We start from the raw sequence: 115,343 nt of genomic DNA on the forward strand, positions 1-115,343 counted from the left end.
CTGTCAGAGGGCGTGAAACGGTCATCGCCAGATGTCGGTTCGGCTTCTACAGCTTTGGGCTGGGCCTTGCCAGTCGCGGCTTCCGGAGCTGTTGAGGGCGTCTGGCGCTTTTCCATGGCCTGCTGGAACTGGGTGCTTGCCCGGATCAGAGAGGTCAGTAGGGACATGGATGGGATTCCTCCTTCGGTGAACCGTAATGCGGTTTCCGAACAGTCTGCGTTGGACATAACGGATACTCGTTATCTAGCTCTGCAGCTTTCAGGCCAACTCCATCAAGTCCCTGCCTGAGGGCTCCCCTCTCTTGTTATGCAAATGACCTTTCCCGGATCTGATCTGGGTCAGGAAATAATTGACGCATATCTATAAAGTTTGGCGACAGTTAGTTGTCGCCATAAAACGTCAAAACAACTCTCAGGCCGCGCGGCCTTGGTGTCGGATTATCATGAAAAAACATTACTCCATCCGCTTCCTGCTACTTGCGGCCCTGGCGGCTGCCTTCTCGCTGATTCTCGTGTTTACCGTGCTCTACAGCGCCGACTCCCAGCGTGATCATCTCGAAGAGTTCAGCCACAAATATGTGGATGGGCTGGCGAAATCTTACTTCGATGGGCTGAACACCATGATGGTCACCGGCACCATCGGTAATCGGGATGTGCTACGGCAAAAGGTGATGGCATCCGAAGATGTGCTGGATGTGCGCGTGATTCGCAGTGATCATTTGAACCGCACCTTCGGGGCTGGCAATGCATCGGAGCAGATAAGAGAGCCTCTGGATGAGAAAGCGCTGGCAGGCGAGAGGGTGGAAGCCTATTCCAGCAATAAGGAGGGCCGCGTCTACACGCTGATTGAGCCGGTGATCGCTATGGAAAACTACCAGGGCGTGAACTGCCTGGGCTGTCACCGGGCCAAGGAGGGTGATGTTCTCGGCGCCATTCGGGTGGATTATTCCCTGGCTGATAGCGATGCCCGGTTGCAGCAACAGCTCCTGACCAGTGGCGGCATCCAGGTGGCCATTTTTGCTGCAGTGTTTTTCATGACCGCAGCCGCCTTGACCCGACTGGTTTTTTCCCGCCTGCGGCGACTCCACGACCGTATGGATGAGATTTCCAGCAACTCGGATCTGACGATTGAGCTTGAGGTTACCCGCAACGACGAAATCGGTTCCGTTTCCCGCGCCTTCAACCGGATGATGGCGAAGATACGGGAGAGCATGAATACGGTAATGGACAATGCCGAACAGGTTGAGCAGGCGGCCAGAAGCATTGCTGGTAAGGCGGACACCACTGAGCGGGAAGTGCTCGCCCAACGCGACAACACCGATCAGGTGGCCAGCGCCACGACAGAGATGGCTGCGTCGGCGGTTCAGGTCCGGGAAAACGCCATCCACACGACTCGCAAATCCGCAGATACGGCGGAATCCGCGAGCAAGGGGGAAAGCCTTGCCCGCAATGCAGTTGAGGGAATTGAAGCACTGAACAGCGAGGTCCAGAGCGGCGCGCAGCGCATTGAGCAACTGGATCAGCGGACAAGCCAGATGTCAGATATGCTGGAGGTGATTTCCAATATCGCCGACCAAACCAACCTGCTGGCGCTCAATGCCGCCATCGAGGCAGCGCGGGCCGGCGAGCAGGGGCGAGGTTTTTCGGTGGTGGCCGATGAGGTGCGGGCTCTGGCCTCGAGAACCCAGGATTCAACGGAGGAAATCCGAAACACCATCAATGGACTCAAGGGCGAGGTCGTCGATTGTGTGGCCACCATGCGCCATGCCTCGGAAATGGCAGAGCAGCAGGTTTCAGCGATTCTGACCGTGGAGTCGGAGTTACAGACGATTGCCGCTGCCGTGCGCGAGATCACCGATCTCAACGAGGAAATGGAGAGTGCCGCCAACGAGCAGAGCGATGTCTCCGAATCCATTAATCACAACGTGATTGAGATAAGCCGCTCAGCGGAGCAAACCTCCGGCGATGCCAAGGAAACGGCGAGGATCGCCGGTGACCTGCTGGCCATGGCGGAGAATCTGAGGAAGACCATCGAACAGTTCCGGCTGAATCAGGAGGGCCGTAAATAAAAAAGCGGCCTGGGGCTGACGAAAGGCTCAGCCCCGATGGTCGGAGACGAAGGGGTTGGTGGCTCGCTCCTGACCGAATGTGGACATCGGACCGTGTCCTGGAATGAACGCGACCTCATCTCCGAGCGGGAACAGCTGTTCCTTGATTGAGCGGATCAGTGTTGCGTGGTCCCCCTTGGGAAAATCCGTGCGCCCGATGGAGCCATGGAACAGCACGTCACCGACCAGCGCCAGGCCGGAGCCCCTGTGGTAGAAAACCACATGGCCAGGCGTGTGGCCCGGGCAATGAAGCACCTCCAGAGTCTGATCGCCCACAGTCACCTTCTCCCCATCTTCAAGCCAGCGATCCGGGGTGAATACTTCCGGTGCCGGAAACCCGAACATCTGTGCCTGCTGGGGCAGGCCGACAATCCAGAAATTGTCTTCCTTCTGTGGCCCTTCAACGGGAATTCCCAGCGTTTTCGACAGCTCTGCGGTTCCGCCGGCATGGTCAATGTGGGCATGTGTAAGCAGAATCTTTTCGACCGTTACACCTTCCTCGTCCACGGCGGCGCGGATCTTCTCAAGATCGCCGCCTGGGTCCACCACGGCTGCCTTGCGTGTCTTCTCGCACCAGATCAATGAGCAGTTCTGCTGGAAAGGTGTAACCGGGATGATTCTGTACTTCAGTAACATAGGTTTTCTCTAAAACAGGGGGGATAGCTTCTTCGAATAGCTTACCACGCCAGCCAGATAACGTGGCGGGCACCCTTGCCCGGCCGCAGAGCCCTCACTGTGACCGCTTCAACAGAAAATCCGGCCCGGCGTAGCCTCTCGGTGAAGGCATGCTCCTGGCCGGCTGACCAGTAGGCGAGTATGCCGTCAGGACGCAGGGCTTTCTGGGCGGCCGCAATGCCTTCCGGTGAATAGATCCAGTCGTTTTCTTTGCGGGTCAGTCCTTCCGGACCGTTGTCGACATCGAGAAGGATGGCGTCCCACTCGCTGTTTGAATTTCTCAGTAATTCCGCCACATCACCGATCTGTACCCGGGCTCTCGGATCATTCAGCGGGTTGCCAGCTGCGGAGCCTAGCGGGCCACGATTCCAGGCTTCTACTTCGGGAACCAGCTCGGCAACCGTTACCTGCGCATCTTCTCCAAGGGCGGACAATGCTGCGGCCAGCGTGAACCCCATGCCCAGGCCGCCAATCAGCACTCGCGGAGTGGGTTGATCGGCAATGCGTTCGCACGCCAGGGTGGCGAGGGCATCCTCCGAGCCGTGGATGCGGCTGTTCATCAATTCACCGGTGGTTCCTGCGATTTTAATGGAAAACTCATCATTGCGTTGTAACAGCCGCAACTGGGTTCCTTTGCCGGGAATGGTTGCGGTGCCGATTTCGGTAAAGCGGGCCATTGAGGAGTCCAGGTGTCAGTGAAAAGGGGCAGTTTAGCCTGCTTGAATCCCGGTGAATATCAGAGGTCCAGAGAAGGGCGAGAGAGGTGGTACCCCCGGCAGGACTCGAACCTGCTACCTTCCCCTTAGGAGGGGGACGCTCTATCCAGATGAGCTACGGGGGCATTATTGCGAGAAGGGCGCTATGATAGCGGGCTAAGCCAAGAGGCTCAAGGTGCGACCCGGTTTCGGTGATTGTCACGGAGTTTGTTTTGCCAGACCCTTTCTCATTAAGTGTGATTGTTCCTGTATGGATGGAGGCGGCGGGTGTTACGGAAACCCTGCGTGCCCTGCAAACGATTCGTACACGGGGGCATGAGGTGGTTGTCGTTGATGGTGGCAGCACCGATCGAACCGTTGAGCTGGCCCGGTCGCTTTGCGACAGGGTGGTTGTCGCAGAGAAGGGACGGGCGCTTCAGATGAACGCCGGGGCAGCGGCGGCAACAGGCGATCTTCTGTTGTTTTTGCACGCGGATACGCGCCTGCCGGACAACACTCTTGAGCACCTCGCACGTTTCGTCCAGACGCGCCGGGCCTGGGGACGGTTCGATGTGCGGTTGAGCGGTGAGCGACCGCTGTTCCGGGTTATTGCCTGGTTCATGAATCAGCGCTCCCGCCTGACCGGCATCTGCACCGGCGATCAGGCCATGTTTGTACGACGGGATACTTTCGAGGCGCTGGGCGGCTTTCAGCCTATGCCGCTGATGGAAGATGTGGAGTTTTCACGTCGTCTTTGCCTGGTGTTCCGTCCCTTCTGTATAAACGAACCTGTTGTTACCGATAGCCGCCGTTGGCAGAAAAATGGTGCCTGGCGAACGATTCTTCTTATGTGGCAACTGCGCTGGCGTTACTGGCGTGGTGAATCGCCAGAGTCTCTGGCCCAAATCTATCGATCGGATGTGCGTAATGCCCCAAAGTAACTTTCCGTCGGCGGTCTTTCTGCAGTTTGCCAAATGGCCGGAGGCTGGCCGGGTAAAAACCCGTTTGATGCCGGAGTTAGGCGCTGTGGGCGCACTTGATGCCCACATCCGACTTACGCTGGCGGTGCTGGATAACCTGTGTGCGACCGGCTACCCGGTAGAGTTCTGGTGGGACCGACCGGCTGATGATCGGCCCGGCGAGGCCGAATCGATTGTTGAAGAACTGGAAGGTGCAGGTCTGCATCAGGGCGTCCAGCAGGGCAGGACGCTCGGGGAGCGGATGCACCGCGCCCTCAGTCAGTCACTTGGGGATTACGAGCGGGCCCTGATTGTTGGCAGTGATTGCCCGTCGGTGGACCCGGATTATGCCCGCAAGGCGGTTGCCTGTTTGGCGGATTATGACGTTGTGCTCGGCCCGTCAGACGATGGCGGCTATGTGCTGATTGGGGCCTCCAGAGTGGCGGAGGGAATGCTCGACGACATTGCCTGGGGGACGCCCGAAGTTCTGACTCAAACCTGTGATCGACTGGAAGAGTCGGGGCTCAGCTATTGTTTGCTCGAGCCCCGCTGGGATGTTGACGAGCCCGAGGACTGGGCTCGTTTTCTGCGTACCTGCTAATGTTTTCAGCTGGCGGGTACCGGTGGCAGTTCCGTTAGCCTGCCCAAAGCCCGACTCGCCTCAAGGCCGTCTCCGCCGGTCACAACCTGCAGGCTCTGGTCTCGCTCCAGAACCGACTTCCGGAACGTTTCAAGCAGTGCCGCTTTACTCACGCCTCGCACCGCGTCGGCCAGTTGCTCACGGGAATCAAAGCTTTCCATGTCTCGATCAATCTCGCGCCAGTAGCGGCTGGAGATCTCGCTAAGTTGCCGGTCCTTCTCCAGCAGTTTGCTGATGACAGCCTGCTTTTCGCGTTCCAGACGCTCCGCTGTCAATGCTGACAAGGTCTCCTCGAAGCTGTTGGAAAACTCCTGAACGGCCTGGTCGATCTCTGCGCGCGTTGCCGACGGCGATTGCACTACAAACCCGAGGGCAGGCGTCTCCAGCATTTCGAAAGGCGTCGCGTATACGATATAGCCCAACTGGCGGTTGGTTCTTATTTCCTCATAGAACGGGCTGCTGATGATCTGGGCCAGCAGACGGAATCGGGCCCGTTCCTCGAAGCTGGTGTTGTCGCCCTGCATGTAGAGTGTATAGCCGGTGTCCGGGTGGTCTACCTCAATGGAAACCATCGTTTCAGTGTCTGGCAACTGACGTACCTGACTGCGGTCTACCTCGGTCAATTCACTGTTGCCCAGAACAATCGCGTCGATCTGCCGCGCCAGGTTCAGGGCCGAGGCTTCCGTGAGATTTCCATGGGCCAGCATGACCGGGTCCACCTGTGAGAGCAGGGCCTCCGAGAAGGAGTTCAGTTCATCGAAGCTCACTTCCCGGGCAGCCTTGAGCTTGGCGTCAGTCGGCCAGGCACCTTCGATAAGGGACGTCTGTACGAACTCCGAGGTCTGTTCCACCGGGCGGTCCTTGGCCTTGTTCTGAAGGCCGTCAATCAGCTGTTGCCGGGCGATTTCAAAACGCTGCTTCGTTAGCTCTGGTGTAGCCACCTGGACCAGTATCCGGTTCATCAGGGTATGGAGTTTATCGTTGTAACCGCCGACACGAACCGTGATACCCCTCAGATGAGGGTAAACGCTGTAATCCAGGCCCGCGAGGCTGGCGGAGTAAGCCCAGGCATTCAGATTAGTATTGATGGTGTCTACCAGCAGCTGGGTCAGAACGTAGCTGCGGGCCGAAGCCCGGGTGGCTGGCGTTCGAAGACCCACGAACACATTGGCTTTCGGGGTATCAAACCGGGTGTCCCGGGCAAACCAGACATCCATTCCTTCAAGTGCGCCGAGTCTTGTCGGCTGGTCCATCGTGCTTCCCGATACCATCGCCAGATCTTCCGGTACGAAGGGGTTTTCAGGGGGTAAACGCAGCTGGGCCGAGAGCTCAGGGAGGCTCCGAGCCGTGAGCATTTCCGGATTCAGGGCTTCCCGGGTCCAGGCGGCGTTGTACCAGTCGGTGCGATTCGGATTCTCCAGTTCAGGTTCCGGTGCCAGAACGAAGGCAAGCAGGTTTTCCGGTGTCAGTCTGTCCAGAATGTCGCGATACTGCTCCGGTGCAAAGCGCTCAACCAGCCAGGGAGCCCGCAGTACGTCTTCCGGCGGATAGTCCTGCAGGTAGCGAGAGAGACGCATCGCCTCATGCAGGGGGTTACCCTGCTCGCGGAACCGGAAGTCTATTCGTGCAAGGTTCTGCATCTCGAGGAAGCGCTGCTCGCTGATTCCTCTCTGGCGAACCTTTTCAATGTACTCGAACACCAACGGCAAAATGTCCTCATGGCGAGCTAGCCCCTCGGGTGTCAGGGAGATGCTGATCTCGAGGGTGGCGTTTTCACCGGTATCCATGCCCAGACCTGCGGAGAGGCTCTCGGCCAGACCGGCCTTTTTAAGCGCATCGAAAAGACTGCCTGGGCCCTCATGGCCAAGCAGGTTGGCCACGTAGCTGACGGGCTTAGTACGGTAGTTTTCTTCCTGGGATGGAATCGGGAAGGTAAGCGACAGGCTGCGAACATCCTTGAGCGCTTCTGCTGTTACCTTGGCCGGGAGGTCCTCCGCCCGGTAAAGGCTGGCCACATGGCGTTTGGTTTCGAGGTTTCGGTTTTCGATGGCATCGAACCGGCCTCGCACCATGGATTCCAGTTCGTCCAGGGTTTGCGGCCCGTAAACCGCCAGGCTCATGATGTTCGAGGAGTAGTGCTGCTTCCAGAACTCGATCAGGTCAGGCCGGAGCGGGTTGTCTTCGGTGTTCTCCAGGGTGCTGAGGTTGCCCACCGCAAACTGGCTGAAGGCGTGGTCGGGATTACTGGCGGCTTTTTTTACGGAATAGAATCGGCGCCCATCGTCTTTTTGTTTGGCGCTGAATTCCGAGTGCACGGCGTTGCGTTCACGGTCCACCAGTTCGGCGGTAAACAGGGGTGCGGAAAACTGCTGCGCGAATCGGTCCAGGGCCGGTTCCAGAAATTCGGCTTGAACATCGAAGAAATAATTCGTGTCCTGGAATGCAGTGAAGGCATTGTGCTGGCCGCCATGGCTCTTGATGAACTGCTGGTATTCCCCTGGATCCGGATATTTCTCGGTTCCAAGGAACAGCATGTGCTCCAGGAAGTGGGAGAGTCCTTCCCGATCCGCCGGATCATCGCCACTACCGACAGCAACGTTCATCGAGGCAGCCGCTTTGTCGGCATCCTGATCCGAAACCAGAATCACCTTCAGGGCATTATCCAGTTCGATGAACCGGTACTGGTTATCGTCATTGGGGCTCTTCTCCGGAATCTGGGCTGCAAAAGCAAGGGTGCTGAACAGCACAAGTGTCAGCAGGGAAAACAGGCGTGATATCGGGTTCTGCATTGAGTTCTTCCTGACGGTGCGTGTGTTCATAGGTTCTCTGTGATTCGGAGAAGAGTTTCGTGTATCAGTGCATCGGCGCGCTGCGTGTGCTCTCTGGTTGCTGGTCCAATGTTTTACGAGCGAGATCCGCGGCTTTCTCACCGTCCAGCTGGCCAGAGGCGATACGCTCCAGAACCGTGGCCATGATGGCGACGGACTGTCGGTAATCGGCAAACTCGGCCTGGAAGGCTTGATCAATGGCCTCGTAGACCGCCTGGATTTTCTCCTCGCGGGAACCTGCGTTTTCGGCGGTGTCGTTTATGGCCCTCAAACAGGCTCGGGCAATGGAAATGTATCGTTCTGCGTTGGGATTGTCTTTTTGCATGATTGGTGGTTCCGAAGATCGGTTTTCCTGTGAAAAGAAGAGATGCCAGAAGGCGCGATAAGTTCCCGATTATGTCATTGCTGGCGGGCGCTTTCATTGCTTTGCGGTAATCCGGAAATTGGGCATGCATGGGCCAATTCCTGTGCTAGTCTCAAAAGCATTGTGTCGGCGAACCGGACAGGCCCGTTGAGCGTGCGGGAGAAAATTTTTAGAGTAATAGCTCTATGCAAAACAAAGGCTTACAGAGTAAAAGCTCTAAAAAAGTTCGATACATGAAGGTTGCAATTAAGTACAATGCCGGCGTTTCCGGAAAACTCTAAGACTTTAGTTGTATGAGTGCCGGCATGGATAGACAACAACAGAGCAACAGGCAGGGTGGAAGATCGATGAATTATTTCCTGACGGGTGGCACCGGATTTATTGGCCGTTTCCTCGTGGAGAAGCTTCTGGCACGTGGGGGTACTGTCCACGTTCTGGTGCGTGAACAATCCCAGGACAAGTTGGACAAATTGCGCGAGCGGTGGGGTGCGGATGAAACCCAGGTGAAGGCTGTCATAGGCGACCTGACCAGCAAAAATCTGGGTATTGACGCCAAGACACTGAAAGCCCTGAAAGGGAAAATCGACCACTTCTTTCACCTCGCCGCCGTGTACGACATGGGGGCCGACGAAGAAGCTCAGCAGGCGACCAACATCGAGGGCACTCGGGCTGCGGTGAGTGCTGCCGAGGCAATGGGCGCCAAACACTTCCATCACGTGTCTTCCATCGCGGCTGCCGGGCTGTTCAAGGGGGTTTTCCGCGAAGACATGTTCGAGGAAGCCGAGAAGCTGGACCATCCTTACCTGCGCACCAAGCACGAATCTGAAAAGGTGGTTCGGGAGGAATGTAAGGTTCCCTTCCGCATTTACCGCCCGGGCATGGTAATTGGTCATTCTTCCACCGGCGAAATGGACAAGGTGGATGGCCCCTACTACTTCTTCAAGATGATTCAGAAAATTCGCCATGCGCTACCCCAGTGGGTGCCGACCATTGGTGTCGAAGGCGGGCGTCTGAACATTGTGCCGGTGGATTTCGTAGTTAACGCCATGGACCACATTGCCCACCTTGAGGGTGAAGACGGCAAGTGCTTCCACCTGGTGGACAGTGATCCGTACAAGGTTGGCGAAATCCTCAATATCTTTAGTGAGGCGGGGCACGCACCCAAGATGGGGATGCGGATTGATTCCAGAATGTTCGGCTTTATTCCGCCGTTCATTCGCCAGAGTCTGAAGAATCTTCCGCCCGTGAAGCGGCTGACCTCGGCAATCCTCGACGACATGGGCATTCCGCCCTCCGTGATGTCATTCATCAATTACCCGACCCGGTTCGACGCCCGTGAAACCGAGCGTGTTTTGAAAGGCACCGGTATTGAAGTGCCCCGGCTGCCGGACTACGCGCCGGTGATCTGGGACTACTGGGAGCGCAATCTGGACCCGGACCTGTTCAAGGACCGCACGCTCAAGGGCACGGTTGAAGGTCGCGTGTGCGTAGTGACAGGTGCAACGTCCGGTATCGGTCTGGCCACGGCGCAAAAACTGGCAGACGCTGGCGCCATCCTGGTGATCGGCGCCCGGAAACTGGAGCGTCTGAAGGAAGTGACCGCGGAGCTGGAGTCTCGCGGAGCGAGCGTGCACGCCTATCCGTGCGATTTCTCCGACATGGACGCGTGCGATGAGTTTGTGAAGACCGTTCTGGATAACCACGGCCACGTGGATGTGCTGGTCAACAATGCCGGGCGTTCCATTCGCCGGTCACTGGACCTGTCGTTCGATCGATTCCACGATTTCGAGCGCACCATGCAGCTGAACTACTTCGGTTCCGTGCGCCTGATCATGGGCTTTGCGCCGAAGATGCTGGAGAACCGCCGAGGGCACGTAGTGAACATCTCGTCTATCGGGGTGTTGACCAACGCGCCCCGATTCTCGGCCTACGTGGCGTCCAAGTCTGCCCTGGATGCATTCAGCCGTTGCGCTGCTGCGGAGTGGTCAGATCGCAACGTGACCTTCACCACCATCAACATGCCGTTGGTGAAGACCCCGATGATTGCGCCGACCAAGATCTACGATTCGGTGCCTACCCTGACGCCGGACGAGGCCGCAGGCATGGTCGCTGACGCGATTGTTTATCGACCGAAACGCATCGCGACTCGTCTCGGGATTTTTGCCCAGGTGCTGCATGCCCTGGCACCCAAGATGGGCGAGATTGTCATGAACACCGGTTACCGGATGTTCCCGGATTCACCTGCCGCCGCCGGCAGTCGATCCGGCGAGAAGCCGAAGGTGTCCACAGAGCAGGTGGCTTTCGCCGCCATCATGCGGGGCATCTACTGGTAACGTGGTAGCGCCTGAATCGAGTGGGAGGGGAGTTACTTCCCCTCCCATTTCAATTGGTTAAATAAGATTCGCCTCTTTTTTGAGTTGTTCTGGGCTAAAGAAAACCTGCCGATAGCCGATGGTTAACATAAGAACAATATAAAAGAAGGGCTATTGATGACTCTCAAGAAACGTCTTTTGCTGACCTTGCTGCTGGTTGGCCTGCTTCCCGTCATTGCCATCTCGTTTTTTAACGCCGAAATTGCCCGACAGAGCCTGACGGAACAGGCGTTGCAACAACTCTCTATTGCGGCTACCAACAAGCAGCATAGTGTTGAAGATTATCTCAGCACTATTGCCCGGCAGCTGAAAGCCATGGCCAATAATCGCGGGACCCGAACGGCGGCCCAGGGGTTTGGTTTGGCATTTCAGAATTACGAAAAACTGGTACAAGAGGAGCAGTCGACCTTACGAGAAAACGTCGAGGCTTATTATCAGCAGAATTTCTTGCCACCCTTACAGCAAAATGGTGGTGCTAAGGGACGTTCAGCCTCGGATTTCGTTGCATCCCTCAGCAAAAACAGCCTGGCTCTGCAGATGGGTTACATCGTGGACAACCCGAATCCTGTGGGGCAGAAAGACGAATTGGTATCGGCCGACGTCCATATCGCGCAGTTTTATAACACCCTTCACAAACAGTGGCACACCTCGTTCAAGGAGTTTCAGGAGGCGTTCGGCTACTACGATATTTATCTCATTGATGCCGATACAGGCCATGTTATCTATTCCGTAGCCAAAGAGGTTGATTTTGCTACCTCCCTGAAAGACGGTCCCTACGCGGATTCCGGCCTTGCGGCAGCTTATCGTCAGGCGCTGTCTGACGGACAGGATACTGCTCCGACTTTTGTTGATTTTACTCGGTATGTACCGTCCTACGGTGCGCCCGCCGGATTTGTGGCAACCCCCATATATTCCGAAAAGGATGAGCGGCTGGCCGTGCTGGCCTTCCAGTTCCCCATCGACAGCCTGAACAACATCATGATGGAGCGAGATGGCATGGGCGAAACCGGGGATGCCTATCTGGTGGGCCCGGATAACCTGATGCGGTCAGACTCATACCTGGATCCGGAAAACCGCAGCGTTGTCGCTTCCTTTGCCGACCCGGAGAATGGGCGCATAAGTTCGACATCGGTGGATGAAGCTCTGGCTGGGAATTCCGGTGAAGGCGTGGTTACGTCCTACCGGGGCGAACCAGTGTTTTCCGCCCACAGGCCAGTTGCTGTAGGCGGGTTGAACTGGGCGCTGGTGGCGGAGATCAGCGAAGACGAGGCCTTGGCGCCCGTGCGTGAAATGTGGACGCTGGCCGCGATAGCCATTGCTATTGTGATCCTGGCTGTAGTGGCCGTGGCGGTCTGGACCGCAGTGCGGATCATGAAACCCCTCGGCAGAGACCCGGCCGAATTGCAGGCACTGGCGGAGCAGGTGGCTGCGGGTAATCTGGTCATCGATTCGTCCGAAAGTGACAGGGCAACGGGTGTTTACGGCTCCATGCTCAAAATGGTGTCGGACCTGAAAGAAGTGATCTTCAGGGTCGAGGAGGCTTCCCAGCGCCAGGCCAGTGCATCTGAACAATTGTCGGGTACTTCCTCACATACTCTGGAGAGTGTGAATCAGCAGGCAGAGCAGACTGAGCAGGTGGCGTCGGCCATTGAGGAAATGTCCTCCGCCATCAACGAAGTGTCCCAGAACACCGCGGAATCGGCAGCCAGCGCCAAGCGCACTCATGAGGCGGTCAGCCGCAGCGCAGCCGAGGTGGAATCCTCCGCTGAGGACACCCGTGCTATGGCCAGGGAACTGGAGGAAGCTGAGGCCGGCATAGAGGACTTGCGAAAGAATATGGAATCCATCACCAGGGTTCTGGATTCGATAAAGTCCATCGCCGACCAGACCAATTTGTTGGCTCTGAATGCCGCTATTGAAGCGGCCCGGGCCGGTGAACAGGGCCGGGGCTTCGCGGTGGTTGCGGATGAGGTGCGCAGCCTGGCCCAGAATAGCCAGAAGGCGACCGAGGAGATCAGTAGTTCCATCGAAACTCTGGTGAATTCGTCGGAGCGTGCTTCACAGGTGGTTACCCGCTGCAGCGTCCAGGCCAGCGGTATTTCCGAGCGGGCAGGAGCCGTTGTATTACAGCTTCGCGAGGCAGTGGAGGAGGTCACCCGGATGTCCGGTATGGCGGAGCAGATTGCGACTGCATCCGAAGAGCAATCAGCCACAGCCGAAGAAGTAACGCTCAACGTATCTACAATTGCAGAAAAGTCCGTTGAGACCAAACAGGCCATGGCCCAGATATCAGAAGCCAGTGGTGACCTGGCCGAGTTGTCTCATCAACTGAAAGATTCGCTGTCCCGGTTTAAAGTCAGCTGAGTACCAGAAGGCGTTAAAATCTTAGGCCATGCTCGGCACACAAATAAAAACCCGCTACGGCGGGTTTTTTTAATGGCGTTTACTCGGTCTCTTCGGGGATCACAGGAGGTGGAAAGCCGCCCAGCTCTTTCCATCGATTCACAATGCCGCAGAACAGGTCCGCAGTCTTTTCCGCATCATAGGCTGCGGAGTGGGCTTCCTTATTGCTGAACGGAATGCCCGCGATCTTACAAGCCTGGGCCAGAACCGTATGGCCGTACGCCAGGCCGGCCAGAGTGGCGGTATCGAACGTGGAAAAGGGATGAAATGGATTGCGCCGGATATCTGCTCGCAGTGCGGCCGCAAAGATGAAATTGTGGTCAAAAGTGGCGTTATGTCCCACCAGAACGGCCCGCTTGCAGTCGTGGTTTTTCACCGCCTTGCGAATCGGGCTGAAGATTTCACTGAGACCTTCCCGCTCGGGAACCGCTTCACGCTCTGGATTCCACGGATCTATGCCGGTGAAATCCAGGGCGGATTGCTCCAGATTGGCGCCTTCAAAGGGATCAATCTGTTGTACGTGGGTCTCCGCTCGCCGCACCCAGCCGTCGTCGTCCATGGTCAGTATTACCGCCGCCACCTCCAGCAGGGCATCCCGCTCGGGATTGAATCCTGCGGTTTCCACGTCGACGACAACGGGTAGAAATCCGCGGAAGCGGCGGGACATGGGATGCGGTGGTTTGTTTTCGTCAGTCACTCAAGCTCCGGTCTTGGCCGTGGGTGAGAAGGAATAGATCAGGTTTACGCCAGTCGCCAGTGAACGGTTTCACCGGCCTTGAGAGGCACGATGGTTCCGTCAGCCAATGGCAGCTCCGCCGGCATGGTCCAGGGTTCGCGAACCAGGGTAATGGTATCGGTGTTGCGCGGCAGGCCGTAGAAGTCAGGGCCGTTGAAGCTGGCGAATGCCTCAAGCTTGTCCAGAATGCCAAGCTCTTCAAAAATATCCGCATACAGGCCGATGGCGCCATAGGCTGAGTAACAGCCAGCACAGCCGCAGGCAGCCTCCTTGCGATCCTTGGCATGGGGAGCAGAATCCGTGCCCAGGAAAAAGCGTTTGTCGCCGCTGGCTACCGCGTCCCGCAACGCCTTCTGATGGCGGTTGCGCTTCAGAATTGGCAGGCAATAAAGGTGCGGGCGAATGCCGCCGACCAGCATATGGTTGCGGTTATACATCAAATGCTGGGGCGTCAGCGTCGCGGCAAGGTTGTCGCCGGTATGCTGCTGGACAAACTCGGCGGAATCGGCCGTCGTAATATGTTCCAGCACAACCTTGAGATTCGGGAAAGCCTCCAGGGTGGGGGCCAGGACCCGCTCCAGAAACACCTTTTCACGGTCAAAGATATCGATATCGGCGTCGGTTACTTCGCCGTGAACCAGAAGAAGCATGCCGCAGTCTGCCATTGCTTCCAGCACGGGATAGATGTTCCGTATATCCTTCACTCCGGAGTCGGAGTTCGTTGTCGCGCCCGCCGGGTAAAGCTTGGCGGCCACAACACCGGCGGCTTTGGCCTCGCGGATGGTTTCCGGTGTCATGCTCTCGGTCAGGTACAGGGTCATCAACGGCTCGAAGGCGGTGCCTTTGGCAGCCGCGAGAATCCGCTCCCGATAGGCTGCGGCATCAGCGGCGGTTGTGACCGGTGGCACCAGGTTAGGCATGATGATGGCGCGGCCGAAGCAGGCCGCTGTGGCCGGTACCACGTCGCTAAGAATGTCACCATCCCGAACGTGAAGGTGCCAGTCGTCGGGCCGGGTAAGAGTAAGCTTTTCTGTCATGGCAGTTGTCCGCAATACCTTATGCGAGGCGTGCTGTGGGGCCCTGGAGGATAGAGCCCCGAAAAATTTGGCGAATTATACCAGAAGGCGCGGGTGATTGTTTTCCGGCCGGAGCTAAAGAAAGGCAGACGCGGGCCGTTAAGCAATCAGAATCTGTTAACTACCGGACACTGATGGCACATACTATGGGATTCCGCCTCGGAAAACGTCTCAATACACTGCTGGCTTGCAGTCTTCCTGTGCTGCTTTTGCCGGCTGCCGGGCAGGCTGCCAGCTATGGTGCCGGTATCGAGAATAGCCAGTGGTATCTTGCCGAATCGGTATTCGAGTGTCGCCTGGTGCACGAGGTTCCCGGTTACGGTCGGGCCGTGTTCAATCATCGCGCGGGTGAAAGTCTGAGCTTTTTCCTGGAGTCTGATTCGACACCAATGCGACCGGGGCGTGGCAGTCTCGTGGTGGAGGCACCGGCCTGGCGTCCGGGTGTGGCGCCGAAGCCCCTGGGCACGGTCAATGTGTCGGATGATCGCCGCCAGGTCTCCCTGGACACACGCCAGGCCTTTGTTGTTGCCCACGGCCTGCTGGAGGGTATGCGCCCCACGGTTACCCGGGAATCCTGGTTTGATGGTCGTCCGGTGCGGGTGCAGGTGTCCAATATCAATTTTGCTGGTGAATACCAGCGCTATCAGCGCTGCACGTCGAATCTCTTGCCGGTGAACTTTGATCAGATTCAGCGTTCAAGGGTGCCCTTTGCCAGTGGCAGCACTCAACTGTCTGACGCCGACAGGCAGTTGCTGGACAACATCGTGCGCTACGTGAATGCCGACACCACGGTTGAGAGAATTTTCGTGGATGGCCACAGTGACAGCATTGGCAGTCGTATCGACAACCGCGCGCTTTCCGAAGATCGTGCCAATGTGGTGGCCGACTACCTCAAGGCGAGCGGTATTGATGAAAACATGATTACCGTTCGGGCACACGGTGACCAATACCCGGTATCCAACCGGCCGGCGGATAACCGCCGCACCAATATCCGCTTGCAGAGGGCAGGTGATCGCCCAGAGCTTCAGCAGGCCAACGGGTATGGCGGTGAGCCCCGGGGATAATCGCTTTCAGTAAACCGAGTTCAATACTTCCAGATGGGCGTTTACGCTTTCTGCCAGGGCCCTCAGGTGGTATCCGCCCTCCAGCGTTGAAATGATGCGGTCGTTGCTGTGCTCACGTGCAACAGACACGATCATTTCCGTCAACCAGCGGTAGTCGTCGGTATCCAGATTCAGTTCCGCCATCGGGTCAAGTCTATGGGCATCAAAACCCGCGGAAATCAGAATGAGTTGCGGTTTGAAGTCGTTCAGCCGCTTCAGCCAACCTGCCTCCACCTGTTTCCGGTACTCTTCAGACGAACAGTTCGCTGCAATCGGAATGTTGACGATGTTGTCGGCCTGGCGGTGCACATGGGAGTGCGGGTAGAACGGGTGCTGGAAGCTGGAGCACATCAGGATTCGCTCGTCACCACCGACAATGTCCACGGTTCCGTTGCCCTGGTGCACATCGAAATCAATGATCGCGACCCGTTCAAGGTGATGGAAGGTGAGAGCGCGCATGGCGGCCAGGGCGACGTTATTGTAGAAGCAAAAGCCCATGGATTTCGCTCGCTCGGCATGATGGCCGGGCGGGCGCGCGCAAACAAAGGCGTTGGTTACCTGGCTACTCATAACCATATCCACGGCCTGGATGTTGGCGCCAGCGGCAAGGCGGGCTGCCCGCAAAGTGTCCGGCATCATGGCCGTATCCGGATCGGTAAACACGCGGCCCCTTGTGGGTTGCATCAGATCGAGTTGATGCAGGTACTTTTCGGGATGCACCGTCAATAACTGGTCCCGGGTGATCTCCTCCGGCCTCACCCAGTCGAGCTTCTGATCAAGACCGGTATCAGCCAGGTAGCTGATGATCGCCGCCAGACGCTCAGGGCTTTCCGGATGTTCCGGCCCCATGTTGTGTTTCATGAAGTCATCGTGGGAAAAGAATGCCGTGGTCATACGTCTCGAACTGCCTTCGATGTGCTTATATTTTCTTCAAGCTTATCAGGGAAAACCGCCTGATGCCGTGTTTCTTTGGTCTTATAGGGACGATAGCCATTTCACATCGGGGAATCAGGGCCTAAGATAAGGGTTACACTCATAAGTAACCTGTTTTATTACATTTATTCGCCAACGGCCTGCCGGCCACTCACATAGGAGAGTCAGCTTGAGCACCCGGTATCTGGAGAGCCTTTTCAATCCCGCGTCCATTGCGGTGATCGGTGCGTCGGAGCGGGCAGACAATCTTGGCGGCATGGTATTGCGGAACCTGATGGGGGGCGGTTATCCGGGGCGCCTGCTGGTGGTCAACCAGAACGATTACGACAACGTGCACGGTGTACCCTGCGTCAAGAAAGTCTCCAAAATGGACTTTTCCCCGGATCTGGCCATCATCTGCACGCCGCCGGATACTGTGGCCAAGACCATCAAGCGGCTCGGGGAAGCCGGGGTGCGCACCGCCATTGTCATGACCGGTGGCATGTCCCGTACTCACAGTAAAACCGGTCAGCCTTTGATGTATTCCGTGCGCGAGGCCGCCAGGGAAACCGGGATCCGGGTGCTCGGCCCCAACACGATTGGTTTGATGGTTCCGGCACGTAGCCTGAACGCCACCTATGCCCACATGGGCGCGATCCCGGGACGGGTTGCTTTCGTAGGCCAATCCGGCACCATTGCCAGTTCGGTTATAGACTGGGCCTTTGCCCGGGGGGTGGGGTTTTCCTACTTCCTGACCCTCGGCGATGGCATGGATATCGATCACGACGATCTGATCGACTATCTGGCGCAGGACACCCAGACCCGCGCGATTCTTCTGCACATCGAGAACATCCCGAATGCCCGGCGGTTTATGTCGGCGGTGCGGGTAGCTTCCCGCACCAAGCCAGTGATCGCAGTAAAATCCGGGCGGGTACCGGAATCGGAGTGGTTTCCCCACGATCTGCCGGCCGGTTTGAAACGCAGCGATCCGATATACGATGCCATGCTCCAGCGGGCCGGTGTGCTTCGGGTGGACGGTCTTGGCCAGATGTTCGATGCGCTCGAGACGTTAACACGGATGCGGCCATTGCGCCGGGAAAGCCTGGCGATCATGGCCAACGGGGTTGGCCCGGGGGTGTTGGCCGTGGACCGCCTGGCGGACCTGGGCGGTGAGCTGGCGGAATTGTCGGATGCCAGTATCGAGGCCCTGGCCGAGCTGCTGCCACCTTACTGGACCCGAAAGAACCCGATCGATCTCAACTACGATGCTTCCCCGGAGTTGTATGGGCAGGCGATCAAGATTCTTGCCAAGGATCCGGAAGTGGCAAACGTTCTGGTGATGTATGCGCCAAGTCTGACAGAGGACAGCCTCCAGATTGCTGACGCGGTGGTGCAGGCTTCCAAGGGCACCCGTCTGAACGTGTTCACCTGCTGGCTGGGCCAGAGTACGGTCATGGATGCGCGGGAGGAGTTTTACCGGGCCGGGCTGCCGTCATTCTTCAATCCCGAAAAAGCCGTCATGGCGTTCATGCAGCATGTGCGTCATCAGCGTGTTCAGCGGCTGCTCACGGAAACACCCGAGTCCTTTACCGATCACTTTGCAGACCGAACCCACACCCGTCACGTGGTCAGCCGGGCATTGCGCTCTGGCCGGTATCATCTGTCGAACCGGGAAGCCCGGGATCTGGTGAGTGATTACGGCATCAGCACCATCGACACCATGTACTGCGACGATATGGAGGAGGTCCTTGAGGTTTTCGCAGTTGAGCGGCGTCCCATCGATATCACCATCATCCATGAGCAGGCCTGCCATCCTTTCCTCGACCTGAGTCCTACCCAGCGCCGATACAAGGGCACGGTACAGAAGCTCAACAGCGAAGCGGCCATCATGGACTCCTGCCGCTACCTGATGGACGAATACCAGAGCCACTTTCCTGGCAGTGGCTTTCTCGGCTTCGCTGTTCAGCGTTCCTATCAGCACGTGGGCGGGATTGAGTTCAGTGTTGGTATTACCCGGGATCCGTTATTTGGCCCACTGGTAGTATGTGGTGCAGCGGGCGCCCAGATCAACGTGATGACCGACCGGCAGATTGCACTGCCGCCATTGAACATGGTGCTGGCCCGGGAGCTTCTGCGCCGGACTTATATGTACAAGCTGTTGAAAGAGCACAGCCTGAAGCCGGAAGAGGATATCCGGGCGGTGTCCGAGACGCTGGTCACCCTCTCCCAGATCGTCATCGACATTCCCGAAATACAGGGGCTGGAGATTTCGCCGCTGCTGTTCAACGAGCAGGGGGCTGTGGCTGTGAATATCGCCATCAATCTGGCCGACAAGCCAGGCCGGCCGATTATCCAGCCATACCCGCGCGAACTCGAGGAGTGGATTGTACTGCCGAAGTCCGGGCGGCGGGTCATCATCCGGCCGGTACTGGCCGAAGATGAGCCCGCGCACCGGGCGTTTCATGAGCTACAGTCGCCAGAATCCATCCGCTACCGGTTCTTCCAGTACCGGAAGCATTTCTCCCGGGAGGACGTTGCCCAGATGGTGCAAATCGACTACGACCGGGAAATGGTTTTTATTGCCAACGCGCCGAGGGAAGACGGAGAAGGTGAGGAAACGCTGGGCACCGTGCGCACCTGGACTGATGCTGACAACCTGCAATGCGAGTTCGCGGTCATGGTGCACGATAAAATGAAAGGGGAGGGCCTGGGCGTTGCCCTGATGCAGAAGATGATCGATTACTGCCGTTCCCGGGGCACCATGGAAATGGTTGGCAACGTGTTGCCGGACAACCGCCCCATGTTGCAGCTGGCGGAACACCTGGGTTTCGAGATCAAGTTCAATATCGAAGAAGAGGTGATGGATCTGCGGCTGGTTCTGAACGAGCCGGAAAAGGACTGGCAGAGAGAGCGCCTGGGCAAGAGCGCCCATTGAGCGGTAAGGGGAAAGACGGGGTCAGATTGATTATGCACCTGACCCCGGGGTATCGGCTTTATTCTTCGACAATCGCTGAACGGTCTTCACCACCCAAGGCTTCGAGAAGCCCCGGGATCAAGCGGGACAGCTCCAGGGTCATCAGCGTGAAGGCTGCATCAAACTTGGCAACGGCATCATCCACATCGACGTCGTCCAGTTGATCCTGGAGTGTTTCGCCGAATTTCAGGCGACGGATGCCCAGCTCTTCATCCAGCACGAAGGAGACGTTGTCGTCCCAGGTCAGTGACAGCTTGGTCACCTGCATGCCCGCATCCAGATGGTTGCGGATTTCATCGGCTTTCAGGTCCAGGCCTTTGCAGCGCACCACACCACCATCTTCAGACGGATCTTTCAGCTCGCATTCACTGCCCAGAACCACCTTGCCAGGCAGATCGACGGATTCGTTCAGCCAGCCGGTGAAGGTAAAGGCAGGCGCCTGCTCCACGGCGGGCGGACGAACCGGCAGCGAGCCAAGGCTCTTGCGCAAGGTGGAGGCCAGATCTTCCGCCTGTTTGGCGGAGCCGGCATCCACTACCAGGACACCGTCCTGAGGCGCGAGATAGGCGAAGCAGCGGCGATTTTTGGAGAAGGCCTGGGGCAGCATCTCCAGCATCACCTGTTCCTTGATTTCATCCTTTTCTTTGCGCCGGACCTTGCGGCCCTGCTCGAATTCGATAGCTTCGGCCTTTTCTTCAACCGCCTCTTTCACCACCGGGCCCGGAAGAATCTTCTCTTCCTTGCGCAGGGCTATCAGGTGATAGCCGTTAGCACTGTGAACCAGCTGTTCGCCATGCTTGCCCAGGGGTGGAACCCAGCCCTGGCGGCTGGTTTCCTGGGGGCCGCAGGGTTTGAAGGCGTCGGCCTGCAGTTTTTCTTCCAGCTCTTCGGCGGAGATATCAAACGGTTTGGTAAAACGGAATACGCGGGCGTTGCGAAACCACATCAGGGCTGGTCCTTGTCTTTCATATTTGCATGATCTCTACGAGCACGGTTTTGATAATAAAGCCCACAACGCCTGCGCCCAGAACCGTAAACAGGGCGATGGTGCCGAATCTTCCGGCCTGGGATTTTTTGGCCAGATCCCAGACGATGATACCCATCCAGACAATCAGGCCGGTCAGAAACACCAGCATGGCGATCTGGGAAAACACTGCTTCGTTCATTGCTTACTCCGATGTCAACATGGATTACTGTTCATCCCGCAGGAAAACCCAGTTGTTCTTATCGGATTGGTCTTCGCTGAAGTAATAGCCTTCGAGGTTAAAACCTTTGAGGTCGTCGGCCTGGGTAATGCGGTTCTGGATGGCAAATCGGCACATCAGGCCGCGGGCTTTCTTGGCGTAGAAGCTGATCATCTTGTACTGACCATTCTTCCAGTCCTTGAATTGGGGGGTAATCAGCCTACCTTCAAGGTCTTTCTTCTTTACACTTTTGAAATACTCATTGGAGGCCAGGTTTACTAGCACGCCGTCGTCGTCTGCCAGCAGCCGGTTGATCTCGTCAGTAATCTTGCTCCCCCAGAAGGCATACAGGTCCTTGCCACGGTTATTCTCGAACCGGGTACCCATCTCCAGGCGATAGGGTTGCATCAGGTCCAGCGGTTTCAGGACCCCATACAGGCCGGAGAGCATGCGCAGATGCTGTTGGGCAAACTCGAAGTCCTCCTCGCTGAAGCTCTCTGCGTCCAGGCCGGTATAAACATCACCCTTGAAGGCTAGTACCGCCTGGCGGGCATTCTCGGGGGTGAACGGCGTATGCCAGTTCTGGAAGCGCTCCGCGTTCAGCTGGCCCAGCTTGTCGCTGATGCTCATCAGGTTGCTTATCTGATGCGGCTCCAGTTCCTTTAGCTGGTCAACCAGCTCACAGGCGTCGTCGAGAAATTCCGGCTGGGTATAGGTGTCAGTTGCCAGCGGGCTTTCGTAGTCCAGCGTTTTTGCAGGGGAAATAACCATCAACATGTCAGGCAATCCTCATTGCAGGAATGTGAGCAATTCATCCCTGGTAAACGGCCAGTCCAGTTCCGCACCGGTGTCGTTGCGTCGCAGCACTGGAATCCGGGTGCCATAACGCTCCACCAGCTCTTCGGACTGGGCAATGTCCACCACGTCTACCGGTATGGGTTCCGGCATGGGCGTATTGACAAGCAGGGCTTCAGCCAGCTCGCACAAATGGCACTGGGATGTCGTGTAGAAAAGCAGTTCCATTATTTAGGCTGTGCGTCCAGTTTCTGGCCGTTGACGCCCTGGCTGTCCTTGCCCATGAGATACAGGTAAATCGGCATGAGATCTTCCGGTGCCGGATTTTGCTGTGGGTTCTCCGCCGGGTAGGCGTGGGCTCTCATATTGGTACGGGTCGCGCCCGGGTTCAGACTGTTCACCCGGACATTGTGGCGCTCGTCATCCAGTTCTTCGGACAGAAGTTGACTGAGCCCTTCAACCGCAAACTTGGAGACTGCGTAAGCGCCCCAGTAGGCTTTGGCTTTGCGGCCGACACCGGAAGACGTGAAAATCACCGAAGCATCGTCGGATTTGCGCAGCAGGGGGATCATGGCCCGGCTGAGCAGAAACGGGGCTGTTGCATTGACGTGCATGACCTTGTTCCAGGTTTCCGGGTCATACAGTTCAACCGGGCTGCGATCGCCCAGGATGGCCGCGTTGTGCAGTAAACCGTCCAGTTGGCCGAAGTTGTCTTCCAGCGTCATGGCCAGTTCTTCATAGTCCTTCACTGCAGCGCCCTCAAAGTTCATGGGCACGATGGCGGGCTTGGGGTGCCCGGCGGCCTCGATTTCGTCGTAGACCGTTTCCAGCTTTCCTACAGTTCGGCCAACAAGTACGACGGTCGCACCATGGGCGGCAAAGGCCTTTGCCGCAGCCCGGCCAATGCCGCTGCCGGCACCCGTCACCATAACGATACGGTCTTTCAGAAGATCGGCGGGTGCTTGGTAATCATGCATAACCTGTCTCCGTGTCAGGCTGTTACCGGTTAAACACCGGATCCTAAAATTGATCGACTATTGTAACAGCTTTGCCAGGTCAGTGACGGTGTCGGCAATAAGATCCGCTTGCCACAGATTAATGGTTTCCGGCTCTTCGATATAACCGTAGCGGACCGCGATAGTCTTCATTCCGGCATTGCGACCTGCTTCGATGTCCCGTTCGTGATCGCCTACATAAATCCCTGAACCAGGCTCGGTTCCCATTTGCTGGCAGGCGAGAAACAGGGCCTCCGGATGAGGTTTGCGCTGGGCAACATGATCGGGGCACACCAGGACTGCGCATCGGTTCGCAAGATTTAAGGCTTCGATTAGCGGAACCGCAAAACGGGCAGGCTTGTTGGTGACAATGCCCCAGGGGATCCCCTGTTCCTCAAGAGCCTGGAGTAATTCATCCATGCCTTCGAACAGGCGGGTTTCTACAGCCACTCCGGCCTCGTAGAGGTCGAGGAAGGCTGTGTGTTTTTCCAGGTACTCCGGGTGCTCCGGTTCCAGGCCGAAGCCGACCCGGATCATGGCCCGAGCGCCGTTTGAGACGGAGCGTCGAATATGCTCCGGGGGCAGGGCGGGCATGCCGTATTGTTCCCGCAACTGATTGAGGCAGCGTATGAAATCCGGTGCCGTGTCAATCAGAGTACCATCCAGGTCGAACAGGACTGCCGAGGCTTGATGCGTGTTTTCAGGCTTCACGGATATCCCTGGCGTGCATCAGGTAGTTAACGTCCACGTCCCTACCGAGTTTGTAGATCTTGGTAATCGGGTTATAGGTCATACCCGTCAGTTCCCGGACATCCAGGCCTGCGTTGCGCAGATGATCGGACATTTCAGAGGGCCGGATAAACTTCTTCCATTCGTGAGTGCCCTTTGGCAGCAAACGAAGCACGTATTCGGCGCCGACAATGGCAAACAGGAACGACTTGGGGTTCCGGTTGATGGTCGAGACAAACAGATGGCCGCCGGGTTTGAGCATGGCCGCACACGCCTTGATGACCGATGCCGGATCCGGGACATGCTCCAGCATTTCCAGACAGGTCACGACATCGTACTGGCCAGCATGTTCGCTGTCCTGCGCCAGTTCTTCGACGGTGATTTGCTGGTAATCCACGTTCACACCGCTCTCCATGCCATGGAGTCGAGCGACCGCAAGGGGCGCCTCGCCCATATCGATACCGGTAACATGGGCGCCGCGCTGGGCCATGCCCTCAGACAAAAGGCCGCCACCGCAGCCGACATCCAGGGCGCGCTTGCCAGCCAGGGATACGCGCTCATCAATGTAATTCAGGCGTAGCGGATTGATGTCGTGTAGCGGTTTGAATTCGCTCGTGGGGTCCCACCAGCGACTGGCCAGGGCCTCGAACTTGGCGATTTCGTTCCGGTCTACATTCTGGTTTGTCATGGTTGGTTCTGCCTGATGGATCAATAAGAAATCGGTTAGTTTGCCTTTGTACGGATACGCCCGGCCCAATCTTCAACCCGGAGCATGAGATCGGCGACGTCAATGCGGGTTAGCCGGCCGTCCTGTAATTGTGGTACGCCGTTAATCCAGCTGTGGCTTACTGATCGACCATGGTTGCTGTAGACGAGGTGCGAAGCCGGATCGTAAACCGGCTGCAAAAACGGGTCACTCAGGTCAATGGCAATGATGTCTGCCAGCTTGCCCTCAACCAGTGATCCGAGTTCGTGGTCCCGCCCCAGGGCCCGGGCTCCGTTGATGGTTGCCATTTCCAGAGCCTTGTGGGCAGACAACGCCGAGGCATCACCGGCTACTACTTTGGCCACCATGGCAGCGGTGCGAAGTTCTCCGAACAGATCCAGGTCGTTGTTGCTGGCGGCGCCGTCAGTGCCAATCGCAACATTAATCCCGTTGTCCAGAAGGTCCTGCACCGGGCAAAGGCCGCTGGCCAATTTCAGGTTCGATTCCGGACAGTGAATGACATGGGCTCCCGATTGTTTCAGCAGGTTCACATCGCTTTCATCGATCTGCGTCATGTGCACGCACTGGGTCTCCGGGCGAAGTACGCCGAGGTCTGCCAGTCTGGCCGTCGGGCGCTGGCCACCTTTTTCAATGGCCTCGGTTACTTCAAAGGCAGTTTCGTGCAGATGTACCTGGATGACGGCACCGGTTTTTTCCGATAGCCGTACCGCTTCAGCCATCGGGCCGTCGGAAACCGTGTAGGGGGCATGGGGGCCAATGGCCGGCATGATGTAGCCGTCGGTCTTCCAGGTGTCTATAAAGTCGGCACCTTTGCTCAGATACTCGTCCGGACCGGCACCCCAGGGTGTCGGGAAATCCAGCAGCGGAAAACAGATCTGGGCGCGCATGCCCGCATCATGGGCGACCTGTGCAGCGATCTCCGGAAAGAAATACATGTCCGAGAACGTGGTGGTTCCGGTGCGCAGCATTTCTGCCATGGCCAGTTGCGTGCCATCGGCAATGAACTGTTCGCTGATAAAGCGACCTTCGGCCGGCCAGATGTGATCATTCAACCAGGTCATGAGCGGCAGATCATCCGCCATCCCCCGAAACAGTGTCATGGCTGCGTGGCCGTGCATATTGATCAAGCCGGGCATGACAACATGGTGGGGAAGATCGACGGTTTCACGGGTTCGGAAGGTCTGGTCCGCCTGCTCCTGAGGGATAACGGCGACCAGGCGGCTCCCCTGAATTATGACGGCGTGATTCTCAAGCACTGTGCCCGCTGGCTCAATTGGAATCAGCCAGCGCGCGTTGATGCGGATATCGGCTGCAGTGATGGTATCTGCCGTCATTCATTCCTGCCTTACAGCGCTTGGTGCGACCCTGCCGCACCTTGAAAATGTAGCCCGGAAGTATAACCGTTATACTGGCAGTTTTCAGCGCTGAAAAACCGGAGCAGTTTTCTATGGCAACCACCCCGAAACCCTCTTCTGAACGCGGCATTGGTACCGTTGCAATACGGTGGCATGGCAGCAGTCTCGAATTGCTGGACCAACGCCTGCTGCCCGGGGAGGAACACTGGATCACCCTGGAGGGCGCTGCGGGTGTGGCACAAAGCATCCGGGACATGGTGGTTCGTGGCGCTCCGGCGATCGGCATCAGCGCAGCCTACGGGGTGGCCCTGGCAGCCAGGCATGCCGGCGGTGGCGACTGGAAAGCTGAAATTAAACAATCCATTCGTGAGCTGGCGGCATCACGGCCCACGGCGGTGAACCTGTTCTGGGCGTTGCAACGGATGGAACGGGTCTTCCACGCCTGTCACTCTCTCGACGAAGCGGAGAAACGTTTGGCCAATGAGGCCGAGGCAATCCATGAAGAAGATCTGGCTGCCAATTTTGCCATGGCGGACCATGCCCTGGAATTCATCGGTGCAGAGAAACCGCTTTCGGTGTTGACCCACTGCAACACCGGTGCACTTGCCACCGGCGGCTACGGCACGGCTCTGGGCGTTGTTCGACGGCTGCACGAGGAAAAACTGTTGAAAGACGTCTATGCCGATGAAACCCGACCCTGGCTTCAGGGTGGCCGGCTAACGGCCTGGGAACTCTCTCGGGACGGCATTCCTGTCACTTTGAACGCTGATGGCGCTGCGGCAGCAATATTGGCTCGTAACGATGTCCGTTGGGTCATTGTCGGCGCCGACCGCATCACCGCCAATGGCGATGTGGTTAACAAGATTGGCACCTACAGTCTTGCGGTGCTGGCCAGGCATCATAAAGTGGGCTTCATGGTGGTGGCACCGTCGAGCACCGTGGATATGGCTCTGGAGTCAGGCGCGGATGTTCCCATAGAAGAACGGGACGGGATTGAGGTGCGGGAAATCCGGGGTATTCCTCTGGCGCCGGAAGGCGTCAATGTGTTCAACCCGGTTTTTGATGTGACACCGGCCAACCTTATCGACGCCATCGTTACTGAAAAGGGCGTCGTGCATAACCCGAATATTACCGGTATGAGAGCACTATTTGGTTGAAGACGGGCCGCCCGCCTGCCGCTTCTTTCGGACGGGGGATTTCTCGGGTCTGGATGGCCCTTCGGGGTGTTTGTCCTCGTAGGCAGCCTGAAGTTCGGCCACCTCCCGTTCCTGTTCTTCGATAAAGTGCAGGGACATCTCAAAGCTCTGGCGGGTGAACTCCAGCACTTTCTGGAAGCCCTCATCCGAGAGCGTCCGTGCGTCGTCATGCCGGCGGAAGATGTTGATGAATTCGCGTTCCCGCTCGAACTGCAGGGGGAGTTTCGCCACACCCCAGTCATTCAGAATCTGCCAGACTTCCGGGTTGTAGTTGCGCGTGGTGCGCATGATAAAAGGGATTGGATCATTCCGGGCAATGAGAGCCGCGAGACGCAGAATCAGCTCGAAGGAGAGAGTGGAGGTGCCATTCTCAATGGCCTCGAGAACCGACTTGTCCCGCAGGTTCAGGGCCTCGCTCATTTCCGACAAGGTTAGACCGGCCACTTCCCGGATGTCCTTCAGGGACTGACCCGCCGTGAGCATCGCCCGCAACTGATCCTGGGAATTCATCAGGGCCCGACCAACCCGAAGTGACGTATCTGTGGCCTTCACCCCGAACCGGAGCGCTGACCCGGTGAGGCTGGCCAGGCGGTCGATAAGACCTTCCGGCGTCCGTTCCTGGGTTACCGGTTTTTCCAGCCCTTCCACCTGCTCCAGCGAGCGCATGGCATGCAGGGCATCCAGAAGCATGTCCTGGAGCATTCGCGCTTTCTGGCGGCCATCCTGCCCGCTGGTGTCCTTTTCCGTCATGGGCCTGTAGGCATCCGCTTACCGGGTTACCGCGGAGGCCGGAGCCTGTGCGGCGAACTGTTGCGGGTCCAGGATGGACGCCATGCGGTTATCCAGGTCCAGCATGTCAGCCATGATATGGCCACCTTCACGGATCACGAAATCCAGTTCTTCGTCGGTGGAATCCAGATCAGCTGCCTGTTGGTCCTGCCAGTCTTCGAGGGCTTCAAGGGAATCGAATGGTGGCTGCCCTTTCAGTTCCCGCCTGGCATTCGCAATTGTCAGACGCGTGCGCTCAATTTGTTCGTGTTCGGCACGACGCTCTTCCAGATTAAGGCTGACGCTGTCCGTGGCGCGCTGCTTGGTGAGGAAGTCGATTTCCTGCTGCAACAGACTGAATTCAGGATTGGTTGAGAACCGCTCTTCGTGTCGCTTGCGAAGCTCATCAATAATACCGCTGAAATCGAAGTAACGCGTGTGCGGGACGGCTTCGATCTGGTCCCAGGGCAGGGCATGATCAAGGGCGTCCTCACCGATGCGGGTCTTGTCGATGCGGGATGGAATCTCGATATCCGGAATCACCCCTTTGTGCTGGGTGGAGCCGCCTGATACCCGATAGAACTTCGACTGGGTGATCTTGAGTTGGCCATGGTTCAGCGGACGCACCGCCTGAACGGTACCTTTGCCGAAGGTCTGGGAACCAACGACCAGCCCCCTGCCATAGTCCTGGATGGCGCCGGCGAAAATTTCGGACGCTGACGCGCTCATACGGTTGGTGAGTACCACCAGCGGGCCATCATAGGCGACCGAAGGGTCCTCATCGTTCAATACCTGCACATCGTTATTGGCATTGCGGATCTGAACAGTGGGGCCTTTATCGATAAACAGCCCTACCAGATCGTTGGCCTCGTGCAGGGCGCCACCACCATTGTTGCGCAAATCCATGACCAGTCCATCAACGCCCTCGGCTTCGAGTTCCGCGATGAGGTTACGAACGTCCCGGGTTGTACTCTTGTAGTTCGGGTCTCCGGCCTGCATGGCCTGGAAATCGGCATAGAACGTGGGGATGGTGATTACGCCAATCGTGTATTCCTTGCCACCGCGCTCAATCCGGATGGTGTCCTTGCTGGCGCTCTGTTCTTCCAGTTTCACCTCATCGCGCTTGATCGCGATGGTTTCGGTGATGGTCTCGTCAGACGCGTTAGCCGGAATGACTTCCAGGGTGACGGTCGAGTTCCTTGGCCCGCGAATCAGATCTACAACTTCGTCCAGCCGCCAACCAATCACATTCACCGGTTTTTCACCTTCCTGTGCCACCGAGACTATGCGGTCTGCCGGTTCAAGCTGACCCTGCTTGGACGCCGGTCCGCCGGGCACCAGTCTCACTACCTTGGTGTATTCGTTATCTGACTGAAGGACCGCTCCAATGCCTTCCAGGGAAAGGCTCATGTTGATGTTGAAGTTCTCGGAGGTGCGCGGTGAAAAGTAGGATGTGTGCGGATCCCACATTCCGGTAAACGCATTCATGTAGGCCTGGAAAGCATCTTCGCTTCTGGCCTGGTACGCGCGCTTGAGCTGACCTTCGTAGCGCCGGCGCAGAGTTTCAACGATGGCCTCATCGTCGGCACCGTTCAGTCGCTGTGCCAATACTGCGTTTTTGATGCGTTTTACCCACAGTTCGTCCAGCGCCTTGGCATCCGCCTCCCAGTCCGCTTCTGAGCGGTCCACCAGAATGCTCTCGTTGGCCGAGAAGTCCAGCGAGTCTATGCCGTTGTCGATGATTGCCAGTGCAAACTGCAGACGCTCGATAATCCGTTGCTGAACAAGGTTGTAGATATCAAAGCCCGGCTGGAGCTGGCCGGTTTTCAGGGCAGAGCCCAACTGGGTCCGGATTTTGTCGAATTTCGCAATGTCGTCTTGTGACAGGTAGATTCGCTGGCCGTCCAGATAGTCCAGGTAGGCATCAAACACGTCGCCAGACAATTCGTCGCTGATTCCAAGGTCGCGGAAATGCGTAAACTGCAGCTGACGGGCAATCAGAATGTTAGCGCGCGCCTGATCGATCGTCGGCGCAACCGGCTCGTAGACAGCTGGGGTTTCAACCTTGGCATGCAGTCCCAGTGGCGTCGACAGTAGCAAGGCTACAGCCATTGCCTTGCACACCCCGGATCGACCAGTTCCGGCCAGGGTGCGACGAGCCATAATTCTTTCCGCGATGGTCATAAATGCGTACCTGACGGTGTGGGGAGCCCCTCGGCTTTCGGAGGGAGTGTCTACCCGTGACTTATAAATTTATTGTAGGCAAGCACTACACCCGATGCCATAGGCAGGGCGTATCGGTTCGTGACAATCTGTCCATGAAGGCGCCAGGTTGGTAACCGGATGATGGTCGATTGCGTAGGTCTTTGATTGGTAGGTATGCCGGGCGGAAGCGCATCCCGCCCGGCAATGAGTCAGCAGGGTTTGATCAGGCGAACGTTGTGTTGGTTTCCGCCTTTTCCTGCAGCAGTCTGGGCGGTGCAAAGCGCTCACCATAGGTTTTGGCGAGCTCTGATGCCCGTTCCGTGAACGCTCTCACTCCGTATTGATTGATGAACTGGATGGCGCCACCGGTCCAGGGCGCATAGCCAATGCCGAAGATGCTGCCGATGTTGGCGTCTTCCACCGTGCGCAATACGCCTTCCTCGAGGCAGCGCACCGTTTCAATGGCCTGAATGAACAGTATCCGGTCCTTCAGCTCCTGCAGTTCGACTGCCCGAGCCTTGCCGCTATCCACGAACAGGTTTTCCAGTTCCGGCCAAAGGTGTTTTTTGCCACTGGCGGGGTAGTCGTAGAACCCGGCGCCCGAGGCTTTGCCCTTGCGCCCGTGCTCGTTGACCATGGCATCAATCACCGCCTCAGCCGGGTGGGGGGTCCAGGTGCCGCCTGCCGCCTCGGTGTCTTTCTTGCTCTGGTCCCGGATGTGCTGCATAAGGGTCATGCTGACTTCGTCCGAGATCGCCAGAGGTCCCACCGGCATGCCGGCCAGTAGTCCTGCATTCTCAATGCTGGATGGGTGGATGCCTTCGCCCAGCATGCAGATGCCTTCATTGACAAAGGTGCCAAAAACCCGGGAAGTGAAGAATCCCCGGCTGTCATTCACCACCACCGGGATCTTGCCGATCTGCTGAACGTAGTCGAACGAGCGTGCCAGCGTTTCATCAGAGGTTTTCTCGCCGACGATGATTTCCACCAGTTGCATCTTGTCTACCGGTGAGAAGAAATGCAGGCCAATAAAGTTCTCGGCGTTCGCGGAGGCCTCGGCGAGTTGGGTGATGGGGATAGTGGACGTGTTGGAGGCGAAGATTCCGTTGTTTACCAGCTTCGGTTCAGCTTCCTGGGTTACCCTGGCTTTCAGTTCGCTGTCTTCAAAGACGGCTTCGATTACCAGATCGCAGCCTTCCAGATCATCCGCAGAATCCGTGGCTTTGATGCGCCCGAGGATCTCTGCCTTCTGCGTTTCGCTCATCCGGCCACGGCTGACTTTCTTGGCCAGCAATTTCTCGGAGTAGCTCTTGCCTTTTTCGGCGTTCTCCACGGAGACATCTTTCAACACCACGTCGATTCCCCGCGTGGCTGTGGAATAGGCAATACCTGCGCCCATCATGCCGGCGCCAAGCACGCCAACCTTGCGGAAGGTTTCTTTCTCGACGCCATCGGGCCGGCTGCCGCCCGCCTTGATGGCGTTCAGCTGGAACCAGAAGGTGCCGGTCATGTTCTTGGCGACCTGGCCGATCACCAGCTCGGCAAAATACCGGGTCTCGATCAGGCTACCGTTGTCGAAATCCACCTGGGCTCCCTCGACGGCCGCGGAGAGAATGCGTTCCGGCGCCGGATAGCAGCCTTTGGTTTTCTGCTTCAGCATGGCCGGTGCGATGGCCAGTTTCTGGGCCATGGCGGGATGGTGAGGCGCCCCGCCAGGAAACTTGAAGCCTTTCTGGTCCCACGGCTGGTGACACTTGGGATTGGCATCGATGAATGCCCGGGCCTTGGTGATCATGTCGTCGGCAGAATCGGCCAGTTCGTCGACAATGCCAGCCTTAAGTGCGGCCTCGGGGTTCACCTTTTTGCCTTCCATCAGAAACGGGAAGGCTGCCTCAAGACCAATCATCCGGGGCAGTCGCTGGGTTCCGCCACCGCCGGGAAGCAGGCCCAGCGTCACCTCCGGCAAGCCCAGTTGAATGCTGTCGTCGTCAATCGCCACGCGATGGTGGCAGGCCAGGGCGATCTCCAGACCACCGCCCAGGGCAGAGCCGTTGATAGCGGCCACCACGGGTTTGCCGGTGGTTTCGAGGAAGCGCATGTGGGCTTTCAGGCCGTTGACCATGTCCTCAAAGGTTTTGGCGTCGGCCTGTGTGACCTTGTGCAGCTCTGTCAGATCGCCGCCGGCAAAGAAGGTTTTTTTGGCTGAGGTAATGATCACGCCGCGGATGTTGTTCAGGTCATCTTTCACTTTCGCTGCCGTCTCCGAGAGGGCGTCCCGGAAAGTGGCATTCATGGTGTTGGCGGACTGGCCCGGCATGTCGATGGTGAGGGTCAGGATCTGATCTGAACCCAGTTCGTAACGGATGGCACTCATAATCGGTTCTCCTTGAAAAGTGGACGGGTTCAGACGCGCTCGATGATGGTGGCAATGCCCATGCCGCCCCCAACGCAGAGGGTAGCCAGGCCGTAGCGCAGTTCACGCCGCTCCAGCTCATCCAGCAAGGTGCCAAGAATCATGGCGCCGGTGGCACCAAGCGGGTGGCCCATGGCGATGGCGCCGCCGTTCACGTTCACTTTTTCGTCGGGAACCGAGAGTTCCCGCTGGAAGCGCATCACCACGGACGCGAAGGCCTCGTTCACTTCAAACAGGTCAATCTGGTCGGCGGTCATGCCCGCTTTTTCCAACGCTTTGCGCGCCGCCGGCGCAGGACCGGTGAGCATGATGGTTGGATCGGTGCTGGTGACGGCTGTGGCAACGATGCGGGCGCGTGGTGTCAGGCCCATGGCCTTGCCCTTGGCTTTGCTGCCGATCAGCATGGCGGTGGCGCCGTCGACAATACCGGAGGAGTTACCGGCGTGATGCACGTGGTTGATCTTCTCAACGTAGTGGTACTTCTCCCGTGCGACACCGTCGAAGCCCATTTCACCCATCATCTGAAAGGAGGGTTTGAGGCCACCCAGGCTCTCCAGCGTCGTGTTGCCGCGCACATGCTCGTCACGGTCGAGGATCACGACACCGTTCTGATCCGTGACGGGAATAATGGATTTTGCAAAGTAGCCGTTCTGCCATGCATTGGCGGCTTTCTGCTGGGATTTCACCGCAAAGCCATCGACATCTTCACGGCTGAAGCCTTCAAGCGTGGCTATCAGGTCTGCGCCGATACCCTGGGGCATGAAACCGGTATGCAGGTTGGTTTCCGGGTCCGTGGCCCAGGCTCCGCCGTCAGAGCCCATGGGTACCCGCGACATGGCCTCCACGCCACCGGCAACCACCATGTCCTCCCAACCGGAGCGTACTTTCATGGCGGCCAGGTTAACGGCTTCAAGTCCGGACGCGCAGAAACGATTGAGGGTAACGCCGGCCACTTTTTCATCCCAGTCGGCCGCCAGAGCGGCTGTCTTGGCGATGTCCGCACCCTGGTCGCCAACGGCGGTCACGCAGCCCATTACGATGTCATCCACCTGGGCGGTGTCCAGGCTGTTCCTCTCCTGCAGCGCGTGGAGCACTGTGGTCAACAGCGTGATGGGTTTGACGCTGTGAAGTGATCCGTCTTTTTTTCCGCGCCCTCTGGGGGTGCGGACTGCATCGAAGATATACGCCTCGGTGGTCATTGCTTGTCCTCTGGTCATATTGTTTTCGGAATTGATTTACCGATGACACAACCATAGCCCGTTGCGACCAGGGGGTGTAATGACGCGGGCTGCCAATCGCATTGGCGAAATTGCTCAGGAACCATGACAAGGCGGGAGGTGGCTTCTATGGTGTTAGAAACCGCAGACGAATTCAGGAGGCGAAAGCCATGTCTCTGCGAGATGCGATCGACAACTTTTACGAACGACTGGTGGTGGATGCCATTGAGGCAACGCGGGAGGAGTCCGACACGGCGGATTATCTTACCGATGTGATGTGCGTGGCCCTGAACCGCCTTCCAACGCGGTATTATCGCCATTCAATCGATATGATGTTCTACCTGGCCGACGAAGAACTCAAGGGGATGAAACAGAAATCCCTGGCCGCCGTTAAGGAGGCCAGGGACTTCGTTAAAGAGCACCAGCGGGAATAAACCGCAGGGTGCTTCAGGCCTGGTTCAGGTTGGCAAGGGCCTTGTTCAGGCGCTCGGCCAGCTCTGTGTTTGCGTCTTTGCCGATTCCGGCCAGGCACCAGCTCGCGAGCAGCTTTTCCACGTCCTGCATTTGATCATTGCCGTTGTCGGCGGATCCCATGCCATCAGCCAGGCGCCGTACCTGTATTTCCATGCGGCGCTGCTGGTCGGTTTCGGGTGAGGGGACGCCGCACAGAATTTCCGCCCGTATCACCAGCTCGGCCGGATCACTGGCGTCTGAGGCATCCGCCAGCGCGGTCCAGTGTTGGGGCACGGAATCATTGGCGGTTTCGCCCGTTGTGGCAGCCATTACAAGAGACTGCCACGATGCCATTTTTGCCCGAAGCTTCAGCTCGGAAAGCGCCTTGTTCAGCCGCTGCTTTTCCTGCTGAACCTGCTCTCTGACGCCCTTGGACAGGTTTGACTCGTCGATTCCACGAAGCGTCGCAAGGGCCGCCGTTACTGACTCCTCATGACTGTCTGAGGATGCCTCGGCAACCTGCTCCAGAGCCGCCTGCGCTGACTCGTCGGCGGCCCGCGATGCCTGCTGCTGTTCTGTGCGCTCGGCATCGCGGCGGGCAAAGATCTGATCGCAGGCCTTGCGGAAAGCCTGCCATAGTTTGCGGTCTTCCCGGTGACGGGTAATGCCGATCGCCTGCCAGTCCCCCTGCAGGGCCTTGGCCTGATTCATGGCCTCCTGGAGCGGTTCGTGGTCAACCAGTGCCTCGGCCTTTTCGACAATCGCCTGTTTCAGTGCTTCGTTTTTCCGGCGCTCCTCATCGAGTGGCGCCTCAAGCTTCCTGAGCAGTTCATCGAAGCGTTTCTGGACGGCACGATTGTCCCGGAATTCCACGGGCCACGCTTCCTTCCACTCCTGGCGCGCTGTCTGGTGGATTCGCTCTGCGGCTTTCCAGTCGATCGATGACCAGTCGGCATTGTTGAGGAAACTCTCAAGTTGCTCGCAAATGGCGGATCGCTTCTCCAGATTGGCCTGTTTAAGGCCGGACTTCGCAGAAAAGTAGGCTTTGCAAGGCTCATAGGCCTTGTCGGAGGCAGCTTTGAACCGGGACCAGAGGTTGCGGTCTGAAGAGCCGCCCAGATCGCGCCACTCATTCTGCAGTTCCTTGATTCGCTCCGCCTTGGCTTCTGGATCCATGGGTTGTTCTGCCAGGTATTCCATTTGCTCGCATAGGGCAATCTGCTTTGGCTGGGTGGCAAAGCCCTGCCAGTCCGAGAGTTCTCTCAATTGTCCGTTAAGGAGTTGTACCCGGGCCTGATAGGGTTTGGCGTGGCGCTGGTCCAAATCACGTAAATGTTGCTGGGCGGTTTTGAACAGCTGCTTCGATTCCTTGAGTTGCTTGGCCTCAAGTGCCGCTTCGAGCTTTTCGAGATCGTTCTCAAGGCGCTTCGCCAGGGCCCTCTGCTGCTCCTGGTCAACACGGGGCTGGGGCTTTGACCTGCGCTTACCGGCCAGCTTTCGCAAGGGCTCAAGCAGTGTGGGAATGGGGTAGCCTTCCGGCCAGTTGATTTCCGCGATCAGGGTTTTTGCCTGCGCGCGCTGTTCTTCAGTAGCGTCGTCTTCCCCCTCTACCAAAGTGCCGAGTTCGACAATGGTGTCCCGGTCCTGAGTGATCCGACGGATCGAACCGAGGTAATTGCGCAGCGCCAGCATGGCTGTTTCGTAGGACTTCTGTTCCTGCTTGTCCACGGCAGTATCCCGGGTCGCTTCCAGCCAGCGGTTTTCCTGGGTTTTCTGCAATGCATCCAGAGAGGCGAGTGAGGGCAGGGTCTCTGGCGGTTGGGCCTTGAGCTCATCCAGTGTGCGGGTAAGCAGGTCGAGCGTTTCCTGGCGCTGTAGCTGCTGATCTCGCTGGCGCTTTTCACCCTCCGCTGCAGATTGCAGGGTCGCAATGCGTTCTTTGCACTGGTGCACTGCTTCCAGGAATGCTTGCGCCTGCTCCGGAGTTGCGTGCTCTTCCACCTCTGTCCATTGTTTCAGCAGGGCATCAAGCCGGGCCTCGTAAAGTTTGGTGTCGTCGCTTTTCGCCTGGTCCCGCGCGTGACGGGTCAAGGTGGCAATGGTCTGGCTAATGCTGTCCAGTCGAGCCTGTTCTTCACGGCGTTGCTGAAGGGCCGATTTAACGGTTTGGTAGACCCCTTTATCCCGGCCTTTGGCCTGTTTCTGTACTGCCTGGAGACTGGCTTCATCGGTCAGTCTGCCGGCTGCGGTCTGTCGGATATCCGCTGTGACACCTTCCATCGCGAGTTTGGCCAGAATACTTTGCGACGGAGAGCCCTCAAGGGCTTTAAGCTGTTCTTCTCTCTGGCTGGCCCGGGTATTCTCCTGTTCGACAGGCTCGGGCTGTACAGCTTTTCGTTGCTTAGGCGCTGCCTCGGGTGTCTTGCGGGATCTGAACAGTTTCTGGATGAACGCAGCCATAAAAGTATCCTTGGGTGTTGAAACCAGTTCACGGTGTCGGGCAAAGTTGGACCGCCACCGGCCATCGGCCTCCGGTTCGGAAGGCCGGGTAGTTTGACTGGTCAGCCTGGGAGGCTGATCAGTCGGAAATTTTCGCGGCTAGTCTAGCGTTTTGTGTGCGTATGCGGAAAGGGTCTGTATGGCAAAACAGGAAAATCAGGACGATCAGGAATATAAGGCCCGGGCAACAGCGCTAAGATTGCTTGCCAGAAGGGAACATAGCCGCTTTGAGCTGAGTCTGAAACTGCGTCAGAGAAAGGTGTCGGGCGACATTATTGACGCTGTTCTGGATGACTATGAGAAAGAAGGCTGGCTCGATGATGACCGGTTTGCCGACGTTTATGCCCGCCAGAGGATGGATCTTGGTTATGGACCGCTCAGGATTCTGGGGGAACTTCAGCAACGAGGGGTGCATCGGACCCCGGAGTGTGTTGATGAAATGACTGAGGAAGATTGGTGTGAACGGGCTGTTGCCATCCGGGACAAACGGTTTGGGCTGGCGGATCTCAGTGAAGACTGGGATGAAAAAGTGCGTCAGGCGCGTTTTCTGAATCGTCGGGGTTATTCCGCTAGCCAGGTTGAAAGGGCACTGGAAGCCCGTGCCGACTAGACCACTTCGGGGAGACGCTTCAAAGGGTCGGGGGGATCATGCCCAGCTCTGCCGGCAGGCCAGCCCGGAGTTTTTCGTCCGGCTGCAGTCTGTCTGAAAGAACTCCGGCTTTCTGGCTTTCCTCCATCTTTACGATTTGCGCTTCCCGGTCTGGCGCGGGCGTCGCAGGTTCGTTGAGTCGGGCTAGGACATCATAATAACGCCGGATATTCTGAACGTAGATGACTGGCTCGTGGCCCCGGGCATAGCCAAAGCGGGTCTTGGTATACCACTCCTTCTCAGCCAGCAGTGGCAGGAATTCCTTCACATCCATCCACCGATCCGGGTCTTTTCCTGCACCTTCCGTCAGGCGACGGGCGTCCTCAAGGTGGCCAAATCCCACGTTGTAAGAGGCGAGGGCGAACCAGGTACGGTCTGGTTCGGGGATACGTTCGGGAATCTTCTCATGCACGATCCGGAAATACTTGGCACCGCCCTGGATGCTTTCCTCTGCATCCAACCGGTTGTTGATCCCGATGTGGCTGGCTGTGTTCCGCGTCAGCATCATCAGACCGCGGACGCCGGTGGGGGATACCGCGTTGGGACGCCAGTGGGATTCCTGGTAACCGATGGCCGCAAGAAGCCTCCAGTCCATATCGAATTCCCTGGCATAGTCCCGAAACAGCGATTCGTACTTGGGCAAGCGGTTTTCGACGTGGTGCATGAAGGTGCGGGCGCCGACATAATTGAGTCGGTCCAGGTGCCCATAGAAGCGTTCGGCAATCTGGGCCAGGGTGCCGTCGGCCTCCAGGGTTTCGATGAATTGCCGGGCGGCTTTTGCCAGGGAGTCATCTTGCGCCGACGGGAAAAACCAGGCCAGTTCGCCAGGTTCGCCCACCGCAAATGCCTCCTTGACCATTGGATAAAACACGTGGTTCAGATCAAGTTCGTTGGAGGAAACCATCGCATATGGAAATTCGCCGCTCTCGACCCGGGACAGAACCCCAGCAGCGTCCAGCCCGGGGTGCACTTGCCACTGAAGCTCCGAGATTTCTTCCCGGGCCTGATTCAGGCGATGTTCATGATTGCTGTCAGCCACCACGTGGAGGGGTTTTCCGGCCAGGTCTGCCAGTGATTCAGGGCGTTCCATTTCCCGGTTATAAACCAGTATCGATTGTGCGTTGATGCCGGTAGCCACGGTATGGTGCTGGCCGACCGCTTCCGGCTGGCTGGAGAGTCCCAGCATGCCCAGGTGGGCGTAGTTCTTCTCCAGCACTGACAAAATTTCGGTATTGTCCTCGGCGACCCGGATCCGGAGTTTCACGCCCAGCTCGTTGGCGAACAGTTTGGCCAGTTCATAGTCGTAACCGGTTGGGCCGTCCTCACTTTCCACATAGATAGAAGGTGCTGTACGGGTAATGACATGCAGCACACCCTCCTCCCGAATTTCCTGGAGAGTGCTGGGCTGTGAACATCCGGTCAATGTCAGGGCCGCGCCAAGGAGGCAAGCTATCTTGGCGGATGCGCCTGTAAATGCAGCAAAAATTCTGGGCAAGTCCCGAGTCTCCGTCACGGCTGGATCATCTGGTTGCTTTACCGATGGCAACTTGGCAACCCTCGCTATCCTGAGTGTGGAAATCCGTTCCACATTGCCAATGATCCTTGGTGGTGGATGTCCGGTCAATAAATCTGGTTAATTAATATGCAAAACAATGTCAATTGTGCGGTCGGGGATTAACGCTTCAAGCGCTGTATCCCGAACCCGCTTTCGAGTATCATGGCGGCCTTTCAAATTGCACCCAGACTTCCCCGTTTCGCGCGATACAGGTTGATATCATGCTTGAACTTCGCGGCGCACCCGCGCTCTCGCCATTCCGTTCCCGCAAACTGCATTCCCGGATTCAGGATATCGTGCCTGAAGTCGAACACGTTTATGCAGAGTTCATGCACTTTGTCGATCTGGAGGCGCACCTCTCCGACGCAGAGCAGGCTATTCTGGACCGGCTACTGACCTATGGCCCGAGTGTGCCGGTGGAAGAGCCGGACGGGGTGCTCTTTCTGGTGGTTCCGCGCCCGGGAACCCTGTCACCCTGGTCAAGCAAGGCAACGGACATTGCCCGAAATTGCGGCCTTCGTCAGATACACCGAATCGAGCGGGGCACGGCTTATTACATTCGTTCCGGTCGGAAGCTGGGGCTTGAACAGCGTGAGAAGATCGCAGCACTGCTGCATGACCGCATGACCCAGAAGGTCTTCCATGAAATGGGCGGTGCGGAGTTGTTGTTCAGTCATGAAGAACCGCGCCTTCTTGGTCGGGTTCCTGTTCTGGCGGGTGGCCGCGATGCGCTGGTTGAGGCGAACTCACGCCTGGGGTTGGCGCTCGCCGAAGATGAAATCGACTACCTGGTGAAGTCTTTCACGGATCTTGAAAGGGATCCGACCGATGTTGAGCTCATGATGTTTGCACAGGCGAACTCCGAGCACTGTCGTCACAAGATATTCAATGCGTCCTGGGATATTGACGGCGAAGGCCAGGAAAAATCTTTGTTCGCCATGATCCGCAATACCTTCGAAATGAACAGCGAGGGCGTTCTCTCGGCGTACAAGGATAACGCCTCTGTTATCCGGGGCAGCCGGGGTGGCCGCTTCTTCCCGGATCCGGAGACCGGGGTCTACGGGTACAACGAGGAAGATATTCATATCCTCATGAAGGTAGAGACCCACAACCACCCCACGGCGATTGCCCCGGCGGCCGGTGCGGCAACGGGTTCCGGCGGCGAAATTCGCGACGAGGGCGCAACCGGGCGGGGCTCCAAGCCCAAGGCAGGTCTGACCGGCTTCACAGTTTCCAACCTGAACCTGCCGGACGACCCCCAGCCATGGGAAATCAAATATGGCAAACCGGAGCGGATTGCTTCAGCTCTGGATATCATGATCGAAGGCCCGATTGGCGGCGCGGCGTTCAACAACGAGTTCGGTCGTCCCAATCTGGCCGGTTATTTCCGCACCTTTGAAGAGAAAGTGCCGGGTGCCGCTGGCGAGGAAGTCCGCGGTTACCACAAGCCGATCATGATTGCCGGCGGTCTCGGCAATATTCGTGAAGAGCACGTGGAGAAGGGCAATATCCCGGTGGGTGCCAAGCTCATCGTGCTGGGTGGCCCCTCGATGCTGATTGGCCTCGGTGGCGGGGCGGCCTCGTCCATGGATTCCGGATCCAGTAACGAAAACCTGGACTTCGCGTCGGTTCAGCGGGATAACCCGGAGATGGAGCGTCGCTGCCAGGAAGTCATCGACCGTTGCTGGCAGATGGGGGACCAAAACCCGATCGCGTTTATTCACGATGTTGGTGCCGGCGGTCTTTCCAATGCCATGCCGGAACTGGTGAAAGATGGCGGCCGCGGCGGCAAATTCGAGCTTCGCGACATTCCCAGTGACGAGCCGGGCATGTCACCGCTGGAGATCTGGTGTAACGAATCCCAGGAACGGTATGTGATGGCCGTGGCTCCGGAAAATCTGGAGCGGTTTGACGCCCTTTGCCGTCGGGAACGTTGCCCCTATGCCGTGATTGGTGAAGCGACAGAGGCCCACCACCTGGAGTTGGGCGATTCCTACTTCGACGACAAGCCGGTGGACCTTCCGATGGAAGTGCTGTTTGGCAAGCCGCCGCGTATGCACCGAAGCGTCAGTCGAGCTTCCTTTACCAAGCCAATCTTCGACTCCACCAAAATCGACCTGGACGACGCCATTCGCCGTGTTCTGCGTCTGCCATCGGTTGGTTCCAAGAGCTTTTTGATCACCATCGGTGACCGGACCATTACCGGCCTGGTAGCACGGGACCAGATGGTTGGGCCCTGGCAGGTCCCGGTTGCCGATGTCGCCGTTACCGCTACGTCCTTCGATGTCCGTACGGGAGAGGCTATGGCCATGGGCGAGCGAACGCCGGTTGCAACGATTGATGCCCCGGCGTCCGGCCGCATGGCTGTTGGTGAAGTCATTACCAATATGGCCGCCGCGCCGATCGGTAAATTGTCGGATATACGGTTGTCGGCGAACTGGATGGCAGCTGCCGGACACCCGGGCGAAGATGAAAATCTCTATGAGACGGTTCGCGCGGTAGGCATGGAGCTGTGCCCGGAACTTGGAATCACGATTCCGGTGGGCAAGGACTCCATGTCCATGAAGACCATGTGGGAAGAAGACAACGGCGAGCAGAAGAGCGTAACCGCACCGCTTTCACTGATCGTTAGTGGCTTTGCCCCGGTAACCGATGTTGCCAGAACGCTGACACCCCAATTGGTTAAGGATGCTGGTGAGACCGATTTGATCCTGGTGGATCTTGCCGCGGGCCAGAACCGCCTGGGTGGTTCGGCTCTGGCTCAGGTTTACCGTCAGGTCGGCGCCGTGGCACCGGACCTGGATGATCCAGAGGACATCAAGGCTTTCTTTGCGGTGATCCAGGGTCTTAACTCAGACGATAAGCTTTTGGCTTATCATGACCGCTCCGATGGTGGCCTGTTCGTCACATTGGCCGAAATGTGCTTTGCCGGCCACTGTGGCGTTGATATCAAGCTGGACGGCTTGGCTGAGGATCGCAGTCAGTTTGCCAGGGAACTGTTTAACGAAGAGCTGGGTGCAGTCATCCAGGTGCGCAGGGAAGACACGGGCTTTGTTCTGCAGCAGTTCTCTGCCGCGGGTCTGGGTGATTACATCAGCGTGATTGGCAGCCCGAACGACACCGACAGTCTTCGCCTCACTTTCGAGGGTGGCATCGTTGTGGATGAACCTCGTGTAGAGCTTCAGCGTCTTTGGGCAGAAACCAGTTACCGAGTTCAGTCTCTGCGGGATAACGCCGATTGTGCCCGTGAAGAATTCGATAATCTGCTGGATGTGGAAGATCCGGGCCTTCATGCCGAGCTTACCTACGACATCAACGAAGATGTGGCGGCCCCCTATATCAATAAAGGCATTCGACCGAAGGTTGCGGTTCTGCGAGAGCAGGGTGTGAATGGCCAGGTCGAAATGGCGGCTGCCTTTGATCGCGCCGGTTTCGATTCTGTCGACGTGCATATGAGCGATTTGCTTTCCGGTCGGGTTACACTGGGTGGTTTCAATAGCTTGGTTGCCTGTGGCGGCTTCTCATACGGCGACGTTTTGGGCGCTGGTGAAGGTTGGGCCAAATCGATCCTGTTCAGTGATCGTGTCAGAGACCAGTTCGCGGCATTCTTCAATCGCCAGGACACTTTGGCGCTGGGCGTGTGCAATGGCTGTCAGATGCTATCCAATCTGCACGAACTGATTCCTGGCAGCGAGGGCTGGCCTCGTTTTGTCCGCAACCAATCGGAACAGTTTGAAGCAAGGCTGGTCATGGCTGAGGTGATGCCGTCGCCTTCTGCGTTCATGGATGGCATGGCCGGGTCCCGTATGCCGATTGCGGTAGCTCATGGCGAAGGCAGGGTTGAATTTGCCAGCGGCACTTCCGCAGAGGCGCTCTCCGAAAACGAGCTCGTGGCTCTGCGCTACGTGGATAACCGGGGGCAGGCAACGGTTCGTTACCCCTATAACCCGAACGGATCGGAAGCCGGAATTACCGGTGTTACCACTCGCGATGGCAGGGTTACCATCATGATGCCGCATCCCGAGCGGGTGTTCCGAGCTGTTCAGCATTCCTGGCGGCCGTCAGAATGGCAGGAGGACGGTTCCTGGATTCGCATGTTCCGAAATGCGAGACGCTGGTTCGGTTAATCCTCAGCGTCAGGAAGAGCCGGTTTTGGATGCGTTCAACATGAGCGTTCACTCCAAAGCCGGCTTTTTTATTGGCTGCCCCGTTTCCGGGCGTTTTTCAAGGGAAAAAATTGGCGAAATTGGCAAAAATCCCCTTGACTCAGTATTTTTATGCACATTGCTGGTGCCTTCTTGTTTGTTCTGTGCACAAAGACCGGGAAATCGGTTCAACTTTTGCGCAAAATTCATAACCTATTGAAAAGTAAAGATTAAATGAATCGGGTGATTTTGTCGCCAATTTAACGAAAGTGCAGTGATTACGGGGTTTGGGGCCGTGTTCCCAAAAACTTTCCCCAGAGTTATCCACAGAATCTGTGGGTAAGTGTCTAAGCTATTATTCTGTACAAAAAATATCCGATCCGGAGGAGGGTTTGCTATGTACAAGCTGTGTTATTTCGTTCCGGAAACCCACGTAGAGCAAACCAAGCAGGCCTTGTTTGATGCCGGAGCTGGCCGTATCGGCGATTACGATTGCTGTGCCTGGCAATGTCTAGGACAGGGCCAGTTTCGCCCGCTTGAGGGAAGCGACCCGTTTATTGGCAAAGCCGGTGCGATTGAAGCGGTAGACGAGTACAAGGTTGAGCTGGTCTGTGCCGACGAGCTGATTCGGGAGGCCCTCGCAGCGCTCAAACGGGCTCATCCTTACGAGGAGCCCGCTTACGAGGTTTATCGGATGGCGGAGTTATAGGTTGCGGCTTTATTTACGGTCTTTTGCCATGGGGTGGCGTATGTCGCTCACATGGACGTCGAAAGATTCGCGCCTGTAGTCGGCCAGAAACAGCTCGAGGGTTCGCTTCACGGTTGGAAATGAGATCTCCTCCCAGGGAATCTCGTCGAGGCCGAAAAGCCTGGATTCCAGGGACTCTTCACCGGCGCCGAATTGCCCGTCCTTCAGGGTGGCTCGATAGAACATATGAACCTGATTGATGTGTGGCACATCGATAATCGAATAGAGCCCCTCAATGTTTACTTCAGCGAGAGCCTCCTCCATGGTTTCACGCTCGGCGGCTTCAATGGTGGTTTCTGCGTTCTCCATGAATCCAGCCGGCAGTGTCCAGTAGCCATAGCGCGGTTCGATCGCTCTTCGGCACAGCAGTATCTGCCCCTCCCATACGGGAACGGTTCCGGCGACAATGCGCGGGTTCTGGTAATGTATGGTATCGCAGCTTACACAGACATAGCGGTGCCGGTTATCGCCCTCGGGGATGCGTTGTTCAACCGGCTGGCCGCATGTGCTGCAGTACTTCATGATTTTCCCCGTATACTGAATTGGTTTGGTAGTCAGTTTAACGATCCCGGCTGCCTCTGTCTCATCCAACCTCCGGATGTAACGTGGAGACGAACATTGCGTGATTTACTTGCCGAGCGACTCGCCGGCTATGCGCCGCGGCAGCTGGCGCTGGATTATCCCGAGGCCGGGATTCTGGTTCCGATAACCGATGATCACCGAAACCCTGAAATGATCTTTACGCTCAGGTCTGAAAATCTGTCCACCCATCGCGGACAGGTAGCTTACCCTGGCGGTAAGCGGGATCCCGGGGACCCATCTCTGGCAGCAACTGCGTTGCGTGAAACCCACGAGGAAATTGGGCTGCCGCCGGAGCAGGTCCAGATTATTGCGCCGCTCAGCCAGGTGATGTCCCGCTATGGAATTCTGGTTACTCCGTACGTCGGTGTCATTCCCGGGGATCATCCTCTGGAGCCGAATCCTCACGAGATCGAAAGTGTATTTCGAGTGCCTCTCTCCTTTTTTCTGGAGGACCAGCGAGAGCGCACGGATGCTCTGAACTTTCTCAACCATACCTTTTACGTTCCGTGTTATCGGTGGGAACGTTACGAAATCTGGGGGCTGTCGGCCGTGGTTCTGGTTGATTTCCTGAACGCTGTGTACGATGCCGGAATTGACTTGCTTGAACCGCCTGAAGGAGGCTGACATGTTTTACCAGTTGAATGACCGAACGCCGGAATTGTCGGGTGAGGGGCACTTCGTAGCTGACAATGCCTCGGTGATAGGCAATGTGAGGCTCATGGATAATGCCAGCGTCTGGTTTAACGCCGTTATCCGCGGGGACAATGAGTTGATTACCATTGGGCCGGAAACGAATATCCAGGATGGCTCAGTTCTGCACACCGACCCGGGTATGCCGCTTACGCTTGGAAGGGGCGTAACGGTCGGCCACAAGGTCATGCTTCACGGCTGTGAGATCGGAGACTATTCGTTGATTGGCATCAACGCGGTTGTACTTAATGGAGCGAAGATCGGCAAGCATTGCCTGATTGGTGCCAACGCCCTCATTCCAGAGGGAATGGAGGTACCGGATGGTTCCATGGTTGTTGGCTCTCCCGGCAAGATCAAGCGGGAGCTGAACGACAACCAGAAAAAGATGCTGGAAATGAGCGCGCAACACTACGTGCAGAACGCGGCCCGCTATGTCGATGAACTCAAGCCCTGCGAGCCGAAGAAATGAGTGTCGCTGATAAAGTGCGTTCACCCTGCGTGAGCATCTGTGCACTGGATGAGAATGATGTCTGTGTCGGGTGTCATCGGAGCGGGGACGAAATCACCCGCTGGACCCGAATGGATAACGAAGAACGTCGCGAGGTGCTACGAAAGGTGTCGGAGCGAGAAAAGAGATCCCTGATTCACGGCTAATAGAGGTGCTGGCAGATCATGACTGACTCAGTTCGAATTGGTACTCCCCTCAAAGGTAATGCTTTCAGGGTTCTGTTTTGTGGATCCGGTGAGCTCGGAAAAGAAGTTGTTCTCGAGTTGCAGCGCTATGGCGTTGAAGTGATCGCGGTCGACCGTTATGCCGATGCGCCTGCCATGCAGGTGGCCCATCGAAGTCACGTCATCGATATGTTGGATGGCGCCAGCCTGCGTCGCGTCATCGAGCAGGAAAAGCCAAATCTGATTGTTCCTGAGATTGAAGCCATAGCAACGCCGGAACTGGTTAAGTTGGAAGAGGAGGGGTACCACGTTATCCCAACCGCCAGAGCGGTGAACCTCACAATGAATCGTGAGGGAATTCGTCGCCTTGCGGCCGAAGAGCTCGGATTGCCAACCTCACCATACCGCTTTGCAGGTTCCCGGGAGGAGTATCTTGCTGCCGTTCAGGAAATCGGCCTGCCACTGGTCGTTAAGCCGGTGATGAGCTCCTCGGGAAAAGGGCAAAGCACGGTCAAGACCGAAGGTGAAATTGAGGCCGCGTGGGAATATGCGCAGTCTGGCGGGCGAGCCGGCAAAGGAAGAGTGATCGTTGAGGGTTTCGTGGACTTCGATTATGAGATAACTCTTCTGACTGTAAGGCACCGGGATGGAGTTTCGTTTTGTGAGCCCATAGGGCATCGTCAGGAAGACGGAGACTACCGTGAGTCGTGGCAACCTCAGCCGATGGCGCCGCTGGCCTATGAGCGCTCGGCTGAAGTTGCCCGTGCTGTGGTGGAAAATCTCGGCGGATATGGCATCTATGGCGTCGAGCTATTCGTTAAAGAGGATAACGTCTGGTTCTCTGAGGTATCGCCACGCCCTCATGATACCGGGTTGGTAACCCTTGTTTCCCAGGACCTTTCCGAGTTTGCACTCCATGCACGGGCTATTCTGGGGCTGCCTATCCCCTCTATCCGTCAGACCGGCCCGTCAGCTTCGGCGGTGATTCTCCCCGAGGGGGATTCAGCAGAAGTCTCTTATACAGGGTTGGAGTCCGCGCTATCGGAGCCGGATACCCAGTTGCGCCTGTTCGGAAAGCCAGAGCTAAAAGGGCGTCGTCGAATGGGGGTTGCGCTTGCGAAGGGTGCCTCAATAGAAGAGGCGCGGAAAAAGGCGCGCGATGCTGCGCAATCGGTTATCGTTGAATTATGAATCTTTCTTGGAATTGGGTGTCAAAAATCGGCTTGGTGAGGTTTTTCGAAAAAAATTCGAAGCAAGCGTTGACACCTCCTGAGAGGTCTGTAGAATGCGCATCTCTTTCGAGGGGCAAGCCACTTAGGCGGCTCCGGATTCGAAAGGCAACTGCTTGAAAGTATTGAAGAAAACGAATTTTGAAATTCTTCAAATAAACGGTTGACAAGGCAGCGGAACGATGTAGAATACGCGGCCTTGATTGAGCAACAGCTCAAACGCTCTTTAAAAAGTTGACCAAGTAATTCGTGTGGGTGCTGGCCGAGGTATTTCGGATATGAAATATCAGGACAGTGACTCGTCGAAATTGAGTTTTGTCTTGAGCATGATTTTTGAAACCTTCGGGTTTCAGTATGATTTAAACTGAAGAGTTTGATCATGGCTCAGATTGAACGCTGGCGGCAGGCTTAACACATGCAAGTCGAGCGGTAACAGGGGGTGCTTGCACTCCGCTGACGAGCGGCGGACGGGTGAGTAATGCATAGGAAACTGCCCAGTAGTGGGGGATAGCCCGGGGAAACCCGGATTAATACCGCGTACGCCCTTCGGGGGAAAGCAGGGGATCTTCGGACCTTGCGCTATTGGATGTGCCTATGTCGGATTAGCTAGTTGGTGGGGTAAAGGCCTACCAAGGCGACGATCCGTAGCTGGTCTGAGAGGATGATCAGCCACATCGGGACTGAGACACGGCCCGAACTCCTACGGGAGGCAGCAGTGGGGAATATTGGACAATGGGGGCAACCCTGATCCAGCCATGCCGCGTGTGTGAAGAAGGCTTTCGGGTTGTAAAGCACTTTCAGTGAGGAGGAAAAGTTGGTCGTTAATACCGGCCAGCCTTGACGTTACTCACAGAAGAAGCACCGGCTAACTCCGTGCCAGCAGCCGCGGTAATACGGAGGGTGCAAGCGTTAATCGGAATTACTGGGCGTAAAGCGCGCGTAGGTGGTTTGATAAGCGAGATGTGAAAGCCCCGGGCTTAACCTGGGAACGGCATTTCGAACTGTCAGGCTAGAGTATGGTAGAGGAGTGTGGAATTTCCTGTGTAGCGGTGAAATGCGTAGATATAGGAAGGAACACCAGTGGCGAAGGCGGCACTCTGGACCAATACTGACACTGAGGTGCGAAAGCGTGGGGAGCAAACAGGATTAGATACCCTGGTAGTCCACGCCGTAAACGATGTCTACTAGCCGTTGGGACTCTTGAAGTCTTAGTGGCGCAGCTAACGCACTAAGTAGACCGCCTGGGGAGTACGGCCGCAAGGTTAAAACTCAAATGAATTGACGGGGGCCCGCACAAGCGGTGGAGCATGTGGTTTAATTCGACGCAACGCGAAGAACCTTACCTGGCCTTGACATGCAGAGAACTTTCCAGAGATGGATTGGTGCCTTCGGGAACTCTGACACAGGTGCTGCATGGCCGTCGTCAGCTCGTGTCGTGAGATGTTGGGTTAAGTCCCGTAACGAGCGCAACCCCTATCCCTAGTTGCTAGCAGTTCGGCTGAGAACTCTAGGGAGACTGCCGGTGACAAACCGGAGGAAGGTGGGGATGACGTCAGGTCATCATGGCCCTTACGGCCAGGGCTACACACGTGCTACAATGGCGCGCACAGAGGGCTGCAAACCCGCGAGGGGGAGCCAATCTCACAAAACGCGTCGTAGTCCGGATCGCAGTCTGCAACTCGACTGCGTGAAGTCGGAATCGCTAGTAATCGTGAATCAGAATGTCACGGTGAATACGTTCCCGGGCCTTGTACACACCGCCCGTCACACCATGGGAGTGGATTGCACCAGAAGTGGTTAGTCTAACCTTCGGGAGGACGATCACCACGGTGTGGTTCATGACTGGGGTGAAGTCGTAACAAGGTAGCCGTAGGGGAACCTGCGGCTGGATCACCTCCTTAAACGAAGCCGAATGCTTCGGTCAGAGTCCACACGAATTACTTGGTTGGCTGAATAAAGAGAGCAGATGGGTCGTTGCAGGCCCGTGTTTTTGGGTCTGTAGCTCAGGTGGTTAGAGCGCACCCCTGATAAGGGTGAGGTCGGTGGTTCAAGTCCACCCAGACCCACCAGAATTTCACTGCTCGTCGTTGTCAAAGCACTTGCATAGCAGGCTATGCGGCGCACTTTGACGCCTAGTTCAGCAAAATCCTGGTCTTGGAGACGATAGCAGAGCGCAGGACAGATTACGTTAATCTAGGCGCAGCTTGAATGAGTGAAGGAGTGACCCTCGATGGGTCATGACTGATGCGAATGAATGCTGCAACGACGAGTAACGGAAGCTGGACAAGTTCTGGGGCTATAGCTCAGCTGGGAGAGCGCCTGCCTTGCACGCAGGAGGTCGGCAGTTCGATCCTGCCTAGCTCCACCAAATTACTGACTAGCTTCGGTTAGCAGTGTGCAGAAACAAGTGTTTCAACTTGATGAACAAGTTCGAAGCCCTTCTTTCTGATCACTGGGTCAGATTTGCTCTTTAACAAATTGGACGAGATAGAACACGAAGATATTTCTCTCATTATCTCCGAGAGGAATATGTTCAATGTGATAGCGATTTCAAGCGTTATCCGGTGTTGTCGTTGAAGTGGTTGTTATATCGCTTCAAGGAACTGTCTCCACTTATTGATGCCCTGGTTTACCAAGTTATCGATAGATGGAACACAGTTGTCTTGGGGTTATATAGTCAAGCAACTAAGCGCATACGGTGGATGCCTTGGCAGTCAGAGGCGATGAAAGACGTGGAAGCCTGCGATAAGGCTCGGGGAGCTGGCAAACAAGCTGTGATCCGGGCATCTCTGAATGGGGAAACCCACCGACTTTCGGGTCGGTACCTTACACTGAATCCATAGGTGTAAGGGGCGAACCGGGGGAACTGAAACATCTAAGTACCCCGAGGAAAAGAAATCAACCGAGATTCCCTAAGTAGCGGCGAGCGAACGGGGACTAGCCCTTAAGCTAGACAACTGGTAGGAGAAGGCTCTGGAAAGTGCCGCCATAGTGGGTGATAGCCCCGTATCCGAAACCTGAGTCTGGTGAAATCGAGTAGGACGGGACACGTGATATCCTGTCTGAACATGGGGGGACCATCCTCCAAGGCTAAATACTCCTGACTGACCGATAGTGAACCAGTACCGTGAGGGAAAGGCGAAAAGAACCCCTGTGAGGGGAGTGAAATAGATCCTGAAACCGTATGCGTACAAGCAGTCGGAGCGGACTTGTTCCGTGACGGCGTACCTTTTGTATAATGGGTCAGCGACTTATGTTCAGTGGCGAGGTTAACCGTTTAGGGGAGCCGTAGGGAAACCGAGTCTGAATAGGGCGATTTAGTCGCTGGGCATAGACCCGAAACCGGGCGATCTATCCATGAGCAGGTTGAAGGTGCCGTAACAGGCACTGGAGGACCGAACCCACTGTCGTTGAAAAGCCAGGGGATGACTTGTGGATCGGAGTGAAAGGCTAATCAAGCCCGGAGATAGCTGGTTCTCCCCGAAAGCTATTTAGGTAGCGCCTCGGACGAATACCACAGGGGGTAGAGCACTGTTTCGGCTAGGGGGTCATCCCGACTTACCAACCCGATGCAAACTCCGAATACCTGTGAGTACTATCCGGGAGACACACGGCGGGTGCTAACGTCCGTCGTGAAGAGGGAAACAACCCAGACCGCCAGCTAAGGTCCCCAAGTACCAGTTAAGTGGGAAACGATGTGGGAAGGCTCAGACAGCTAGGAGGTTGGCTTAGAAGCAGCCATCCTTTAAAGAAAGCGTAATAGCTCACTAGTCGAGTCGGCCTGCGCGGAAGATGTAACGGGGCTCAAACTGGTCACCGAAGCTGCGGCTGCATACTTTGTATGCGGGGTAGGGGAGCGTTCTGTAAGCCTGCGAAGGTGTGTTGAGAAGCATGCTGGAGGTATCAGAAGTGCGAATGCTGACATGAGTAACGACAATGCGGGTGAAAAACCCGCACGCCGGAAGACCAAGGGTTCCTGCGCAACGCTAATCGGCGCAGGGTGAGTCGGCCCCTAAGGCGAGACCGAAAGGTGTAGTCGATGGGAAACGGGTTAATATTCCCGTACCTTGGATAGCTGCGATGGAGAGACGGAGAAGGCTAGGTGAGCCGGGCGACGGTTGTCCCGGTTTAAGCGAGTAGGGAGTGGACTTAGGCAAATCCGGGTCCACAATCCCGAGACGTGACGACGACTGCTCATAGAGCGGGAAGTCATTGATGCCATGCTTCCAGGAAAATCTTCTAAGCTTCAGGCTATTCGAGACCGTACCCCAAACCGACACAGGTGGTCAGGTAGAGAATACCAAGGCGCTTGAGAGAACTCGGGTAAAGGAACTAGGCAAAATGGTGCCGTAACTTCGGGAGAAGGCACGCTGGCAGTAAGTGAAGCCCCTGCGGGTGGAGCTGAGACCAGTCGAAGATACCAGGCCCCTGCGACTGTTTATTAAAAACACAGCACTGTGCAAACACGAAAGTGGACGTATACGGTGTGACGCCTGCCCGGTGCCGGAAGGTTAATTGATGGGGTTAGCGCTTGCGCGAAGCTCTTGATCGAAGCCCCGGTAAACGGCGGCCGTAACTATAACGGTCCTAAGGTAGCGAAATTCCTTGTCGGGTAAGTTCCGACCTGCACGAATGGCGTAACGATGGGGGCGCTGTCTCTACCCGAGACTCAGTGAAATTGAAATCGCCGTGAAGATGCGGTGTATCCGCGGCTAGACGGAAAGACCCCGTGAACCTTTACTATAGCTTCACAGTGAACTTTGAGCATGTTTGTGTAGGATAGCTGGGAGGCTTTGAAGTGGGAACGCCAGTTCTCATGGAGCCAACCTTGAAATACCAGCCTGACATGTTTGAGGTTCTAACTTGGTCCCCTTATCGGGGATGAGGACACTGTGTGGTGGGTAGTTTGACTGGGGCGGTCTCCTCCCAAAGCGTAACGGAGGAGCACAAAGGTGGGCTAAGCATGGTCGGACATCATGCGGTTAGTGTAATGGCACAAGCCCGCTTAACTGCGAGACAGACACGTCGAGCAGGTACGAAAGTAGGTCATAGTGATCCGGTGGTTCTGTATGGAAGGGCCATCGCTCAACGGATAAAAGGTACTCCGGGGATAACAGGCTGATACCGCCCAAGAGTTCACATCGACGGCGGTGTTTGGCACCTCGATGTCGGCTCATCACATCCTGGGGCTGAAGCCGGTCCCAAGGGTATGGCTGTTCGCCATTTAAAGTGGTACGCGAGCTGGGTTTAGAACGTCGTGAGACAGTTCGGTCCCTATCTGCCGTGGACGTTGGAGATTTGAGGAAAGCTGCTCCTAGTACGAGAGGACCGGAGTGGACGAACCTCTGGTGTTCGGGTTGTGACGCCAGTCGCATTGCCCGGTAGCTATGTTCGGACAGGATAACCGCTGAAAGCATCTAAGCGGGAAGCCCCTTCCAAGATGAGATCTCCCTGGACCCTCGAGGTCCCTGAAGAGCCGTTCAAGACCAGGACGTTGATAGGTCGGGTGTGTAAGCGCTGCGAGGCGTTGAGCTAACCGATACTAATTGCTCGTGCGGCTTGACTATATAACACCCAAGACAATTGCGGATAACGCAGAGCGCAAGCTCAAACGAAATCAAACATCACTGTCAGTCCAACTGACCGTTCTATCCCGTCCCCCAGTGATCAACCGTTTTGCCTGACGACCATAGCGGTCTGGAACCACCTGATCCCATCCCGAACTCAGAAGTGAAACAGACCAGCGCCGATGGTAGTGTGGCGTTGCCCATGTGAGAGTAGGTCATCGTCAGGCTCCTAATACCAAAACCCCAGCATCTTCGGTGCTGGGGTTTTTTATTAGCTGCAAGAAAGAGATGACCTACGGGAGTGTCCGCACCGGTGCCGAAGGCAGAGCGAGCATCGCTCGCTCAGGTAAGGACGGCCACCCCGTCTCGGGGTGGCCCGGGTCATCGTTGCAGCGCAACGCGCTGCCTGCGGTATGGGAAAAGATCCCGACAAAGCAAAATCAAGGCAACCAAATCTCAAACACCCCACCACCCAGGCTTCCACCGTTGTGGAGCTTTATAGACCCACTTCTCTCTCCCTCACTGTGCAGTTTGGCGACGGAGGAGGCGAAAAACAGCCCAAGGCTGGTGCTGCCACTTTTGAAATCAAGCGATTTGAAGTTCAGGGTGCCGGTATGTTGCATACTCTCTGGATAGCCTTTCCCGTCGTCTTCAACACCAATCACCAGATATCCATCTCTTTCACCAGCAGTAAGCAGGATTTTGCTTCGCGTGTAGCGAATCGCGTTGTTAATGGTGTTATTTAACACGCCGGTCAGAAGGTCCTCGTCGAAAAAGCCGTTTATGTCTTCAGCCTCTATCGAAACATCAATGCCGAGGCCCTGAAGCAGAGGAGTGTGTCGTGCCAGGTGTTCGGTCAGGAAATCCGGCACAAAGTGTTCCTCTATGTGCGCGGAGAGGTTGTTCTCGCCAAGGCGGTAGATGCCGAGAAGTTGCACCAGATCGTTGTGCATCCTTTCGGCTTCGTACTGAAGAGTATTGAAACGTGCAGATTCCCCCAGGTTTTCCTCGTGTTCGGTGCGAAGTTCGTCCAGGGAGTTCAGGAGCATGCCTAGCGAGTTCTTCATATCGTGAACGGCTGAGGCGAGTACCATTGAAAAATCGATATTCTGGTCGTTCATTCCATCAGTCCCTTCAGCTTGCGTTTTAAGGCGATATAACGCCTATGTTGGCGATGTTGCTCGGGTAGTCCTGATAACCGATCAAGGCAGGACTGACAGCGCTTGAGGAGCTCAGTGCTGGTCGGGTTATTGTCGTGTTCCTTCATCAATACCTGAACCAGGTTAAGGTTCAGGGCTGCGTGATCAGGCACGATCTCCAGAGCCTTTGAAAACGTTTCTGCTGCTTCTTGCAGGTTTCCGGATTCGAAGGCTTTGATGCCATCCCGGTTCAGGGCTCTGGCCTTGATCTTCTGGCGGAATCCCACGGGTTCATCCAGAAGGCTTTCAATCTTCTGGAGAGTTTCAGGATCGTTGCTGAAGCGTTCGGACATCTCGGCCAGCAACTGTTTCGCATCGGATTCATGCCCCAGGCGAAACAGGGTTTTGGCGTAATCAAGCCCCGTTCTGGCATCCAGTACAGTGGTATCCTGGAGCTCCGGCCTGATACTCTCGAGAATCTTCGCAGCCTGTCGATCCTGTCCCTGGCCTGCGTAAATCCGGCACTGTACGATGCGGCTGCGTAGACCGATACCTTCCTCGCCATCGAATCGCTTTTCCATTTTTTTGAGTACCGCCAGCGCTTCTTTGGCCTTTTCCGCACCATCCTCGTCGAGGTCGCCTTCACTCAGGTCCGAGAGTGTCTGGCCCAGTGCAAGGTAGTGTTCGGATTTGTCATGTATCGAGTAGGTCCCCAGCTCAACGGTTCGACGCCATGCATCTGAGGCCGTGACCATGTCCTGGTTTGAACCTGCCAGTTCGGCAAGATGCTTCTGCCGAAGCAGCGCATTGGGGGAATGCTCGGCGGCTTTTTCGAGCACTTGCTGTGCCTGTGTAGGACGCCCCTGTCGTTCCAGCCCCTCTGCGAGCAGGTCATACGCCTCCATGTAGTCCGGATGCTTTGTCAGAAGGTCTCTGAGGCCGTCTACCGCCTCGTCGAGACTTCGTTTGGCAAGCAGAACCTTGCACCGCCCGAGCTTTGCCCAGGAAAGCTCACGTTGTGCCAGGACGTCATCGTAGATCTTGAGTGCGTGAGCCAGGTCGCCCAGCTGGAAATACAGGTCGCCCAGGGTTTTCATAAGCCAGGTCTTGTAACGAGGCTGCCGCGGAAGTGCCTGGAGGCATAGTGAAATAGCCTCCGGGTAGTTCTCCCGGTCGATTTCCCGGTTAATGGGCAGGAGGATGTTGCGCTGGCTGATCAGGGCGCCCAGACGCTTTTCCAGTACGGCCCGATTGATCGGTTTGGTTAGGTAAGCGTCGGGTTGATATTCCCTCGCTCCCATGACCATTTCCTTGGACGTTTCGGCAGTCACCATCAGGAAGAGAGACGAGCGCTTGAGAAGTTTTTTATGCCGAAGCTCCTCCAGTATGTGCTGGCCGTTCTTGCCTTCGCCAAGATTAAAGTCACACAACACGACATCTACGTGATTGTAGGTACAGTACTGAATCGCCTGATTGGCATGGGCTACCAGCTCAATTTTGTCGGCACCGCAGCTGCGAAGCATCTGGCGCATGGACAACCGGAAATTCTCGAAGTCATCAATAACCAGATAGGTGAGCTTGCCGAACGGGTTGAAGTCAGCTTTGGAATCGGTCATGAGCGCTTCTGTTTGAGTAGCTTGTTAACCAGTGCCCTCAGTGCAGCAGGTTTCACCGGTTTGTAAAGAATCTGGTAACCCCGGTCTATGGCATCTTCCCGCACTTCAGGCGCCATATAGCCGGTGATGAGTATTCCAGGGATGTCCGCGTTCAACGCACCACGAATGCTGTCCATGGCGTCGAGGCCATTCTTGTTTTCGTCCAGTTGATAATCGGCAAGTATAATATCCGGGCTTTCCCCTTCCAGTTTTGCCATGGCATCTTCCAGACTTTCGGCCGCGGTCACATCACACTTCCAATTGCCCAGTAGCGCCACCATTCCCTGCAGTATGGCCGGGTCGTTATCGATACACAGGAAATGCAGTCCCCCGAGGTTTGATACTCTCCGGGAGCCCGTAGCGGGCTTGGCAGTGGCGGCTTCGTTCTGCTCGGGCGCGGCTGTTGGTACCGTTATCCCAAAGACGCTACCGCGACCCTGGACAGAATGGACGCTGACCGGGTGGTTCAGCATACCGCTGATGCGATCGACGATCGCAAGACCGAGGCCCAGGCCTTTTTTGTCCCGGCCATGCTGAAACCGACGGAACTCCTCGAAGATATGGGTCAGTTGATCCTCGGGTATGCCAGGACCGGTGTCCCAGACCTCTATCCGGATATAGCCTTTGAGGCGACGGCATCCCAGGAGGATCTTGCCTTCTGGTGTGTAGCGTATGGCATTGGAAAGGAAATTCTGGACCACGCGACGCAGGAGTTTGGCATCCGATCGGATCCATACCGTGCTGGGTACAACGTGCAGCTCCAGGTTCTGGTCCTTGGCGATGGCGGAAAAATCGGTTGCCAGATGGCGCATGATGTCGTTGACGGGGAAGACCCCGATGTTTGGCTCCAGGGCACCTGCATCCAGCTTGGAAATATCCAGCAGGGTGCTGATGATTTCTTCGGCGGCCCCCAGGGAACTGTCGATGTGGTCTACCAGATCTTTCATCTCACCGTCATCTGCTTTCCCGGCGAGGGCGGAGGTAAACAGTCTGGCTGCGTTCAGGGGCTGGAGCAGGTCGTGGCTGGCCGAAGCCAGGAAGCGCGTCTTGCTCTGGTTCGCCTGCTCGGCCACCGATTTGGCTTTCAGCATCTGCTCATTGATGACCTGGAGCTCCTGGGTACGTTCCTTTACCCGCTGTTCCAGGTAAATGTTCGTTTCCTTCAGGGCCTGCTCGGTTCGACGCATGGCGGTAATATCCTGGAAGGTCGTGACATAGCCACCCCCGGGGATCGGACTGCCATCAATACGCAAAACGGTTCCATCGGGCCTCTGGCGCTCATAGGACATTGGCCGACCCTCGCGCATGCTGGTGCAGCGGTCAGCCACGATTTCATCAATCCTGCGGGCAGAGAGGTTGGCGTTGGTCAGGTTGTAACGCATCAGATCTTCGACTGGGCGTCCGACCCTGACGAAGCCTTTCGGATAGGTAAACAGCTCCAGGTAACGATGGTTCCAGACCACCAGTTGTTGCTGATGGTTCACCACTGACACGCCCAGGCTAATGTTCTCAATGGCCGACTGCAGCAGCTCACGGCTGAAAGTCATGGCCTGGGAGGCTTCATCGACAATGCTGACAACGTCCTCGATCTGCATGTCCCGGCCGGTGAGGGTGGATTCCAGGACCACTCTGGCCGTAGAGGCGCCAATCACCGAAGCCAACTGGCGCTCGATGTATTTCATCAGATGGGCGGACGCCGGGCGGTGTGGGTGCAGTCGAATGGCATTGCGGCGCTCGTAATTCCGGAAAATGGTTTCCGAGCGCTCTTCACCCATGAACCGGTCCGTAAGAGCCTGCAGGTCAGACGTCAGTATCTCACCCTGCCAGCTCTGGTGTTGGGCCGTTTCGGCCTTGGGTTGTGGATCGTGAAAGAAAGAAGCAATCTGGATTTTTTCGCGGACACGCTGGCGAGTGAGCATTGAGAGCACGATGTACACGACCGTGTTGATCCCCAAACTCCAGATAATGCCGTGGCTTGTCTGGTCCAGCTCGGACCCGAACAGTGCAGTGGGCCGAGTCCAGTTCAACCCCAGGATTCCCTGCTGAACAAGAGTGTCGTTGACCCAGCCCGTGGTGGCGAGCGCCGGCAGTAGCAGGGTGTAGCACCACATCAGGAAGCCGAGGCCCAGGCCCCAGACGGCGCCCATGTAATTACCCCGGCGCCAGATAATACCGCCCACCAGCGCAGGTCCAAATTGTGCTGCCGCCGCAAACGAGAGCAGGCCGAAGGCTGTCAGGCTGTAATCTTCACCAGCCATCCGGTAAAAACCATAGGCTGTGAGCAACACCACGAAGATGGCGACACGCCGGATACTCAACAACAGGTAACTGAGATCCGTGCGTCGGTTCATGCCCGGACGGAAAAATTTCAGCAACGCCGGCATGATGATTTCGTTACTGACCATGGTGGCGATGGCCACTGAGCATACGATAACCATGGCGGCTGCGGCCGAGCCGCCACCGAGGAACGCGAGTATCGCCAGCCATTCCTCGCCGGCCATGATCGGCAGCTGCAGTATCAGAACGTCAGGGTTGCCGGCTGAGGCCTCGGGCGACAACAGTCCGGCCGCGGCAATCGGGAGTACAAATGCGCTGGCTACGATCAGGTAGATGGGCATGGCCCAGCGTGCAATCTCGAAATCCCGATGGTCGGTATTTTCGACCACCATGACATGAAACTGCCGGGGCAGGCAGATGATGGCGAGCATGGCAATGAGCGTCTGGGTTATAAACGCTGGCGCTTCAATGCCGTCGGTGGTCAGGGTGCCAATCAGATCTGCGTCTTTCGCCCGCTCAAACAGGTCTCCGAATCCGCCGTAGAGGCCATAGCCAACGAACAGTCCGACGGCGACGAAGGCCACGAGTTTGATCAGTGACTCGAAGGCCACGGCCTGGATCATGCCCCGGTGATGCTCGGTGGACTCCAGATGGCGGGTTCCGAACAGGACGGTAAATACTGCCAGGGCAAGAGTGATGTACCAGGCGGAATCGTTCCAGGCCGCAGTGCTCAGTTCCTCATAGCCGGTGCCCGTTTCCGAAAGCACGTTGAAGCCCATGGCAATGGCTTTAAGCTGCAAGGCTATGTAGGGGACGCTGCCGATCAGGGCGAATGTCGCAATCATTGCCGCCAGTAGCTGGGATTTGCCGTAACGGGAGGCGACGAAATCGGCAATGGACGTACTGTTATTGCGCTTGCTGATATAGATGATACGGCGTAGCAAGGGCGCGCCGAAAACAAACACCAGCAGCGGGCCCAGGTAGATGGGCAGAAAACCGAGCCCCTCCTGGGTGGCGCGGCCAACGGCGCCATAGAAGGTCCAGGAGGTGAAGTAGACTGCCAGAGACAGTGCGTATATGTGGGTGCGTGCCAGGCGTTTGCGATACAGGCCGGGGTGCTTGTCGCCGGCCCAGGCGATCACAAACAGGATCGAGATGTAGGTGATGGAAATGAGGACCAGCAGCCAGGCACTAATCATTGTTGTACGTTCCCGACGGTATCAGCAGGTTGAAGCATCACGCTAACGAGGTATCACTCTGCGCAAACGGTCTTATACAGGGTGTCTCCGGGTTCAAGCAGCTTCAGGTTGTCCACTCGAGGGCTTCCGTCAGAACCCAGTGGTACCAGTTCCCGGGTAGCACAGTTAATGATGTGAATGCGGTGGGACACGGCATCGGTCATTTTCTGCTCGAAGCGGTACAGGGTAAACCGAACAATATCTTCGCTGTTTGTGTCACGACTGATGCTTTTGGTATCGACTGTCGAGAATGCAGTGACATAGGGAAAAACGAAGGTCCAGGGGCGCCAGAGGATGCCATCGGTTTCGGTATTCACAATGACGGCTTCTGCGGGCAGACGGGCCTCTTTCTGATCGAACCAGGTGTATTCCATATAAATCAGATAGCCGAGCATGCCCGCGCCGGCAAACACCGGGATAATCCACTTCGGGGCTTTGTTTCGGGTGGCAGCACGGATACCAAGAGCGATACCGGCAGTGCCGAGGCCGCAAAATACAGTGGCGACAAATGTCCAGAACATAAAATGACTTCCTCAAAAAAGAACGGGCTCCCTCATTGAGGAAGCCCGTTCAGTATCAACCTGTCAGTTCATCGAACGAAGCAGGCTGAGATGTTGCTTAGTGGTCTTGAGCCTGACCGGCACCACGTGGGTAACGGACGCTTTCAACCAGTTCCTGAATCTCAACGGGCGGTTCTTCAGTTGCGTTGGATACAACGAAGGCTACCGCAAAGTTGACGATTGCACCAACCGCACCGATAGACAGCGGGGAGATGCCCAGCACCCAGTTTTCTGGAGTGTCTGCCAGGTTGTTAGTGCCCGGAATGAACAACCAGCCCTTGTAAACAAAGATGTATACCAGGGTGAAGGCCAGACCGGTCAGCATGCCGGCGATGGCGCCTTTGTTGTTCACGCGCTTGGAGAAGATACCCATCATCAGCGCCGGGAACAGGGAAGCTGCCGCGATGCCGAATGCAAGTGCAACCACCTGCGCCGCAAAGCCTGGAGGGTTGGCCCCAAGGTAGGTGGCAACAACGATTGCGACCGCCATGGATATCCGCGCCGCCAACAGCTCGCCTTTCTCCGTGATCGCCGGGTTAATGGAACCTTTGATCAGGTCGTGACTGACCGCCGAGGAAATCGCGAGCAACAGACCGGCCGCTGTGGACAGTGCTGCTGCCAGACCACCTGCTGCGATCAGACCGATGACCCAGCCGGGCAGGTTGGCGATTTCCGGGTTGGCCAGTACCAGGATATCCCGGTTAACGACGAGCTCGTTGCCGTTCCAGCCGCGGGCTTCAGCCGTAGGCGCGAAGGCTTCGCTGTCGTTGTAAAGCTGGATACGACCATCTTCGTTCTTGTCGGTGAACTGGATAAGACCCGTGATTTCCCATTCCTTGATCCAGTTTGGACGCTCGTCGTACTGGATTGGCTCCGCTGCGGTGCCGTCCGGATAGATGGTGGTCATCAGGTTCAGACGAGCCATGGAAGCAACAGCCGGTGCAGTCAGGTACAGCAGGGCGATGAATACCAGGGCCCAGCCGGCAGACCAGCGCGCGTCAGCCACCTTCGGTACGGTGAAGAAGCGGATGATAACGTGGGGCAGACCTGCAGTACCGATCATCAGCGACAGGGTGAACAGAACCATGTTCAGCTTGTTGTCGATATCGGCGGTGTACTCGTTGAAGCCGAGATCAGTGATAACCTGGTTCAGCTTGTCGAGGATCGGCATGCCGGAATCCACGTGAGTCGAGAACAGACCCAGCGGGGGAAGCGGATTGCCAGTCAGTTGCAGGGAGATGAACACCGCAGGAATGGTGTAGGCAATGATCAGTACGCAGTACTGGGCCACCTGGGTATAGGTGATGCCCTTCATGCCGCCCATTACCGCATAGACGAATACCACCACTGCCGCGATCATCAGACCCACTGTTGAGTCCACTTCGAGGAAGCGGGAGAAGGCAACACCGGCACCAGCCATCTGGCCGATAACGTAGGTTACAGACGCTACGATCAGACAGATAACCGCCACCAGGCGGGCATTCTTGCTGTAGAAACGGTCACCGATGAACTCGGGCACCGTGAACTTGCCGAACTTCCGCAGGTACGGAGCCAGCAGCATCGCCAGCAGAACGTAACCGCCAGTCCAGCCCATGAGGAAGGTGGAGTTGGCGTAGCCACCGGCAGCGATCAGACCTGCCATGGAGATAAACGATGCCGCGGACATCCAGTCGGCGCCGATTGCCGCGCCGTTGGTGATCGGGTGAACACCGCCACCGGCAACGTAGAAGTCACTCGTGCTTCCGGCCTTGGCCCAGATAGCAATTGCGATGTAGAGGAGGAAGGAGCCCCCTACAAACATGATGTTAATGGCAAATTGACTCATTCGTTCTTACTCCTCGTGCACGCCGAATTTTTCATCGATCTTGTTCATGCGCCACGCGTAGTGGAAGATCAGAGCGATGAACGTGAGGATGGAACCTTGCTGGGCGAACCAGAAGCCCAGATCGGTACCACCAATCGGAATGCCCGCGAGCATTGGACGGAGCAGAATTGCAAAGCCGTAAGATACCAGGGCCCAGACGATCAGGCTCCCGAATATCAGGCGTAGATTCGCCTTCCAGTAGGCTTCAGCGTCGTAGCTATGACCTGACATAGGATCACTCCTGTGTTGTTGTTGTGGAGGTTGGGTGGGTTTTTGGTGAGGCACTTCGGTTAGAGAATTTATTATTCATATAAGTACTTCTCCGACTAGTTGTCCCTACTGACTTTACTGGTCAAGCGATTTATAGATATTGGCAAAAGGTCTAATTCTCAGTAATTTGGCGTGACGTCCGTCTATTTTCGAGACGTCTGGGCCAGCATCCATTCAGTAACGATGCATGTTTTGCAGACGCCGATGGTAATGAAGCTTGTCGTGCAATCCCTTCAGGGTTTTTACGCCCTCGGTGCGGGCCTTATTCAGGGCTATCAGGGTGAGCTCGGCGGTGGCAAGAGCGTCCGAGGCAGCGTGGTGTCGTTCGCTGACTTCAAGGCCGAAATAATCCGCCCAATTGTCGAGCCCCTTGCCCCCGGTTTTCGTGTTGGGAAAAAACGCAGGCATCAAGTCCGCGACATCCATCCAGGTGTGGGGCTGGGTGTATCCCAGCTGAGCCTTCAATGTCTTCTCCAGGAATTTCTGGTCGAACGCCGAGTGGTAGGCCAGAATCGGGTCGCCATTCATCCACTCTAGAAGGTAAAGCAGGGCGTCCTCGATTTCGTGCCCCTGGGTCAGTGCTTCCGGCCCGATTCCGTGAATAAGCACCGTTTCCCTGATGTCGAGCTCTGGCCGCCTCAGAATCAGGTCGAACTGGTCGCCGAGGTGGATGATGCCGCCCCTGATAGCAACCGCTCCGATAGCAATGACTTCATCCTTGGCGGCATTCAGCCCCGTGGTTTCCAGATCGAGCACAATCAGACGGCAATCCGTGAGGAGCTGTTCTCCCGGTGTTTTCGCGTGGGGCAGATTGCCAGGATCGTGGCTGCCGATCTTCCCGCCCCGCCGATGCTCAATCCATTGTTTGATTTGTTCCAGCATGTCTCGCGCCTGAAGGTCAGAGTTGGTAGGTCACTTCGAGCTTCTGCTGCAACCGCTGAGCCTGCCTGAAGGATTCCCGCAGGATCCGGCGGTCGAGCGGGTTCAGATCGTCGGGATCAATATAGTTGGTCAGCTCCTGGTCCTTTGCCAGCATTTCCTGGTGCGCCCGCATCCGGATCGCCTGGATCAGGCTATAGGCTTCTTTCCAGGCGTTGGCATCTTTCGGGTCGAAGATGCCTTTTTTGGCCAGTTCATCCATTCGTTCCAGGGTGTTTGCCGTCTCAACGCCATTCGCCAGGGCAAAGACCCGAACAGCTTCAACAAACGGCGCCAGGCCCTGGCGTTTAAGATCCAGTGAATGCTTTTTGCCTTCATCCGACAGGTAGCGGAAGTTGCGGAACATGGTCAGCGGTGGCTTGCGCTGGAAGGCGTTGCCCGCAAGCATTTTCTGGAACAGCGCGTTTTTCCGGATCCGTGCAAGAACCTTATCCAGAAGCGCATCCAGAGGCTCTGTCGGCCCATAGATGGCTCTCATATCCAGGAAAATTGAGGAGTAAACCAGGTTCTGGGGCGTGGATGCGTCAATAAAGCGGATAAACCAGTCATCCCATTCCCTGTCGCTCAGGCACAGTTTCGGATTGCTGGCCATGATGTTGCCTTTGCACAGGGTGAAACCGCACTCGGCCAGTTCGTCGTTAACCTTCCGGGCAAAGGGAAGTAGTTTTTCCCGGACCTGTTCTTCGGTCATGCCTTCGGGCGTCTGGAACAGGATGCCATTGTCCTGGTCCGTCAACAGAGTCTGCTCCTGTCGACCCTCGCTGCCGAACGTCAGCCAGGTAAAGGGAATGCCGGGGTCGTTTTTCTTGATGTTGAGTTCCAGGACCCGGCGGACAGTCACATCGTTGAGTGTCGTGATGATCTTGACCACTTGCCCGGAGTCAGCGCCGTGGGCAAGCATGGCATCTACCAGGCGGGAGACGTCCGCTCGCAGGCTCACCAGGGTACGAAGGTGGGTGGCGGTGCCGATGGTGCGAGCAAGGTTAACCAGATCCACCCGCTGCAGGGAGAACAGGTCCCGTTCCGAAACTACGCCAATCAGCTTGTGGTCGTCGTCGATGACACACAAATGGGCAAAATGGTGCTCCGCCATCAGCATGGCAGCCTCGAATGCATCCGCATGGGAGGGCAGGCAGCAGGGATCCTTGGTCATGACCTGTTGGATGGGTGTGTCCAGCGGGCCGGTGCCCTCGGCGATCATGGTCCGAAGGTCCCGCAGTGTGAAAATGCCGGTCGGGATGCGGTTTTCATCGGTAATGATAATGCTGCCGACATTGTTCTCGTGCATACGCGCCACGGCCTTGCGCACTGGAAGGTCCGGCGAGCACACAATGGGATTTCGCAATGCATAACGTTCCAGCGGGGTGTCCAGGGAGGTACTGGAACCCATCGAAGCCATGGCGCTCGACTGGATGCGCCGGTTCACCTGATCAAGCAGGCTACTGACGCCTCGCAGGCAGAAATCCCTAAAGGGTTCACTTTCAGAAAACAGGGTAACGAAGGCCGCCTGCCCGATACTGAGGCAGAAGGTATCGCCCGATGCCCGGTGCAGGGTTCTGGTTGGCCGCTCGCCGATCATGGCGGCCAGAGGAAAACACTCACCCTGGCTGATTTCGAAGGTCGTTTCGGTGCGGTCTTCCTTATCGTTGTGGCGCTCGCCACGAATCCGCCCTTGTTTGACTACGTAGAATCGTTTTACGACGTCATGGTCCGGAGAGAGGACAACGTCGCCATCGGCGTAAAACTGAATGGAGGCATTCTCGGCGAAATGCGCCAGATGCGCATCATCCATGCTGGAAAAGGGCGCATGTTCCCGCAGAAACGTCATTATTGCTCGGATGTTCTGGGGGCGATCATTTTCCGGGTTCGCTGAGGCCATGTCCGTCGTCACTCGCTGGTTATTATTGTCCGTCTGAAGTGTAGTGTAGCCAAAGCGTTCGTCGCCTTACGATTTTGGTCGCAGGAAGCCTGACATAGATCAGTTTTCTTTAAGGCCACTGACCCGGGTGGTAAAGTCAGTATCTGAAACTGGTTATTAACTGTAATGCCATGACAACCAAAGAAGAGCGCCTCAGCTTCCTCGAGGAAATGAAAGACGTCCGGCGTATCCGTAAGCCCAACCGGGCGGAGGTGACAACGCCCCGCGAACTGACGCCCGGCCATCTGGAACGTCAGAGGGCGGCCGTGGAGAAACCGTTGCGGGATACCAACCCGTTGACATCCGACATGGTGGAACCGCTCACGGCTCACGATGTATTGAGCTGGCAGCGGCCGGGCGTTCAGCACGGCGTGTTCCGCAAGCTCAGGCTCGGGCAGTATCCGATCGAGGCGCGCCTCGATCTGCACCGGATGACCGTTGAGCAGTCCCGGCGTGAAGTTTTCAGGTTTATTGGCGATTGTGTCCGCTACGGATTGCGTTCGGTCATCATTCTGCATGGCAAGGGGGAGCGCAATCCCGATGGAATTGCCCAACTCAAGAGCTACCTCGCCAAGTGGCTACCGGAGCTGGACGATGTCCTGGCGTTTCATTCGGCCCAAAAACACCATGGTGGTACGGGTGCGGTTTATGTCATGGTGCGAAAAAGTGACCGGGACAAGCAGCATAATCGTGAACTCCACGGAAGCCGTTAGCGGCTCCGATCCCAGACACCCTTAAATCAGAGCCGCCATGGCGGCTGAGCGGAGGTTATCGTCGTGAAAAAAGTTGCAGTAGCTGTATTGGCCGTGCTGGCGCTGGCGGGTTGCAAGGATCGAGTGATCTGGAACGACAACGGTAAAGTTGAAGAAGCCACTACGGATCGCGAAGTCTGGAACTCCAACGGCAAGATGGAGTCCGGTGAACGCAAGATCTGGGTTAACAAGGATGGCGAGGAAATCGTCAAATAAACCCTGAGCATCTGCCGCAGGCCGGGGCACAACAATAAAACCGGGCAACAGGACCGGAAATACAAAGGAGAGAGTTGGGATGGCCGTGAGCCTGACAGTTAACGGCGACGAGCGGTCGCTGAACATTGAGGGCGATACGCCGCTTTTGTGGGTATTGCGTGATGAGCTGGGGCTCAAGGGCACTAAATTCGGTTGCGGTGCCGGCCTTTGCGGCGCGTGCACGGTGCACCTGAACGGGCAGCCTGTACGCTCCTGTTCCACGCCCGTTGAAATGGCCGCCGGCGGCGAGGTCGTCACGATCGAAGGGCTGACTGATGGAGATCGGCTTCATGCCCTTCAGGAGGCCTGGATAGAACACGGTGTTCCCCAGTGCGGTTACTGCCAGTCCGGCCAGATTATGAGTGCAGCTCACTTGCTGGCGAACAACTCCTCCCCCTCACGGGACGAAATCGTCGCGGCCATGACGGGCAACCTCTGCCGATGCGGGACCTACTCGCGGATTATTGCGGCCGTAGAATCCGTCGCGGGCTCTGAGTCTTCAGGCGGCTCTCAGAAAGGGGGCGCGTAACATGGCGATGAACCGACGGAATTTCCTCAAGGTCAGTGCCGGTGCCTCCGGCAGTCTGATGGTTTCACTGACATTGCCGGGCTGTGCCGGAATCCAGACCGGCTACGAGCCGGATACCGGTGAATGGCGGCCCGATGCCTGGCTCGAATTGACCACTGATGATGAAGTTTTCTTCACCCTGGCCCGGGTAGAAATGGGTCAGGGCACCTACACCGGGTTGACGACGCTTATTGCCGAGGAGCTGGAAATCCAGCCAGAGCGGATTAAACCCCGCTTCGCCCCGGTGGCTCCCGAGTATCGAAACCCTTTGTACAAACTCCAGCTCACCGGTGGCAGTACCAGTGTTGCAACCAGTTGGGAGCCCTTGCGAATGGCGGGGGCTGAAGCCCGGCAGATGCTGGTTATGGCTGGGGCTCGGGTCTGGAATGTTGAAGCTAGCGATTGCCGGGCCAGTGAAGGGCGGGTGGTGCACCCGAACGGTATCGATTCCATGGCCTATGGCCGGTTGGTCGAGCTGGCTGCCAAAGAAGTGGTTCGGGGTGACATTGCCCTGAAACCACGAAGCGAATGGAAGTACATCGGCAGGGAAAGGGGCAAGCTGGATGCCCGGGCCAAGTCGACGGGAACCGCGGTCTATGGGATTGATGTGGAACTTCCGGACATGGTTTATGGGGTGGTGACCAGGTCGCCCAGGCGCGGAGGCAGGCTACTGGGCTTTAACGGCGATCAGGTCCGGGCAATGGCGGGTGTGCTCGACGTTTTCGAGATCGAGCGCGGCGTTGCCGTCGTTGCCGACAAGTACTGGCGGGCCCGGAAAGCTCAGGACGCGCTCCGGATAGACTGGGATTTCTCGGATGCCGTGTCTTTGTCCACGAAGGATGTGTTTGATTCCTATCGCTCTGCCGCTGATGAGGACCCCGGGGAGTCCGAGCGCAGTGAAGGCAGTTTTGCCAGCGCTGTGGAGGAGGGTGACCGAGTAGTGGAAGCCGAGTACGCCCAGCCCTACCTCGCCCATGCTACTTTAGAGCCCATGAACGCCACGGCCTGGTATCGCGAAAACCGGATGGACGTGTGGGCGCCCACCCAGGCGCCGGACCTTGGACGGATCGCGGCGGCCAGGGTAACCGATCTCGGGCCCGACGATGTCACCATCAATACCACCTTTCTCGGCGGCGGCTTTGGCCGTCGGCTGACCCAGGACTACATAGAGGAAGCGGCGGCCGTGGCCTATCGCATCGGGCGGCCGGTTAAAGTTATCTGGTCCCGGGAAGAAGACACCCGCCATGACCTCTATCGTCCGGCGATGCTCCACCGCATGAAAGCCAGTCTGTCTGGTGGCGAGCTGACGGGCTGGCATCACCAGATCGTTGGACCGCAGATCCTGGACTGGTATGTTCGCAACGCGGCGCCTGCCCAGTATCCCTGGGCGCCGAAGTTCATGTACGACACTCTTGGCTCCGTCGGCCTGATGGCCGAGGGCATTGCCACTCCCAAAGATATCTCCGCGATCGAGGGGGCTATTGAGTACCCCTACCGGGTGGCCAATATTGATATTCGCCATACCCACACCGACCCCGGCATTCCCATTAGCTGGTGGCGGTCCGTGGGCTATTCCCACAACGGCTTTGCGGTTGAGACCTTCATGGACGAACTGGCCCACGAGGCCGGAGAAGATGCATACCAGTTTCGTCGTCGGCTGATTTCCCATGAGCCACGGCACCTGGAGGTGCTTGATCGGGTTGCCCGCCTTGCCAATTGGCAGTCCACTGTGCCTGAAGGCCGGGCCCGGGGCCTTGCATTGTTCCGTAGTTTTGGCACCTATGTGGCGCAGGTGGTGGAGGCCGGAATCGAGAATGGCATTGTTCGGGTCTACAAGGTCACCTGTTCGGTGGACTGCGGCCAGGTCGTGAATCCACGTATCGTGGAGGACCAGATCGAGGGTGGCATTCTGTTCGGCCTGACGGCAGCGCTCTACGGGGAAATTACCCTGCAGAACGGTGAAGTCCAGCAGAGCAACTTCCACGATTATCCGTTGATGAGACAGTACGAGCGACCCGAGGTGGTGGTGGATATTGTTGATAGCGACGAGGCGCCGACCGGTGTTGGTGAGCCGGGCGTGCCGCCAGTCATTCCGGCCCTGGGTAATGCGCTGTTCGCACTGAATGGTAAACGCCAGCGAAGCCTGCCGTTGAAAGCCGATGTCTGAGTCAAGCGTCGCTCATTCGGTCGCCACGGGGCGTCAGATGGTTATTGCCAGGATGTCTGAGTGGCTGCAGGCGGGGCAGAGGGTGTGGTTGTGCACCATCGTCGAGACCTGGGGGTCCTCACCGCGTCCGGTTGGTTCCTGGCTGGCGATTGCGGAATCCGGCCACTGGAGCGGCTCGGTTTCCGGGGGTTGTCTGGAGGAGGACCTGTTGCGGCGCACGGCCGAAGACGGGCCAGATCATCCCGTCTTTGTTGATTACGGCATTACGGATGATGACCGGGATCATTTCCAACTGCCTTGCGGCGGCAGGATCCGGCTTCTTGTGGAGCCCTTTCAGGGGCAGTCAGGCCTTGATCATGTTAACGCGCTTGCGGGCGCCTTGCGCGATCGTGAGCCGGTGGTCCGCCGCGTCCCCCTGAAAGGTATTGTGGCTCTGGAACGCGCTGCGGTCAGGGCTGGTAAGGCTGTTAGCTTTGACGGCGAGAAGCTTGTGCACGTACTGCAGCCTGAGTGCCGGCTGTTGTTGATTGGCGCTGGCGAGGTTGCCCGTTACGTTGCGGAATTTGCGACGGCGGCGGAATTTGCTGTAACCCTTTGCGAGCCCAGGGAAACGTTTGCCTCAGGCTGGAGCTACGATCAGATTCCTATGGATCGCCGCCTGCCCGATGATCTGATTTCCAGAGAGTTTGGCGACGCCTGGTCAGGCATCCTGGCGCTGGCCCATGATCCTCGCATAGACGATATGGGCTTGCTGGCGGCCCTTCATTCCAATGCTTTTTACATTGGCGCCATGGGCTCCCGGAAAACCTCGGAAGCACGGCGGGAACGACTGGCCTCTCTGGGGCTCGATGAGGCTGCACTGGGAAGACTGCGAGCGCCCATCGGCGTCGATATTCCCAGCAAGACTCCAGCAGAAATTGCCATCTCCATTGTCGCCGATCTGATCTCTGCGAGGCATCATTTGCGGGGCGCCGCTTCGTCCCTATAATGGCGGCCATGGGAGTGTTGTAAGCACTCTGAATCCCGGGAGAGAGCTCGTGTTTGATGTAACCCGATACGCAGTCGCTGCAGAAGCAATTGTTGAGGCCGGCCGTTTTTTGTACCAACAGGGCTGGTCACCGGCAACCAGCAGCAACTATTCCGCCCGCATAGACGGCGAACACATTGCCATAACCGTTTCTGGCCGCCACAAGGGGCAGTTGGGTGCCGGCGATGTTATGGTCGTAGACCTGGCGGGTCGCCCGGTGCAGAGTGATTGTCGCTCCTCGGCAGAGACCCGTTTGCATACGGTGTTGTACGAGGTGTTTCCGGAGGTTGGAGCGGTCCTTCACACGCACTCGGTGAAGGCAACGGTTCTCAGCCGCTTGCTGGAAGCTGGCCATCCGCTGACACTGGAGGGCTATGAGCTTCAGAAGGCGTTTACGGGAGTCGATACCCACGAATCAGTACTGGCCGTTCCGGTGTTTGATAACACCCAGGATATCGACGCGCTGGCGGAGCAGACCCGGGAATGGTTCCGGCAGCACCCCGAGCAGCCCGGGTATCTGATTCGCGGCCATGGCCTGTATACCTGGGGTAAAACCATGGCCGACTGCCTGCGCCATGTCGAGGCCTTTGAATTCCTGTTTGAATGTGAGCTTGAAACCATGAGGGTTCGCCCATGACCACCCTGAGTATTTTTGACCAGAGCCAGCCTGAAAAGGCACACACAGTCACCGAGAACCCGGAAAGAATAAGGGAACTTCTTGCCCGTCACGGTGTGCGCTACGAGCAGTGGCCAACCAAGGATCTGCCGGCTGATGCATCCCAGGAAGACATCCTCGAAGCCTACAGCGAGGAAGTGTCGAAACTGAGAAAGGAGTGTGGTTTTCAGTCTGCGGATGTGATCAGCCTGAACCCGGACAATCCGCAGAAAGATGCATTTCGGCAAAAGTTCCTGGATGAGCACACCCACAGTGAAGACGAAATCCGTTTCTTTGTCCGTGGCCAGGGCCTGTTTTACCTGCATTTCGGCAACGAGGTGTTTGCGGTGCTGTGCCAGAAAAACGATCTGATCAGCGTGCCAGATGGCACGCGGCACTGGTTCGATATGGGGCCTGAACCGGCGTTTACCTGTATTCGCCTGTTCACCAACCCGGAAGGCTGGGTCGCCGATTTCACCGGTGAAGACATCGCCAGCAGGTTGCCCCGATACGAGGCACTGGCAGGAGCGGCGGAATGATCCGGGTTGTGCTGACGGACATCGAAGGGACCACCAGCTCGATCTCGTTTGTGCACGATGTCCTTTTCCCCTACGCGAGCGAACACCTGCCGGGATTTGTCCGCGATCGGCATCAGGACACGCCTGCGGTGTCCGAGCAGCTGGACGCAGTGGCGGAGGCGTCAGGTATTGCTCGTGAGGATATTGATGGCCTGATTGAAGTTCTAAAGACCTGGATCAAAGAGGATCGCAAGGAAACGTCCCTGAAGGCGCTGCAGGGCATGGTCTGGGAACAGGGATACCAGCAGGGAGAGCTGAAGGGCCATATCTACGCCGATGCAGCCGATTACCTGCAGCGCTGGCATGATCGGGGGCTGCGTTTGTTCGTATATTCCTCAGGATCGGTCAAGGCCCAGAAGCTGATTTTCGGTTTCACCACGGAGGGCGACTTTACGCCATTCTTCTCTGGTTACTTCGATACTCGTATCGGTGGCAAGAAAGAGGCCGCTTCATACCGCAATATCTTGTCTGAATTGGGCGTTGAGGCGTCCACGGTGCTGTTCCTTTCAGACGTGGAGGCCGAACTCGAGGCAGCCGAGGAAGCCGGTATGCAAACCGCCTGGCTTGTTCGCGAGGGGGATCTGCCGGAGACAGAACGTTTTGTTGCGCGTGATTTTGCGGAGGTGGATACCCTGCTGCAAAAGCGCTAGGCCAACGCCCCTAAAACGCCATAGCAGGAGGATTTGATGCCCGGAACCGGTTTTTGCAGAATCGTTGCGCCGGTTCTCGCCATGCTTCTTGCCGGTTGCGACCCATTCTCTGATGCCCGCCCCATGATGGATGAGTATGTGGAGCGGGTCGCCCGAGTGCTGGAAACCGATCCTGGGTTTTCTGATATCCCTTCCGCAAGTCAGCTTCCCCGCCGTCGCGATCGGGTGTTGCCCATGCCCGAGCTGGAAATGGGGATGCTCGACTTTCTTTCGCTTTACGGATGTGAACTCCAGTACGTGGTTGGGGAGAAAACCTCGGTGATGGGGCGGGTGATGCAGCCCCTGAACCGTTTGCGCTATGAAATCCGGTTTATTGAAACAGCCAGGGAGTGCCTGCCGGACATAGAGGATGAAGAGTTCGCCGAAGAGCTTACCGGCGCCATCGACAGCAAGCTGGAATCCCTGCCCATTGCCATCTGGAATGCCACCTGGGGCGTTGAAGAGATCGAGAAACTGTTCACTCTGGCCAAGGGCTATTACCCGGTAGCGCCGGAGAGCAATCCGGTGTCTGATCTGGCTCTTGATATCGACAGCCTGAATGCAGCTGTTTCACGTCTGTACTCGGAGGACCTGGTGGTTTCCCTCGATTTTGCCGGCGACGTTCATCAGCGTTGGCAGGCGGAATTCCGCGCCGGCCAGTTGATCAACAGCGCACTTCTTCTGACCGCCCGGCTCCAGGATGGCACGGAATTGCTCAGGCAGAGAATCAACGGTCGGCCCCTGTGTCTTAACGGTCAGTCCAATAACCAGTCGGATATTGTGCAGAACATGTTTTTCAGTGTGTATATCGAAAAGATCCAGCCTTACATGAGCGCCGTGAACCAGGGGCGGGCTGCGCTCATTGAGCCGTTTGAGCGGCTGGCCAAAGTCCAGAGAGAGGTCATGCCGGAGAGTTTTACGGCGTGGTACCAGCGCCATCTCTCGCAGGAAGCCCAGACCAGTCTCTGGCGGGAACTGGATGTAGCCATGATGGCGCATACCAGAGCCTGGCAGGAATTGCTGGGCCAGTGCGGGTTGCGCCCCGGCGCCTGACCCCGCTCAGCGCTGGCTTTCCGGCGTCACCCTCAGAATTTCCTCCACCGTTGTCTGGCCTGCAGCCACTTTCTGGGCGCCACTCAGGCGCAGGGATTTCATGCCTTCCTTATAGGCATCCAGCCTGAGCTGTTCCAGCTCGCAGCGATCGGTGATCTGTCGAAGTAAAGAGCCTGAGAGCGTCATGATTTCATAAACTCCGGCCCGGCCAAGATACCCGGTGTTCCGGCACTCCAGGCAGCCCACGGGCTGGTAGAACTGCTTGGGAACCGGCGCTTTCCAGGGCCGGGTCAGGGTCTGCCAGGCCTGCTCGTCGGCAGGGCCCGGCGCTTTGCAATGGGGGCAGAGGGTTCGGGCAAGCCGTTGCGCCATCACACCCAGTACCGTGGCCCGAATCAGGTACGGTGGGATACCCAGTTCCATCATCCGGGTAATCGCGCTCGGCGCGTCGTTGGTGTGTAGGGTCGAGAGCACCAGGTGGCCGGTGAGGGCAGCCTGAACCGCCATTTCCGCCGTTTCCAGATCGCGGATCTCGCCGATCATGATGATATCCGGATCCTGCCGCAGCAGGGCCCGCACGCCCGCCGCGAAGGTCAGGTCGATGTTGGTCTGGACCTGCATCTGGTTGAACGCCGGCTCCACCATTTCGATGGGATCCTCGATGGTGCAGACGTTGAGCTCGGATGACGCAATCTGTTTCAGGGTCGAGTACAGGGTTGTGGTCTTGCCAGACCCGGTTGGCCCGGTCACCAGAACAATACCGTGGGGGCGGGAGGTGATTTCCTGCCATCGCTGGCGATCTTCCTTGCCGAATCCCAGCTGCTCATAGGACTTCAGGAGCACGTCCGGATCAAAGATCCGCATGACCATCTTTTCGCCAAAGGCGGTCGGCATGGTGGCCAGGCGCAGTTCGACCTCGCGGTTATCGGGCTTGCGGGTCTTGATGCGACCGTCCTGGGGGCGGCGTTTCTCGGCCACGTTCAGGCGACCAAGAATCTTCAGCCGACTGGTAACCGCCACGCCCACGTGTTCCGGGAATTCATAGACGTTGTGGAGCACGCCGTCGATCCGGAACCGCACCTGCGTGACTGTGCGGCGGGGCTCTATGTGGATGTCTGAGGCGCGCTGGTCAAAGGCATACTGCAGCAGCCAGTCGACGATCTTGACCACGTGCTGGTCATTGGCATCCGGGTGTTCGCTGGCGCCAAGGTCCAGTAACTGTTCGAAATTCTGGTTTCCTGCCACACCGGGGCCCTGGCCGCCACTGGCCTTGCTGACGGAGTTGGCAAGCTGATAGAACTCCACGGTATACCGGCGGATATCCTCGGGGTTGGCAACAACTCGACGGATATCCTTGCGAACCGCCTGTTGGAGGTTTTGGACCCAGTCGTTCTTGAAGGGCTCTGTGCTGGCGATCAGTACCTCTTCTGCGCCGATCTCTACCGCCAGAATGCCGTGGCGTTGGGCAAAGGCATAGGACATCACCCGGGCAATGGCAGGCGTGTCGATCTTCAAAGGATCAATGTGGTAGTAAGGTTGCCCGGCCCAATCTGCCAGCCAATGGGTCAGCCGGTCCAGATCAAGTGTGTGACCACTTTTCTGGCTGGTCAGTGCGGCAATGGCCACCAGTTCCAGTGGATGGCGCTTGCCCTTCTGTCCATCGCCGGTGGCCGCGCCAAGATTGGCCGAGAGTACCCGTTCTGCGTCTTCCTGGCTGATTTCCCCGCTGGTGACAAGTGCGGTGCAAACATCTCTCAGGGTCAGGGTGCTTCTGGGCGGCGCGGGTGGCCTCGGCACGGTTCCGGAGTTGCTTGTTTCAGCCATAAAGTGTCAGGTCCAGGAATTCAGGGTGTATTTCCATTCGCCACTGGCCGGTTCACTTTGAGGTGAATCATGGCAACAGTGAACAACAGGAAGGTCAGTACCGTCAGAATGACCGGTCCCGTAGCACCTTCACTCAGCCAGGCAGATACGACGGCCTGGGTGAAGTAAAAGATCACCACGAACGACATCCAGATATAGCCCCGATTGTGGCCCCGAAATACCGGAATCGCAAAGGGCAGAAGCGGAAGCAGTTTCACGGCCAGCATCAACGGTATTGAAACGCCCTCGACGGGTGCCGGGTAGAAAGTTGTGATCAGCAGGGTGGCAAGCACGCCGATGTAGAGCGCGGCTGTTGCACGCAAGGTGGCGCGGGCCTTCGGGTTGTTCAGCATAGTGTGTTCCGTAATAAAAAAGTGTTAAGCAGATTACGTCTGGTACCCGGGCGTGTATCAGTCAGCAAGCTTCAGGGCGAATCGGGCAAGGCGCTCGCCAAAGGCCTGGCACAATGCTTTCTCGTCAGCGCTCAGTGGCTGCTGTTCACCGGTTCCGGCCCAATGGCTCGGGCCATAGGGAGTGCCCCCGGTTTGTGTGTCCCCCAGGCTTTTCTCGGAGTAGGGCAGGCCGCAGACGACCATGCCGTGATGCAGAAGTGGCATCATCATGGTCATCAGTGTGGTTTCCTGTCCGCCATGAAGGCTGCCGGTCGACGTGAATGCCCCGGCGGGTTTGCCTTCGAGGGCGCCGCCCAGCCATAGGTCGCCGGTGGTGTCCAGGAAGTGCTTCAAAGGCGCCGCCATGTTACCAAAGCGGGTGGGGCTGCCGATGGCCAGGCCGACACAATTCGCGAGATCGGATTTGCTGGCATAGGGCGCCCCGGAGTCCGGCACAGCGGGCAGCGATGCTGCCGTGTCCGGTGAAACCGGCGGTACTGACCTCAGCCTTGCTTCAATTCCTTCCACTCGGGCCACGCCACGTCCTATCTGGCTGGCCAGCTCTGCGGTTTGGCCGGTGCGGCTGTAGAAAAGAACAAGAACATACGGCAATTGGTCGGGCATCGTCAGCGATCCTTCTGATCTGACTCGGAGAAGTTATTGGGGCTTAAAGAATCGAGAGAACGTTTTCTGGCGGACGACCAAGGGCTACTTTGCCGTTGGCGATCACGATCGGCCGTTCAATCAGTTTCGGGGTCGCTATCATGGCCGCGATCAATTGCTCATCGCTCAGCTCAGGGTTGTTCAGTCCCTGTTCTTTATATTCTTTTTCCTTGTTACGCATCAGCTCGCGGGGCGTCAGATTCAGGGCGCTGAGAATATCCTTTAGCTCCTGCTCTGTCGGTGGTGTTTCCAGGTAGCGTATAATCTCCGGTTCAATTCCCCGTTCAGTAAGCAGTTCAAGGGTTTGGCGGGATTTCGAGCAGCGTGGGTTGTGGAAAATCCGGGTTGGTTCTGTCATCTTCGTGCCTGGTTGTCTGAATGGAGTCCACGATTTCTGTGGTCGGTAGTCTAACAGGAGGTCTTCCAGTGCAGTACCCTGATTCTCTTCGTGGTCGCTCCCGCCTTCAGCTGGTCGGTGTCGGACTGCTTGTTCTGGCCCTGGCCGGGTGTGAGAAAATCGAACTGGAGAGAGCCGAGGGAACCAGGCTGAACTGGGACAACTTGCGCGGGCAATGGGTACTGGTTAATTACTGGGCGGAATGGTGCAAGCCATGCCTTGAGGAAATTCCAGAGCTCAATGAGCTGGACAAGGCGCCCGACATTACAGTACTCGGCGTCAACTTTGACGGGGTGCAGGGCGACGCACTGGTGGAACTGGGCGAGCGCATGGGCATTGAATTCACCATGCTGGCGGACGATCCGGGGCCCGGGTTCGGTTGGAAAATGCCAGTCGCGCTGCCGGCCACATTCCTGGTTAACCCCGGTGGCGATCTGGTTGAAACCCGTTTCGGACCCCAGACTGAAGAAGAACTCCGGGCGGTGATCGGCGGCTGAGACCGTCGTCCTAATTGAATTTTACAGCAGGAATAACCTGACGTTATGTCGCAGACTTTTGTACACCTCCGTGTCCATTCCGAGTACTCCATGGTGGATGGCCTGGTCAGGGTTAAACCGCTGATCAGCCGCGTTGCCGAGCTGGGCATGCCGGCCGTTGGTCTGACCGAGCAATCCAACATGTGCTCGCTGGTTCGCTTTTACAAGGCGGCCATGGGTGCGGGCGTCAAACCCATCATTGGCGCGGATCTGTGGCTGGAAAACCCGGACGAGCCCGAGAATCCGTTCCGGCTCACACTGTTGGCGCGGGATAACGACGGCTATCTCAATCTCACCGAAATCATTTCCCTGGGTTACACCGAGGGTCAGCGGTTTGGCAAGCCGATCATTCAGCGCAAATGGCTTGAAGCACGGGCGAACGGTCTGATTGCGCTCTCAGGCTCGAAGCTGGGCGATGTGGGCAAGGCTCTGATGGCGGGCAAGCCGGAACTGGCCCGTGAGCGCGCCCACTACTGGATGAATCTTTACCCCGATAGCTACTACCTCGAGTTGCAGCGCACCGGTCGCCCCGGTGACGAAGACTGTCTGCATCTGAGTGTTGAGCTGGCCGGTGCCCTCGGCCTTCCGGTGGTCGCCACCAACGATGTCCACTTCCTTCAGGCAGAAGACTTCGAAGCTCACGAGGCCCGGGTCTGTATCGGTGAAAGCCGCACCCTTGATGACCCTCGCCGTGAACGCCGTTTCAGTGATCAGCAATACCTGCGCAGCGCCGATGAGATGATCGAGTTGTTCAGCGACATCCCGGAAGCGATCGAGAACACCGTGGAGATTGCCCGGCGCTGCTCGGTGAAGGTTCGGATGGGCGAGTACTTCCTGCCCAATTACCCGATTCCCGATGGCATGACCATGGATGACTATTTCCGGAAGGTCTCCGAGGAGGGGCTGGAAGAGCGGCTGGCCAAGACCCTGAGCAAAGACGATCCGGAATACGATGCCAAACGCGAGGCCTACTACAAGCGCCTGAACTTCGAGCTGGATATCATCATCCAGATGGGGTTCCCAGGCTACTTCCTGATCGTGATGGACTTCATCAAGTGGGCCAAGAACAACGGCGTGCCGGTGGGACCGGGCAGGGGCTCCGGTGCCGGGTCCCTGGTGGCCTACGCCCAGTTGATCACCGACCTTGATCCCCTGGAATACGACCTGCTGTTCGAGCGGTTCCTGAACCCTGAGCGGGTATCCATGCCCGACTTCGACGTTGACTTCTGCATGGAAGGTCGGGACCGAGTGATCGAGTACACCGCCCAGAAATACGGGCGAGAGGCGGTGTCGCAGATTATTACCTTCGGCACCATGGCCGCCAAGGCCGTCGTGCGTGATGTTGCCCGCGTCCAGGGTAAATCTTACGGTTTGGCGGACAAGCTCTCCAAGATGATTCCCTTCGAGCCGGGCATGACCCTGGAGAAGGCCCTGGAGCAGGAGCCACAACTGGTCGAGTTTCTCGAGAACGACGAGGAGGCCCAGGAAATCTGGGAAATGGCCTTGAAACTCGAGGGCGTGTGCCGGAACGCCGGTAAGCACGCAGGTGGCGTGGTGATCGCGCCCACCAAGATCACCGATTTCTCGCCCCTGTACTGTGATGATGAGGGCGGAAGCCTGGTGACCCAGTTCGATAAGGGCGATGTGGAAGATGCCGGACTGGTGAAGTTCGACTTCCTGGGCCTGCGGACGCTCACGATTATCAAGTGGGCGCTGAACATGATCAATCCGCGCCGGGAAAAGAAGGGCATGCAGCCTCTCGACATCAACGAGATTCCACTGGATGACGTGCCCTCGTTCGACATGCTCAAGAAAGCTGAAACCACGGCGGTGTTCCAGCTGGAATCCCGGGGCATGAAAGACCTGATTCGCCGTCTCCAGCCAGACTCTCTCGAAGACATGATCGCCCTCGTGGCCTTGTTCCGGCCGGGACCGCTGCAGTCGGGCATGGTGGATGACTTTATCGACCGTAAGCACGGTCGCCAACCCATGTCGTTTCCGCACCCGGATTACCAGTACGAGGGCCTGAAGCCCGTACTGGAACCGACCTACGGCGTCATCCTGTATCAGGAGCAGGTCATGCAGATCGCCCAGGTCATGGCCGGCTATACCCTGGGTGGAGCGGACATGCTGCGCCGGGCCATGGGTAAGAAAAAGCCCGAGGAGATGGCCAAGCAGAAGCAGATCTTCCTGGATGGCTGCGAAAAGAATGGCATCAACAAAACCCTGGCCGAAAATATCTTCGATCTGGTGGAAAAGTTTGCCGGCTACGGCTTCAACAAATCCCACTCGGCTGCTTACGCCCTGGTGTCATACCAGACCCTCTGGCTGAAAGCCCATTACCCGGCAGAGTTCATGGCCGCGGTACTGACTGCCGATATGCAGAACACCGATAAGGTGGTCACGCTGGTGGAAGAATGCCGGAACATGAAGCTGGATCTTCTGGTGCCGGATGTCAGCCGTTCGGAATACACCTTTACCGTTAATGACGACGGCCAGATTGTGTATGGTCTCGGAGCGATCAAGGGCTTGGGTGAGGGCCCGATCCAGAGCATTGTTGAGGGTCGCGGCGATGGCGAGCCGTTCCAGGATATCTTTGATTTCTGTCGGCGGGTTGATCTCAAGAAGGTCAACAAGCGGGCCATGGAAGCGCTTATCCGCTCCGGTGCCATGGACAAGCTGGGTGCGAGCCGCGCGCAGCTCATGGCAAGCATTGACAAGGCCGTGCAGCAGGCCGACCAACAATCCCGGAACGAATCCGTTGGCATGATGGATATGTTTGGCGAAATGCTGGAAGCCGGTGATGGTGGCGATCCCTACGAGGACGTGGCCGGGGTACGCGAATGGCCGGAGAAGCAGCGGCTGAAAGGCGAAAAGGATACCCTGGGGCTGTACCTCACCGGTCATCCGTTTGACGAGTATGAAAAAGAAGTTCGTCGGTTTGTCCGGTCCTCCATTGCCGATCTGAAGCCGAACAAGTCACCCCAGCGGGTGGCGGGGCTGGTGGTTGCCCAGCGCACCATGAAAACGCGCACCGGCTCCACGATGTGTTTTATCACCCTTGATGACCGCAGTGCCCGGATTGAGGCGACGTTGTTTTCCGAGGCGTTTTTCGAAAACCGTGAGCTGTTGCAATCAGACCAGGTGATTGTGGTGGAAGGCCAGGTCAGTCACGACGATTATTCCGGGCAGATGAAAATGCGAGTGAGCTCGGTGATGGATGTGGCTACAGCACGCCAGCAGTTCAGTCGTGGCCTCAAACTGAACCTGCACGCCGATCAGTTGCAGAACGGATTGCTGGAGAAGCTCGACAGTACTCTGCGGCCGTTCCGATGCGAGGGCAGCCCGGTCTGGATCGAGTACAGCAGCCCCGAGGCGTCGACCCGGATCGAGCTCGGTGAGTCCTGGCGTGTGCAGCCGGATGACAACCTGCTGCTGGAGCTCCGGTACCTCGTAGGCGACCAGTCGGTAGAACTGGTCTATGATTGAATGAGTTGAAAATTAAAAATTTGTCAGACAGCGGACTCATACCAATGTCCGCTTTAGCCAATGACCGGGCGCTGCTATCTTTGTGTCAAATTCTGGTTTGGCGGAGTACGTTCCCGCCTGGCAAAAAATGATGGAACATCATGAACCCTAACTATCTGGATTTCGAACAGCCAATCGCCGACCTGGAAGCCAAGATTGAAGAGCTTCGGATGGTTGGTAACGATACCGACATCAATATCACAGACGAGATCACCCGGCTGAAGAAAAAGAGCGTCAGCCTTACCGAGAGCATTTTCTCAGATCTCAAGCCCTGGGACGTTGCGCGGCTGGCCCGTCACCCTCGCAGGCCCTACACCCTGGACTACATTGAATCCATCTTTGAGGATTTTGATGAGCTGCACGGTGATCGTCGCTACGCCGACGACCTGGCTATTGTAGGCGGTACCGCCAGGCTTGATGACAAACCGGTGATGGTCATCGGTCATCAAAAAGGTCGGGAAGTCCGCGACAAGGTCAAGCGTAACTTCGGTATGCCCCGGCCGGAGGGCTACCGCAAGGCCCTGCGCCTGATGGAAATGGCCGAGCGTTTCAAGATGCCTATCCTCACCTTCATCGATACGCCAGGGGCTTATCCGGGCATTGGTGCGGAAGAGCGCGGGCAGAGTGAGGCCATTGCCTTCAATCTGGCGGTCATGTCTCGCCTCAAGACACCTATTATCTCCACGGTGATCGGTGAGGGCGGTTCCGGTGGCGCCTTGGCCATCGGTGTCTGTGATCAACTGAATATGCTCCAGTACTCCACCTACGCGGTGATTTCCCCAGAGGGCTGTGCCTCAATCCTCTGGAAGAGTGCCGAATACGCTGCCCAGGCGGCGGAGGCCATGGGTGTAACAGCTGACCGGCTCAAAGATCTGGGGCTGGCGGATAACGTGGTAACCGAGCCCCTTGGCGGTGCTCACCGCAACCCCGAAAAAATGTCGGAATCCCTCAAGGAGGTTCTGGCAAAAGGCGTCGCTGAACTCAGTCGCCTGCCACTGGATGAGCTGGTATCCCGCCGCTATGAGCGGCTGACCCGCTATGACACCGGGCGCTGAGCCCGGTTCCGGATTCACCTGGCCGGAGGCGCTGTGCGCCCCGGTCAGAGAACTCCCCGATCACGCCCGCCTGTTGGTTGCCCTGAGCGGCGGCCTCGATTCCACCCTGCTGTTACACCTGGCAGTCCATTGCCATGGTCATTCCAGGGCTGTCCGAGCGGTTCATATCAATCATCAGCTGCAGCCGAATGCCTCCGAGACCGAATCATTCTGCCGCGATCTTTGTGGGCGCCTGGGTGTCCCGCTTGTGGTTGAGAAGGTCACTGTCGGGAGTGGGGGGAACTCGGCTGGTGGCATCGAAGAGGCAGCCCGCAAAGCGCGCTATTCCGCCCTGGAAGCGATGGTTCAGCGGAGGGATCTGGTTCTGATGGCGCACCATGGCGATGATCAGGCGGAAACGGTGCTGTTCCGGATGCTGAGGGGCAGCGGTGTTGCCGGGCTGGCGGGTATGCCGTTCAGTCGTGCCCTCGGCCCGGCGACACTGGTCCGGCCTCTGCTTGGGTTTGAACGGGCCGAGCTTGAGCGATGGGCCAGGTCCGCTGGTCTGTCGTGGGTTGATGACCCCAGTAACATCGACCAACGATTTGACCGGAATTTCCTGCGCCACACGGTGCTGCCAGCTTTGCGGGAGCGCTGGCCGGGGCTGAATCGCAGGTTGCGCCACACGGCGGACGCCTGTGCCGAAAGTGAAGCGCTGAACCAAAAGCTGGCGGCCTTGCAGTGGCAGGCTGTCAGCGGTGAGCAGGACCGACTGCCCGTTGAGGGGCTGAAAACCTTAACTCTGGCGGAGCAGAAAAACCTGATTCGCTGGTGGGTTCGGGAGCGGGGGTTTCCTGTGCCCACAATCAGCAGTTGGCAGCAGGTTATGCAGGACCTGATTTTTGCAAGAGAGGATCGAGAGCCGGAGTTCCGGTCCGACGGTTTCAGTCTGCGCCGCTTTCAGGGCGATCTTTACCTGGTTCCGGATCACTCGCAGCTGCCGGATGTCCCCGTTACTCTGGAGCCGGGTCCCGGGCTGAGCTTTGGCGAATGGTTCCTGAAGCTGGAGCCGGCCGTTACCCCGGAAAGACCGTTGCCGCCAATACGGATATATACGAGGCAGGGCGGTGAGCGGGTACGTTTCCGTCCGGATGGTCCGTCCCGTTCGCTCAAGAAGTGGCTGCAGGAGATTGCGGTTCCACCCTGGGAAAGGGCCCGGCTGCCACTGGTTTTCGCCGGTTCCGGGGATGCAGCGGAACTCGTTGCCATTGGCGATTTATGGTGTTCTGAACAATACTCGGAAGGCGCCCATGCCGCCGGTTGGCGGCTGGTTGTAGAGCGGGAATGTGATTGAGTCAATGGGGCCTTTCTGGTAGTCTGGCGTCCCATCTTGAGATGACAATCTCCCTCCTTCACCGAACCAGACAATCACGGAATCTGCATGACGCGTTATATTTTCGTCACCGGCGGTGTCGTGTCCTCCTTGGGGAAAGGTATCGCATCAGCCTCACTGGCTGCGATCCTCGAGGCACGCGGCCTGAAGGTCACTATTCTCAAGCTGGACCCGTACATCAACGTGGACCCCGGCACCATGAGCCCGTTCCAGCACGGTGAGGTTTTTGTCACCGAGGATGGCGCGGAAACAGACCTGGATCTGGGCCACTATGAGCGCTTCATCCGTTCCCGGATGAGTAAGCGTAATAACTTCACCACCGGCCGGGTGTACGAAGAGGTGATCCGCAAGGAGCGCCGTGGTGACTATCTGGGCGGAACCGTTCAGGTGATTCCTCACATCACTGACGAGATCAAGCGTCGGGTTGTTGAAGGGGCTGCCGGCGCTGATGTGGCACTGATCGAAATCGGTGGTACGGTTGGCGATATTGAATCCCTGCCGTTCCTGGAAGCCTGTCGTCAGCTCAAGGTCGAAGTAGGTTCCCAGCGTGCGCTGTTCATGCATCTGACCCTGGTTCCCTACATTGCCACGGCTGGTGAGATCAAGACCAAGCCGACCCAGCATTCCGTCAAGGAAATGCGCTCTATCGGCCTGCAGCCGGATATCCTGCTGTGCCGCTCGGAGCATGAGGTGGACGCCAGCTCGCGTCGCAAGATTGCCCTGTTCACCAACGTCGAAGAGCGGGCAGTTATTCCTCTCCAGGATGCCAAATCCATTTATGCCATCCCGCGCATGCTCTACGAGCATGGCCTGGACCAGTTGGTTATCGAGCGCTTCGGTCTGGATGCCCGTCCTGCGGACCTGAGTGAGTGGGACAACGTTGTTGAATCGTTGATGAACCCCGAGCAGGAAGTAACCATTGCCATGGTTGGCAAGTACATGGAGCTCTTGGACGCTTACAAGTCCCTGATTGAATCCCTGCTTCATGCCGGCATCAAGACTCGTACCAAGGTCAATATCAACTACATCGATTCCGAAGATATTGAGCGTGACGGTACAGGCGCACTGGAAAGTGCTGACGCTATCCTGGTGCCGGGTGGTTTCGGCGAGCGCGGCGTTGAAGGCAAGATCCGCACCGTTCAGTACGCCCGTGAGAACAAGGTACCTTATCTGGGCATCTGTCTGGGTATGCAGGTTGCAGTTATTGAATATGCCCGCAATGTGGCAGGCCTCAAAGATGCACACAGCACGGAATTCCGCACGCACACGCCGGAACCGGTTGTCGGCCTTATCACCGAGTGGCTGGATTCTACCGGCGAGCGGGAAGAGCGTACGGAAGAGTCCGATCTGGGCGGAACCATGCGTCTTGGCGCCCAGGACTGCGTGCTGACCGAAGGCTCCACCATTGCCAACTGCTACGGCAAGAAAACCATTCAAGAGCGTCATCGCCACCGCTACGAGGTGAACAACCATTTCCTGCCGAGGCTGGAAGAGGCCGGGCTCCAGATCTCTGGCCGTTCATCGGATGGACGCCTGGTGGAAGTGGTCGAGGCGCCGAACCATCCCTGGTTTGTTGCCTGCCAGTTCCATCCGGAATTTACCTCCACTCCCAGGGACGGCCACCCGCTGTTCAAGGGCTTTGTTGAGGCAGCACTGGCCAGCAAGAAAGGATCCTGAAGATGGCGCAGAGCACCGTAAACGTATCGGGAATCGAGGTCGCCAACGACAAACCGTTTGTGCTCTTTGGCGGCATGAACGTTCTGGAGTCGCCGGAGCTGGCCATGGAAGTGGCCCAGGCTTATGTTGAGGTAACTGGCAAGCTGGGTATTCCCTACGTTTTCAAAGCGTCTTTTGATAAAGCCAACCGGTCGTCCGTGAACTCTTTCCGTGGCCCCGGCCTCGAGAAAGGTCTTCAGATCCTGGCGGACATCAAGAGCAAGTTCGGTGTTCCCATTATCTCTGACGTTCACGAGCCGGCCCAGGCCGCTCCGGCAGCCGAAGTCTGTGACATTATCCAGCTGCCGGCGTTTCTGAGCCGCCAGACGGATCTGGTGGTCGCCATGGCGAAAACCGGTGCCGTGATCAACATCAAGAAGGCCCAGTTCCTCGCGCCCCAGGAAATGAAGCACATCATTACCAAATGCGAGGAAGCCGGCAACGACAAGGTAATCCTCTGTGAGCGGGGCAGCAGCTTCGGTTACAACAACCTGGTTGTCGACATGCTCGGCTTTGGCATTATGAAAGCCATGAATGTACCGGTGATGTTCGATGTGACCCACTCCCTGCAGATGCCGGGCGGACGCGCGGATTCGGCCGGTGGCCGACGTGCCCAGGTGACCGATCTGGCGCTGGCGGGTATGTCCCAGGGGCTGGCAGGTTTGTTCCTTGAGGCCCATCCGGACCCGGACAAAGCCAAGTGCGATGGCCCCTGCGCTTTGCGGCTCAGCCAGCTTGAGCCCTTCCTGCAGCGGGTAAAAGCTGTGGATGATCTGGTAAAAAGCTTTAAATCGATCGACACCGCCTGATTGGCGGTGTTGGCGTTTTACGCGGACTATGGGAGCGAGCGGGAACGGCCCTGCGAAAATGTAGAGGGCCATGGATGGCCCGAAACAAGCGCACATGGATGTGCTCGTAGCGGTTTTCGCAGGGCCGTTCCCGTTCGCTCTGACTCCCGAATTTGAACATGAACTTGGAGACAGAGAAGAATGACCAAGATTGCCAACATCAAAGGCCGTGAGGTTCTGGATTCCCGCGGTAACCCGACTGTCGAAGCAGACGTTATCCTGGAAGACGGCACCATTGGTTCCGCCTGCGCGCCGTCTGGCGCGTCCACCGGTTCCCGCGAAGCGCTGGAACTGCGCGATGGTGATGCCTCCCGCTATCTGGGTAAGGGCGTGCTGAAAGCGGTTGATGCGGTTAACGGCAAGATTCGCGATGCACTGGTCGGCAAAGATGCGGCTGATCAGCGTGCTCTGGATCAGATCATGCTGGACCTGGACGGTACCGAGAACAAGGCCAACCTGGGCGCCAACGCAATCCTGGCAGTTTCCCTGGCGGCGGCCAAAGCCGCGGCAATCTCCCTGGGCAAGCCTCTGTATGCGCACATTGCCGACATTAACGGTACCTCCGATAAGTTCTCCATGCCGGTGCCGATGATGAACATCCTGAACGGTGGTGAGCATGCGGATAACAACGTGGATATCCAGGAGTTCATGGTTCAGCCGGTTTCCGCCAAGAGCTTCTCTGAAGCCCTGCGTGTTGGCGCGGAGATTTTTCACAGCCTGAAGAAAGTGCTGAAGGCCCAGGGCCTGAACACCGCCGTTGGTGATGAGGGTGGCTTTGCGCCGAACCTGCCCTCCAACGAAGCGGCACTGGCCGTCATTCAGGAAGCGGTCGAGAAGGCAGGTTACAAGCTGGGTACCGATGTAACCCTCGCTCTGGACTGTGCCTCCTCTGAATTCTACAAGGATGGCCAGTACCAGCTGTCCGGTGAAGGCAAGAGTTTCGATTCCGAGGGCTTTGCCGATTACCTGGCAGGGCTTTGCGAGCGTTACCCGATTGTCTCCATTGAAGACGGTATGGACGAGAGCGACTGGGAGGGCTGGAAAGTGCTGACCGACAAGCTCGGTAGCAAGGTTCAGCTGGTGGGCGACGACCTGTTCGTGACCAATACCAAGATCCTTAAGCAAGGTATTGAGAAGGGCGTGGGGAACTCCATCCTGATCAAGTTCAACCAGATCGGCAGCCTGAGCGAAACCCTTGATGCGATCAAGATGGCACAGGATGCCGGCTTTACCGCCGTGATTTCCCATCGCTCCGGTGAAACCGAGGACACCACCATTGCCGATCTGGCTGTAGCCACCTGTGCCGGCCAGATCAAGACCGGCTCGCTGTGCCGTTCCGATCGCGTTGCCAAGTACAACCAGTTGCTGCGCATTGAAGAAGCCCTGGATGGCAAAGCGCCGTACCGCGGCCTGAGCGAGATCAAGGGGCAGGGCTGATCGACTGATCTTGCCGGTTCTGGTTAAGTTTCGGGCCGGCAATCAGCGAAAAACTGTTAAGGCCATCGTGTTCCGAGCGAAAGCTTGGTTACGATGGCCTTTTTGTACAGGCAGTTAGAAGAATTTGTTGCTAATCTACTCTAAGGTCTATACTCAACGTCCGGCGTTGGCATTTTGATTGATTGAATTTGACTGGAATCGGCAATGAAGTTGCTCTGGACCACAATGGTTGTTGTTATTCTCCTGCTGCAGGTGCGCCTGTGGGTCGGGGAGGGCAGCTTTGCGCAGGTATGGGCTCTCGAGAAGTCCATCGCCGAGCAACGTGAAGAAAATGCCGAACTGGCTACCCGCAATGAACGTCTGTATGCCGAAGTCAGGAATCTGCGTAATGAGCAGGGCGCCGTTGAAGAGCGGGCCAGAATGAACCTCGGCCTGATTAGAGACGATGAGACCTTTTTCCTGGTTGTTGAAAACTGATTGTCTATGCCTGCTCCGAGACTTTGGCTGATTGTCCCTGCCGCCGGCATCGGCCAGCGTATGCAGGCCGAACAACCGAAACAGTACCTTCGAATCGGCCAGCGTTTCATTCTCGATATCACCCTTTCCCGATTGATGGATTCCGCCCCGTTTTCCGGCTGCATGGTGCCATTGCATCCGGCCGATCATTGGTGGCCGGATACCGAGGCCAGCGGCGATAGCCGAATCCAGACCTGCACCGGCGGATCCGAAAGGGCCGAGTCGGTATTGTCCGCACTGCATGCCCTGGCGGAGCAGATCAGGGATGATGATTGGGTCCTGGTCCACGATGCGGCACGACCATGCCTTCATACCCGGGATCTGTCGAACCTGATTGACCAACTCTACCACCACCCTGTCGGGGGGCTTCTGGCTTCGCCAGTGGCCGACACCCTGAAGCGGGCTGGCACAGGCGACCTGCCTGAAGTTCTTGAAACGGTGGATCGAAAAAATCTGTGGCGGGCATTAACGCCTCAGATGTTTCGCTATCGTATTCTGGTGGATTCACTGGAAGCTGCCCTTGCCGGCGAACTTCTGGTGACTGATGAGTCCTCTGCCGTAGAGTTTTCCGGTAACATGCCCGTTCTGGTCGAAGGACGGCCGGACAATATCAAGATCACCGTACCCGCAGATCTGGCCCTCGCAGGCTTCATTCTCAGCCGGTTCTGAATTTTCGGAGTTTCCGGAGTACATTATGCGTATTGGTCAGGGCTTTGATGTCCATGCCTTCTGTGAAGGCGACAATGTGATTATTGGCGGTGTGAGCATTCCGCATTCCCACGGGCTGAAGGCCCATTCTGATGGTGATGTCCTGCTGCACGCACTGGCGGATGCGCTGCTGGGTGCCGTAGCACTGGGCGACATCGGGCATTTTTTTCCGGACACCAGTGATGAGTGGGCGGGCGCCGACAGCCGCGACCTTCTGCGCCGCGTCATGACCCGGGTCCGGGATGAGGGGTTTGGCGTGGTGAATGTGGATGCCACCATCATCGCTCAAGCTCCTAAAATGGCCCCTCATATTGATGCCATCCGTCTGAACATTGCGGAAGATCTGGGCGTTCCGGCCAGTCGCGTTAGTGTGAAAGCCACCACCACGGAAAAACTCGGCTTTACCGGGCGCGGTGAGGGCATTGCCTGCCAGGCTATCTGCCTGCTTGAACCGGTGGATTCGTGAGTCAGTGGCGCCTTGACTGGCCCACGTCTGGCAGTGGGCGTGTTGCTTCGGTCCGTTTGAAGACAGCGCCCGGCGATTTCATTGTTGACGAGGTGCTGGAATTTCCGGAAACCGGCTCCGATCTCAGGGCAGACGCAATCTCCGGCGTCGGAGAGCATCTCTGTGTGAAACTGGAGAAAGTGGGCGATAACACAGAGTACGTCGCTCGCGAACTGGCCAAAATGGCGGGTTGTCGCAACTTTGATGTCGGCTTCTGCGGTCTCAAGGATCGACATGCGGTAACACGCCAATGGTTCAGTCTCTATCGGCCAGGGTGTGAAGCTCAAGACGCCGCCCTGATTGACGAAATTGATGTTCGATGGCCCGTTCTTGCGGCCTCGCGACAGGCCCGGAAATTGCGGCGGGGAGAGCACAGTGGCAATGGCTTTGTAATCACCCTGAGAGCAGTCACCGGGGAACGCGAGGTGATTGATCGTGCTCTGGCGCGCCTGGCAGATATTGGCGCTCCCAATTACTTTGGCCCCCAACGGTTCGGCAACGGTGGTGCAAACCTTGACCGAGCGGTGCATCTGGATCCTGCCACCCTGAACCGTCGGAACCGGTCCGGCGGAAAAGGCCGGGGTGGCAAAAAGCGCGCTGGCAGCGACGGCTCGAAAAACGTATTGTATTTTTCGGCGGCGCGCTCATGGCTGTTCAATGAGGTGCTTGCGGCTCGGGTAAGCGATGGCAGCTGGGCCGAGGCGGGGGCTACAGGCCCCTTGTGGGGGGACGGCGGCACGACGGCTTCCGGGGCACTGGGAGCTCTTGAACGGGACATTGTTGCGCAAACCCCTGGCTTGGCGAGCCTGTTCTCGGTCACCCGGATGAAACCGGAGCGACGGCCCCTGGCGGTAAAGCCCGAGAGGCTTGCCTGGCGGTGGCTGGCTGAGGACACTCTGGAACTGACGTTCTTTTTGTCACCCGGCGAGTACGCCACAACGATTTTGAGTGATATTTTCGAGCTTGAGGACATGAGCCTCAGCCGACATAACGAACAACAAGGCTAGCGGAGAACACTGTGCGTATTCTGTTGTCGAACGATGACGGCGTTCACTCACCGGGGCTAATTGCCCTGTTCGAGGGATTGAAGGGGCTGGGTGAGCTGGAGGTGGTAGCGCCCGATCGGGATCATAGCGGCGCCAGCAACGCCCTTACCCTCAATCGGCCTTTGACCGTAGAAGAGCATCCCAACGGGTTCCGCTCTGTGGATGGCACCCCGACCGACTGTGTTCATCTGGCGGTTAACGGGCTGTTCAAAGAGCCGTTCGACAGAGTCGTTTCCGGAATAAACACCCACGCCAACCTGGGCGATGACATTATTTATTCGGGTACGGTTGCCGCAGCCACGGAGGGGCGTCACCTTGGTCTTCCGGCCATCGCTGTTTCCCTGGTCAACGATGGCCACTTTCACTATGCGACGGCTGCCCGGGTGGTCCGGATGCTGCTCGAGAACGAGAGCCCTCTGGAGCTCGGGCCGCGCTCCATCCTCAACGTCAATGTTCCGGACGTCCCCTGGGAAGAACTGTCAGGCATTCGGGTAACCCGTCTCGGCCACCGGGAACGGGCGGAAGGCGCGGTGCCAATGACCTGTCCCCGCGGTAAGGAACGTTACTGGATAGGGGCGGCCGGTGTGGGCGGTGATGCCGGTCCTGGTACCGATTTCAACGCCGTCCGCGAAGGCTACGTCTCGGTAACCCCGGTACATATCGACATGACCCGGCATGAGGCGCTTTCGCGGCTTCGGGACTGGGTCGATACCCTTGCGGATTTGCCGGAGGGCCGGGGATGACCGCTCAGCTTGAAGGTATCGGGATGACCTCACGACGTACCCGGATGCGACTGGTGCAGCGCCTCAGGGAAGCCGGCATCGAATCGGACCGCGTGCTCGAGATCATGGGAGAGGTGCCAAGGCACATTTTCCTGGATGAAGCGCTGTCCCATCGCGCTTATGAAGACACATCCCTGCCAATCGGGTATGGCCAGACCCTGTCCCAGCCCTACATTGTGGCAAGGATGACGGAATTGATGCTCGCTCATGGGCCATCACGGGTGCTGGAGCTGGGAACCGGGTCAGGTTACCAGACCTCGGTGCTCTCCCGCCTGTTTTCGGAAATTTACAGCGTTGAGCGTATCAAGGCATTACAGGACAGGGCGCGGGACCGGTTGCGTCAGCTGAACGCCAGGAATGTGTTCCTGAAACACGCTGACGGAGGTATGGGCTGGCCTGAGCGGGGTCCTTTCGATGGCATCATCGTGACCGCAGCGCCCATTGAAGTACCAGGCGAGTTACTCGCCCAACTGGCAGACGGTGGCGTTCTGATTGCGCCCGTGGGAGAGGAAGACCAGGTGTTGGTTGAGGTAACCCGCAGGGGTGATCGTTTCGATCACAAAGAGTTGGAGCCGGTCCGTTTTGTGCCGCTGTTGGGCGGGGTTGTCCGCTAGTCATGGTTGATTCTGCAGTACCCAATTCGGATCCTGAAAGCGAAACCGGCCGTATCCATCATCCTGCAGCAGTTTTCCTGCGGGGCATTGCCATGGGCGCGGCTGATATTGTTCCAGGTGTCTCTGGCGGCACCATTGCATTCATTACCGGCATATACTTCCGACTGTTGGGAGCCATCAACGCGGTTCCCGCAGCGGTATTCCATGATCTGCTTCGGGGTCGCTTTGGCGCTTTCTGGCGCACTTGCGATGGAACCTTTCTGGCTTGTCTGCTGGCCGGCATCCTGACCAGCATTGCCACCCTGGCTTCAGCCATCAGTTACTTGCTGGTGGCCTATCCCATCCTGATCTGGAGCTTTTTCTTCGGTTTGATTGTAGCTTCAGTTTGGCATGTGGGGCGCCAGGTCCGACACTATGAGCCTTTACTGCTGATCCCGCTGCTGTTGGGCATTGCCTTCGCCTGGTGGATAACCACTCTCTCCGCCAGCGAGGTGGCACCATCCGCACTGGCGTTTTTCGGGGCCGGTGCGCTAGCCATCTGTGCCATGATTCTTCCCGGTATCTCGGGCAGTTTCATACTGGTGATTATCGGAATGTATGCTCCTGTGCTGGCAGCGATCAAATCGGTGGATGTGGGCGTTCTTTTGCTGTTTATGGCAGGGTGCGTGGTGGGCCTGCTATCCATTGCCCGCCTGATCACCTGGGCATTTCATCATTTTCATGATCTGGTCCTCGCCCTGCTGACCGGCTTCATGATCGGTGCGCTCAACAAGGTATGGCCCTGGAAAGAAACGCTGAGTTGGCGGGTAAACAGCTCTGGTGAAAAAGTGCCCTTGAATGAGGCAAGCGTCTGGCCATGGACCTTTTTGGAGCAGGCCGGGCAGGATCCCCAGATGCTACTTGCGGTGGTTATGGCGCTGGCTGGCTTCGGTCTTGTTCTGCTTGTGGAGTGGATTGGCTCAAGGCGCGGGCATGCCTCATCGTCGGCGTAGATCGGGGCGCTTGTTTTGCGAAATTGTTACCTAACGCACATATCGGGTGTTTCGTGAGGTAACAAGGGTGGCCAGCCAGTAACTTGGCTTCCTGCCTGAAATGTGCAATATATTAGCAAGTTACTATAAAAAGTTTAGAAACTGCTTCGACAACCAAAATGGTTTATACGGATTTTTCATAACTGGGTCAGTTTTATTCCTGTGAGATTTTTGCGTGGGCTAGTCAATGCCGTTTTACCGGTGTCCCCGCGGTTCCTTTCCGGTGCCTGTGAATCTTGTCGCCCTGCTAAAAAAACTCCGATCAGCCTGTTTCTCCTCGCTCCCCTCATAACTTTGATGCTGCTGTCTGGCTGCAATACGCCGGCACTGTACCAGGATGACATTTACAATCCCCCGGTTTATTGGGGTAGGCATGTAGTCCAGCCTGGTGAAACCCTCTACAGCATCGCCTGGCGGTATGGTCGGGACTATCGCGAGCTGGGTGACGCCAATGGGATTGGCCCGCCCTGGAACCTCAGGGCGGGGCAGGTGCTTCGTCTGGACCTTCGCGGAAATGTAACCTCGGGCAGTCAGACTACCACGGCTAGCAGACCGGCTGCTGCGGTCTCCAAAACCCCGAGCCGGGCCTCGCCGCCAAAGCAGACAGCCGCCACGGCACCAAAACCTGCGGTTACCAGGGCGCCGAGTAAAGGCGCGCCGCTTGCCTCGCAGACACAGACCGTGGCCCGAATTGAATGGCGCTGGCCGCATATTGGCACTGTAATTGCTGGATATTCAACATCTGGAAAAGTCAATAAAGGTATTGATATTGCCGGCCAAGCCGGGGATGCTGTAAGAGCAGCAGCCACCGGGAATGTGGTCTACGCCGGCAACGGGTTGCTTGGATACGGCAATCTGATTATCGTGAATCATAACGAGCACTATTTGAGTGCTTACGCTCACAACCGGAAGATTCTGGTGCAGGAAGGGGAGGATGTGAAAGCCGGGCAGGTGATCGCAGAGCTCGGTAGCAGTGGCGCTGAACGACCCATGTTGCATTTTGAGATTCGGAAGAATGGCAATCCGGTTGACCCAGTCCATTATCTGCCACCGCGCTAGGAAATGATGCAGTCAGCAGGCTGCCCAGATCTCACACCCCGGCACTGACAAAAACACCGCGTTCGCAAGAAAAACAAGAACGGTAATGGCCGTGACAGGCCGACCAACAAAATGTCCTGAAGAAAAAGCATGAAGACAAAGACGTCCGCAATAACAAGAAGTATCGGGCGAACATCCAGGATTATTGAGAGGCGGGGCAAGACAAATGTCAGCAGAGCAAGAAGACATCATCATTGATCGCGTGTCGGACATGGACGATGCCGAGGATCAATTGCTAGCAGAAGAAAAAGTCGATAAAGAGGCGACTGAAGAGGTCGCTGAAGTCGAAGAAGATTTCCCTACCCAGGGACGTTATTTCACCAGTCAAAAGCAGCTGGATGCCACTCAGCTGTACCTCAACGAAATCGGATTTTCACCGCTCCTTACGCCGGAAGAAGAAGTTTATTTTGCCCGCCTGGCGCGCAAGGGTGAGGAGTCCGGTCGCAAGCGCATGATCGAGAGCAACCTTCGCCTTGTGGTGAAGATTGCCCGTCGCTATGTGAACCGTGGTCTGACTCTGCTGGACCTGATCGAGGAAGGCAATCTTGGCCTGATCAGGGCGGTTGAGAAGTTCGACCCGGAGCGTGGCTTCCGCTTCTCCACCTACGCCACATGGTGGATTCGCCAGACCATTGAGCGGGCCATCATGAACCAGACCCGCACCATCCGACTCCCGATTCATGTGGTGAAGGAACTCAACCTCTACCTGCGTGCGGCGCGGGAACTGACCCAGAAGCTGGATCACGAACCGTCGGCCGAAGAAATCGCGAAGATGGTCGACAAGCCGGTGGCTGACGTGAAGCGCATGCTTGGTCTGAATGAGCGCGTTGCGTCCATGGATACACCCATCGGCACCGGTGGTGAAAAGTCGCTTCTGGATACGGTAGCCGACGAGGGAGCTTCAGACCCGGCGGATCTTCTGCAGGACAACAACATGTGTTCCTGCCTGGAGAAGTGGATTGATCAGCTCAGTGACAAACAGCAGGAGGTTCTCTCCCGCCGGTTTGGTCTTCGGGGCTACCCGGTCAGTACGCTGGAGGAAGTGGGGCAGGAAATCGGTCTGACCCGCGAACGTGTAAGGCAGATCCAGGTCGAGGCGCTGCGTCGTCTTCGTGAGATCCTGGAGAAGGAAGGCTTGTCCGGAAACCTGCTTTTCAAGTAAGACCCTCCTGATATTCCCATCAAAAAGCCGGCCAGGACACTCCTGGCCGGCTTTTTTGGTGCGCCCGGCATGGGCGCACTCCTGGAGGTGCAAGTCCTCCCGTGAGCTGGCCACAGCGAACGAAGTGAAGCGCAACTGCGGAAGGGTGACCGACCGTGGGGAGGAAGCGTGGAGCGTAAACCGTGAGCCGATGAACAAGAATCGGATATGAGGCACTGCCAAGCAGGGCGAGCGGGCCAAAAGCCGCGAAGCTCTTGTGGCCAAGGCGAAGTGGTGTAAATCCGGCGGTTGTGCGGCGAAGGAGTGTGTTCTTACCCGGGGAGATCTCGCCTCATGCCTGAAAGGGCGACGTGGCAACACGGAGCGAGAAGTCAGCAGAGGCCATAGTAACCGCTAACACAGGGCGAAGGGCCGAACGAGAAGGAGCGTCAAACGCCTTGTCGATGAGCACTGTACGGCATCAGATGCCCGCGCCAGCGGGGCGGATCGCGCAACGGACAGGTGAAGCCTTGCCGAAGGCGATGAGCGATGAAGCAGGACTCCCGCGACAAGAACCGGAAGGCGCAGGGCGAAGCCTGCTTGAGCAGGCGTTCGCACGAGAGAATATGCAGCGGGCATGGAAGCGCGTGAAGGCCAACAAGGGAGCGGCAGGTGTGGACGGGTTGGACATTGCCCAAACCGCGGAACACCTGCGATGGGCGTGGCCTGAGCTTCGCCAGCACCTGCTGAGCGGCGCCTACCAACCACAGCCCGTCCGTCGGGTAGGCATCCCGAAGCCGGACGGCAGTGAGCGGGAACTGGGCATCCCCACCGTCACTGATCGTCTGATTCAACAGGCACTGTTGCAAGTGCTGCAACCTCTGATTGATCCCACCTTCAGCGAGCACAGCTACGGCTTCCGCCCGGGCCGTCGGGCCCACGACGCCGTGTTGGCTGCGCAGCGTTACGCCCAACAGGGCCGCCATATCGTGGTGGACGTCGACCTGTCGAAGTTCTTCGACCGGGTCAACCACGACATCCTGATCGACCGCCTGAAGAAACGCATAAACGACCCCGGCGTTATCCGGCTGGTTCGTGCGTACCTGAACGCGGGCATCATGGACGGTGGTGTGGTCATGGATCGGCACGAGGGCACGCCGCAAGGCGGGCCATTGTCGCCGTTGTTGGCCAACGTTCTGCTGGACGAGGTGGATAAAGTGCTGGAACGCCGGGGGCACTGCTTCGCCCGTTACGCCGATGACTGCAACGTCTACGTTCGCAGCCACAAGGCGGGAGAACGGGTCATGCAGTTACTCCGCCGCTGTTATGGAAAGTTGCGTCTGGTGATTAACGAAGCCAAGAGCGCGGTGACCAGCGTGTTCGGGCGCAAGTTCCTCGGCTATGCCCTGTGGCAAGGGAGGAACGCTGAGGTTCGACGCGCGGTATCCACCAGGGCGTTACAGGCGTTCAAGCTCCGGATCCGGCAACTGACCCGGGGATCAGGGGGTCGCAGTATTGAACAGGTGGTAGAGCAACTCCGCCGATACCTGCTCGGCTGGAAAGGGTACTTCAGGCTGGCGCAAACGCCACGCATCTGGCGATCACTGGATGAGTGGATACGTCGTCGTCTGAGAATGCTCCACCTCCGGCAGTGGCGGCGGGGTAAGACGATCTACCGGGAGCTGGTCCGGTTGGGTGCCAGTTCCTGGGTGGCTGAATCTGTGGCGGCTCTGAGTCGCCGCTGGTGGCACAACAGTCGCTCTGCCATCCACAATGTCCTGACGATTGCCTACTTCGACCGGTTGGGAGTGCCGAGACTCTCGTGAACCCTCAACGTCTCGAACCGCCCGGTGCGGACCCGCATGCCGGGTGGTGTGGGAGGGGTGGAGCCTCATGGCTCCCCCCTATCCCGATTGTTTCAGGATCGCTGCAAATGAGAACCAGGTTGCGCCTTGGCCGCCAGCCTCATTGATAGAATGCCGGGACCGGGCGGGGATAAGGGTGTCGAAGTCCGGTGCACGAATGAAACACGTAAATAATAACGATCGAAAAGGAAAGGACTATGAAGAAGGCTCTTACAACCGGCTTTGCCTCCGTGCTTATGACAGCCCTGCTGTCGGCACCGGCCTCTGCGCTCACCGTAGAAGGCGTTGATGTTCCGGATACCTATTCGGCCATGGATACCGAACTGAAGCTCAATGGCGCGGGTACCCGTTCCAAGTGGTTTATGGATCTGTATGTCGGAGGCCTGTACGTCCCCGAGACCATTGATGATGGTGAGGCCGTTATCAACGCAGACGAGCCCCAGGCGATTACGCTGCATATCATTTCCGGCATGATTACCAGCGAACGGATGACCGAGGCCACGCTGGAGGGTTTCGAAGCCTCCACCGACGGCGATATGGCGTCTATCCAGGAGGATGTGGACCAGTTCATGGCGGTGTTCCAGGAAGAGATCACCGAGGGTGACGTTTTTGATCTGGTGTATCTGCCCGGCGAGGGCGTGCGGGTCCTGAAGAATGGCGAACACAAGGACACGGTTGGCGATCTGGCCTTTAAAAAAGCCCTGTTCGGAATCTGGCTGTCTGACAAGCCGGCCCAGAAGGATCTGAAGGAGAAAATGCTGGGTCAGCGATAACCGTGGCTTGGCATCTGAATCAAAAAGCCGGCGAGATGCCGGCTTTTTAATGCCCCGGGTTCAGAGGTAATCCCGTTTCTGCTTGAATTCGCAGAGGTCTTCGATGATACAGGCACCGCATTTCGGTTTACGGGCAGTGCAGGTATAGCGGCCATGCAGAATCAGCCAGTGGTGGGCGTCCAGCAGAAACTCTTTCGGAACCAGGCGCATCAACCGGTTTTCAACCTCAAGAACATTCTTGCCCGGAGCGATGCCCGTTCGGTTCGACACCCGATAGATATGGGTGTCCACCGCCATCGCCATGTGGCCGAAGGCGGTGTTGAGCACCACATTTGCAGTTTTCCGACCCACGCCTGGTAAGGCCTCAAGATCTTCCCGGCGTTCCGGTACCTGACCGCCGTGTTTTTCGATCAGCATGCGACAAGTCTTGATCACGTTTTCGGCCTTGCTGTTAAACAGGCCGATGGTCTTGATGTATTCCTTGAGACCATCAACGCCCAGGGCGAGGATGGCCTCTGGGGTGTTGGCTACCGGAAAGAGCTTGTCGGTGGCCTTGTTGACCCCCACATCCGTGGCCTGGGCCGATAGAATAACCGCTATCAGCAACTCGAACGGGCTGGAATAGTTCAGCTCGGTGGTCGGATTGGGGTTGGCTTCCTTCAGCCGGGTGAATATCTCAATGCGTTTCTGTTTGTTCATCGGCTCTCAGTCTGTTGCAACCAGGGATCAGGAAACGTTGCCGGTGACCCGGACCCGTTTGCTGCCCGCCGCTACGGGTACGGGCTCATGGGCTTTGCGGCGTTCTTCCAGATGATTATCGATCCCGTTCTTGAGGGCAATCAGCAGGCCCAGACCCACGAACGCGCCCGGGGGGAGGATCATGAACAGCATGTCCGGGTAGTTTTCGAAGGGGCGTACCACCCAGTCAGCAGCAACGGGGCCGAGGAGCAGGTGCATGTCGACAAACAGAGTGCCCTGTCCGATCAATTCCCGAAGGCCTCCGAGAACCACCAGAACCGCCAGAAAACCGAGGCCCATCATGGCGCCGTCCAACAGTGCCGGAAGTGGTGGGTTCCTCGAGGCGAAGGCGTCGGCCCGGCCCAGGATGGCACAGTTGGTGACAATCAGCGGAATGAAGATGCCAAGAATCAGGTACAGCTCGTAGGTAAAGGCCTGCATCAGCAACTCTGCGCAGGTCACGAACGAGGCGATGATCATCACGAACGCGGGCAGGCGAACTGACTCGCTCACGAAATTGCGAATGAGCGACACCGCGAGATTGGATCCCATGAGTACCATGAGTGTGGCCAGGCCCAGGCCGATGGCGTTAACAACGGTACTGGTCACGGCCAGAAGAGGGCAGAGCCCAAGCACCTGGACGAGGGCAGGGTTATTGTCCCAGAGCCCGTCCCGGACGATTTCGCTGGATGATTTGGTTGCCATGATCAGGAATGCTCCGTATTGGACGATTCGCCGGCAATTGCTTCAGGGTTCAGGATGCTATCTCTTGGTGACGGCTCTTCATTGAGCCGTTCCCGGATAGTCTGACGATTTTCCCGGAAGTAGATCAGTGCTTTCTGAACCGCTTTCACCACAGCCCTAGGTGTGATGGTGGCGCCGGTGAACTGATCGAACTCTCCACCATTCTTTTTAACGTTCCACTCCCGGTGGGGCGGCTTGCCCAGGGACCGGCCATCAAAGCTCTTGATCCAGTCGGATTTCCGGGTCTCGATCTGGTCTCCCAGCCCCGGCGTTTCTTTATGATTGGTTACCCGTACGCCAAGGATAGTACCCTGCATGTTGACGCCCACCAGCAGATGTATTTTGCCAGAGTACCCGTCCGGGGCCACCACGGGCATGATCATGCCAATGGGGCGATCATTCTGTCTCGCCACCCAGACGGTCAGCGGACCGGGTTGCGCTAGCCGCTCACTGGCGGGTAGCTGCACCGTGTCCCTGAGCAGGTCGTTATTGTGCTGGCTCTCCGGAATGATCTCGTAGAGGGCCTGGGCTTCGGCACGAGCCGCCTGCTCACGAATGCGCTCTTCGGTAGCCACCTGGGTCACGGCGATGGTGCCACCGGTGATAACGGCGAACAAGCCGAGCCCGATGGCACTGCGACGGATGGACTGTGCAACTGCAGCCATGATTATCCCTGACTCCCCGGCACACCCCGACGGGCCTTGTGATGCCCGTATGTCCGCGGGGGTGTGTAATGATCAATGAACGGTACCGCAAAATTCATGAGCAGAACGCTGAACGCCACGGCGTCCGGATAATTGCCCCAGGTACGAATCAGGTAGATCAGGATGCCTATCCCGGCCCCGTAGATCAGTTTGCCCTGGTGGCTGGTAGCGGCCGAAACCGGATCGGTGGCAATAAAGAACGCACCCAGCATGGTTCCGCCTGCCAGCAGATGCAGTGAAAGCGGCGTATAGAGGTCGGCATTATTGCCAAAAGCCAGGCTCATTACGATCAGGCCGCCGAGAAACCCCGCTGGAATGTGCCAGCTGATAATGCGAAGGCCGATGAGCAGCAAGCCTCCGGCCAGGAATGCCGCATTGACCCACTCCCACCCTTTGGCGATGCCCTCTCCAAACGTCGGGTGGTTGAGAACCTCGACCGCAGTGTGGGTGGTGATCTTGTGTTTGTATTCATCAAGCGGTGTGGCCATGGTCCAGCCATCGACCGCTGTTTGCTGGCCCGAGGCAATGGTTGCCAGTGTCTCACCAAAGCCGGGCGCTCCGTCCCAGAGCATGGCAGGTTCCGCCCAGTTCGTGGTCATGGCCACCGGAAACGAGACCAGAACCAGGGCGTAGCCGACCATGGCGGGGTTGAACGGATTTGAGCCCAGCCCCCCATACAGTTGCTTGGCCACAACGATGGCTGAAATCACCGCAACGGCTGAGACCCACCAGGGCGCGAACTGAGGCAGTGACAGGCCCAGCAGAAGGCCGGTGACGGCGGCGGTGTTGTCCTTGATAAAGAACGCGACTGGCTTCTTTCTGAGCTTGAGCAGGGCAGCTTCGGAAGCGATGGCAACGGCGATACAGAAGACCACATTGATCAGGTTGCCCCAGCCAAAAAACAACGTCTGTGCCAACAGGCCAGGCAAGGCCGCAATAAGCACCCATAACATCACGCGGGATGTTGGCCGGGCACTGTGTGCGTGGGGCGATGACTGCTGAACGAATGCCATGGGTGTGGTGCCTGATCTCGGTTAGTGGGTTGGCTGGGATTCGGTTGCACCGGCGGCCAGCTGCTGTCTGGCTTCAGCCAGGGCTTCTTCAGCACGTTTTACCCGGTCGTGGTTTTTGGCTACGGCCCGCTCCAGTTTCTCCACGTTGTCCGCCTGCTGGGCTTTGGCGTCATCGAGCATGCCCTGCATGGTTTCCAGTTTCGACTGAGCCTGGCTCAACTGTTTTTCAAGGGCCTCGATATCCGGCTTTTGCTCTGCAGACGGGGCACTGGGGGCCGGCTGCGCGCTGGGGGCAGGCGGCTGAGATGCCTCAGCCTTTGCCTTCTTGCGGGCCAGGGCCTGTTCGACCAGCGCCGACTTGGCGGCCCGCTCATCAACCGCTGCACCCTCTGCAGCCGCTTTTTCTGCTTCAGCCTGCTTCTTGGCTGCCGCTTCGGCAGCGGCCTTCGCACGTTCCTGGCGCCTCAGTTCTTTCTCCTGCTGTTCCCGCTCGAGGCGGGCCTGGCGGGCTTCGAAGCGCTCGCGAGCCCTGTCTGCCTTGAGCTGTTCCGCCTGTTGGGCACGGATCTCGCCCTTGGCGAATCGATAGTACTGAACCAGTGGAATGGAACTCGGGCAAACGTAGGAGCAAGCTCCGCATTCAATGCAGTCGAACAGGTTCAGGTGCTCCGCCTTTTCAAACTCGGTAGCCTTGGCATGCCAGAACAACTGTTGTGGCAGGAGTTCCATCGGGCAGGCTTCGGCGCACTGGCCACAACGGATGCAGGGCTGTTCAGGGGGCGGTGCCGGCAATTCGGCTGCAGTTGCAGCGATCACACAGTTGGTGGTTTTGATCACCGGTACCGCTTCCGTTGTCAGCGTGTAGCCCATCATGGGCCCGCCAAGCACAAGACGGCTAACGGCGTTCTGGTTAACGCCGGCCTGCTCCAGCAGGTGTTCAATCGGCGTGCCAATGAGAGCTTCGAAATTACCCGGTTCCCGGACGGCTTCCCCGGTAATGGTCACCACACGGGAGATCAGCGGTGTTCCTTCGAAAACCGCCTTTGCCACGGCCACTGCGGTTCCAATGTTCTGGCACATCACGCCAATATCGGCTGGAATGCCGCCGCTGGGTACTTCCATGCCGGTCAGAATCTGGATCAGCTGTTTCTCGCCACCTGAGGGATACTTGGTGGGAATAACGGCCATTTCGGTCTGTGTGCCTTCGGTGGCTTTTTTAAGTGCGGCAATGGCTTCCGGCTTGTTGTCCTCGATGCCGATCACGCAGCGTTCGGGGCGCAGAATCCAGGCCATGATTTTCAGGCCGGCAACCACTTCTTCGGCCTTTTCCCGCATGGTCATGTCGTCGGCGGTGATGTAGGGCTCGCATTCCGCACCGTTCAGGATGAGCGTGCCTACCTTGCGGTCCCGTGGTGGCCGGAGCTTGATGTTCGTGGGAAAACCGGCGCCACCCATGCCGGAGATGCCGGCGTCACGGATGATCTGCAGAACCTGGTCTCGTTCCAGGGAACGATAGTCCTTTATGGGATTGCGCTGGCACCACTGGTCTTCACCATCCGATTTCAGGGTGATGCACCGGTCCGTCATACCCGAGGGGTGGGGAACAGGAAGGTCGGCAATGCTCTCAATCACCCCGGATGTTGGCGCGTGTACAGGGACGCCCATGCCCGTTTTCACATCGGCAATTTTCTGGCCCTTCAATACCCGCTCGCCGACCTCAACAATGGCTTCGGCGGGCTCGCCGATGTGCTGCTGAAGGGGCAGAACCAGATAGTCAGGAACGCTGGCGCTGCGAATCGGACGGGCGGTGGAAATGGCTTTGTGTTCCGGAGGGTGAATGCCGCCGGAAAAGTCCCAGAGTTGAGTCATCAGGCGCTGGCTCCCTGGCGATCGGTGGCAATGAGGCCGGATTTCGGCGGTGTCCAGGTCCAGGTGCGTATATCCTGTTCAACCGTCACCATGTCGATGCAATCCACAGGACAGGGATCAACACACAGATCGCAGCCGGTGCATTCGCTTTCAATCACCGTGTGCATGTGCTTTGCGGCTCCCAGAATGGCATCCACGGGGCAGGCCTGGATGCACTTTGTGCAACCGATGCACTCGTCTTCGCGAATCACGGCAACTCGCTTGACCTGTTCAACGCCATGCTCGGCATCCAGTGGCTCTGGCTCTACATCCAGCAGGTCGGCCAGTGCCTTGATAGTGGACTCGCCGCCTGGCGGGCACTTATTGATGGGGCCGCCCTCGGCGATGGATTCGGCATAGGGACGGCATCCGGGATAGCCGCACTGGCCGCACTGGGTCTGGGGCAGAAGGGCATCAATCTGATCGACCAGGGGATTGCCTTCGACCCGGAATCGTTCAGCGGCAAATCCAAGCAAACCGCCGAAAATCACGGCGAGGGCCAGAAGAACCACAACGGCAACAAGAACGCTTGTCCACATAACCCGTTACTCCTAATCCCGTCAGCCGGTCACACGCTGACCAGGCCGCCAAAGCCCAGGAAAGCCAGAGCCATCAGCCCGGCCGTAACAAGGCCGATAGCTGCACCCCGAAACGCAACCGGAACATCGGCCACGGCGATGCGCTCACGCATGGCGGCAAACAGCACCAGAACCATGGAAAAGCCCGCTGCTGCGCCAAAGCCATACAAAACCGATTCAACGAAGTTGTTGTTCTTGTTGATGTTCAGAAGGGCAACGCCGAGCACCGCGCAGTTCGTGGTGATCAGCGGAAGGAAAATACCCAGCACCCGATAGAGCAACGGGCTTGTCTTGCGAACCACCATTTCGGTGAACTGCACCACCACGGCAATCACCAGAATGAACGTGATGGTTCTCAGAAACGCCAGGTCCAGCGGCTCAAGCAGATAGGTGTAGGCAAGGTAACTGCAAACCGACGCCAGGGTCAGCACGAAGGTGGTAGCCAGGGACATACCCATGGCCGTTTCCAGCTTTCCGGACACACCCATGAACGGGCACAGGCCCAGAAACTGAACCAGCACAAAATTGTTCACCAGAATGGTGCTGACCAGAATCAGCAGATATTCCGTCATTTACCTTGCTCCATTGGCCCCTGCCAGCTCTGCCAGGTCGCCCTTACATGACCCGCATGCCGGGGGTGGCGCCGGAATCCGGGGACAGTATGAAGATGTCCTTGCCGCCGGGGCCGGCCGCCAGAACCATGCCCTCGGACATCCCGAACTTCATCTTCCGTGGCTTGAGGTTAGCGACCATCACCGTCAGGCGCCCCTCGAGTTCTTCCGGATTGTAGGCTGACTTGATACCAGCAAACACGTTGCGCTCGCCATGCCCTACGTCAAGGGTGAGGCGAAGAAGCTTGTCGGCGCCGTCCACATGCTCGGCTTTGACAATTTTAACCACCCGAAGATCCACTTTCGCGAAATCGCCAAATTCTATTTCATCTGCGATCGGCTCCAGATTGGCAGCAGGCGCCGGTTTGCCGGTCGCTGCAGGCAATTCCTCCTTGGAGGCGTCCAGCATTTTCTCGATCTGGGCCATGTCCACGCGGTTCATCAGCGGTTTGAACTTGTTGATACCGTGGTTTTCCAGGCGCTCGCCGCGGTTGTTCCAGTCCAGCGGCGCATTCAGGAACGTCTCGGACGCCTTGGCAGTTTCCGGCAGTACCGGCGCCAGATAGGTCATCAGAAGGTGGAACATGTTGATGGCGTTGGTACAGATAGCCTGCAGGTTCTCGTCCTGGCCTTCCTGCTTGGCAATCACCCAGGGCTGCTCGTCGTTGACATACTGGTTGGCAATGTCCGCCAGTTCCATGATCCGGCGCATCGCGCGGCCAAATTCGCGGGTCTCGTAGAATTCCTCGATTTCCTTGCCGGCTTCGATGAATTCTTTCAGTTTGGCGTGCTCGGTCACGCGGCCAAGCTGGCCGTCAAAGCGCTTGGTAATGAAACCGGCGCTGCGGCTGGCAATGTTGACCACCTTGCCCACCAGATCCGAGTTCACCCGCGCCGCAAAATCTTCCAGGTTCAGGTCCATGTCATCCACGCTGCCGGTCAGCTTGGCGGCGAAGTAGTAGCGCAGGTATTCCGGGTTCAGATGGTCCAGGTAGGTGCGGGCCATGATGAAGGTGCCCCGGGACTTGGACATCTTCTTGCCGTTGACCGTCACAAAGCCGTGGGCCCAGACGGCGGTTGGAGTGCGGAAGCCGGCATCGTGCAGCATCGACGGCCAGAACAGCGCGTGGAAGTTGATGATGTCCTTGCCGATGAAGTGGTAGACCTCAGCGGTGGAATCGGCCTTCCAGAAGTGCTCGAAATCGATGCCTTCCCGGTTGCAGAGGTTCTTGAAGCTCGCCAGGTAACCGATCGGCGCGTCCAGCCAGACATAGAAGTACTTGCCCGGAGCGTCCGGAATCTCGAAACCGAAGTAGGGCGCATCACGGCTGATGTCCCATTCCTGCAGACCGGCGTCCAGCCATTCAGCCAGCTTGTTGGCCACCTGCGGCTGCAGCGTACCGCTGCGGGTCCACTTGGCGAGGAAATCCTGGAAATCCGGCAGCTTGAAGAAATAGTGCTCGGATTCCTTCTCGATCGGTGTGGCTCCGGAGACCGCCGAGCGCGGATTGATCAGCTCGGCCGGCGTGTAGGTGGCGCCACAGGCCTCACAGTTATCACCGTACTGGTCCTCGGTCTTGCACTTGGGGCAGGTGCCCTTGATGAAGCGATCCGCCAGGAACATGTTCTTTTCCGGATCGTAGGATTGGGTGATCTTGCGCGTGGCAATGTGCCCGTTTTCCTGGAGCTGACGGTAAATGTATTCCGAGAACTGACGATTCTCCTCGGAGTGGGTGGTGTAATAGTTGTCGAAGCGGATATGGAACCCGGCGAAATCTTCCTGGTGCTCCTCACGGATCCGGTCGATCAACTGCTCAGAGGTAATACCTTCCCGCTCGGCCCGCAGCATGATGGCGGTGCCATGGGCATCGTCGGCGCAAACGTAGTAACAGTTCTGGCCCCGCATCTTCTGGTAGCGCACCCAGATATCGGTCTGAATGTATTCCAGCAGGTGCCCCAGGTGGATAGGGCCGTTGGCGTACGGCAGGGCGCTGGTAACCAGAATATCGCGCTGTTGCTTGCTCGCTTGCGTCATGGTGATGTCCGAACCTTATGTTGACACGGGTTGGAAAAACAAAACGGGGACTGGCGGCTGTCTTGATTGATTGCCCCAGATAAAGACCCCATATGGTCAGAAACGGGCACAGATGATACCTTCCGAGCAGATAATTTTCACCCGAATCACCTGTTTCCGTGCTTAAAATCGAGCATGAGCTTATTCCGGAGAACCCGATGACACAGATTTCAGAGCAGGCCCTGCAAGCAGCGGTTCGCGAGTACCGCGATCCCTACCTCAACAAGGACCTCTACGAACTGGGTGCCGTTAAATCCCTCAACGCCGACGACAACGGGAACGTCACCCTCATGGTCGAGCTGCCATACCCCTCGAAAGGCATCGCAGGAGCCCTGAAACAGCTGGTTGGTAACGCCCTGGAAGACGTCGATGGTGTCGAGAATGTGGACGTCCACGTGGACCAGAAAATCCACTCCTACAAAGTCCAGAAAGACCTGCCCTCGGTCCCCGGCGTGAAAAATATCATCGCCGTCGCCTCCGGCAAGGGCGGTGTCGGCAAATCCACCACCGCCGTCAACCTGGCTCTGGCTCTCCAGGCCGAAGGTGCACGGGTCGGCATCCTCGACGCCGACATCTACGGCCCCAGCATCGGCATGATGCTCGGCGTGCCTGAAGGTAAACGCCCGGATACCCGCGAAAACAAATACTTCGTCCCCATGGACGCCCACGGACTCCAGGCCAACTCCATGGCCTTCGTCGTCACCGAGAAAACCCCCATGGTCTGGCGCGGCCCCATGGTCAGCGGCGCCGTGATGCAACTGCTGCAGCAAACCCTCTGGAACGAACTCGACTACCTCATTGTCGACATGCCCCCCGGCACCGGCGACATCCAGCTCACCCTGGCCCAGAAAGTCCCGGTAACCGGCGCCGTCATCGTCACCACACCCCAGGACATCGCCCTGCTGGACGGCAAGAAAGGCATCGAAATGTTCCGCAAAGTCGACATCCCGGTGCTTGGCGTGGTCGAAAACATGAGCGTCCACATCTGCAGCAACTGCGGCCACGAAGAACCCCTCTTCGGCCACGGCGGCGGCGAACGCATTGCTGAGGAGTACGACACCACACTCCTCGGCCAGTTGCCCCTGCATATGACCATTCGCGAACAGACCGATGGCGGCACCCCCTCGGTAATTGCCGAACCGGACTCCGAAGTGGCCCGTCGTTACCGCGACATCGCGAGAAGAGTAGGGGCCGAGCTCTCGACCCGCGAGCGGAACCTCTCCGGTTCGATCTCAAGTGTTTCCGTGACCGAGCACTGAGGCGCTGCGCAGAACTGCGGCGGTTAACTCACTGGCTTGATCACGGCCGCAGGGGCAGCCTTCCAAAAATGTCGAAGGCCATGGATGGCCTTCGCCAAGCGCACATGGATGTGCTCGTAGCGTTTTTTGGAAGGCTGCCCCTGTGGGCGTAGCCCGCCAATGGTGAAGTCCTGAATAACAGTCGCAGCCCCCTTAAGGCGGAAACTCCGTGGGCTTCGACAGACCCCGAGTGAACAGGTAAACTACGCCCCAATTTTCCCAGTGGATACGAGACTTCGCCAATGAGCATCAAATCCGACAAGTGGATTCGCCGGATGTCCGAACAACACGGCATGATCGAACCGTTCGAAAGCGGACAGGTTCGTGAAACCGAAAAAGGCCGCGTGATCTCCTACGGCACCTCCAGCTACGGCTACGACGTACGCTGCAGCAACGAATTCAAAATCTTCACCAACGTCCACTCCGCCACCGTGGACCCGAAGAACTTCGACGAAAACAGCTTCGTCAACTACACCGGCGACGTCTGCATCATCCCGCCGAACTCCTTTGCACTGGCTCGCACCGTTGAATACTTCCGCATCCCGCGAAGCGTCCTGACCATCTGCCTGGGCAAGTCCACCTATGCTCGTTGCGGGATCATTGTCAACGTAACCCCGCTGGAGCCGGAATGGGAAGGCCAGGTAACCCTGGAGTTTTCCAACACTACCAACCTCCCGGCCAAGATCTACGCCAACGAAGGCGTGGCCCAGATGCTGTTCTTCGAATCTGACGAAATCTGTGAAACCAGCTACAAGGATCGCGGCGGCAAGTACCTCGGCCAGACCGGCGTGACCCTGCCCAGGACATGAACGCCAATCAGTTCCTGAAAGCCGTCTCACAACTGCAGGGCTGGCGCGAATGCGCCTTCCTGCTCGCTCTGGCTGAGCGCTCATTCCCGAATTACGCGTTGTTTTCCGACGCCATGGGCCTGAAAACCGGTGCCAAAATGCGCCAGCTTCTGGATCTGGGCTGGGACATGCTTCAGAAAGACGTCTCGGAATCCGCCATTCCCCAGTTACTTGCGAAACTGGAAACCCTGTCGCCAGACGTCGAAGCCTATGATGCCTATGGCGTTTACCCGGCCTTCGACTTCTGTCAGCTACTGGAGCAGGCCCTGCTGAACCGGCTCAACCCGGCCAAGCACCGGGCCACCGATGCCTCGCAAATGGCTACCGGAACCGTGATGAACTTTATTGAGCTGTCGGAGGGCGAGGATCTGGAGGAGGACGAACTTGTTCGTTTGCTTGATCACCATCCGCTGATGAAGGAAGACAAAACCTTCCAGCGGGACCTGATCCTGGCTCTGAAACGCCAGCGTACGCCAACCGATCAGTTTGTGGCCCGGCTTCGGGAAGACGCCGCCAACGAGGGCGTCAGTAACCTCGGTATCTCGCTCAGCGAATAAACGCAGGGTGAAGAAGCAAGCTACACTTCCGGTAGTACTCCTTATTCTCAGATTAGGTCAGATGGATTTAACCCCATGAAACTCTCTGCTTTTGGTCGCAAGTTCACCGCCGATGCCGGTATCACGTCCCTGATGGATGACCTGGGTAACGCCATGGCATCCGGAGATGACATGATCATGATGGGTGGCGGTAATCCAGGGCACATTCCCGAGATTCAGCAGCGGGTGCAGGAAATTCTGGCCGATATGAGTCGTAGTGAGGGTGACGTTCGCCGTTTGGTCGGCATCTACGATCCGCCCCAGGGTGAAAAACAGTTTATCGCCTCGCTCGCCGAACTGCTTAACCAGGAATACGGCTGGGGGTTGAAGCCCGAGAATATTGCCCTGACCAACGGCAGTCAGGCGGCTTTCTTCATGCTGTTCAACATGTTTGGCGGCGATTATGGCGAAGGACAACGCAAGCATATCCTGTTGCCACTGGCCCCCGAGTATATCGGCTACGCCGACGCTGGCATCGAACCGGGACTGTTTCACGCGGTTCAGCCGGACATCTCCTTCACCGATGCCCACGAATTCAAGTATCGGGTGGATTTTGATGCGGTGGAGGTTACCGGAGAAACCGGCGCCATCTGTGTGTCGCGGCCAACCAATCCCACTGGCAATGTTGTAACTGATGAGGAGCTTGCACGGCTCGAAAAGCTTGCCCGGCAGCACGATGTTCCGCTGATCGTTGACGGAGCCTACGGCACGCCCTTCCCGAGCTTGTTGTTCGTTGATGCAACGCCGACCTGGAACGACCAGATTATCCTCTGTCTGAGCCTTTCGAAGCTGGGTTTGCCGGCGGCGAGGACCGGTATCGTGATTGCGGCCGAGCCCGTGATCAAGGCGCTTTCCGGTATCAACGCCATCATGAATCTGGCGACTGGCAGCTTTGGTGCCATGCTGGCGGAGCCGCTGGTTCGCTCCGGTGAGATCCTGTCCCTGAGCCGGGATGTGGTTTGCCCCTTCTACAAGGCGAAGATGGAGCGGGCGGTGGCGGCTTTCCGGGAGGCCATGGGTGAGGACAGCTGCCGCTGGTACGTCCACAAACCCGAAGGCGCCATGTTCCTGTGGCTCTGGTTCCCGGACCTGCCGATTACCAGCCTGGAACTGTACCAGAGGCTGAAAAGCCGGGGTGTCCTGGTGGTTTCCGGGCATTATTTCTTCCCGGGGTTGCCCGAGGATGGCTGGAGGCACCGGCACGAGTGCCTGCGCGTTACCTATTCACAGGACGACGACCGGGTCGCCGAAGGTCTTCGGATCATTGCTGATGAGGTCAAGGCGGTGTGGCGGGAGGCCGGGCGCAGCGTCTAGCGCTCGAACTCCGCTTCCTTGAGTTTCAGCTCGTAGGTGCTGCCGTCCGGCTCCACCTGTCTGAGCCGGACGAGCAGGTAATTCTGCTCCGGCGAAAACCACATCAGGGTCTGGCGCTTCGAGTCCTCGCGGACCTTCTCTGCCTTGAGTGTGCTTCTCTGTTTGCTGCCCGTGTTTATCTTCTCGCCGTTGATCACCGCGAAGCGATCGGTATCTATGGAGTTGCCGTCCAGCACCCGATAGGTCATATCCCGCTCGCCGTTCTTGATGTCCTGATGCAGCTGAAGCTGATAACCCAGCGGGTCCAGAAGCCCTTCCTCAAGTGGTAGTTCAAAGCGCTTGCCCTTGTATTCCCCGCTTGCGACGCCTGCGGACCAGTCAAAGTCGATCGATTGCTTTCGGTCGCTGATCAGAAAACCGGATAGTCGGTACCGGTATCGCATGGGTATGACGTGTCCGTCCTCCCAGCGGAATACGAGCGATTCGTCGATACTCACGATAAAGGAATCGACATCCGTCCGGTAAAGCCAGATGTCGTTGCCCTGGGAGGTAAGTGTGCGCTTTGCAGTACCATTGAGGGAGAGCCCCTTTTCCATGGCTGCGGTGTAGCTGGCCTCGAAAGGGCTCAGGTCGGCTTCAGTCTGTGCGTGCAGATTGGCCGGCCCGGCCAGAATGCCGAGGCAGGCCAGCAAGACCGCTAAGCCTGCTCTGGTGAGTCGTCGTGAAAGCATCTTGTCATTCCCGAACCATTACCGTCATCAATGGCGACAGTGTAGCTGCTTGGAGCGAGTGCGGGGATGACAATTCGTTCAGGGGAGGTATCAGTTGTCCGGCAGGCGCATGGGCGCGTTCAGCGGTTCGCCGTCGAACAGCACATAATCGCTGCCCAGTTGAATCCGGCCTTCGCAGAACCAGCGCACAACGATAGGGTAAAGGATGTGCTCCTTGGCCTGTACCTTTTCCGCGAGGCTTTCGGGTGTGTCATCGGAAGCAATCGACACCTCTGCCTGGGCAATGACCGGGCCGCCATCCAGCTCTTCGGTGACGAAGTGGATAGAGACGCCGTGAACCCTATCACCCGCTTCCAGTGCCCTGCGGTGCGTGTTGAGCCCGGTGTACTTGGGCAGCAATGAGGGGTGAATGTTCAGCATCTTGCCCCGGAAAGCCCGGACAAAGTCGGTGGTCAGAATACGCATGAAGCCTGCCAGAACAATCACGTCCGGATTGTAGCGGAGGATTTCCGCCATCAGGGAGGCATCGAACTCATCCCGGGATTCGAAATTCTTGTGGTTGACCACAAAGGTTTCGATGTTGGCCTGGGCCGCGCGCTCGAGGGCAAATGCTCCGGGCTGGTTGCAGCCAACGGCAACGATCTGCCCCGGGAAATCCCGTTCTCGGCTGGCTTCAATGAGAGCCTGAAGGTTGGTGCCACTGCCGGAGGCGAGCACCAGGGTTTTCGGTAACGGAGTCTGATCTGCCTTCATGCCGACAGCAGTCCCGGAGCGTAGCGAACGCGGGCATCAGCCTCTTCACTGTCTGCGCGCTCGATCGTACCCACCTGCCACGCATGTTCGCCCAGAGCCTTAAGCGTATCCAGGGCGAGTTCCTTCTGGTTGGCCGGCACGCAGACGATCATGCCGATACCGCAGTTGAACGTGCGGTACATTTCTTCACTGGCCACGCCGCCGTTGTTCTTGAGCCACTCAAAAACCGGAGGCAGCGACCAGCTTTCGGTGTCTATGGCCGCTATGGTGCCGTTTGGCAGAACCCTGGGAATATTTTCTGGCAGGCCGCCACCGGTAATGTGGGAAAGGGCCCGGACATCCACCTCGCGAATCAGTTGCAGGAGGTTCTTTACGTAGATGCGGGTCGGAGCCATCAGGGCGTTTGCCAGGGTAGTGTCGCCCATTGGCTGCTCGAGGTCGGCGTTGCTGACTTCCAGAATCTTCCGGATCAGGGAATAGCCGTTTGAGTGAGGTCCGGAAGAGCCCAGGGCAATCAGAACATCGCCGGCCTGAACCCGGCCGCCATCAATAATTTCGCTGCGTTCAGCAACGCCCACACAGAAGCCTGCCAGATCGTAGTCGTCGCCCTCGTACATGCCCGGCATTTCAGCGGTTTCTCCGCCTACCAGCGCGCAACCGGCCTGTTCGCAGCCTTCGCCGATCCCGGCGACAACCTGCGCAGCCACATCAACGTTGAGTTTGCCGGTCGCATAATAGTCCAGGAAAAAGAGTGGTTCGGCGCCACCAACCACCAGGTCGTTCACGCACATGGCGACCAGGTCAATACCGATGCTGTCGTGCTTGTCCAGCTGCATGGCCAGTCTGAGCTTGGTGCCGACGCCGTCTGTGCCGGAAACCAGAACAGGCTCGTTGTAGCCGGCGGGAATCGAGACCATGGCGCCGAAGCCACCCAGACCGCCAAGAACCTCCGGGCGACGGGTTCGCGCTGCGGTGTCCTTGATTCGGCTGACGAGTTCATTGCCTGCGTCGATATCGACGCCAGCATCGCGGTAGGTCAGGGAGGGCTTCTGTTCGCTCATGGTGTACTTAACCGTTGGCCAGTGTGTCAGGCGGCGGATTTTAACAGGTGCGGTGTGGCGCTCCAAATGTATATTGCTTTTCCGAAATCCGTGGCTGCTACTCACGCCTTGGGGCATGGTGTATCCTATGCGCCATTCATAGGAATTGCAGGGTGTTTCATGTCAGTATCAGGACAAAAGCCGGCACAAAGGTCTGTTTCCGCGACGTGGTTCTTTGCGTTGTTCAGCTTTCTGCTGGTCGGGTTTTCCGCCCCGGTAACCGCGGTGACAGTCTCCGGTCTGTACTCGGCCAAAGTACCGGTGGAAGGATCCTCGCCCGGGCAACTGGCCCAGGGGTATGCCGATGGCCTCAGCCAGGTCTTTATCCGGGTTTCCGGTACCCGTGAGGTGCTGGCTATGGAGGGCGTTGACGCACTGCTGTCCGAGGCCGAGTCTTTGTTACTTTCCTATCAGGTTGCCCGGGATGAGTCCGGCCAGAGTGTTCTGAGCATGTCTTTCGGGGCAGTTGGTGTTAACCGTGCCCTCGCTTCGATCAATGCGCCGGTGTGGGGCGCCAACAGGCCGCTCACGCTGGCCTGGATCGCTGCCGAGGATCGTGGTTCGAGAACACTCGTCACGCGCCCAGAAGCGGGCGCCGCTGCAGAAAGCGCCGACACCTGGCGGGCTGCGTTCGATGAGGCGGCCGGTAAGCGGGGCTTGCCGGTTGCATTACCGCCATCGGATTTTGGCGCTGATCGGGAGTTGCTTTCGGATATCTGGGGGCAGTTTATCGGCCGGGTGAAGTCCGCCTCTGAGGATCTGGATCACGATGTTCTCGCCCTGGTTCGGGTCAGCCGCACCGGCGGCCAATGGCGAGCGGGCTGGGTGTTCGATGGTATGGCCATGAATACCGGTGAAGAGTCGGTTACGGCGCAGACTCCGGAAGCATTGGCGGAGGCCGTGATCAATCGCTGGGCCGAGCTCTATGCCAGCCGATATGCAGTCGCTGCATCAGAAGTGGGGGATTCGCCGCAGGTGGACATTGTTTTGCGCGGCGTGACCTCACTGGAAGACTATGCAAAAGCCAACAAAGTGCTGGAGGGGCTGACACCGGTTGTCAGTGTCGGTGCCCACCGGGTACGCGATGAACAGCTTACCCTGCGCGTGGCGTTTTCCGGTGAGCTGGATCAGCTTCGCGAGTATATCGCCCTGGATCCGCGCTTTGTGCCGATGGAGTCAGACGTTCCCGCGGAACGCCCAGGTGCCGGGCCGACATCAGAGGGGCAGTTAACGTCGTCGGACGCGAACACAAAAGCAGCAACTGGGAGCGAGGAAGCCCAACCGCAGAGTCCGGATCAGCAAACCTCTGTGGCAGGGCCCGAAGAAACCTCCCAGTTTACCTATCAGCCGGTGCCCGTCGATGAGGAGGAGGCTCAGGAGGCGTTCGAATCCCTGTACCAGGTTCTGTATTATCGTTGGCAACCGTCTTCTGTCATCGGGAGCGATGGCGGCGAATAAGGTGTAACCGGAGGGAGTCTTTTGAATTTGCACCGCTGGCGCTGGATTCCCAATGCCCTGACGTTCCTGCGTATCCTCTTGATCGCTCCTTTTGCCGGAGCACTCCTTGCCGGAGATTACCGCCGGGCGTTGCTGATTTTCTTCCTGGCCGCGGGTACCGATGCGGTTGACGGGTTCCTGGCCCGGCATTTCAACTGGCGTTCCAGGCTTGGGGCGATTGCCGATCCCCTGGCGGACAAGGCCCTGCTGATCACGGCCTACCTGATGCTGACACTCACCGCCGTTCTGCCGGTATGGCTGTTTTTGCTGGTGCTGGGTCGCGATCTTCTCATTGTTGTCGGGGCTCTGGCATACCATTACAAGGTTGGCCGATACGATATGGAGCCAAGCATCCCCGGCAAGATCAATACTTTTATCCAGATTCTCGTCGCCCTTGCCATTATCGTGCTTCTGGCGGACCTGCCGATGCAGCCCTGGGTGGTGGATGCCGGCATTCTCCTGGTGGCTGTTTCCGCAGTGTTCAGCGGCGGGCATTACCTGATTGTATGGAGCTTGCGGGCCTGGAGGGCTACCCGTCCATGACCGCGTCCCAGTTGGTGCTTGGGGTCAAGCTACGCGATGATGCCCGTTTCGATAACTTTCACGGTGACAGGAACACCACGGCGGCCCAGCGCCTTGAATCCGTGTGTCATCGGCCTGATGATGTTCCGGTGGTTGTTCTGTGTGGTGATGCCGATACCGGCAAGAGTCATCTTTTGCAGGCCGTGTGCCACCTGGGTGAGCAGCAGGGCAGGACGGCGGTCTGTATCAGCATCGCAGAGCTGGAGCCTTTCGGTGCCGATGCCCTGTCGGGGCTTGAGGGCCATGACATTGTATGTCTGGACGATGTCGATCGCATTGCAGGGCAGCAGGTATGGGAAGAGGCCATTTTTCACCTGTATAACCGGATACAGGATCGGGGCGGCCTGTTGTTGGTAAGTCTCTCTGATTTGCCAGCCAGCCTGCCCTTTGGATTGCCGGATCTGGTCTCGAGGTTCAGTCACGGGTTGGTCATCCAGTTGGGCATATACCGGGATGAGGATCGCCTGAAGATTCTACGGGCCCGGGCAGAGCAGCGGGGGCTGGTCATGGCAGATGACGTCGCCAGCTACATCATGCGCCGGGCACCGCGGAGGCTCGGTGATTTGCTGGGGATTCTGGATATACTGGACGAAAACTCACTTCAGGCCCAGAGGCGGCTTACCATCCCCTTTGTGAAAACAGTGATGGATTGGTGAGCTGGACGGCACGCATTGCAGGGCAGAAAACGATAACGGGTTCATCAAGGGAGAGAAAAAATGAGACGGGTGGTATTCAATCAGAAGGGCGGTGTCGGCAAGTCCAGTATCACGTGTAACCTCGCGGCCATCAGCGCCGCTCGTGGAAAGCGAACTCTGGTTGTGGATCTTGATCCCCAGGGAAACTCCACCCATTATCTGCTCGGCAAGCCTGCCAGCGAGCTCAAGGACACCGTCGCCGATCTGCTTGAACAGACGGTTGCATTTACGGTTTTCAATCGCCGCCCGGATGAATTTGTCCACGCCTCACCGTTCAAGAACCTGTTTGTGATGCCTTCCAGCCCGGAGCTGGACTTCCTGGAACGCAAGCTGGAAGCGAAGCACAAGATCTACAAACTGAGGGAAGCACTGAAAAAGCTCGGTGAATCCTTCGATGCGATCTACATCGACACGGCGCCCGCGTTGAATTTCTACACGCGCTCCGCTCTGATTGCCGCCCAGCGTTGCCTGATACCCTTCGATTGTGACGATTTTTCCCGGCAGGCCCTGTACAACATCCTGAATGAGATTCGTGATCTCCAGGAAGATCACAACGAGGACCTTGTGGTGGAGGGAATTGTTGCCAACCAGTTCCAGCCCCGCGCCAGCTTGCCGAAGCAGTTGGTCAGGGAGCTTACCGAAGAAGGCTTGCCCATGCTGCCGGTAAGGCTCTCAAGCTCCGTGAAAATGAAAGAATCCCATCAAAGCCGCCAACCCCTGATTCACATGGCGCCCAAGCACCCACTGACACGCCAGTATGAGGACCTGTTCCGGGTCCTGCATGGTGAAACCGTGGAGCTTGAGCCGCTCAACGATTGAGGCAAGATTGATATGACTGAATCCGGTAACCCGATCGGGCAGGTTGCAGACTGCCTTCTGAACATTGAGATGGAGTTGCGGCAGCTGGGTCTCTGGGAGTCTGAGCCACCACCGGACGAAGCATTCCAGAGCGTTCAGCCATTCTGTATCGATACGCTGGAGTTCACCCAGTGGCTGCAGTTTGTCTTCGTTGAGCGGATGAAGGTGATCATCGAAAACGATCACCCGTTACCCTCGGCTTCCGGCATCGCACCGATGGCCGAGGAGCACTTCCGGGGACGGCCGGAGTCCGGGAGCCGGCTGGTCAGGGAACTGGAAGCTATCGATCGCCTTCTGAGTGACGGGTGATCAGTCCAGTCTCATAGACAGATCCAGGGCCTTCACATCTTTGGTCAGCGCCCCGATCGAAATGTAGTCCACGCCCGTCTCGGCGACCGGCACCAGGGTGTCGGCGTTGATGCCCCCGGAGGCCTCTAGCTTTGCCTTGCCCCCAGTGGTGGCAACAGCCGTTCGCATATCCTCAAGCGAGAATTCATCCAGCATGATGATATCTGCGCCAGCCTTCAGCGCCTGCGCCAGCTCGTCGAGGTTCTCGGTTTCCACTTCAACCGGTTTGCCTGGCGCAATCCTGTGGGCGGCCTCAATGGCAGTGGCGATTGAGCCGCAGGCGGCAATGTGATTTTCCTTGATCAGGAAGGCGTCCCAAAGGCCGATGCGATGATTGAAGCAACCGCCACAGGTAACGGCGTATTTCTGGGCCAGACGCAGACCTGGCAAGGTTTTGCGGGTGTCCAGCAGGCGAACCTGGGTGTGGGCAACCCGGGCAGCATAAGCGGCGCATGAAGTAGCTACCCCGGACAGGGTCTGGAGCCAGTTCAGGGCTGCTCGCTCGGCGCTGAGCAGGCTTCTGGCAGGGCCCTCCATAGTAAACAGCACCTGGTCCGGTGAAACGGTATCACCATCGGATACCTGCCAGGTGAGTTCCACGGACGGGTCCACTTGTCGGAACACCTCGTTAACCCATTCCCTTCCT

The 115,343-nt window shown here is 57.5% G+C and carries 99 protein-coding genes, 3 tRNA genes and 3 rRNA genes (2 of these 105 running past the window's edge); 57 read left to right on the plus strand and 48 right to left on the minus strand.

The window, feature by feature from the left end:
* On the minus strand, positions 1-167 hold the 5' end (the start) of the coding sequence (locus tag SIC15_RS07340; RefSeq protein WP_069184873.1) for a hypothetical protein. The gene continues 499 nt to the left of window position 1, outside the view; only the first 167 of its 666 coding nucleotides appear in the window; the start codon lies at positions 165-167; its stop codon lies off the left edge, out of view.
* Positions 168-442: 275 nt separating this feature from the next.
* Here SIC15_RS07340 and SIC15_RS07345 point away from each other — a divergent pair, with 275 nt between their 5' ends.
* Entirely contained in the window at positions 443-2,068 is a 1,626-nt protein-coding gene (locus tag SIC15_RS07345) for a methyl-accepting chemotaxis protein (protein WP_069184872.1), read from the plus strand.
* A gap of 27 nt (positions 2,069-2,095) precedes the next feature.
* Here SIC15_RS07345 and SIC15_RS07350 read toward each other — a convergent pair whose 3' ends face one another.
* The 3 genes from SIC15_RS07350 to SIC15_RS07360 all read right to left on the minus strand — a co-directional run bounded on the left by SIC15_RS07350 (position 2,096) and on the right by SIC15_RS07360 (position 3,623).
* A complete protein-coding gene (locus tag SIC15_RS07350) occupies positions 2,096-2,743 on the minus strand; it encodes an MBL fold metallo-hydrolase (protein ID WP_069184871.1) in 648 nt (215 codons plus the stop codon).
* Between the two features lie 41 nt (positions 2,744-2,784).
* Positions 2,785-3,459, minus strand: a complete 675-nt coding sequence (locus SIC15_RS07355; RefSeq protein ID WP_412537356.1) for a spermidine synthase — start codon at positions 3,457-3,459, stop codon at positions 2,785-2,787.
* Positions 3,460-3,546: 87 nt separating this feature from the next.
* A tRNA-Arg gene (locus tag SIC15_RS07360) sits at positions 3,547-3,623 on the minus strand.
* 87 nt (positions 3,624-3,710) lie between these two features.
* Between SIC15_RS07360 and SIC15_RS07365 the strand changes: the two genes are divergently transcribed.
* Both SIC15_RS07365 and SIC15_RS07370 read left to right on the plus strand, forming a co-directional pair.
* Entirely contained in the window at positions 3,711-4,418 is a 708-nt protein-coding gene (locus SIC15_RS07365) for a TIGR04283 family arsenosugar biosynthesis glycosyltransferase (protein ID WP_412537357.1), read from the plus strand.
* Complete coding sequence (locus SIC15_RS07370) at positions 4,405-5,037, plus strand: TIGR04282 family arsenosugar biosynthesis glycosyltransferase (protein WP_069184868.1); 633 nt, start codon at positions 4,405-4,407, stop codon at positions 5,035-5,037. The genes SIC15_RS07365 and SIC15_RS07370 overlap by 14 nt, the downstream gene beginning before the upstream one ends.
* Before the next feature lie 5 nt (positions 5,038-5,042).
* Here the strand turns inward: SIC15_RS07370 and SIC15_RS07375 are convergent, their stop codons facing one another.
* Both SIC15_RS07375 and SIC15_RS07380 read right to left on the minus strand, forming a co-directional pair.
* A complete protein-coding gene (locus tag SIC15_RS07375; RefSeq protein WP_136631872.1) occupies positions 5,043-7,865 on the minus strand; it encodes an insulinase family protein in 2,823 nt (940 codons plus the stop codon).
* Between the two features lie 64 nt (positions 7,866-7,929).
* Complete coding sequence (locus SIC15_RS07380; protein WP_069184866.1) at positions 7,930-8,229, minus strand: hypothetical protein; 300 nt, start codon at positions 8,227-8,229, stop codon at positions 7,930-7,932.
* Positions 8,230-8,615: 386 nt separating this feature from the next.
* On the opposite strand from SIC15_RS07380, the gene SIC15_RS07385 reads away from it, so the two are divergent.
* On the plus strand, positions 8,616-10,601 hold the full coding sequence (locus SIC15_RS07385; RefSeq protein ID WP_136631871.1) for an SDR family oxidoreductase: 1,986 nt from the start codon (positions 8,616-8,618) through the stop codon (positions 10,599-10,601).
* A 156-nt stretch (positions 10,602-10,757) separates the two neighbouring features.
* Positions 10,758-13,004: a methyl-accepting chemotaxis protein gene (locus SIC15_RS07390; protein ID WP_153637305.1), complete on the plus strand. Its 2,247-nt coding sequence runs from the start codon at positions 10,758-10,760 to the stop codon at positions 13,002-13,004.
* A 79-nt stretch (positions 13,005-13,083) separates the two neighbouring features.
* Here the strand turns inward: SIC15_RS07390 and rnt are convergent, their stop codons facing one another.
* Together rnt and pyrC are read right to left on the minus strand one after the other, a co-directional pair.
* Positions 13,084-13,740 carry a ribonuclease T gene (gene rnt, locus SIC15_RS07395; RefSeq protein ID WP_083231870.1) on the minus strand — a complete coding sequence of 219 codons (657 nt, stop codon included), beginning with the start codon at positions 13,738-13,740 and terminating at the stop codon, positions 13,084-13,086.
* Between the two features lie 44 nt (positions 13,741-13,784).
* Entirely contained in the window at positions 13,785-14,816 is a 1,032-nt protein-coding gene (gene pyrC / locus SIC15_RS07400) for a dihydroorotase (protein ID WP_069184863.1), read from the minus strand.
* Positions 14,817-15,001: 185 nt separating this feature from the next.
* Here pyrC and SIC15_RS07405 point away from each other — a divergent pair, with 185 nt between their 5' ends.
* Entirely contained in the window at positions 15,002-15,919 is a 918-nt protein-coding gene (locus SIC15_RS07405; protein ID WP_069184862.1) for a flagellar protein MotY, read from the plus strand.
* A 6-nt stretch (positions 15,920-15,925) separates the two neighbouring features.
* Here SIC15_RS07405 and SIC15_RS07410 read toward each other — a convergent pair whose 3' ends face one another.
* Complete coding sequence (locus SIC15_RS07410; protein WP_069184861.1) at positions 15,926-16,852, minus strand: histone deacetylase family protein; 927 nt, start codon at positions 16,850-16,852, stop codon at positions 15,926-15,928.
* A gap of 208 nt (positions 16,853-17,060) precedes the next feature.
* Here SIC15_RS07410 and SIC15_RS07415 point away from each other — a divergent pair, with 208 nt between their 5' ends.
* Entirely contained in the window at positions 17,061-19,805 is a 2,745-nt protein-coding gene (locus SIC15_RS07415; RefSeq protein WP_412537358.1) for a GNAT family N-acetyltransferase, read from the plus strand.
* A gap of 58 nt (positions 19,806-19,863) precedes the next feature.
* Here SIC15_RS07415 and rdgC read toward each other — a convergent pair whose 3' ends face one another.
* From rdgC to SIC15_RS07455, 8 genes are read right to left on the minus strand one after another with little or no spacing between them, the layout of a single operon-like run.
* Positions 19,864-20,790 carry a recombination-associated protein RdgC gene (gene rdgC / locus SIC15_RS07420; RefSeq protein ID WP_069184859.1) on the minus strand — a complete coding sequence of 309 codons (927 nt, stop codon included), beginning with the start codon at positions 20,788-20,790 and terminating at the stop codon, positions 19,864-19,866.
* Positions 20,791-20,809: 19 nt separating this feature from the next.
* Positions 20,810-21,010: a DUF2788 domain-containing protein gene (locus SIC15_RS07425; RefSeq protein WP_069184858.1), complete on the minus strand. Its 201-nt coding sequence runs from the start codon at positions 21,008-21,010 to the stop codon at positions 20,810-20,812.
* A 24-nt stretch (positions 21,011-21,034) separates the two neighbouring features.
* Complete coding sequence (gene yaaA, locus SIC15_RS07430; RefSeq protein ID WP_069184857.1) at positions 21,035-21,805, minus strand: peroxide stress protein YaaA; 771 nt, start codon at positions 21,803-21,805, stop codon at positions 21,035-21,037.
* A gap of 12 nt (positions 21,806-21,817) precedes the next feature.
* The gene (locus SIC15_RS07435) at positions 21,818-22,051 is read right to left on the minus strand and encodes a glutaredoxin family protein (RefSeq protein WP_064227467.1); all 234 of its coding nucleotides are present in this window, start codon (positions 22,049-22,051) and stop codon (positions 21,818-21,820) included.
* Positions 22,051-22,800 (minus strand): YciK family oxidoreductase, encoded by a 750-nt coding sequence (locus SIC15_RS07440; RefSeq protein ID WP_069184855.1) that lies wholly within the window; start codon positions 22,798-22,800, stop codon positions 22,051-22,053. The genes SIC15_RS07435 and SIC15_RS07440 overlap by 1 nt, the downstream gene beginning before the upstream one ends.
* Positions 22,801-22,857: 57 nt before the next feature.
* Positions 22,858-23,529, minus strand: a complete 672-nt coding sequence (gene gph, locus SIC15_RS07445) for a phosphoglycolate phosphatase (protein ID WP_412537359.1) — start codon at positions 23,527-23,529, stop codon at positions 22,858-22,860.
* Positions 23,519-24,235: a bifunctional 2-polyprenyl-6-hydroxyphenol methylase/3-demethylubiquinol 3-O-methyltransferase UbiG gene (gene ubiG, locus SIC15_RS07450; protein ID WP_291907965.1), complete on the minus strand. Its 717-nt coding sequence runs from the start codon at positions 24,233-24,235 to the stop codon at positions 23,519-23,521. The genes gph and ubiG overlap by 11 nt, the downstream gene beginning before the upstream one ends.
* A 35-nt stretch (positions 24,236-24,270) precedes the next feature.
* Positions 24,271-25,608 carry a TRZ/ATZ family hydrolase gene (locus tag SIC15_RS07455; RefSeq protein ID WP_069184852.1) on the minus strand — a complete coding sequence of 446 codons (1,338 nt, stop codon included), beginning with the start codon at positions 25,606-25,608 and terminating at the stop codon, positions 24,271-24,273.
* Between the two features lie 113 nt (positions 25,609-25,721).
* Here SIC15_RS07455 and mtnA point away from each other — a divergent pair, with 113 nt between their 5' ends.
* The gene (mtnA, locus tag SIC15_RS07460; RefSeq protein ID WP_069184851.1) at positions 25,722-26,786 is read left to right on the plus strand and encodes an S-methyl-5-thioribose-1-phosphate isomerase; all 1,065 of its coding nucleotides are present in this window, start codon (positions 25,722-25,724) and stop codon (positions 26,784-26,786) included.
* Here the strand turns inward: mtnA and SIC15_RS07465 are convergent.
* From SIC15_RS07465 to SIC15_RS07480, 4 genes are all read right to left on the minus strand, one after another.
* On the minus strand, positions 26,775-27,575 hold the full coding sequence (locus tag SIC15_RS07465; RefSeq protein WP_069184850.1) for a helix-turn-helix domain-containing protein: 801 nt from the start codon (positions 27,573-27,575) through the stop codon (positions 26,775-26,777). The two genes, mtnA and SIC15_RS07465, sit on opposite strands and share 12 nt — an antisense overlap.
* A gap of 18 nt (positions 27,576-27,593) precedes the next feature.
* A complete protein-coding gene (locus SIC15_RS07470) occupies positions 27,594-29,777 on the minus strand; it encodes a carboxy terminal-processing peptidase (RefSeq protein ID WP_069184849.1) in 2,184 nt (727 codons plus the stop codon).
* Positions 29,778-30,021: 244 nt separating this feature from the next.
* Entirely contained in the window at positions 30,022-32,172 is a 2,151-nt protein-coding gene (locus SIC15_RS07475; RefSeq protein WP_412537360.1) for a 3-hydroxyacyl-CoA dehydrogenase NAD-binding domain-containing protein, read from the minus strand.
* A gap of 29 nt (positions 32,173-32,201) precedes the next feature.
* A complete protein-coding gene (locus SIC15_RS07480) occupies positions 32,202-33,410 on the minus strand; it encodes an acetyl-CoA C-acetyltransferase (RefSeq protein ID WP_412537361.1) in 1,209 nt (402 codons plus the stop codon).
* 188 nt (positions 33,411-33,598) lie between these two features.
* Between SIC15_RS07480 and SIC15_RS07485 the strand changes: the two genes are divergently transcribed.
* On the plus strand, positions 33,599-33,862 hold the full coding sequence (locus tag SIC15_RS07485; RefSeq protein ID WP_136631860.1) for a late competence development ComFB family protein: 264 nt from the start codon (positions 33,599-33,601) through the stop codon (positions 33,860-33,862).
* Between the two features lie 13 nt (positions 33,863-33,875).
* Here the strand turns inward: SIC15_RS07485 and SIC15_RS07490 are convergent, their stop codons facing one another.
* Positions 33,876-36,341 (minus strand): DUF349 domain-containing protein, encoded by a 2,466-nt coding sequence (locus tag SIC15_RS07490; RefSeq protein WP_412537362.1) that lies wholly within the window; start codon positions 36,339-36,341, stop codon positions 33,876-33,878.
* 178 nt (positions 36,342-36,519) lie between these two features.
* On the opposite strand from SIC15_RS07490, the gene SIC15_RS07495 reads away from it, so the two are divergent.
* Positions 36,520-36,990, plus strand: a complete 471-nt coding sequence (locus tag SIC15_RS07495) for a regulatory protein RecX (RefSeq protein ID WP_349343417.1) — start codon at positions 36,520-36,522, stop codon at positions 36,988-36,990.
* Between the two features lie 19 nt (positions 36,991-37,009).
* Here the strand turns inward: SIC15_RS07495 and mltF are convergent, their stop codons facing one another.
* Positions 37,010-38,524: a membrane-bound lytic murein transglycosylase MltF gene (mltF, locus tag SIC15_RS07500; RefSeq protein ID WP_412537363.1), complete on the minus strand. Its 1,515-nt coding sequence runs from the start codon at positions 38,522-38,524 to the stop codon at positions 37,010-37,012.
* A 281-nt stretch (positions 38,525-38,805) separates the two neighbouring features.
* Here mltF and purL point away from each other — a divergent pair, with 281 nt between their 5' ends.
* Together purL and SIC15_RS07510 are read left to right on the plus strand one after the other, a co-directional pair.
* Positions 38,806-42,711, plus strand: coding sequence for a phosphoribosylformylglycinamidine synthase (purL, locus tag SIC15_RS07505; RefSeq protein ID WP_412537364.1), 3,906 nt, complete (start codon positions 38,806-38,808; stop codon positions 42,709-42,711).
* A gap of 415 nt (positions 42,712-43,126) precedes the next feature.
* Positions 43,127-43,438 (plus strand): YqfO family protein, encoded by a 312-nt coding sequence (locus SIC15_RS07510; protein ID WP_136632249.1) that lies wholly within the window; start codon positions 43,127-43,129, stop codon positions 43,436-43,438.
* A 9-nt stretch (positions 43,439-43,447) separates the two neighbouring features.
* Here the strand turns inward: SIC15_RS07510 and SIC15_RS07515 are convergent, their stop codons facing one another.
* On the minus strand, positions 43,448-43,999 hold the full coding sequence (locus tag SIC15_RS07515) for an NUDIX hydrolase (protein WP_412537365.1): 552 nt from the start codon (positions 43,997-43,999) through the stop codon (positions 43,448-43,450).
* A gap of 96 nt (positions 44,000-44,095) precedes the next feature.
* Here SIC15_RS07515 and SIC15_RS07520 point away from each other — a divergent pair, with 96 nt between their 5' ends.
* From SIC15_RS07520 to rrf, 9 genes are all read left to right on the plus strand, one after another.
* Complete coding sequence (locus SIC15_RS07520; protein ID WP_412537366.1) at positions 44,096-44,683, plus strand: NUDIX hydrolase; 588 nt, start codon at positions 44,096-44,098, stop codon at positions 44,681-44,683.
* Between the two features lies 1 nt (position 44,684).
* The gene (locus SIC15_RS07525) at positions 44,685-45,218 is read left to right on the plus strand and encodes a gamma carbonic anhydrase family protein (RefSeq protein ID WP_069184839.1); all 534 of its coding nucleotides are present in this window, start codon (positions 44,685-44,687) and stop codon (positions 45,216-45,218) included.
* A complete protein-coding gene (locus tag SIC15_RS07530) occupies positions 45,215-45,403 on the plus strand; it encodes a DUF1289 domain-containing protein (protein WP_083231869.1) in 189 nt (62 codons plus the stop codon). The genes SIC15_RS07525 and SIC15_RS07530 overlap by 4 nt, the downstream gene beginning before the upstream one ends.
* Positions 45,404-45,421: 18 nt before the next feature.
* Positions 45,422-46,612 carry a formate-dependent phosphoribosylglycinamide formyltransferase gene (gene purT, locus SIC15_RS07535; RefSeq protein WP_412537367.1) on the plus strand — a complete coding sequence of 397 codons (1,191 nt, stop codon included), beginning with the start codon at positions 45,422-45,424 and terminating at the stop codon, positions 46,610-46,612.
* 399 nt (positions 46,613-47,011) lie between these two features.
* A 16S ribosomal RNA gene (locus SIC15_RS07540) occupies positions 47,012-48,551 on the plus strand.
* 91 nt (positions 48,552-48,642) lie between these two features.
* A tRNA-Ile gene (locus SIC15_RS07545) sits at positions 48,643-48,719 on the plus strand.
* 223 nt (positions 48,720-48,942) lie between these two features.
* Positions 48,943-49,018: transfer RNA gene (locus tag SIC15_RS07550), tRNA-Ala, on the plus strand.
* A gap of 307 nt (positions 49,019-49,325) precedes the next feature.
* Positions 49,326-52,217, plus strand: a 23S ribosomal RNA gene (locus tag SIC15_RS07555).
* Between the two features lie 112 nt (positions 52,218-52,329).
* Positions 52,330-52,444 (plus strand): 5S ribosomal RNA (rrf, locus tag SIC15_RS07560).
* The 16S, 23S and 5S rRNA genes sit together here with 2 tRNA genes alongside, the layout of an rRNA operon.
* 213 nt (positions 52,445-52,657) lie before the next feature.
* Here the strand turns inward: rrf and SIC15_RS07565 are convergent.
* The 8 genes from SIC15_RS07565 to SIC15_RS07600 all read right to left on the minus strand — a co-directional run bounded on the left by SIC15_RS07565 (position 52,658) and on the right by SIC15_RS07600 (position 64,038).
* Complete coding sequence (locus tag SIC15_RS07565; RefSeq protein ID WP_412537368.1) at positions 52,658-53,338, minus strand: sensor histidine kinase; 681 nt, start codon at positions 53,336-53,338, stop codon at positions 52,658-52,660.
* The gene (locus SIC15_RS07570) at positions 53,335-54,972 is read right to left on the minus strand and encodes a tetratricopeptide repeat protein (protein ID WP_412537369.1); all 1,638 of its coding nucleotides are present in this window, start codon (positions 54,970-54,972) and stop codon (positions 53,335-53,337) included. The genes SIC15_RS07565 and SIC15_RS07570 overlap by 4 nt, the downstream gene beginning before the upstream one ends.
* On the minus strand, positions 54,969-58,487 hold the full coding sequence (locus tag SIC15_RS07575) for a NahK/ErcS family hybrid sensor histidine kinase/response regulator (RefSeq protein WP_412537370.1): 3,519 nt from the start codon (positions 58,485-58,487) through the stop codon (positions 54,969-54,971). Before SIC15_RS07575 ends, SIC15_RS07570 begins: the two co-directional genes overlap by 4 nt.
* Positions 58,488-58,540: 53 nt before the next feature.
* Positions 58,541-59,047: a hypothetical protein gene (locus SIC15_RS07580; protein WP_069184504.1), complete on the minus strand. Its 507-nt coding sequence runs from the start codon at positions 59,045-59,047 to the stop codon at positions 58,541-58,543.
* 97 nt (positions 59,048-59,144) lie between these two features.
* Positions 59,145-60,911, minus strand: coding sequence for a sodium:solute symporter family protein (locus tag SIC15_RS07585; RefSeq protein ID WP_222464207.1), 1,767 nt, complete (start codon positions 60,909-60,911; stop codon positions 59,145-59,147).
* Between the two features lie 6 nt (positions 60,912-60,917).
* Entirely contained in the window at positions 60,918-61,181 is a 264-nt protein-coding gene (locus SIC15_RS07590) for a DUF4212 domain-containing protein (protein ID WP_069184506.1), read from the minus strand.
* A 213-nt stretch (positions 61,182-61,394) separates the two neighbouring features.
* Complete coding sequence (locus tag SIC15_RS07595; protein ID WP_069184507.1) at positions 61,395-62,102, minus strand: PolC-type DNA polymerase III; 708 nt, start codon at positions 62,100-62,102, stop codon at positions 61,395-61,397.
* Between the two features lie 16 nt (positions 62,103-62,118).
* Positions 62,119-64,038 (minus strand): putative nucleotidyltransferase substrate binding domain-containing protein, encoded by a 1,920-nt coding sequence (locus tag SIC15_RS07600; RefSeq protein ID WP_412537371.1) that lies wholly within the window; start codon positions 64,036-64,038, stop codon positions 62,119-62,121.
* Between the two features lie 170 nt (positions 64,039-64,208).
* Here SIC15_RS07600 and smrA point away from each other — a divergent pair, with 170 nt between their 5' ends.
* The 9 genes from smrA (at position 64,209) to SIC15_RS07645 (ending at position 71,821) form a co-directional block, all read left to right on the plus strand.
* Positions 64,209-64,790, plus strand: a complete 582-nt coding sequence (smrA, locus tag SIC15_RS07605) for a DNA endonuclease SmrA (RefSeq protein ID WP_412537372.1) — start codon at positions 64,209-64,211, stop codon at positions 64,788-64,790.
* 63 nt (positions 64,791-64,853) lie between these two features.
* Positions 64,854-65,045, plus strand: a complete 192-nt coding sequence (locus SIC15_RS07610) for a hypothetical protein (protein WP_136629583.1) — start codon at positions 64,854-64,856, stop codon at positions 65,043-65,045.
* 79 nt (positions 65,046-65,124) lie between these two features.
* Positions 65,125-65,613, plus strand: coding sequence for a (2Fe-2S)-binding protein (locus tag SIC15_RS07615; RefSeq protein ID WP_412537373.1), 489 nt, complete (start codon positions 65,125-65,127; stop codon positions 65,611-65,613).
* Between the two features lies 1 nt (position 65,614).
* Positions 65,615-67,819: a molybdopterin cofactor-binding domain-containing protein gene (locus tag SIC15_RS07620; protein ID WP_412537374.1), complete on the plus strand. Its 2,205-nt coding sequence runs from the start codon at positions 65,615-65,617 to the stop codon at positions 67,817-67,819.
* Positions 67,812-68,807 (plus strand): XdhC family protein, encoded by a 996-nt coding sequence (locus SIC15_RS07625; protein ID WP_412537375.1) that lies wholly within the window; start codon positions 67,812-67,814, stop codon positions 68,805-68,807. The genes SIC15_RS07620 and SIC15_RS07625 overlap by 8 nt, the downstream gene beginning before the upstream one ends.
* Positions 68,808-68,856: 49 nt before the next feature.
* Positions 68,857-69,483, plus strand: coding sequence for a methylthioribulose 1-phosphate dehydratase (locus SIC15_RS07630; protein ID WP_412537376.1), 627 nt, complete (start codon positions 68,857-68,859; stop codon positions 69,481-69,483).
* Entirely contained in the window at positions 69,480-70,040 is a 561-nt protein-coding gene (locus SIC15_RS07635; RefSeq protein ID WP_136629587.1) for a 1,2-dihydroxy-3-keto-5-methylthiopentene dioxygenase, read from the plus strand. The genes SIC15_RS07630 and SIC15_RS07635 overlap by 4 nt, the downstream gene beginning before the upstream one ends.
* Entirely contained in the window at positions 70,037-70,729 is a 693-nt protein-coding gene (mtnC, locus tag SIC15_RS07640; protein WP_069184514.1) for an acireductone synthase, read from the plus strand. The genes SIC15_RS07635 and mtnC overlap by 4 nt, the downstream gene beginning before the upstream one ends.
* A gap of 36 nt (positions 70,730-70,765) precedes the next feature.
* Positions 70,766-71,821 (plus strand): DUF3080 domain-containing protein, encoded by a 1,056-nt coding sequence (locus tag SIC15_RS07645; protein WP_412537377.1) that lies wholly within the window; start codon positions 70,766-70,768, stop codon positions 71,819-71,821.
* Positions 71,822-71,827: 6 nt separating this feature from the next.
* Here SIC15_RS07645 and SIC15_RS07650 read toward each other — a convergent pair whose 3' ends face one another.
* Genes SIC15_RS07650 through arsC form a run of 4 tightly spaced genes read right to left on the minus strand, consistent with a single transcriptional unit; the run spans position 71,828 to position 75,097 of the window.
* Positions 71,828-73,645 carry a GspE/PulE family protein gene (locus SIC15_RS07650; RefSeq protein WP_412537378.1) on the minus strand — a complete coding sequence of 606 codons (1,818 nt, stop codon included), beginning with the start codon at positions 73,643-73,645 and terminating at the stop codon, positions 71,828-71,830.
* A 20-nt stretch (positions 73,646-73,665) separates the two neighbouring features.
* Positions 73,666-74,037, minus strand: a complete 372-nt coding sequence (locus SIC15_RS07655; RefSeq protein ID WP_136629590.1) for a DUF2069 domain-containing protein — start codon at positions 74,035-74,037, stop codon at positions 73,666-73,668.
* 57 nt (positions 74,038-74,094) lie between these two features.
* Entirely contained in the window at positions 74,095-74,700 is a 606-nt protein-coding gene (gene wrbA / locus SIC15_RS07660; RefSeq protein WP_412537379.1) for an NAD(P)H:quinone oxidoreductase, read from the minus strand.
* Between the two features lie 43 nt (positions 74,701-74,743).
* The gene (arsC, locus tag SIC15_RS07665) at positions 74,744-75,097 is read right to left on the minus strand and encodes an arsenate reductase (glutaredoxin) (RefSeq protein ID WP_412537380.1); all 354 of its coding nucleotides are present in this window, start codon (positions 75,095-75,097) and stop codon (positions 74,744-74,746) included.
* Between the two features lie 68 nt (positions 75,098-75,165).
* Between arsC and SIC15_RS07670 the strand changes: the two genes are divergently transcribed.
* From SIC15_RS07670 to SIC15_RS07755, 18 genes are all read left to right on the plus strand, one after another.
* Positions 75,166-75,633 carry a TlpA family protein disulfide reductase gene (locus SIC15_RS07670; RefSeq protein WP_412537381.1) on the plus strand — a complete coding sequence of 156 codons (468 nt, stop codon included), beginning with the start codon at positions 75,166-75,168 and terminating at the stop codon, positions 75,631-75,633.
* Positions 75,634-75,678: 45 nt separating this feature from the next.
* A complete protein-coding gene (gene dnaE / locus SIC15_RS07675; RefSeq protein ID WP_412537382.1) occupies positions 75,679-79,161 on the plus strand; it encodes a DNA polymerase III subunit alpha in 3,483 nt (1,160 codons plus the stop codon).
* Between the two features lie 140 nt (positions 79,162-79,301).
* Positions 79,302-80,255, plus strand: coding sequence for an acetyl-CoA carboxylase carboxyl transferase subunit alpha (accA, locus tag SIC15_RS07680; RefSeq protein WP_069184522.1), 954 nt, complete (start codon positions 79,302-79,304; stop codon positions 80,253-80,255).
* On the plus strand, positions 80,239-81,588 hold the full coding sequence (gene tilS / locus SIC15_RS07685) for a tRNA lysidine(34) synthetase TilS (RefSeq protein ID WP_412537383.1): 1,350 nt from the start codon (positions 80,239-80,241) through the stop codon (positions 81,586-81,588). Before accA ends, tilS begins: the two co-directional genes overlap by 17 nt.
* An 87-nt stretch (positions 81,589-81,675) precedes the next feature.
* The gene (locus SIC15_RS07690) at positions 81,676-83,304 is read left to right on the plus strand and encodes a CTP synthase (protein ID WP_069184524.1); all 1,629 of its coding nucleotides are present in this window, start codon (positions 81,676-81,678) and stop codon (positions 83,302-83,304) included.
* Positions 83,305-83,306: 2 nt separating this feature from the next.
* Entirely contained in the window at positions 83,307-84,152 is an 846-nt protein-coding gene (gene kdsA, locus SIC15_RS07695) for a 3-deoxy-8-phosphooctulonate synthase (RefSeq protein ID WP_136629596.1), read from the plus strand.
* Between the two features lie 180 nt (positions 84,153-84,332).
* On the plus strand, positions 84,333-85,628 hold the full coding sequence (eno, locus tag SIC15_RS07700) for a phosphopyruvate hydratase (protein ID WP_412537384.1): 1,296 nt from the start codon (positions 84,333-84,335) through the stop codon (positions 85,626-85,628).
* Between the two features lie 204 nt (positions 85,629-85,832).
* Positions 85,833-86,105, plus strand: coding sequence for a septum formation initiator family protein (locus SIC15_RS07705; RefSeq protein WP_069184527.1), 273 nt, complete (start codon positions 85,833-85,835; stop codon positions 86,103-86,105).
* 6 nt (positions 86,106-86,111) lie between these two features.
* Positions 86,112-86,813 (plus strand): 2-C-methyl-D-erythritol 4-phosphate cytidylyltransferase, encoded by a 702-nt coding sequence (gene ispD / locus SIC15_RS07710; protein WP_291907889.1) that lies wholly within the window; start codon positions 86,112-86,114, stop codon positions 86,811-86,813.
* Positions 86,814-86,838: 25 nt separating this feature from the next.
* On the plus strand, positions 86,839-87,318 hold the full coding sequence (ispF, locus tag SIC15_RS07715) for a 2-C-methyl-D-erythritol 2,4-cyclodiphosphate synthase (RefSeq protein ID WP_222464221.1): 480 nt from the start codon (positions 86,839-86,841) through the stop codon (positions 87,316-87,318).
* Complete coding sequence (truD, locus tag SIC15_RS07720) at positions 87,315-88,364, plus strand: tRNA pseudouridine(13) synthase TruD (protein WP_412537385.1); 1,050 nt, start codon at positions 87,315-87,317, stop codon at positions 88,362-88,364. Before ispF ends, truD begins: the two co-directional genes overlap by 4 nt.
* Before the next feature lie 11 nt (positions 88,365-88,375).
* Positions 88,376-89,146 carry a 5'/3'-nucleotidase SurE gene (gene surE / locus SIC15_RS07725; RefSeq protein WP_222464222.1) on the plus strand — a complete coding sequence of 257 codons (771 nt, stop codon included), beginning with the start codon at positions 88,376-88,378 and terminating at the stop codon, positions 89,144-89,146.
* Positions 89,143-89,799, plus strand: a complete 657-nt coding sequence (locus tag SIC15_RS07730; protein ID WP_069184532.1) for a protein-L-isoaspartate(D-aspartate) O-methyltransferase — start codon at positions 89,143-89,145, stop codon at positions 89,797-89,799. Before surE ends, SIC15_RS07730 begins: the two co-directional genes overlap by 4 nt.
* Positions 89,800-89,801: 2 nt before the next feature.
* Positions 89,802-90,791, plus strand: coding sequence for a DUF368 domain-containing protein (locus SIC15_RS07735; protein WP_412537386.1), 990 nt, complete (start codon positions 89,802-89,804; stop codon positions 90,789-90,791).
* A 336-nt stretch (positions 90,792-91,127) separates the two neighbouring features.
* Positions 91,128-91,889, plus strand: a complete 762-nt coding sequence (locus SIC15_RS07740; protein WP_174805055.1) for a peptidoglycan DD-metalloendopeptidase family protein — start codon at positions 91,128-91,130, stop codon at positions 91,887-91,889.
* A gap of 205 nt (positions 91,890-92,094) precedes the next feature.
* Entirely contained in the window at positions 92,095-93,090 is a 996-nt protein-coding gene (gene rpoS, locus SIC15_RS07745) for an RNA polymerase sigma factor RpoS (RefSeq protein WP_069184534.1), read from the plus strand.
* 437 nt (positions 93,091-93,527) lie between these two features.
* On the plus strand, positions 93,528-94,895 hold the full coding sequence (gene ltrA, locus SIC15_RS07750) for a group II intron reverse transcriptase/maturase (protein ID WP_053115127.1): 1,368 nt from the start codon (positions 93,528-93,530) through the stop codon (positions 94,893-94,895).
* A gap of 236 nt (positions 94,896-95,131) precedes the next feature.
* The gene (locus tag SIC15_RS07755) at positions 95,132-95,707 is read left to right on the plus strand and encodes a chalcone isomerase family protein (protein WP_291907878.1); all 576 of its coding nucleotides are present in this window, start codon (positions 95,132-95,134) and stop codon (positions 95,705-95,707) included.
* Positions 95,708-95,767: 60 nt separating this feature from the next.
* On the opposite strand, the gene nth is transcribed toward SIC15_RS07755, so the two are convergent.
* From nth to metG, 8 genes are read right to left on the minus strand one after another with little or no spacing between them, the layout of a single operon-like run.
* Positions 95,768-96,406, minus strand: coding sequence for an endonuclease III (gene nth, locus SIC15_RS07760; RefSeq protein WP_209398120.1), 639 nt, complete (start codon positions 96,404-96,406; stop codon positions 95,768-95,770).
* A gap of 27 nt (positions 96,407-96,433) precedes the next feature.
* A complete protein-coding gene (locus SIC15_RS07765; RefSeq protein ID WP_412537387.1) occupies positions 96,434-97,150 on the minus strand; it encodes an electron transport complex subunit E in 717 nt (238 codons plus the stop codon).
* 2 nt (positions 97,151-97,152) lie between these two features.
* Positions 97,153-97,854: an electron transport complex subunit RsxG gene (gene rsxG, locus SIC15_RS07770; protein ID WP_209398116.1), complete on the minus strand. Its 702-nt coding sequence runs from the start codon at positions 97,852-97,854 to the stop codon at positions 97,153-97,155.
* A gap of 2 nt (positions 97,855-97,856) precedes the next feature.
* Positions 97,857-98,906 carry an electron transport complex subunit RsxD gene (gene rsxD / locus SIC15_RS07775; protein ID WP_069184539.1) on the minus strand — a complete coding sequence of 350 codons (1,050 nt, stop codon included), beginning with the start codon at positions 98,904-98,906 and terminating at the stop codon, positions 97,857-97,859.
* Between the two features lie 21 nt (positions 98,907-98,927).
* Positions 98,928-100,775 carry an electron transport complex subunit RsxC gene (rsxC, locus tag SIC15_RS07780; protein WP_412537388.1) on the minus strand — a complete coding sequence of 616 codons (1,848 nt, stop codon included), beginning with the start codon at positions 100,773-100,775 and terminating at the stop codon, positions 98,928-98,930.
* The gene (gene rsxB, locus SIC15_RS07785; RefSeq protein ID WP_069184541.1) at positions 100,775-101,353 is read right to left on the minus strand and encodes an electron transport complex subunit RsxB; all 579 of its coding nucleotides are present in this window, start codon (positions 101,351-101,353) and stop codon (positions 100,775-100,777) included. The genes rsxC and rsxB overlap by 1 nt, the downstream gene beginning before the upstream one ends.
* 29 nt (positions 101,354-101,382) lie before the next feature.
* The gene (rsxA, locus tag SIC15_RS07790; protein WP_008172856.1) at positions 101,383-101,964 is read right to left on the minus strand and encodes an electron transport complex subunit RsxA; all 582 of its coding nucleotides are present in this window, start codon (positions 101,962-101,964) and stop codon (positions 101,383-101,385) included.
* Positions 101,965-102,007: 43 nt separating this feature from the next.
* A complete protein-coding gene (gene metG / locus SIC15_RS07795) occupies positions 102,008-104,038 on the minus strand; it encodes a methionine--tRNA ligase (RefSeq protein WP_412537389.1) in 2,031 nt (676 codons plus the stop codon).
* Between the two features lie 197 nt (positions 104,039-104,235).
* On the opposite strand from metG, the gene apbC reads away from it, so the two are divergent.
* The 4 genes from apbC to SIC15_RS07815 all read left to right on the plus strand — a co-directional run bounded on the left by apbC (position 104,236) and on the right by SIC15_RS07815 (position 108,133).
* The gene (apbC, locus tag SIC15_RS07800; RefSeq protein WP_209398098.1) at positions 104,236-105,336 is read left to right on the plus strand and encodes an iron-sulfur cluster carrier protein ApbC; all 1,101 of its coding nucleotides are present in this window, start codon (positions 104,236-104,238) and stop codon (positions 105,334-105,336) included.
* Positions 105,337-105,617: 281 nt separating this feature from the next.
* Positions 105,618-106,184, plus strand: coding sequence for a dCTP deaminase (gene dcd, locus SIC15_RS07805; protein ID WP_008172848.1), 567 nt, complete (start codon positions 105,618-105,620; stop codon positions 106,182-106,184).
* The gene (locus tag SIC15_RS07810) at positions 106,181-106,780 is read left to right on the plus strand and encodes a YjaG family protein (protein ID WP_069184544.1); all 600 of its coding nucleotides are present in this window, start codon (positions 106,181-106,183) and stop codon (positions 106,778-106,780) included. Before dcd ends, SIC15_RS07810 begins: the two co-directional genes overlap by 4 nt.
* A 75-nt stretch (positions 106,781-106,855) precedes the next feature.
* On the plus strand, positions 106,856-108,133 hold the full coding sequence (locus tag SIC15_RS07815) for a valine--pyruvate transaminase (protein ID WP_412537390.1): 1,278 nt from the start codon (positions 106,856-106,858) through the stop codon (positions 108,131-108,133).
* On the opposite strand, the gene SIC15_RS07820 is transcribed toward SIC15_RS07815, so the two are convergent.
* The 3 genes from SIC15_RS07820 to purM all read right to left on the minus strand — a co-directional run bounded on the left by SIC15_RS07820 (position 108,130) and on the right by purM (position 110,678).
* On the minus strand, positions 108,130-108,864 hold the full coding sequence (locus tag SIC15_RS07820) for a DUF3108 domain-containing protein (RefSeq protein WP_412537391.1): 735 nt from the start codon (positions 108,862-108,864) through the stop codon (positions 108,130-108,132). The two genes, SIC15_RS07815 and SIC15_RS07820, sit on opposite strands and share 4 nt — an antisense overlap.
* Positions 108,865-108,954: 90 nt before the next feature.
* Positions 108,955-109,617, minus strand: a complete 663-nt coding sequence (purN, locus tag SIC15_RS07825) for a phosphoribosylglycinamide formyltransferase (RefSeq protein WP_412537392.1) — start codon at positions 109,615-109,617, stop codon at positions 108,955-108,957.
* Positions 109,614-110,678, minus strand: coding sequence for a phosphoribosylformylglycinamidine cyclo-ligase (gene purM, locus SIC15_RS07830; RefSeq protein ID WP_412537393.1), 1,065 nt, complete (start codon positions 110,676-110,678; stop codon positions 109,614-109,616). Before purM ends, purN begins: the two co-directional genes overlap by 4 nt.
* A 159-nt stretch (positions 110,679-110,837) precedes the next feature.
* On the opposite strand from purM, the gene SIC15_RS07835 reads away from it, so the two are divergent.
* The 5 genes from SIC15_RS07835 to SIC15_RS07855 are packed head-to-tail and all read left to right on the plus strand — an operon-like array spanning position 110,838 to position 114,658.
* Positions 110,838-112,175 (plus strand): DUF2066 domain-containing protein, encoded by a 1,338-nt coding sequence (locus tag SIC15_RS07835; RefSeq protein ID WP_412537394.1) that lies wholly within the window; start codon positions 110,838-110,840, stop codon positions 112,173-112,175.
* Positions 112,176-112,196: 21 nt separating this feature from the next.
* Positions 112,197-112,757, plus strand: a complete 561-nt coding sequence (locus SIC15_RS07840; RefSeq protein ID WP_069184550.1) for a CDP-alcohol phosphatidyltransferase family protein — start codon at positions 112,197-112,199, stop codon at positions 112,755-112,757.
* A complete protein-coding gene (gene hda / locus SIC15_RS07845) occupies positions 112,754-113,452 on the plus strand; it encodes a DnaA regulatory inactivator Hda (protein ID WP_069184551.1) in 699 nt (232 codons plus the stop codon). Before SIC15_RS07840 ends, hda begins: the two co-directional genes overlap by 4 nt.
* 60 nt (positions 113,453-113,512) lie before the next feature.
* A complete protein-coding gene (locus SIC15_RS07850) occupies positions 113,513-114,310 on the plus strand; it encodes a ParA family protein (protein ID WP_136629648.1) in 798 nt (265 codons plus the stop codon).
* A gap of 12 nt (positions 114,311-114,322) precedes the next feature.
* Positions 114,323-114,658 carry a YqcC family protein gene (locus tag SIC15_RS07855; protein ID WP_069184553.1) on the plus strand — a complete coding sequence of 112 codons (336 nt, stop codon included), beginning with the start codon at positions 114,323-114,325 and terminating at the stop codon, positions 114,656-114,658.
* Here the strand turns inward: SIC15_RS07855 and nadC are convergent, their stop codons facing one another.
* Positions 114,659-115,343 carry the 3' portion of a carboxylating nicotinate-nucleotide diphosphorylase gene (gene nadC / locus SIC15_RS07860; RefSeq protein ID WP_412537395.1) on the minus strand. The gene runs 155 nt beyond the window's last position, so 685 of the gene's 840 nt are visible here — the last part of the coding sequence; its start codon lies off the right edge, out of view; the stop codon is at positions 114,659-114,661.

Origin of the sequence: Marinobacter sp. MIT932201 (genome assembly GCF_047123295.1) — a bacterium.
GTDB lineage: Bacteria > Pseudomonadota > Gammaproteobacteria > Pseudomonadales > Oleiphilaceae > Marinobacter > Marinobacter salsuginis.

Bases quoted from the DNA above. Each gene is read 5' to 3' on its own strand.
- SIC15_RS07345 (WP_069184872.1), top strand. From the start codon at position 443: ATGAAAAAACATTACTCCATCCGCTTCCTGCTACTTGCGGCCCTGGCG.
- SIC15_RS07350 (WP_069184871.1), bottom strand. From the start codon at position 2,743: ATGTTACTGAAGTACAGAATCATCCCGGTTACACCTTTCCAGCAGAAC.
- SIC15_RS07355 (WP_412537356.1), bottom strand. From the start codon at position 3,459: ATGGCCCGCTTTACCGAAATCGGCACCGCAACCATTCCCGGCAAAGGA.
- SIC15_RS07370 (WP_069184868.1), top strand. From the start codon at position 4,405: ATGCCCCAAAGTAACTTTCCGTCGGCGGTCTTTCTGCAGTTTGCCAAA.
- SIC15_RS07375 (WP_136631872.1), bottom strand. From the start codon at position 7,865: ATGCAGAACCCGATATCACGCCTGTTTTCCCTGCTGACACTTGTGCTG.
- SIC15_RS07380 (WP_069184866.1), bottom strand. From the start codon at position 8,229: ATGCAAAAAGACAATCCCAACGCAGAACGATACATTTCCATTGCCCGA.
- SIC15_RS07385 (WP_136631871.1), top strand. From the start codon at position 8,616: ATGAATTATTTCCTGACGGGTGGCACCGGATTTATTGGCCGTTTCCTC.
- SIC15_RS07390 (WP_153637305.1), top strand. From the start codon at position 10,758: ATGACTCTCAAGAAACGTCTTTTGCTGACCTTGCTGCTGGTTGGCCTG.
- pyrC (WP_069184863.1), bottom strand. From the start codon at position 14,816: ATGACAGAAAAGCTTACTCTTACCCGGCCCGACGACTGGCACCTTCAC.
- SIC15_RS07405 (WP_069184862.1), top strand. From the start codon at position 15,002: ATGGGATTCCGCCTCGGAAAACGTCTCAATACACTGCTGGCTTGCAGT.
- SIC15_RS07410 (WP_069184861.1), bottom strand. From the start codon at position 16,852: ATGACCACGGCATTCTTTTCCCACGATGACTTCATGAAACACAACATG.
- rdgC (WP_069184859.1), bottom strand. From the start codon at position 20,790: ATGTGGTTTCGCAACGCCCGCGTATTCCGTTTTACCAAACCGTTTGAT.
- SIC15_RS07425 (WP_069184858.1), bottom strand. From the start codon at position 21,010: ATGAACGAAGCAGTGTTTTCCCAGATCGCCATGCTGGTGTTTCTGACC.
- yaaA (WP_069184857.1), bottom strand. From the start codon at position 21,805: ATGTTGATGGTTATTTCCCCTGCAAAAACGCTGGACTACGAAAGCCCG.
- SIC15_RS07435 (WP_064227467.1), bottom strand. From the start codon at position 22,051: ATGGAACTGCTTTTCTACACGACATCCCAGTGCCATTTGTGCGAGCTG.
- SIC15_RS07440 (WP_069184855.1), bottom strand. From the start codon at position 22,800: ATGCATGATTACCAAGCACCCGCCGATCTTCTGAAAGACCGTATCGTT.
- ubiG (WP_291907965.1), bottom strand. From the start codon at position 24,235: ATGACAAACCAGAATGTAGACCGGAACGAAATCGCCAAGTTCGAGGCC.
- SIC15_RS07455 (WP_069184852.1), bottom strand. From the start codon at position 25,608: ATGACGGCAGATACCATCACTGCAGCCGATATCCGCATCAACGCGCGC.
- mtnA (WP_069184851.1), top strand. From the start codon at position 25,722: ATGGCAACCACCCCGAAACCCTCTTCTGAACGCGGCATTGGTACCGTT.
- SIC15_RS07465 (WP_069184850.1), bottom strand. From the start codon at position 27,575: ATGACGGAAAAGGACACCAGCGGGCAGGATGGCCGCCAGAAAGCGCGA.
- SIC15_RS07470 (WP_069184849.1), bottom strand. From the start codon at position 29,777: ATGACCATCGCGGAAAGAATTATGGCTCGTCGCACCCTGGCCGGAACT.
- SIC15_RS07475 (WP_412537360.1), bottom strand. From the start codon at position 32,172: ATGAGTGCCATCCGTTACGAACTGGGTTCAGATCAGATCCTGACCCTC.
- SIC15_RS07480 (WP_412537361.1), bottom strand. From the start codon at position 33,410: ATGACCACCGAGGCGTATATCTTCGATGCAGTCCGCACCCCCAGAGGG.
- SIC15_RS07485 (WP_136631860.1), top strand. From the start codon at position 33,599: ATGTCTCTGCGAGATGCGATCGACAACTTTTACGAACGACTGGTGGTG.
- SIC15_RS07490 (WP_412537362.1), bottom strand. From the start codon at position 36,341: ATGGCTGCGTTCATCCAGAAACTGTTCAGATCCCGCAAGACACCCGAG.
- SIC15_RS07495 (WP_349343417.1), top strand. From the start codon at position 36,520: ATGGCAAAACAGGAAAATCAGGACGATCAGGAATATAAGGCCCGGGCA.
- purL (WP_412537364.1), top strand. From the start codon at position 38,806: ATGCTTGAACTTCGCGGCGCACCCGCGCTCTCGCCATTCCGTTCCCGC.
- SIC15_RS07510 (WP_136632249.1), top strand. From the start codon at position 43,127: ATGTACAAGCTGTGTTATTTCGTTCCGGAAACCCACGTAGAGCAAACC.
- SIC15_RS07515 (WP_412537365.1), bottom strand. From the start codon at position 43,999: ATGAAGTACTGCAGCACATGCGGCCAGCCGGTTGAACAACGCATCCCC.
- SIC15_RS07525 (WP_069184839.1), top strand. From the start codon at position 44,685: ATGTTTTACCAGTTGAATGACCGAACGCCGGAATTGTCGGGTGAGGGG.
- SIC15_RS07530 (WP_083231869.1), top strand. From the start codon at position 45,215: ATGAGTGTCGCTGATAAAGTGCGTTCACCCTGCGTGAGCATCTGTGCA.
- purT (WP_412537367.1), top strand. From the start codon at position 45,422: ATGACTGACTCAGTTCGAATTGGTACTCCCCTCAAAGGTAATGCTTTC.
- SIC15_RS07565 (WP_412537368.1), bottom strand. From the start codon at position 53,338: ATGAACGACCAGAATATCGATTTTTCAATGGTACTCGCCTCAGCCGTT.
- SIC15_RS07570 (WP_412537369.1), bottom strand. From the start codon at position 54,972: ATGACCGATTCCAAAGCTGACTTCAACCCGTTCGGCAAGCTCACCTAT.
- SIC15_RS07575 (WP_412537370.1), bottom strand. From the start codon at position 58,487: ATGATTAGTGCCTGGCTGCTGGTCCTCATTTCCATCACCTACATCTCG.
- SIC15_RS07580 (WP_069184504.1), bottom strand. From the start codon at position 59,047: ATGTTCTGGACATTTGTCGCCACTGTATTTTGCGGCCTCGGCACTGCC.
- SIC15_RS07585 (WP_222464207.1), bottom strand. From the start codon at position 60,911: ATGAGTCAATTTGCCATTAACATCATGTTTGTAGGGGGCTCCTTCCTC.
- SIC15_RS07590 (WP_069184506.1), bottom strand. From the start codon at position 61,181: ATGTCAGGTCATAGCTACGACGCTGAAGCCTACTGGAAGGCGAATCTA.
- SIC15_RS07595 (WP_069184507.1), bottom strand. From the start codon at position 62,102: ATGCTGGAACAAATCAAACAATGGATTGAGCATCGGCGGGGCGGGAAG.
- SIC15_RS07600 (WP_412537371.1), bottom strand. From the start codon at position 64,038: ATGGCCTCAGCGAACCCGGAAAATGATCGCCCCCAGAACATCCGAGCA.
- smrA (WP_412537372.1), top strand. From the start codon at position 64,209: ATGACAACCAAAGAAGAGCGCCTCAGCTTCCTCGAGGAAATGAAAGAC.
- SIC15_RS07615 (WP_412537373.1), top strand. From the start codon at position 65,125: ATGGCCGTGAGCCTGACAGTTAACGGCGACGAGCGGTCGCTGAACATT.
- SIC15_RS07620 (WP_412537374.1), top strand. From the start codon at position 65,615: ATGGCGATGAACCGACGGAATTTCCTCAAGGTCAGTGCCGGTGCCTCC.
- SIC15_RS07625 (WP_412537375.1), top strand. From the start codon at position 67,812: ATGTCTGAGTCAAGCGTCGCTCATTCGGTCGCCACGGGGCGTCAGATG.
- SIC15_RS07635 (WP_136629587.1), top strand. From the start codon at position 69,480: ATGACCACCCTGAGTATTTTTGACCAGAGCCAGCCTGAAAAGGCACAC.
- mtnC (WP_069184514.1), top strand. From the start codon at position 70,037: ATGATCCGGGTTGTGCTGACGGACATCGAAGGGACCACCAGCTCGATC.
- SIC15_RS07645 (WP_412537377.1), top strand. From the start codon at position 70,766: ATGCCCGGAACCGGTTTTTGCAGAATCGTTGCGCCGGTTCTCGCCATG.
- SIC15_RS07650 (WP_412537378.1), bottom strand. From the start codon at position 73,645: ATGGCTGAAACAAGCAACTCCGGAACCGTGCCGAGGCCACCCGCGCCG.
- SIC15_RS07655 (WP_136629590.1), bottom strand. From the start codon at position 74,037: ATGCTGAACAACCCGAAGGCCCGCGCCACCTTGCGTGCAACAGCCGCG.
- wrbA (WP_412537379.1), bottom strand. From the start codon at position 74,700: ATGCCCGACCAATTGCCGTATGTTCTTGTTCTTTTCTACAGCCGCACC.
- arsC (WP_412537380.1), bottom strand. From the start codon at position 75,097: ATGACAGAACCAACCCGGATTTTCCACAACCCACGCTGCTCGAAATCC.
- dnaE (WP_412537382.1), top strand. From the start codon at position 75,679: ATGTCGCAGACTTTTGTACACCTCCGTGTCCATTCCGAGTACTCCATG.
- accA (WP_069184522.1), top strand. From the start codon at position 79,302: ATGAACCCTAACTATCTGGATTTCGAACAGCCAATCGCCGACCTGGAA.
- tilS (WP_412537383.1), top strand. From the start codon at position 80,239: ATGACACCGGGCGCTGAGCCCGGTTCCGGATTCACCTGGCCGGAGGCG.
- SIC15_RS07690 (WP_069184524.1), top strand. From the start codon at position 81,676: ATGACGCGTTATATTTTCGTCACCGGCGGTGTCGTGTCCTCCTTGGGG.
- kdsA (WP_136629596.1), top strand. From the start codon at position 83,307: ATGGCGCAGAGCACCGTAAACGTATCGGGAATCGAGGTCGCCAACGAC.
- eno (WP_412537384.1), top strand. From the start codon at position 84,333: ATGACCAAGATTGCCAACATCAAAGGCCGTGAGGTTCTGGATTCCCGC.
- SIC15_RS07705 (WP_069184527.1), top strand. From the start codon at position 85,833: ATGAAGTTGCTCTGGACCACAATGGTTGTTGTTATTCTCCTGCTGCAG.
- ispD (WP_291907889.1), top strand. From the start codon at position 86,112: ATGCCTGCTCCGAGACTTTGGCTGATTGTCCCTGCCGCCGGCATCGGC.
- ispF (WP_222464221.1), top strand. From the start codon at position 86,839: ATGCGTATTGGTCAGGGCTTTGATGTCCATGCCTTCTGTGAAGGCGAC.
- SIC15_RS07730 (WP_069184532.1), top strand. From the start codon at position 89,143: ATGACCGCTCAGCTTGAAGGTATCGGGATGACCTCACGACGTACCCGG.
- SIC15_RS07735 (WP_412537386.1), top strand. From the start codon at position 89,802: ATGGTTGATTCTGCAGTACCCAATTCGGATCCTGAAAGCGAAACCGGC.
- SIC15_RS07740 (WP_174805055.1), top strand. From the start codon at position 91,128: ATGCTGCTGTCTGGCTGCAATACGCCGGCACTGTACCAGGATGACATT.
- rpoS (WP_069184534.1), top strand. From the start codon at position 92,095: ATGTCAGCAGAGCAAGAAGACATCATCATTGATCGCGTGTCGGACATG.
- SIC15_RS07755 (WP_291907878.1), top strand. From the start codon at position 95,132: ATGAAGAAGGCTCTTACAACCGGCTTTGCCTCCGTGCTTATGACAGCC.
- nth (WP_209398120.1), bottom strand. From the start codon at position 96,406: ATGAACAAACAGAAACGCATTGAGATATTCACCCGGCTGAAGGAAGCC.
- SIC15_RS07765 (WP_412537387.1), bottom strand. From the start codon at position 97,150: ATGGCAACCAAATCATCCAGCGAAATCGTCCGGGACGGGCTCTGGGAC.
- rsxG (WP_209398116.1), bottom strand. From the start codon at position 97,854: ATGGCTGCAGTTGCACAGTCCATCCGTCGCAGTGCCATCGGGCTCGGC.
- rsxD (WP_069184539.1), bottom strand. From the start codon at position 98,906: ATGGCATTCGTTCAGCAGTCATCGCCCCACGCACACAGTGCCCGGCCA.
- rsxC (WP_412537388.1), bottom strand. From the start codon at position 100,775: ATGACTCAACTCTGGGACTTTTCCGGCGGCATTCACCCTCCGGAACAC.
- rsxB (WP_069184541.1), bottom strand. From the start codon at position 101,353: ATGTGGACAAGCGTTCTTGTTGCCGTTGTGGTTCTTCTGGCCCTCGCC.
- rsxA (WP_008172856.1), bottom strand. From the start codon at position 101,964: ATGACGGAATATCTGCTGATTCTGGTCAGCACCATTCTGGTGAACAAT.
- metG (WP_412537389.1), bottom strand. From the start codon at position 104,038: ATGACGCAAGCGAGCAAGCAACAGCGCGATATTCTGGTTACCAGCGCC.
- apbC (WP_209398098.1), top strand. From the start codon at position 104,236: ATGACACAGATTTCAGAGCAGGCCCTGCAAGCAGCGGTTCGCGAGTAC.
- dcd (WP_008172848.1), top strand. From the start codon at position 105,618: ATGAGCATCAAATCCGACAAGTGGATTCGCCGGATGTCCGAACAACAC.
- SIC15_RS07810 (WP_069184544.1), top strand. From the start codon at position 106,181: ATGAACGCCAATCAGTTCCTGAAAGCCGTCTCACAACTGCAGGGCTGG.
- SIC15_RS07815 (WP_412537390.1), top strand. From the start codon at position 106,856: ATGAAACTCTCTGCTTTTGGTCGCAAGTTCACCGCCGATGCCGGTATC.
- SIC15_RS07820 (WP_412537391.1), bottom strand. From the start codon at position 108,864: ATGCTTTCACGACGACTCACCAGAGCAGGCTTAGCGGTCTTGCTGGCC.
- purN (WP_412537392.1), bottom strand. From the start codon at position 109,617: ATGAAGGCAGATCAGACTCCGTTACCGAAAACCCTGGTGCTCGCCTCC.
- purM (WP_412537393.1), bottom strand. From the start codon at position 110,678: ATGAGCGAACAGAAGCCCTCCCTGACCTACCGCGATGCTGGCGTCGAT.
- SIC15_RS07835 (WP_412537394.1), top strand. From the start codon at position 110,838: ATGTCAGTATCAGGACAAAAGCCGGCACAAAGGTCTGTTTCCGCGACG.
- hda (WP_069184551.1), top strand. From the start codon at position 112,754: ATGACCGCGTCCCAGTTGGTGCTTGGGGTCAAGCTACGCGATGATGCC.
- SIC15_RS07850 (WP_136629648.1), top strand. From the start codon at position 113,513: ATGAGACGGGTGGTATTCAATCAGAAGGGCGGTGTCGGCAAGTCCAGT.
- SIC15_RS07855 (WP_069184553.1), top strand. From the start codon at position 114,323: ATGACTGAATCCGGTAACCCGATCGGGCAGGTTGCAGACTGCCTTCTG.